Origin of the sequence: Priestia sp. YIM B13486 (assembly GCF_042787865.1) — a bacterium.
Lineage (GTDB): Bacteria > Bacillota > Bacilli > Bacillales > Bacillaceae_H > Priestia > Priestia megaterium.
This window is the reverse complement of the sequence record NZ_JBHZOZ010000006.1, coordinates 56898-172240: the sequence shown is the minus strand read 5'-3', so window position 1 is coordinate 172240 and position 115343 is coordinate 56898. Positions and strand designations below refer to the sequence as shown.

Annotated in this window: 116 protein-coding genes, 1 other RNA gene and 2 riboswitches (2 of these 119 cut by a window edge); of the genes, 89 read left to right on the top strand and 28 right to left on the bottom strand. The window is 38.3% G+C overall.

Annotated features, from left to right (window positions below):
- Positions 1-3432: the 3' portion of a pyruvate carboxylase gene (gene pyc / locus ACFX4G_RS17420; protein WP_377575910.1), read on the top strand. It extends 18 nt beyond the left edge of the window; the window shows 3432 of its 3450 coding nt (coding positions 19-3450); its start codon lies beyond the left edge, outside the window; its stop codon occupies positions 3430-3432.
- 39 nt (positions 3433-3471) lie between these two features.
- Here the strand turns inward: pyc and ACFX4G_RS17415 are convergent, their stop codons facing one another.
- Positions 3472-4374, bottom strand: a complete 903-nt coding sequence (locus ACFX4G_RS17415) for a COX15/CtaA family protein (RefSeq protein ID WP_034653460.1) — start codon at positions 4372-4374, stop codon at positions 3472-3474.
- A gap of 504 nt (positions 4375-4878) precedes the next feature.
- On the opposite strand from ACFX4G_RS17415, the gene cyoE reads away from it, so the two are divergent.
- The 6 genes from cyoE to ctaG all read left to right on the top strand — a co-directional run bounded on the left by cyoE (position 4879) and on the right by ctaG (position 10863).
- On the top strand, positions 4879-5817 hold the full coding sequence (gene cyoE, locus ACFX4G_RS17410; protein WP_043979525.1) for a heme o synthase: 939 nt from the start codon (positions 4879-4881) through the stop codon (positions 5815-5817).
- A gap of 137 nt (positions 5818-5954) precedes the next feature.
- Complete coding sequence (gene coxB / locus ACFX4G_RS17405; protein ID WP_016763448.1) at positions 5955-7010, top strand: cytochrome c oxidase subunit II; 1056 nt, start codon at positions 5955-5957, stop codon at positions 7008-7010.
- A 34-nt stretch (positions 7011-7044) separates the two neighbouring features.
- Entirely contained in the window at positions 7045-8910 is a 1866-nt protein-coding gene (gene ctaD / locus ACFX4G_RS17400) for a cytochrome c oxidase subunit I (protein ID WP_377575905.1), read from the top strand.
- A complete protein-coding gene (gene ctaE / locus ACFX4G_RS17395; protein WP_013056081.1) occupies positions 8910-9530 on the top strand; it encodes a cytochrome c oxidase subunit III in 621 nt (206 codons plus the stop codon). Before ctaD ends, ctaE begins: the two co-directional genes overlap by 1 nt.
- A 4-nt stretch (positions 9531-9534) precedes the next feature.
- Positions 9535-9867, top strand: a complete 333-nt coding sequence (gene ctaF, locus ACFX4G_RS17390; protein WP_013082313.1) for a cytochrome c oxidase subunit IVB — start codon at positions 9535-9537, stop codon at positions 9865-9867.
- 57 nt (positions 9868-9924) lie between these two features.
- Positions 9925-10863, top strand: a complete 939-nt coding sequence (gene ctaG, locus ACFX4G_RS17385; protein WP_097824379.1) for a cytochrome c oxidase assembly factor CtaG — start codon at positions 9925-9927, stop codon at positions 10861-10863.
- A 36-nt stretch (positions 10864-10899) separates the two neighbouring features.
- Here the strand turns inward: ctaG and ACFX4G_RS17380 are convergent, their stop codons facing one another.
- Positions 10900-11259, bottom strand: a complete 360-nt coding sequence (locus ACFX4G_RS17380; RefSeq protein ID WP_013056084.1) for a YugN family protein — start codon at positions 11257-11259, stop codon at positions 10900-10902.
- Positions 11260-11444: 185 nt separating this feature from the next.
- Here ACFX4G_RS17380 and ACFX4G_RS17375 point away from each other — a divergent pair, with 185 nt between their 5' ends.
- The 4 genes from ACFX4G_RS17375 (at position 11445) to ACFX4G_RS17360 (ending at position 14674) form a co-directional block, all read left to right on the top strand.
- Positions 11445-11864, top strand: a complete 420-nt coding sequence (locus ACFX4G_RS17375; RefSeq protein WP_013056085.1) for a CBS domain-containing protein — start codon at positions 11445-11447, stop codon at positions 11862-11864.
- Between the two features lie 190 nt (positions 11865-12054).
- Positions 12055-13071 (top strand): CAP domain-containing protein, encoded by a 1017-nt coding sequence (locus tag ACFX4G_RS17370; protein ID WP_097823983.1) that lies wholly within the window; start codon positions 12055-12057, stop codon positions 13069-13071.
- An 84-nt stretch (positions 13072-13155) separates the two neighbouring features.
- Positions 13156-13932, top strand: coding sequence for a sporulation protein YpjB (locus ACFX4G_RS17365; protein ID WP_013082316.1), 777 nt, complete (start codon positions 13156-13158; stop codon positions 13930-13932).
- A gap of 64 nt (positions 13933-13996) precedes the next feature.
- Positions 13997-14674 carry a zinc metallopeptidase gene (locus tag ACFX4G_RS17360; RefSeq protein WP_013056088.1) on the top strand — a complete coding sequence of 226 codons (678 nt, stop codon included), beginning with the start codon at positions 13997-13999 and terminating at the stop codon, positions 14672-14674.
- Positions 14675-14702: 28 nt separating this feature from the next.
- Here the strand turns inward: ACFX4G_RS17360 and ACFX4G_RS17355 are convergent, their stop codons facing one another.
- Positions 14703-15569, bottom strand: a complete 867-nt coding sequence (locus ACFX4G_RS17355; RefSeq protein ID WP_013082317.1) for a YitT family protein — start codon at positions 15567-15569, stop codon at positions 14703-14705.
- 312 nt (positions 15570-15881) lie between these two features.
- On the opposite strand from ACFX4G_RS17355, the gene ACFX4G_RS17350 reads away from it, so the two are divergent.
- The 19 genes from ACFX4G_RS17350 to ACFX4G_RS17260 all read left to right on the top strand — a co-directional run bounded on the left by ACFX4G_RS17350 (position 15882) and on the right by ACFX4G_RS17260 (position 33666).
- Positions 15882-16211 (top strand): nucleotide pyrophosphohydrolase, encoded by a 330-nt coding sequence (locus ACFX4G_RS17350; protein WP_013056090.1) that lies wholly within the window; start codon positions 15882-15884, stop codon positions 16209-16211.
- Positions 16212-16224: 13 nt separating this feature from the next.
- Positions 16225-17025, top strand: a complete 801-nt coding sequence (gene dapB / locus ACFX4G_RS17345) for a 4-hydroxy-tetrahydrodipicolinate reductase (RefSeq protein ID WP_013056091.1) — start codon at positions 16225-16227, stop codon at positions 17023-17025.
- A gap of 12 nt (positions 17026-17037) precedes the next feature.
- Complete coding sequence (mgsA, locus tag ACFX4G_RS17340) at positions 17038-17436, top strand: methylglyoxal synthase (RefSeq protein ID WP_013056092.1); 399 nt, start codon at positions 17038-17040, stop codon at positions 17434-17436.
- A gap of 10 nt (positions 17437-17446) precedes the next feature.
- Entirely contained in the window at positions 17447-18157 is a 711-nt protein-coding gene (gene bshB1 / locus ACFX4G_RS17335) for a bacillithiol biosynthesis deacetylase BshB1 (protein ID WP_377575901.1), read from the top strand.
- Positions 18158-19285, top strand: coding sequence for an N-acetyl-alpha-D-glucosaminyl L-malate synthase BshA (gene bshA, locus ACFX4G_RS17330; protein ID WP_043979511.1), 1128 nt, complete (start codon positions 18158-18160; stop codon positions 19283-19285). It abuts the gene before it with no gap.
- A 15-nt stretch (positions 19286-19300) separates the two neighbouring features.
- Positions 19301-20494 (top strand): CCA tRNA nucleotidyltransferase, encoded by a 1194-nt coding sequence (locus ACFX4G_RS17325; RefSeq protein WP_028407961.1) that lies wholly within the window; start codon positions 19301-19303, stop codon positions 20492-20494.
- Complete coding sequence (locus ACFX4G_RS17320; protein WP_013056096.1) at positions 20479-21468, top strand: bifunctional biotin--[acetyl-CoA-carboxylase] synthetase/biotin operon repressor; 990 nt, start codon at positions 20479-20481, stop codon at positions 21466-21468. Before ACFX4G_RS17325 ends, ACFX4G_RS17320 begins: the two co-directional genes overlap by 16 nt.
- 272 nt (positions 21469-21740) lie before the next feature.
- Positions 21741-22574, top strand: coding sequence for a 3-methyl-2-oxobutanoate hydroxymethyltransferase (panB, locus tag ACFX4G_RS17315; protein WP_377575898.1), 834 nt, complete (start codon positions 21741-21743; stop codon positions 22572-22574).
- Position 22575: 1 nt separating this feature from the next.
- Positions 22576-23433: a pantoate--beta-alanine ligase gene (panC, locus tag ACFX4G_RS17310; RefSeq protein ID WP_097823979.1), complete on the top strand. Its 858-nt coding sequence runs from the start codon at positions 22576-22578 to the stop codon at positions 23431-23433.
- The gene (panD, locus tag ACFX4G_RS17305) at positions 23434-23817 is read left to right on the top strand and encodes an aspartate 1-decarboxylase (RefSeq protein ID WP_377575893.1); all 384 of its coding nucleotides are present in this window, start codon (positions 23434-23436) and stop codon (positions 23815-23817) included.
- Between the two features lie 200 nt (positions 23818-24017).
- Positions 24018-26819: an ATP-dependent DNA helicase DinG gene (dinG, locus tag ACFX4G_RS17300; protein WP_230184587.1), complete on the top strand. Its 2802-nt coding sequence runs from the start codon at positions 24018-24020 to the stop codon at positions 26817-26819.
- An 88-nt stretch (positions 26820-26907) separates the two neighbouring features.
- Positions 26908-27705 carry a ComEC/Rec2 family competence protein gene (locus ACFX4G_RS17295; RefSeq protein WP_057241804.1) on the top strand — a complete coding sequence of 266 codons (798 nt, stop codon included), beginning with the start codon at positions 26908-26910 and terminating at the stop codon, positions 27703-27705.
- A gap of 188 nt (positions 27706-27893) precedes the next feature.
- On the top strand, positions 27894-28064 hold the full coding sequence (locus ACFX4G_RS17290) for a YpmA family protein (protein WP_013056102.1): 171 nt from the start codon (positions 27894-27896) through the stop codon (positions 28062-28064).
- Between the two features lie 11 nt (positions 28065-28075).
- Positions 28076-28564: a cell wall elongation regulator TseB-like domain-containing protein gene (locus ACFX4G_RS17285; RefSeq protein WP_013056103.1), complete on the top strand. Its 489-nt coding sequence runs from the start codon at positions 28076-28078 to the stop codon at positions 28562-28564.
- Between the two features lie 133 nt (positions 28565-28697).
- Positions 28698-29882, top strand: a complete 1185-nt coding sequence (locus ACFX4G_RS17280; RefSeq protein WP_013082327.1) for a pyridoxal phosphate-dependent aminotransferase — start codon at positions 28698-28700, stop codon at positions 29880-29882.
- Between the two features lie 157 nt (positions 29883-30039).
- On the top strand, positions 30040-31332 hold the full coding sequence (gene asnS / locus ACFX4G_RS17275; protein ID WP_028407969.1) for an asparagine--tRNA ligase: 1293 nt from the start codon (positions 30040-30042) through the stop codon (positions 31330-31332).
- Between the two features lie 336 nt (positions 31333-31668).
- Positions 31669-32376 (top strand): DnaD domain-containing protein, encoded by a 708-nt coding sequence (locus tag ACFX4G_RS17270; RefSeq protein ID WP_214986213.1) that lies wholly within the window; start codon positions 31669-31671, stop codon positions 32374-32376.
- Between the two features lie 140 nt (positions 32377-32516).
- Positions 32517-33188, top strand: a complete 672-nt coding sequence (gene nth / locus ACFX4G_RS17265) for an endonuclease III (protein WP_043979488.1) — start codon at positions 32517-32519, stop codon at positions 33186-33188.
- Positions 33175-33666, top strand: coding sequence for a YpoC family protein (locus ACFX4G_RS17260; RefSeq protein WP_377575888.1), 492 nt, complete (start codon positions 33175-33177; stop codon positions 33664-33666). The genes nth and ACFX4G_RS17260 overlap by 14 nt, the downstream gene beginning before the upstream one ends.
- A 35-nt stretch (positions 33667-33701) precedes the next feature.
- Here ACFX4G_RS17260 and ACFX4G_RS17255 read toward each other — a convergent pair whose 3' ends face one another.
- Together ACFX4G_RS17255 and recU are read right to left on the bottom strand one after the other, a co-directional pair.
- A complete protein-coding gene (locus ACFX4G_RS17255) occupies positions 33702-36536 on the bottom strand; it encodes a transglycosylase domain-containing protein (protein ID WP_377575885.1) in 2835 nt (944 codons plus the stop codon).
- 63 nt (positions 36537-36599) lie between these two features.
- Complete coding sequence (gene recU / locus ACFX4G_RS17250; protein WP_014460963.1) at positions 36600-37199, bottom strand: Holliday junction resolvase RecU; 600 nt, start codon at positions 37197-37199, stop codon at positions 36600-36602.
- Positions 37200-37272: 73 nt separating this feature from the next.
- On the opposite strand from recU, the gene ACFX4G_RS17245 reads away from it, so the two are divergent.
- Positions 37273-38268 carry a DUF2515 family protein gene (locus ACFX4G_RS17245; protein WP_377575882.1) on the top strand — a complete coding sequence of 332 codons (996 nt, stop codon included), beginning with the start codon at positions 37273-37275 and terminating at the stop codon, positions 38266-38268.
- Between the two features lie 11 nt (positions 38269-38279).
- Here ACFX4G_RS17245 and ACFX4G_RS17240 read toward each other — a convergent pair whose 3' ends face one another.
- On the bottom strand, positions 38280-38381 hold the full coding sequence (locus tag ACFX4G_RS17240; protein WP_016763465.1) for a hypothetical protein: 102 nt from the start codon (positions 38379-38381) through the stop codon (positions 38280-38282).
- 227 nt (positions 38382-38608) lie between these two features.
- On the opposite strand from ACFX4G_RS17240, the gene ACFX4G_RS17235 reads away from it, so the two are divergent.
- Positions 38609-38863: a hypothetical protein gene (locus ACFX4G_RS17235; protein ID WP_013056112.1), complete on the top strand. Its 255-nt coding sequence runs from the start codon at positions 38609-38611 to the stop codon at positions 38861-38863.
- 45 nt (positions 38864-38908) lie between these two features.
- The gene (locus tag ACFX4G_RS17230) at positions 38909-39259 is read left to right on the top strand and encodes a YppE family protein (protein WP_013056113.1); all 351 of its coding nucleotides are present in this window, start codon (positions 38909-38911) and stop codon (positions 39257-39259) included.
- 287 nt (positions 39260-39546) lie between these two features.
- Here the strand turns inward: ACFX4G_RS17230 and ACFX4G_RS17225 are convergent, their stop codons facing one another.
- Together ACFX4G_RS17225 and ACFX4G_RS17220 are read right to left on the bottom strand one after the other, a co-directional pair.
- Positions 39547-39717 (bottom strand): hypothetical protein, encoded by a 171-nt coding sequence (locus tag ACFX4G_RS17225; protein WP_013082336.1) that lies wholly within the window; start codon positions 39715-39717, stop codon positions 39547-39549.
- A 125-nt stretch (positions 39718-39842) separates the two neighbouring features.
- On the bottom strand, positions 39843-40037 hold the full coding sequence (locus ACFX4G_RS17220) for a YppF family protein (protein ID WP_013056115.1): 195 nt from the start codon (positions 40035-40037) through the stop codon (positions 39843-39845).
- 229 nt (positions 40038-40266) lie between these two features.
- Here ACFX4G_RS17220 and ACFX4G_RS17215 point away from each other — a divergent pair, with 229 nt between their 5' ends.
- Positions 40267-40680, top strand: a complete 414-nt coding sequence (locus ACFX4G_RS17215) for a YppG family protein (protein ID WP_053487029.1) — start codon at positions 40267-40269, stop codon at positions 40678-40680.
- Positions 40681-40711: 31 nt separating this feature from the next.
- Here ACFX4G_RS17215 and ACFX4G_RS17210 read toward each other — a convergent pair whose 3' ends face one another.
- Positions 40712-40858: a hypothetical protein gene (locus ACFX4G_RS17210; RefSeq protein WP_016763466.1), complete on the bottom strand. Its 147-nt coding sequence runs from the start codon at positions 40856-40858 to the stop codon at positions 40712-40714.
- A gap of 145 nt (positions 40859-41003) precedes the next feature.
- Positions 41004-41354, bottom strand: coding sequence for a CotG/ExsB N-terminal domain-containing protein (locus tag ACFX4G_RS17205; protein WP_377575879.1), 351 nt, complete (start codon positions 41352-41354; stop codon positions 41004-41006).
- Positions 41355-41525: 171 nt separating this feature from the next.
- On the opposite strand from ACFX4G_RS17205, the gene ACFX4G_RS17200 reads away from it, so the two are divergent.
- The 5 genes from ACFX4G_RS17200 to ACFX4G_RS17180 all read left to right on the top strand — a co-directional run bounded on the left by ACFX4G_RS17200 (position 41526) and on the right by ACFX4G_RS17180 (position 47298).
- On the top strand, positions 41526-42611 hold the full coding sequence (locus ACFX4G_RS17200) for a CotH kinase family protein (protein ID WP_377575876.1): 1086 nt from the start codon (positions 41526-41528) through the stop codon (positions 42609-42611).
- A gap of 229 nt (positions 42612-42840) precedes the next feature.
- Positions 42841-43899 (top strand): spore coat protein, encoded by a 1059-nt coding sequence (locus ACFX4G_RS17195; protein WP_483879942.1) that lies wholly within the window; start codon positions 42841-42843, stop codon positions 43897-43899.
- Positions 43900-43968: 69 nt separating this feature from the next.
- Complete coding sequence (locus ACFX4G_RS17190; protein ID WP_377575870.1) at positions 43969-44631, top strand: DUF2642 domain-containing protein; 663 nt, start codon at positions 43969-43971, stop codon at positions 44629-44631.
- Positions 44632-44798: 167 nt separating this feature from the next.
- Positions 44799-44916, top strand: a riboswitch (SAM riboswitch).
- A 71-nt stretch (positions 44917-44987) separates the two neighbouring features.
- Entirely contained in the window at positions 44988-46133 is a 1146-nt protein-coding gene (locus ACFX4G_RS17185; RefSeq protein ID WP_034653411.1) for a trans-sulfuration enzyme family protein, read from the top strand.
- Positions 46117-47298, top strand: a complete 1182-nt coding sequence (locus ACFX4G_RS17180) for a trans-sulfuration enzyme family protein (protein WP_377575867.1) — start codon at positions 46117-46119, stop codon at positions 47296-47298. The genes ACFX4G_RS17185 and ACFX4G_RS17180 overlap by 17 nt, the downstream gene beginning before the upstream one ends.
- Before the next feature lie 182 nt (positions 47299-47480).
- Here the strand turns inward: ACFX4G_RS17180 and ACFX4G_RS17175 are convergent, their stop codons facing one another.
- The 4 genes from ACFX4G_RS17175 to ACFX4G_RS17160 all read right to left on the bottom strand — a co-directional run bounded on the left by ACFX4G_RS17175 (position 47481) and on the right by ACFX4G_RS17160 (position 50886).
- Positions 47481-47747, bottom strand: coding sequence for a hypothetical protein (locus ACFX4G_RS17175; RefSeq protein WP_013082344.1), 267 nt, complete (start codon positions 47745-47747; stop codon positions 47481-47483).
- Between the two features lie 62 nt (positions 47748-47809).
- Positions 47810-48469, bottom strand: coding sequence for an SIMPL domain-containing protein (locus ACFX4G_RS17170; RefSeq protein ID WP_377575864.1), 660 nt, complete (start codon positions 48467-48469; stop codon positions 47810-47812).
- 100 nt (positions 48470-48569) lie between these two features.
- Complete coding sequence (putP, locus tag ACFX4G_RS17165) at positions 48570-50048, bottom strand: sodium/proline symporter PutP (protein WP_097823970.1); 1479 nt, start codon at positions 50046-50048, stop codon at positions 48570-48572.
- Positions 50049-50340: 292 nt separating this feature from the next.
- Positions 50341-50886 carry a YhcN/YlaJ family sporulation lipoprotein gene (locus tag ACFX4G_RS17160; protein WP_377575859.1) on the bottom strand — a complete coding sequence of 182 codons (546 nt, stop codon included), beginning with the start codon at positions 50884-50886 and terminating at the stop codon, positions 50341-50343.
- Positions 50887-50994: 108 nt separating this feature from the next.
- Here ACFX4G_RS17160 and ACFX4G_RS17155 point away from each other — a divergent pair, with 108 nt between their 5' ends.
- The 3 genes from ACFX4G_RS17155 (at position 50995) to ACFX4G_RS17145 (ending at position 51933) form a co-directional block, all read left to right on the top strand.
- Positions 50995-51162: a hypothetical protein gene (locus tag ACFX4G_RS17155; RefSeq protein ID WP_013056129.1), complete on the top strand. Its 168-nt coding sequence runs from the start codon at positions 50995-50997 to the stop codon at positions 51160-51162.
- Positions 51163-51448: 286 nt separating this feature from the next.
- Positions 51449-51652, top strand: coding sequence for a cold-shock protein (locus ACFX4G_RS17150; protein WP_013056130.1), 204 nt, complete (start codon positions 51449-51451; stop codon positions 51650-51652).
- Between the two features lie 104 nt (positions 51653-51756).
- Entirely contained in the window at positions 51757-51933 is a 177-nt protein-coding gene (locus ACFX4G_RS17145; protein ID WP_165575379.1) for a hypothetical protein, read from the top strand.
- A gap of 224 nt (positions 51934-52157) precedes the next feature.
- Here ACFX4G_RS17145 and ACFX4G_RS17140 read toward each other — a convergent pair whose 3' ends face one another.
- The 3 genes from ACFX4G_RS17140 to ACFX4G_RS17130 all read right to left on the bottom strand — a co-directional run bounded on the left by ACFX4G_RS17140 (position 52158) and on the right by ACFX4G_RS17130 (position 54533).
- Entirely contained in the window at positions 52158-52469 is a 312-nt protein-coding gene (locus ACFX4G_RS17140) for a DUF6509 family protein (RefSeq protein ID WP_043980580.1), read from the bottom strand.
- A 150-nt stretch (positions 52470-52619) separates the two neighbouring features.
- Positions 52620-54131, bottom strand: a complete 1512-nt coding sequence (locus ACFX4G_RS17135) for a sensor domain-containing diguanylate cyclase (RefSeq protein ID WP_377575856.1) — start codon at positions 54129-54131, stop codon at positions 52620-52622.
- Positions 54132-54281: 150 nt separating this feature from the next.
- Positions 54282-54533 carry a hypothetical protein gene (locus ACFX4G_RS17130; RefSeq protein WP_013056134.1) on the bottom strand — a complete coding sequence of 84 codons (252 nt, stop codon included), beginning with the start codon at positions 54531-54533 and terminating at the stop codon, positions 54282-54284.
- A 121-nt stretch (positions 54534-54654) separates the two neighbouring features.
- Here ACFX4G_RS17130 and ACFX4G_RS17125 point away from each other — a divergent pair, with 121 nt between their 5' ends.
- The 13 genes from ACFX4G_RS17125 (at position 54655) to ACFX4G_RS17065 (ending at position 67468) form a co-directional block, all read left to right on the top strand.
- Positions 54655-56928 carry a DEAD/DEAH box helicase gene (locus tag ACFX4G_RS17125; protein ID WP_377575853.1) on the top strand — a complete coding sequence of 758 codons (2274 nt, stop codon included), beginning with the start codon at positions 54655-54657 and terminating at the stop codon, positions 56926-56928.
- 4 nt (positions 56929-56932) lie between these two features.
- Positions 56933-58183: a ribonuclease H-like domain-containing protein gene (locus ACFX4G_RS17120; protein ID WP_323618613.1), complete on the top strand. Its 1251-nt coding sequence runs from the start codon at positions 56933-56935 to the stop codon at positions 58181-58183.
- A 346-nt stretch (positions 58184-58529) separates the two neighbouring features.
- On the top strand, positions 58530-59027 hold the full coding sequence (locus ACFX4G_RS17115; protein ID WP_043979458.1) for a spore coat protein: 498 nt from the start codon (positions 58530-58532) through the stop codon (positions 59025-59027).
- 63 nt (positions 59028-59090) lie between these two features.
- Positions 59091-59642: an SLOG family protein gene (locus tag ACFX4G_RS17110; RefSeq protein WP_116515505.1), complete on the top strand. Its 552-nt coding sequence runs from the start codon at positions 59091-59093 to the stop codon at positions 59640-59642.
- A gap of 104 nt (positions 59643-59746) precedes the next feature.
- Positions 59747-60079, top strand: coding sequence for a cell division regulator GpsB (gene gpsB, locus ACFX4G_RS17105; RefSeq protein WP_013056140.1), 333 nt, complete (start codon positions 59747-59749; stop codon positions 60077-60079).
- A 63-nt stretch (positions 60080-60142) separates the two neighbouring features.
- Positions 60143-60532: RNase P RNA component class B (rnpB, locus tag ACFX4G_RS17100), an RNA gene on the top strand.
- A gap of 247 nt (positions 60533-60779) precedes the next feature.
- Complete coding sequence (locus ACFX4G_RS17095) at positions 60780-61124, top strand: lmo0954 family membrane protein (RefSeq protein WP_014460940.1); 345 nt, start codon at positions 60780-60782, stop codon at positions 61122-61124.
- 36 nt (positions 61125-61160) lie between these two features.
- Complete coding sequence (locus ACFX4G_RS17090) at positions 61161-61787, top strand: PspA/IM30 family protein (RefSeq protein WP_377575848.1); 627 nt, start codon at positions 61161-61163, stop codon at positions 61785-61787.
- A 135-nt stretch (positions 61788-61922) separates the two neighbouring features.
- Positions 61923-62651 carry a cell wall-active antibiotics response protein LiaF gene (liaF, locus tag ACFX4G_RS17085; RefSeq protein ID WP_013082358.1) on the top strand — a complete coding sequence of 243 codons (729 nt, stop codon included), beginning with the start codon at positions 61923-61925 and terminating at the stop codon, positions 62649-62651.
- On the top strand, positions 62648-63694 hold the full coding sequence (locus tag ACFX4G_RS17080) for a sensor histidine kinase (protein WP_043979448.1): 1047 nt from the start codon (positions 62648-62650) through the stop codon (positions 63692-63694). Before liaF ends, ACFX4G_RS17080 begins: the two co-directional genes overlap by 4 nt.
- Entirely contained in the window at positions 63687-64313 is a 627-nt protein-coding gene (locus ACFX4G_RS17075) for a response regulator (protein ID WP_013082360.1), read from the top strand. Before ACFX4G_RS17080 ends, ACFX4G_RS17075 begins: the two co-directional genes overlap by 8 nt.
- 132 nt (positions 64314-64445) lie before the next feature.
- A complete protein-coding gene (locus tag ACFX4G_RS17070) occupies positions 64446-66113 on the top strand; it encodes a glycoside hydrolase family 13 protein (protein WP_377575845.1) in 1668 nt (555 codons plus the stop codon).
- Between the two features lie 209 nt (positions 66114-66322).
- Complete coding sequence (locus ACFX4G_RS17065) at positions 66323-67468, top strand: THUMP domain-containing class I SAM-dependent RNA methyltransferase (protein ID WP_025749346.1); 1146 nt, start codon at positions 66323-66325, stop codon at positions 67466-67468.
- Positions 67469-67512: 44 nt separating this feature from the next.
- On the opposite strand, the gene ACFX4G_RS17060 is transcribed toward ACFX4G_RS17065, so the two are convergent.
- A complete protein-coding gene (locus tag ACFX4G_RS17060) occupies positions 67513-67641 on the bottom strand; it encodes a hypothetical protein (protein ID WP_013056148.1) in 129 nt (42 codons plus the stop codon).
- A gap of 158 nt (positions 67642-67799) precedes the next feature.
- On the opposite strand from ACFX4G_RS17060, the gene ACFX4G_RS17055 reads away from it, so the two are divergent.
- The gene (locus tag ACFX4G_RS17055) at positions 67800-68276 is read left to right on the top strand and encodes a hypothetical protein (RefSeq protein ID WP_377575841.1); all 477 of its coding nucleotides are present in this window, start codon (positions 67800-67802) and stop codon (positions 68274-68276) included.
- Between the two features lie 52 nt (positions 68277-68328).
- Here the strand turns inward: ACFX4G_RS17055 and ACFX4G_RS17050 are convergent, their stop codons facing one another.
- Genes ACFX4G_RS17050 through ACFX4G_RS17035 form a run of 4 tightly spaced genes read right to left on the bottom strand, consistent with a single transcriptional unit; the run spans position 68329 to position 72468 of the window.
- Positions 68329-69141 (bottom strand): carbohydrate ABC transporter permease, encoded by an 813-nt coding sequence (locus tag ACFX4G_RS17050; RefSeq protein ID WP_013056150.1) that lies wholly within the window; start codon positions 69139-69141, stop codon positions 68329-68331.
- A gap of 14 nt (positions 69142-69155) precedes the next feature.
- Positions 69156-70109 carry a carbohydrate ABC transporter permease gene (locus ACFX4G_RS17045; RefSeq protein WP_043979440.1) on the bottom strand — a complete coding sequence of 318 codons (954 nt, stop codon included), beginning with the start codon at positions 70107-70109 and terminating at the stop codon, positions 69156-69158.
- On the bottom strand, positions 70093-71340 hold the full coding sequence (locus tag ACFX4G_RS17040) for an ABC transporter substrate-binding protein (RefSeq protein WP_097823962.1): 1248 nt from the start codon (positions 71338-71340) through the stop codon (positions 70093-70095). The genes ACFX4G_RS17045 and ACFX4G_RS17040 overlap by 17 nt, the downstream gene beginning before the upstream one ends.
- 36 nt (positions 71341-71376) lie before the next feature.
- Positions 71377-72468 (bottom strand): ABC transporter ATP-binding protein, encoded by a 1092-nt coding sequence (locus tag ACFX4G_RS17035; RefSeq protein ID WP_377575838.1) that lies wholly within the window; start codon positions 72466-72468, stop codon positions 71377-71379.
- A 332-nt stretch (positions 72469-72800) separates the two neighbouring features.
- On the opposite strand from ACFX4G_RS17035, the gene ACFX4G_RS17030 reads away from it, so the two are divergent.
- From ACFX4G_RS17030 to ACFX4G_RS17010, 5 genes are all read left to right on the top strand, one after another.
- Entirely contained in the window at positions 72801-72980 is a 180-nt protein-coding gene (locus ACFX4G_RS17030; RefSeq protein WP_043979434.1) for a hypothetical protein, read from the top strand.
- 223 nt (positions 72981-73203) lie between these two features.
- Positions 73204-75141 carry an ATP-dependent DNA helicase gene (locus tag ACFX4G_RS17025; protein ID WP_377575835.1) on the top strand — a complete coding sequence of 646 codons (1938 nt, stop codon included), beginning with the start codon at positions 73204-73206 and terminating at the stop codon, positions 75139-75141.
- A gap of 124 nt (positions 75142-75265) precedes the next feature.
- Positions 75266-76783, top strand: a complete 1518-nt coding sequence (locus ACFX4G_RS17020; RefSeq protein WP_097823960.1) for a carboxypeptidase M32 — start codon at positions 75266-75268, stop codon at positions 76781-76783.
- Between the two features lie 97 nt (positions 76784-76880).
- Positions 76881-76982: riboswitch (purine riboswitch) on the top strand.
- 103 nt (positions 76983-77085) lie between these two features.
- Positions 77086-77679: a xanthine phosphoribosyltransferase gene (locus ACFX4G_RS17015; protein ID WP_028414042.1), complete on the top strand. Its 594-nt coding sequence runs from the start codon at positions 77086-77088 to the stop codon at positions 77677-77679.
- A 1-nt stretch (position 77680) separates the two neighbouring features.
- Positions 77681-78991 carry a nucleobase:cation symporter-2 family protein gene (locus ACFX4G_RS17010; RefSeq protein ID WP_013082372.1) on the top strand — a complete coding sequence of 437 codons (1311 nt, stop codon included), beginning with the start codon at positions 77681-77683 and terminating at the stop codon, positions 78989-78991.
- 127 nt (positions 78992-79118) lie between these two features.
- Here ACFX4G_RS17010 and ACFX4G_RS17005 read toward each other — a convergent pair whose 3' ends face one another.
- Positions 79119-79979, bottom strand: coding sequence for a LysR family transcriptional regulator (locus tag ACFX4G_RS17005; protein WP_377575831.1), 861 nt, complete (start codon positions 79977-79979; stop codon positions 79119-79121).
- 130 nt (positions 79980-80109) lie between these two features.
- On the opposite strand from ACFX4G_RS17005, the gene ACFX4G_RS17000 reads away from it, so the two are divergent.
- The 10 genes from ACFX4G_RS17000 (at position 80110) to ACFX4G_RS16955 (ending at position 90723) form a co-directional block, all read left to right on the top strand.
- Positions 80110-81534: an NAD-dependent succinate-semialdehyde dehydrogenase gene (locus tag ACFX4G_RS17000; RefSeq protein ID WP_377575828.1), complete on the top strand. Its 1425-nt coding sequence runs from the start codon at positions 80110-80112 to the stop codon at positions 81532-81534.
- Between the two features lie 398 nt (positions 81535-81932).
- Positions 81933-82475: a GNAT family N-acetyltransferase gene (locus ACFX4G_RS16995; RefSeq protein ID WP_230184563.1), complete on the top strand. Its 543-nt coding sequence runs from the start codon at positions 81933-81935 to the stop codon at positions 82473-82475.
- 225 nt (positions 82476-82700) lie between these two features.
- Entirely contained in the window at positions 82701-83786 is a 1086-nt protein-coding gene (locus ACFX4G_RS16990) for a type III polyketide synthase (RefSeq protein ID WP_377575824.1), read from the top strand.
- 5 nt (positions 83787-83791) lie between these two features.
- A complete protein-coding gene (locus ACFX4G_RS16985) occupies positions 83792-84349 on the top strand; it encodes an isoprenylcysteine carboxyl methyltransferase family protein (RefSeq protein WP_377575821.1) in 558 nt (185 codons plus the stop codon).
- 374 nt (positions 84350-84723) lie between these two features.
- Positions 84724-88341, top strand: coding sequence for a dynamin family protein (locus ACFX4G_RS16980; RefSeq protein ID WP_377575818.1), 3618 nt, complete (start codon positions 84724-84726; stop codon positions 88339-88341).
- 5 nt (positions 88342-88346) lie between these two features.
- Positions 88347-89120 carry a nucleotidyltransferase domain-containing protein gene (locus tag ACFX4G_RS16975; RefSeq protein ID WP_377575815.1) on the top strand — a complete coding sequence of 258 codons (774 nt, stop codon included), beginning with the start codon at positions 88347-88349 and terminating at the stop codon, positions 89118-89120.
- Positions 89117-89374, top strand: coding sequence for a DUF2533 family protein (locus ACFX4G_RS16970; protein WP_013082381.1), 258 nt, complete (start codon positions 89117-89119; stop codon positions 89372-89374). Before ACFX4G_RS16975 ends, ACFX4G_RS16970 begins: the two co-directional genes overlap by 4 nt.
- Positions 89375-89479: 105 nt before the next feature.
- Positions 89480-89794, top strand: a complete 315-nt coding sequence (locus tag ACFX4G_RS16965) for a hypothetical protein (RefSeq protein WP_013056168.1) — start codon at positions 89480-89482, stop codon at positions 89792-89794.
- Positions 89795-89924: 130 nt separating this feature from the next.
- Positions 89925-90386: a divergent PAP2 family protein gene (locus ACFX4G_RS16960; RefSeq protein WP_013056169.1), complete on the top strand. Its 462-nt coding sequence runs from the start codon at positions 89925-89927 to the stop codon at positions 90384-90386.
- Between the two features lie 61 nt (positions 90387-90447).
- Positions 90448-90723: a DUF6123 family protein gene (locus ACFX4G_RS16955; protein ID WP_013082383.1), complete on the top strand. Its 276-nt coding sequence runs from the start codon at positions 90448-90450 to the stop codon at positions 90721-90723.
- Positions 90724-90729: 6 nt separating this feature from the next.
- Here the strand turns inward: ACFX4G_RS16955 and ACFX4G_RS16950 are convergent, their stop codons facing one another.
- Positions 90730-91128, bottom strand: a complete 399-nt coding sequence (locus ACFX4G_RS16950) for a reverse transcriptase-like protein (RefSeq protein WP_377575812.1) — start codon at positions 91126-91128, stop codon at positions 90730-90732.
- Positions 91129-91347: 219 nt separating this feature from the next.
- Between ACFX4G_RS16950 and ACFX4G_RS16945 the strand changes: the two genes are divergently transcribed.
- Genes ACFX4G_RS16945 through ACFX4G_RS16935 form a run of 3 tightly spaced genes read left to right on the top strand, consistent with a single transcriptional unit; the run spans position 91348 to position 92542 of the window.
- Positions 91348-92001 (top strand): ribonuclease H family protein, encoded by a 654-nt coding sequence (locus ACFX4G_RS16945; protein WP_016763503.1) that lies wholly within the window; start codon positions 91348-91350, stop codon positions 91999-92001.
- 29 nt (positions 92002-92030) lie between these two features.
- On the top strand, positions 92031-92213 hold the full coding sequence (locus tag ACFX4G_RS16940; RefSeq protein WP_013056173.1) for a zinc-finger domain-containing protein: 183 nt from the start codon (positions 92031-92033) through the stop codon (positions 92211-92213).
- A gap of 56 nt (positions 92214-92269) precedes the next feature.
- A complete protein-coding gene (locus ACFX4G_RS16935; RefSeq protein WP_029324153.1) occupies positions 92270-92542 on the top strand; it encodes a DUF2564 family protein in 273 nt (90 codons plus the stop codon).
- Between the two features lie 59 nt (positions 92543-92601).
- Here the strand turns inward: ACFX4G_RS16935 and cspD are convergent, their stop codons facing one another.
- Entirely contained in the window at positions 92602-92805 is a 204-nt protein-coding gene (gene cspD, locus ACFX4G_RS16930; RefSeq protein WP_013056175.1) for a cold-shock protein CspD, read from the bottom strand.
- A 277-nt stretch (positions 92806-93082) separates the two neighbouring features.
- Here cspD and ACFX4G_RS16925 point away from each other — a divergent pair, with 277 nt between their 5' ends.
- The 3 genes from ACFX4G_RS16925 to ACFX4G_RS16915 all read left to right on the top strand — a co-directional run bounded on the left by ACFX4G_RS16925 (position 93083) and on the right by ACFX4G_RS16915 (position 99287).
- Entirely contained in the window at positions 93083-93370 is a 288-nt protein-coding gene (locus ACFX4G_RS16925) for a hypothetical protein (protein WP_013082386.1), read from the top strand.
- Positions 93371-93672: 302 nt separating this feature from the next.
- Entirely contained in the window at positions 93673-94914 is a 1242-nt protein-coding gene (gene bcbE / locus ACFX4G_RS16920) for a bacillibactin exporter BcbE (RefSeq protein ID WP_013082387.1), read from the top strand.
- A gap of 167 nt (positions 94915-95081) precedes the next feature.
- Positions 95082-99287, top strand: a complete 4206-nt coding sequence (locus ACFX4G_RS16915; protein ID WP_377575808.1) for a tetratricopeptide repeat protein — start codon at positions 95082-95084, stop codon at positions 99285-99287.
- Between the two features lie 31 nt (positions 99288-99318).
- Here ACFX4G_RS16915 and ACFX4G_RS16910 read toward each other — a convergent pair whose 3' ends face one another.
- Entirely contained in the window at positions 99319-100614 is a 1296-nt protein-coding gene (locus ACFX4G_RS16910) for a purine/pyrimidine permease (protein ID WP_377575805.1), read from the bottom strand.
- Positions 100615-100866: 252 nt separating this feature from the next.
- Between ACFX4G_RS16910 and ACFX4G_RS16905 the strand changes: the two genes are divergently transcribed.
- The 12 genes from ACFX4G_RS16905 to ACFX4G_RS16850 all read left to right on the top strand — a co-directional run bounded on the left by ACFX4G_RS16905 (position 100867) and on the right by ACFX4G_RS16850 (position 114396).
- Complete coding sequence (locus ACFX4G_RS16905) at positions 100867-101691, top strand: M55 family metallopeptidase (RefSeq protein ID WP_377575802.1); 825 nt, start codon at positions 100867-100869, stop codon at positions 101689-101691.
- Positions 101692-101705: 14 nt separating this feature from the next.
- Positions 101706-102635, top strand: coding sequence for an ABC transporter permease (locus ACFX4G_RS16900; RefSeq protein WP_013056182.1), 930 nt, complete (start codon positions 101706-101708; stop codon positions 102633-102635).
- 1 nt (position 102636) lies between these two features.
- Positions 102637-103575, top strand: coding sequence for an ABC transporter permease (locus ACFX4G_RS16895; protein WP_377575799.1), 939 nt, complete (start codon positions 102637-102639; stop codon positions 103573-103575).
- A 4-nt stretch (positions 103576-103579) separates the two neighbouring features.
- Positions 103580-104578: an ABC transporter ATP-binding protein gene (locus ACFX4G_RS16890; RefSeq protein WP_377575796.1), complete on the top strand. Its 999-nt coding sequence runs from the start codon at positions 103580-103582 to the stop codon at positions 104576-104578.
- A gap of 23 nt (positions 104579-104601) precedes the next feature.
- The gene (locus tag ACFX4G_RS16885; RefSeq protein ID WP_322552492.1) at positions 104602-106245 is read left to right on the top strand and encodes a peptide ABC transporter substrate-binding protein; all 1644 of its coding nucleotides are present in this window, start codon (positions 104602-104604) and stop codon (positions 106243-106245) included.
- A gap of 88 nt (positions 106246-106333) precedes the next feature.
- The gene (locus ACFX4G_RS16880) at positions 106334-107278 is read left to right on the top strand and encodes a S66 peptidase family protein (RefSeq protein ID WP_043979397.1); all 945 of its coding nucleotides are present in this window, start codon (positions 106334-106336) and stop codon (positions 107276-107278) included.
- Between the two features lie 31 nt (positions 107279-107309).
- A complete protein-coding gene (locus ACFX4G_RS16875) occupies positions 107310-108215 on the top strand; it encodes a C40 family peptidase (RefSeq protein WP_043980573.1) in 906 nt (301 codons plus the stop codon).
- A 12-nt stretch (positions 108216-108227) separates the two neighbouring features.
- Positions 108228-109235: an ABC transporter ATP-binding protein gene (locus tag ACFX4G_RS16870; protein ID WP_043979393.1), complete on the top strand. Its 1008-nt coding sequence runs from the start codon at positions 108228-108230 to the stop codon at positions 109233-109235.
- 14 nt (positions 109236-109249) lie between these two features.
- On the top strand, positions 109250-110011 hold the full coding sequence (locus ACFX4G_RS16865; protein WP_377575793.1) for a serine hydrolase: 762 nt from the start codon (positions 109250-109252) through the stop codon (positions 110009-110011).
- Positions 110012-110352: 341 nt separating this feature from the next.
- Complete coding sequence (locus tag ACFX4G_RS16860) at positions 110353-110904, top strand: hypothetical protein (RefSeq protein WP_013056190.1); 552 nt, start codon at positions 110353-110355, stop codon at positions 110902-110904.
- 109 nt (positions 110905-111013) lie between these two features.
- Complete coding sequence (locus ACFX4G_RS16855; RefSeq protein WP_043979389.1) at positions 111014-111541, top strand: GNAT family N-acetyltransferase; 528 nt, start codon at positions 111014-111016, stop codon at positions 111539-111541.
- Positions 111542-111627: 86 nt separating this feature from the next.
- Positions 111628-114396 (top strand): EAL domain-containing protein, encoded by a 2769-nt coding sequence (locus ACFX4G_RS16850; protein ID WP_162213897.1) that lies wholly within the window; start codon positions 111628-111630, stop codon positions 114394-114396.
- A gap of 38 nt (positions 114397-114434) precedes the next feature.
- On the opposite strand, the gene ACFX4G_RS16845 is transcribed toward ACFX4G_RS16850, so the two are convergent.
- Complete coding sequence (locus tag ACFX4G_RS16845; protein WP_028408025.1) at positions 114435-115271, bottom strand: TIGR03943 family putative permease subunit; 837 nt, start codon at positions 115269-115271, stop codon at positions 114435-114437.
- Positions 115272-115287: 16 nt separating this feature from the next.
- Positions 115288-115343, bottom strand: partial view of a permease gene (locus ACFX4G_RS16840; protein WP_043979385.1) — the end only. It continues 814 nt past the right edge of the window; the window shows 56 of its 870 coding nt (coding positions 815-870); its start codon lies off the right edge, out of view; the stop codon is at positions 115288-115290.

The window sequence follows — 115343 nt, the reverse complement described above, 5'->3', positions numbered from 1 at the left end:
AAAATCAAAAAAGTATTAGTAGCAAACCGAGGAGAAATTGCGATTCGTGTATTTCGAGCATGTACTGAACTGAATATTCGGACTGTTGCAATTTATTCTAAGGAAGACGCAGGTTCTTATCACCGTTACAAAGCGGATGAAGCCTACTTAGTAGGAGCGGAGAAAAAACCGATTGATGCTTATTTAGATATAGAAGGCATCATCGACATTGCTAAGTCTCATGATGTAGATGCTATTCACCCTGGCTATGGTTTTTTGTCAGAAAATATCCAATTTGCGAAACGTTGCGAAGAAGAAGGCATTATTTTTATTGGTCCAAAATCCAAGCATCTTGATATGTTTGGGGATAAAGTAAAAGCACGTCATCAGGCTATTCAAGCAGATATTCCCGTTATTCCTGGTACGGATGGTCCTATTAATTCAATTGACGAAGCAAAAGAATTTGCTAATCAGCATGGATATCCTCTAATGATCAAAGCTGCTTTGGGCGGAGGCGGTCGAGGCATGCGTATCGTTCGCGATGCAGACAGCCTGAACGAATCTTATGACCGTGCTAAATCAGAAGCAAAAGCTGCTTTTGGTAATGATGAAGTGTATGTCGAGAAACTAGTTGAAAATCCAAAACATATTGAAGTGCAAATTTTAGGTGATGAACAAGGAAATGTTGTGCATCTTTATGAACGCGACTGCTCTGTGCAGCGTCGTCATCAAAAAGTAGTAGAAGTAGCACCAAGTGTTTCTATAGATGAAGACTTACGTCTCCGCATTTGTGAAGCAGCTGTGCAGCTGATGGAAAAAGTGCAGTACATAAATGCTGGTACAGTAGAATTTTTAGTATCAGGAAACGATTTTTATTTTATTGAAGTAAATCCACGTGTTCAAGTAGAGCACACAATTACTGAAATGATTACAGGTATTGATATCGTTCAATCCCAAATTTTAATTGCAGACGGCTACGCGCTTCACAGCAAGGAAGTATCCATTCCTGTACAAGATCAAATTCACGTACATGGATATGCGATTCAATCTCGTGTAACGACAGAAGATCCGTTAAACAATTTTATGCCGGATACGGGTAAGATTATGGCTTATCGTTCTGGTGGCGGTTTTGGCGTACGTTTAGATACGGGAAACAGTTTCCAAGGTGCTGTAATTACGCCTTATTATGATTCACTGTTAGTAAAAGTAACAACATGGGCATTAACATTCGATCAAGCCGCATCAAAAATGGTACGGAACTTAAAAGAATTTCGTATTCGTGGAATTAAAACCAATATTCCGTTCCTTGAAAATGTAGTGAAGCATGATAAGTTCTTAACAGGTGCTTATGATACATCATTTATTGATACAACGCCTGAACTTTTTGTTTTCCCGAAGCGAAAAGACCGCGGAACTAAAATGCTTACATACATTGGGAATGTTACGGTAAACGGATTCCCAGGTGTATCGGAAAAGAAAAAGCCAATCTTTACAAAACCGCGCGTTCCTAGTGTGGATATAAGCAAACCAATTCAAAACGGAACAAAGCAGATTTTAGATGAAAAAGGCGCTGAAGGGCTAGTAAATTGGGTGAAAGAACGCAAGGAAGTGCTATTAACGGATACAACCTTCCGTGATGGCCATCAGTCTCTTTTAGCAACGCGTATTCGTACAAACGACTTAAAACAAGTAGCTAACCCAACTGCACGCTTGCTTCCAGATTTATTTTCTATGGAAATGTGGGGGGGAGCAACGTTTGATGTCGCTTATCGATTCTTAAAAGAAGATCCGTGGGATCGCTTGCTTACTTTACGTCAACAAGCGCCAAACGTTCTTTTCCAAATGCTTCTTCGCGCGTCAAATGCGGTTGGATATAAAAACTATCCTGATAATGTAATTAAAGAATTTGTTGAAAAATCAGCTTATGCAGGTATTGATGTTTTCCGTATCTTTGACAGCTTAAACTGGGTGCAAGGAATGACTCTTGCAATTGACTCCGTTCGTCAAACAGGAAAGATTGCAGAAGCAGCAATGTGTTATACAGGTGATATTTTAGATCCGACGCGCCGTAAGTATGATTTGGATTACTACAAGAACTTAGCAAAAGAGCTTGAGCAGTCTGGAGCACATATCCTGGGCATTAAAGATATGGCGGGTCTTTTAAAACCACAGGCAGCTTATGATTTAGTATCGGCTCTAAAAGAAACGGTTGATATTCCAATCCACCTTCATACGCATGATACAAGCGGAAACGGTGTATACACGTATGCCAAAGCAATTGAAGCAGGTGTAGACATTGTAGACGTAGCCGTAAGCTCAATGGCAGGCTTAACGTCTCAGCCAAGTGCTAACTCTCTTTATTACGCATTAGAAGGTGCGGACCGCAGACCAAATCTAGATATTAAAAATCTAGAAGAGCTTTCTTACTATTGGGAAGACGTGCGAAAATATTACCAAGACTTCGAAAGCGGCATGAACGCTCCTCATACAGAAGTATATGTGCATGAAATGCCAGGGGGTCAATATAGCAACTTACAGCAACAAGCAAAAGCAGTTGGTTTAGGAAACCGCTGGGATGAAGTAAAAGATATGTATTCACGCGTGAATTTGTTATTTGGTGATATTGTAAAAGTTACGCCATCATCAAAAGTAGTTGGAGATATGGCATTGTTTATGGTTCAAAACAACTTGACAGAAGAAACGCTGTTTGAGCGCGGTGAAACGCTTGACTTCCCGGATTCAGTTATTGAATTGTTTGAAGGGTATTTAGGACAGCCTCACGGGGGATTCCCTAAAGAGCTTCAGCGCATCATTCTAAAAGGTAGAAAACCTATTACAGTTCGTCCTGGAGAACTGTTAGAAGATGTGGACTTTGATGCAGTGAAAGAAAAGCTGTTTAAAGACTTAAATCGTCAAGTAACGAGTTTTGATGCCATTGCTTATGCGCTGTATCCAAAAGTATTTATGGATTATCACAAAGCAGTCGAACAATACGGGGACATTTCTGTTCTTGATACCCCGACTTTCCTATACGGCATGCGTTTAGGAGAAGAGGTTGAAATTGAGATTGAAAAAGGAAAAACCTTAATTGTTCGCCTTGTATCCATTGGAGAACCGCAGGCAGACGGTACGCGAGCAGTATACTTTGAATTGAACGGTCAGCCTCGTGAAGTCGTGATTAAAGACGAAAGTGTTAAAACAACCGTTACGGCAAAACAAAAAGCCGATCAAGCAAATCCGGCCCACATCGGCGCTTCAATGCCTGGAACCGTTATTCGAGTAGTAGTAGAAGAAGGCGATAAAGTCTCAAAAGGTGATCACTTAATGATCACAGAAGCAATGAAAATGGAAACAACCGTGCAAGCACCATTTGACGGCGTGATTAAACAAGTACACGTGTCGAGTGGAGATGGCATTCAGCCGGGAGATTTATTAATTGAATTAGAAAGCTGATCAAAAAAGGTACGAGCTCAGAGCTCGTACCTTTTTTGATCAATTATGTGTATGACGCGTTGCAAGTAAGGTTAAATAGCTTAATACACCGAATAGGAAAGAGATAATTAAAGAATGAGCAAGCGCGAGCTCTAGCTGCAGACGTGTGACAACAACAAGCATACCGGAAACCGCCTGAAAAGTAACTAGAATGAGAGCAGCTAACCATCCGTAAAAAATATTTTTTTGATGGCGATAATATTTAACTGCATGGATAAAGGCGGCTAAAATCCATACAAACGTTAAAACAGCAGCGAATCGATGTCCCATTTGAATCCACTGATTCAAATCAACAGGCAGCCAACCGTTTCCGTTTGAACAAAATGGAACGTCTGGACAAGCTAAGCTAGCTTCTTTATGGCGAACAAGCGCGCCCGTGTACACAACGGCATATGTGTACAAGATAACCCCGTAAATATGTTTTTTCATTTTAGAGCCTAGCTGCATATTAGTTGCGTCGAGCTTTTGATCCACTTCAAAGATAATAAGTGTTAACAGCAGCACAGAAGCAAACGAAATAAGAGAAATACCAAAATGAAGAGCAAGCACTGCATCTGATTGTCCCCACATAACGGCAGCGGCCCCAATTAATGCTTGCAGTACTAGGAAGAAAAAAGAGATAAACGCTAAAGGTCTAACTTCTTTTATATGCCCTAGTGAAATCCATGCCCATACGCATAAAGCGAGCACAAGAAAGCCCGACACGCCAGAAACTAAGCGGTGGCTTAATTCAACAACGGTTTCAAATGTTAAAGGGTCAGGAATGAGCTGTCCATTACACAGAGGCCAAGAATCTCCGCACCCGTCTGCTGAACCAGTTTTCGTGACAAGGGCACCGCCAAGCAGAATAAGTAACATGGCCATGCTCGTCACAACGGATAAAAATTTTAATCCAAGTCGCACAATAATCACCATCCTAAAAGCAAAGTAAGTAATATAACGAGCTAAACAATTTATCCTAATCTTTTTGTATATTAAACATAAATTTCATTTATTCTCCATAAACTTGATTGAATTTGTTATAATGGTAGAAAGTGTAAGGTTTATTCATGAGTTTGACTCTGCAGATATGTAAAAGGTACCGTACAGAAAACTATTTTACTTGCACAAATATCTTTTAACAAGTGACAGGGACATGCATTTAGCTCATGACAAAAAAAATCCATATTTTTTTCATGAATTCTTCACAAAGTAACGGCAAAATATGGTTTAATAAACATGAGAAATAGATATTTCTCTACTATTTTACCGTTTACATGTAAAGCTTTTAAGTAGCTTTGGTGAGAGGAATATGACTTCTTTGTGAACAAAGAGGAGATTTTTGTAAAAATATGTTGAAAACGCCTTCATTTATAGACTCTTTATTTACTAGATAAAAGTCTGTGGATGAGTAAAGGAGGAAGCGCCATGGAAGATTCAAAAATGGTGGAAGATTCAACGCTTTCTGCATCGCCTAACACAGCTCATGTAAGCGAAAATAGTTCCGTTTGGTCAGATTTTTTAGCTACGATTAAAATTGGAATAGTCAACTCGAATTTCATCACCACCTTTACTGGTTTTTGGCTAGCTCTTTTCTTCAACGAACAACACTTCTTAGAAAACCTGGATAAAGCATTTTTTACTTTAATAGGTTCTTCACTTATCATCGCCGGTTCATGCAGTTTGAACAATTACATAGATCGTGACATTGACCCTCTAATGGAACGAACAAAGGGACGACCTACAGTGACAGGGAGTTTTACACCTTTGACGGTCCTTGGGATTGGAATCGGTTTTACGTTAACCGGCTTGCTTATGCTACTAGTTGTTTCTTCAGTAGCCGCTCTCATTGGATTAGCAGGAATACTTACATATGTAGTTCTTTACACCATGTGGTCCAAAAGACTATACACAATTAATACAGTAATCGGAAGTATATCAGGAGCTGTCCCGCCTTTAATTGGATGGGCCGCTATCGATCCCAATTTACATGTAGTGGCTTGGGTATTATTTTTAATCATGTTTATTTGGCAGCCCCCTCATTTTCTAGCTCTTGCTATGCGAAGATGTGAAGAATACCGGGCAGCGGGAATCCCTATGTTGCCTGTTGTACACGGGTTTGAGCTGACAAAACGACAGATTCTCATTTGGATTGCTTGTTTGTTGCCATTACCTCTTTATTTATACCAATTAGGGACTCCATTTCTAATTTTGGCCACTGTTTTAAACATAGGATGGCTATTTTTAGGATTTGCTCAATACAATAAACAAGAAGACACAAAGTGGGCTAGCATGATGTTTGTCTACTCACTAAACTATTTAACTATTTTATTTGTCTCAATGATTGTCGCAACGCTTTTTGCCTAGATAAAATCTTTCACTGAATGCGACACTGCACAAGGGGGATTTCTTCTACATGTAGAATTCATTATAGAAGGAATAAGTTTTATGCTCAAGAGGGCATAGATGAAATCACGTCAATGAAAGAGAGGTTGGGGAATGGTATGAAAAAATGGCGATTGAACTTTCGTGTTTTGTCGTTATTTACGCTGCTTGCATTCGTGTTATCGGCCTGTGGAAAACCGTTTTTGTCGACACTTAAGCCTGCAGGTGAGGTAGCTGAAGAACAATATTCGCTTATGCTGCTTAGTACAGCCATCATGGTTTTAGTTATTATTGTTGTCACCATTATCTTTATATTTGTTATTCTGCGCTTTCGTCGTCGTAAAGGCGAAGAAAATGTGATTCCAAAGCAAGTAGAGGGAAGCAGAAAGTTAGAAATTATATGGACAGTGATTCCTATCTTGCTGCTGATTATTTTGACTGTTCCAACGGTTATCTCAACATTTAAGCTAGCGGATGTAAAAGGAATGAAGGACAAAGATGCTGTCGTAGTAAATGTGCGCGCTAACTTGTACTGGTGGGAATTTGAGTATCCTAATCAAAAAATTATTACATCGCAAGATCTAGTTGTTCCAACGGATAAAAAAGTCTACTTTAACATTAAAGCTTCTGACGTCAAGCACTCATTCTGGATTCCTTCAGTTGGAGGAAAGCTCGATGCTAACACAGAAAATGATAATAAATTCTGGCTAGTGTTTGATTCTAAGAAATCGAAGGAAGCTAACGGGGTTTTCTACGGAAAATGTGCTGAGCTTTGCGGTCCATCTCATTCTCTTATGGACTTTAAAGTACGGGCTGTATCAAGCGATGAATTTGATACGTGGGCAAAAGATTTGAAAAAGGCAAAGCCTGATGTAGAAACAGCATCCGCAAAAGCTGGTCAAGAGGTCTTTAATGAAAGCTGTATCGGATGTCATGCTGTTGACGTTAAAGACAATCGTCCAGAGCAAGCTCGTCAAGCACCAAACTTAGCCGGTTTTTCTGAACGTGAGCGTGTAGCTGGGGTGCTTCCTCACAACAAGGAAAATATCAAAAAATGGTTAAAAGACCCTGAAAAAGTTAAGCCGGGTAATAAGATGAGTGGTACATATCCTGACTTAACAGATGAACAAGTGAATGAGCTAGCAGACTATTTAATGAGTTTAAAAGAAAAATAAACGTCCAGTCGTTTTTAAAAGGGGAGGTTTAGCGATGAGTACACTCAGTCAAAAGAAGGGTGTAGGTGGAACAATTTGGGACTTTATGACAACCGTTGACCATAAGAAAATCGCCATTCTTTATTTAATCGCCGGCGGTATCTTTTTTCTAGTCGGAGGAGTGGAAGCGCTATTTATACGTATTCAGCTGGCTATACCAAGCAATGACTTTGTTAGTGCAGGAACGTATAATGAAATTTTAACAATGCATGGAACAACAATGATTTTCTTAGCCGCAATGCCGCTTCTTTTTGCCATGATGAATGCAGTTGTTCCGCTGCAAATTGGAGCTCGAGATGTAGCATTTCCATTTTTAAATTTGTTAGGTTTTTGGTTGTTTGCCTTTGGGGGACTCTTTTTAAATCTAAGCTGGTTTTTAGGAGGAGCACCTGATGCAGGGTGGACATCATATGCTTCGCTGTCTATTGCATCACCTGGTCACGGAATTGATTTTTATGCGATAGGTTTGCAGATTTCCGGAGCCGGGACATTGATTTCAGGTATCAACTTTCTCGTGACAATCATTAACATGAGGGCGCCAGGTATGACTTATATGCGTATGCCGCTGTTTACGTGGACGACGTTTGTTGCATCAGCTCTTATTTTGTTTGCGTTTCCAGCGCTAACGGTTGGATTGTTCTTAATGATTTTTGACCGCTTATTCGGGGGAAACTTTTTTGACGCCACAATGGGTGGGAACACCATTATCTGGGAACATCTTTTCTGGATATTCGGTCATCCGGAAGTATATATTTTAATTCTTCCAGCGTTTGGTGTTTTCTCTGAAATTTTACCTACTTTTTCAAGAAAGAGATTATTCGGGTACTCGTCGATGGTTTTTGCTACCGTATTAATCGGATTTTTAGGGTTCATGGTGTGGGCTCACCACATGTTTACAACCGGACTTGGTCCAATTGCAAATGCCATTTTTGCTGTCGCTACGATGGCTATCGCCGTTCCAACTGGAATTAAAATTTTTAACTGGCTGTTTACGCTTTGGGGAGGAAGTATTGAGTTTACGTCTCCAATGCTGTATGCTGTCGCTTTTATTCCATCATTTGTTATCGGTGGAGTAACAGGAGTTATGGCAGCTGTAGCACCTGCAGATTATCAATTTCAAGATTCTTATTTTATCGTTGCTCACTTCCATTACGTTATCGTAGGCGGTGTCGTATATGCTATATTAGCAGGTGTCACATACTGGTGGCCAAAAATGTTTGGGAAGATGTTAGATGAAAAGTTAAGCAAAGCAACGTTCTGGCTCTTTTTGATTGGTTTTCACTTAACGTTCTTTATCCAGCATTTCTTAGGCCTAATGGGGATGCCTCGCCGCGTATGGACGTTCTTGCCTAATCAAGGTCTCGACCTTGGGAATGCAATCAGTTCATCAGGAGCTGCTTTCATGGCGGTTGCTACGCTCATTTTACTGGTTAATATTATAAAAACAACTGCCAAAGGACAAAGGGTAGGAAGAGACCCTTGGGGAGACGGACGCACATTAGAATGGGCTATTTCATCTCCGCCTCCAGAGTATAACTTTAAACAAACGCCGCTTGTACGCGGGTTAGATGCATATTGGATTGAAAAAATGGCAGGAAATAAAGAAATGACGCCAGCCGAACCTCTTGGTGATATTCATATGCCAAACTCGTCGTTTATTCCATTTATGATATCGCTTGGAATGTTTATTGCAGGGATTGGCTTTTTGTATCGAAATGATCATGCGTGGGGAGATATTGTAGGGATTATCGGAATGATCGTCATGTTTTTATCGATGTTCTTCCGTTCATGGATTGATGATCACGGCTTTCATATTCACAAAGAAGACTTAGTTGATGATGACAAGGAGGCGAAGATGTAATGGAGACTGAACAAAAGCTAACTGCTGAAACTTTCCCTGCTTCGCCTGAAAAAGCAACGCTTGAAGGGAAAAATAAATTTACTGGCTTTTGGCTCTTTTTAGGCGGAGAGACGGTTTTGTTTGCTTCACTTTTTGCTACTTATTTAGCTTTACGTAATTCAACGATGTCAGGACCTAAGCCAGAAGAATTGTTTGATATTAAGCTTGTTTTTGCAGCCACCATGATTTTATTAACAAGTTCACTAACAAGCGTATATGCTATGTATCATATGAAAAATTTTGAATTTAAAAAGATGCAGCTATGGTTAGGCGTTACGTGGCTTTTAGGTTTAGCGTTTTTAGGGCTAGAAATTTATGAGTTCAGGCATTATGTTCATGAAGGGCATACGTTTACAAGCAGCGCATTCGGTTCTTCTTTCTACGCGCTGGTTGGGACCCACGGAGCTCACGTAACGTTCGGATTGCTTTGGATTGGTTCTTTGATGATTCGAAATGCAAAGCGGGGGTTAAACTTATATAACGCTCCTAAATATTATGTCGCAAGTTTATACTGGCACTTTATCGATGTTGTGTGGGTCTTTATTTTCACGGTTGTATATTTAATGGGAATGGTGGGATAAGCTGATGACGACAAATCAATCAAACTCAGATAACCCAAGGCTCAATTTAGATTATCGTAAAAAAAGAAACGCAGAAGATATGAAGATGCAAGTTATCTCTTTTGGGATGATGTTGTTTCTAACGCTAATTGCTTTTTTTGCGGTTTATCAAGAGTTTAGCGGATGGTACATTATGCCGGTGATTGTGCTCTTGGCCGTTGTTCAAGTCATCTTTCAACTTTATTATTTCATGCATATGAACCACAAAGGACATACCATACCAGCATTTTTCTTGTATTCAGGCGTATTGGTAGCTCTTTTAACCATTTTAGCTTTTGTAACCATTATTTGGTGGTAAAGAAAAGGGCTGGCATGCGCCAGTCCTTTTCATCATCTGTAGAAGGAGGAATAGATGTTGATTAACAATTTGCAGATGTTTGGTTTTGAAGCACTTTGGAGTCCTTACTATTTTTTAACCATTTGTCTGGTGACCGTCTTATATTTTTTCATCGTTGGTAGATGGAGAGGGAATTTTATAGGAGCGGTGGCCGTAAACAGAAAAACAAAAGCGTATTTTGTTATCAGCATGGTTCTTTTATATATATGTAAAGGAGGACCTGTAGATTTACTAGGGCATTTTATGTTTAGTGCTCATATGACGCAAATGGCAATCGTTTACTTGGTGATTCCTCCGCTTTTTATTTTAGGAATTCCGGCGTGGTTAGCTCGTTCCGTTATTTATGTAAGAGGGGTTAAACCTATTTTTAAATTCTTTACACAGCCCTTAATTGCGCTACTGTTATTCAATGGGTTATTCTCTTTGTATCATATTCCGCTGCTTTTTGATTTTATTAAAACGGATATGATGCTCCACGGAATCGTGAGTGTTGTATTATTTATCGCTGCATTTTGCATGTGGTGGCCACTCGTTAATCAGCTAGAAGAAGAACAGACGCTAAGTTCTTTAAAAAAGCTTGGATACATTTTTGCAGATGGCGTACTCCTTACTCCAGCGTGCGCGCTGATTATTTTTGCAAATCATTCTTTATATGCGACGTATACAGACTCAAGCGCTTGGGTACAAGCTCTTTCCCTTTGTGTACCGCCTTCTATGATTGCAAGTTTAGGGCAGCTTGCTCCCGAGATGTTTAATACGCTGCCGCCTGTGGAAGATCAGCAGCTAGGCGGCGTTATTATGAAGATCATTCAAGAAATTGTGTATGGAACGGTTTTAGGCTTTATTTTTTTTCAGTGGGCTCGAAAAGAACGAGAGAAAGATACGTACATGCCCGATTTTACTGAGCCTCAAGATATAAAACCAAAGGAATTTCCGTCTACTCCTCCTTTGAATTAAAAAAAGCGCAGTGTGATTACTGCGCTTTTTCCAATTCTATAGCTGAACGGTTTCAAGCTGTGATTTGATTTGTGTTAATATCTTTTCACACTGTTCTACAAGGGATGGCGGAAAGTATTCGCCGTCACCATATTCTACACCGTGAGGATAATAATGTTTGCCTAGTAGAGGTGTCATAAGATGAATAACAGCATGCCTGCCCCCTACGTCGCCTGAAATAGCATGTCCTTGGACTCGCAAATAGAAGGTATCTCGCTGAAACTCGAATTTTCGATCGTACGTGACGCGTTCATAATCCCATTGTCCGGCGCGGACCAGACCAAATTGATGCATAATCTCATCTAATAAATCTAAATCAACCTTTAATGAATCAAATTTTGCATATTCAAATTTCATATGAACTCCCTCCCAAAACAGATATACCCCAACTAAATCATAAGCCGAATGGATAAAACTTGCAATATCTAATAAGGAAAAATGTAAACGTTATCTATTTTTATTTAAACGTTTTAAATACGAAAGTTTACTAAAAAGTTGGTCACACTATAAAACGAACACATGATGTAAAGGAGGATAAAACAATGAAAACTGTACAAGAGGTAATGACAGCTGATACGGAAACATGCACCACGCTTGATAACGTATATGAAGTAGCAGTGAAAATGAAGGAATGGAATGTAGGAGCAATTCCAATTGTCGATAGAGATCAGCTAGTAGGAATGATTACAGATCGAGACTTAGTTATCAAAGGCATTGCAGAAAAGAAGCCAAATTCAAGTAAAGTAACGGATGTTATGAGTGAAGAGCTTATAACTATTACAGCAGAAGCCTCTGTAGAAGAAGCTTCTAAGCTTATGGCTCAACATCAAATCCGTCGTCTTCCCGTTGTGGAAAATCAAAAGCTAGTAGGGATTGTATCGCTAGGTGATTTATCAACGTTTCGCTATGCAAATGAACGTGCAGGAGAAGCGCTCTCAGACATTTCACAACAAACGCATTAAAAAGCGAAAGTCAACTGTTTGCAGTATATTCGTAAATAGTTGGCTTTTTCTTTTGTTTCCTTCATACCGATAGCTATTTTTTTTTGAATGCATGTATAATAGAGATAAAAATAAGTTAAACAGGTAAAGAAAACAGGTGTAAGGAGAGGAAGAAAAGCTGAAAAAAGTTATTTTTATTCTCGTATTAATAGTGGCATTTGTATACGCGGAGGATTATTTACCTCAGCTAGAAAAATATCTAACGGGTCAAAATATTGAGCAAAACCAAACGGATTCCAAAAGTCAGCCCACACAAGAAGTGGCTTCTTATGAAAAACAAAGTGAAAATATGATGAGGCTCATTGGAGATCATTCAGAACAGTTAATTGGAATGCTTGGAGAGCCGGATCGTATTGATTCTTCTGCATATGGCTATGACTGGTGGATTTACAAAAAGAATCGTCAAACGTATGCGCAGGTAGGAGTAGAAAATAATCAAGTCGTATCTGTATACGTCATTGGCTCAAAAACAAATACAGATCCTTTTGAGATTGGTGAGAAGCGAGAGGAAGTAGAAAAAAGAGTTTCACTTTCATCCGAACTCACGCTTCAAAAAGACGGAAATGAATACCGATTTCGCCTGAGTGAAGAGGATATGAAAATGCGTCCCATTATTAAATATGGAGATGTATACGTCCAACTATATTTTGATCAGTTCCTTAATACAATCTCAAGTATTCGAATTATGGACATGGAGACGCTATTAAAACAGCGTCCGTACGAAATTGTTTATCGCGGCGAACTTCCCACAGCTCCGTCATTGACACCGGAGGAGTGGAAAAGTGTCCAAGAAGGAGAAGAGCAGCAAATTATCGATATTACAAATGTAATTCGAGACCGGTTTCAGCTGTCACCTTTAGCTTGGGACGAAGCCACTGCCGGAGTAGCTTATTTACACAGCAAAGAAATGAGCGACTTAAACTATTTCTCTCACGTTTCACCAGCACAAGGTGATTTAGGCAACCGTCTGCAAAAAGGTGATGTAGTATACCGTATCGCGGGCGAAAATATTGCCTCGAATTATCAGGATGGAATCGCTGCGGTTGAAGGGTGGCTTAATAGTGAGGGACATCGTAAGGCTTTACTCAATAAAGAGTTTACGCGTCTTGGTGTAGGTGTATATGAGAAATATTACACGCAAAACTTTATCACTCCGATGAATGAATAGTAAGATTAAAACTTCCTTTTGAAAATAGGTCTACTCTTGTCCTCTTTCTCATAAGTTTTAGTAGAGGTTAGAGGAGGGACGAGAATGAAAGGAAGAATAGTAGGAATATTGCTCGTACTTTTCTTTGCATATACTACTACTGTACATGCAGCTGAAGGGCAGTGGGAAAAGCTTGATAACTTATCTGATCAAACGCTATCGCTTGTAGAGCAAAAGGAGTATAAAGCAGCCCAACATTTGTTCAGAAACTTTTCGAATGAATTTACCAGTCTCAATACAGCTTCTTTGGGCGTATCGGCCGAAGATATACGTATTTTAACTCTTTGTTATGAACAGGTAGAAAGGTCTCTTTTATCTTCTGATTCCAGTGATGAAGAACGTCTTCAAAAAGCTACTCAATTTCGATTGTTAGTCGATGCGCTGCACAGCAAGCATCAGCCTATGTGGACTGAGCTCGAAGGCAGTATGCTAGCAACATTTAAAGAGATGCGAAATGAAGCGGTAAAAGGAGAACAATCGGCTTATGAAGCGCAGCTTAAGCAATTTTTGAAGGAATATGATATGATCTTACCGAGCGCGCAGGTAGACGTGTCGTCTCCCTACGTACAGCGTGTGAGCGCGGACGTTCACTTTTTACAAACTGAAGGAACGCTAAGTGAGATTAACGATGAGCAGTTTAACCAAATGGAACAAAACTTAAAAGATTTTTTTGAACAAGTAAAAGAAAATCGTACAGACCCGTCTTTTATTTGGGTTACAATTACCACCGGAAGTATTATTATTGCTACACTTTTTTATGTAGGAGCGCGAAAATATTTTGCTGACCAGAAAAGAAAGTCAGCTAGAGGGCGTAATGATTGACGTAAAAGCGCAGAATTGTCTAAAATAAAAGAGTAGTCAAACACATAATGAAAGGTGTGGGTAAATGAGCTTTTTGATTTATTTTCTCATTATTATCCTTGTGCCAATTTGGGCACAGTTTAAGGTGAGAAGTGCTTACAAAAAATATTCACAAGTAAGCAACTCATCAGGAATGACAGGCGCAGAAGTGGCAAGAAAAATTTTGGATGAAAACGGGTTGTACAACGTTCACGTAGAGCCTGTAGGCGGATTTTTATCGGATCACTACGATCCTCGTTCAAAAGTAATTCGTTTATCAGAAGACAACTATTACGGAACGTCTGTCGCGGGCGCTGCCGTTGCGGCTCACGAAGTGGGCCACGCGATTCAAGACAAAGAAAACTATTCGTTTTTACGTCTTCGCCATTCCCTTGTGCCGGTGGCAAGCCTTGGATCAAACGCTTCTTGGATTTTAATTATGATTGGAATTATTGCGTCGATTAAGCCGTTGCTATTGTTAGGTATTATTTTCATGGCAGCAGCGGTCGTATTCCAAGTTGTAACACTGCCTGTTGAATTTAATGCTTCAAGCCGAGCGATGACGCAAATCGTCTCAGTCGGAGCGATTCGAAATGACGAAGAGCGCGAGACGCGTAAAGTGCTTAACGCAGCGGCTTTAACATACGTAGCAGCTGCAGCAGTAGCAGTTCTTGAGTTGGTTCGTTTAATCATGATTTATACAGGAATGAATAACGACGACTAAAAAAAATACCGCATTAGCGGTATTTTTTTTATCTTTCAAGCGGTTTTTTATTTTCATCAAGGGTAAATCCTTCGCCTAAGACATCATGAACATCCGTAACTGCAACGAATGCGTGTGGATCTACAGAAGTAATAACTTGCTTTAAACGGAAAATTTCATTTTTACTAACCACGCAGTATAGCACGTTGGTATCTTGCTTAGAAAAAGAACCTTGTCCTTTTAAAATCGTCACGCCTCGATCCATTTCTTTCATAATTTTATCCGATATGGCTTCGTTATGATTTGAAATGATCGTTGCTCCTTTTGCGGCATACGCGCCGTCTTGCATAAAGTCAATAACCCGTGCAGCGACAAAGACTGCAACAAGTGTGTACATAGCTTCTCGGTAAGATAAATAAATGAGAGACGCACTAATCACAATAAAGTCAAAAAGAAACATCGTTTTCCCCATATTCCACCCGATATATTTTTGAACAACACGTGCGATGATATCGACTCCTCCTGTTGTTCCTCCAAACCTGAAAATAATGCCAAGACCCACTCCAATAAAAACACCGGCAAAAAGAGCTGCTAGAGTCATATCATGACGCAGGGGCATATTCACTGGGAAGCGCTGGAATATCCATAAAAATAGCGATAAGCTAACGACTCCGAGCATGGTATAAATAAATGCTGTTCTCCCTAATAGTTTCCACCCTACAAAAAACAAAGGAATATTTAACACTAAGTTAGAATAAGAGGGATCAATGTTAAATAAGAAAAATAAAAGCAGGGTAATGCCTGTGAACCCACCTTCAGCTAAATTGTTTTGCATGTTAAAATTAACAAGTCCAAACGCAAATATGGCAGCACCAAGCAGTATAAAAATAATATTTTTTAATCTGAGACCTTTCATACTTACAAACCTCCTATGACCGTTTTTGCACTACCTTATCATAAAGGAATATATTTCATTTCGTAAATAACTATCGAAAAGATTTTTGAAAATAGTAAAAAGTGATGATGTTTCTTCTAGTGCTATGTATTAGTAGTATCCTCAATTCGTAAAATATAGACAGATTTTTGAGAATTAAGGGAAACGTGAGGAATATTGTGAAAGAGCATCTGATAAAGGCTTGGTAAGAAGAAGTAATTACACTAAATAATTTGAAGTAAAGATGTTATAATAGTAAGCTGAGTGTACTTCTAAAAGAGGTGAAATAAAAAGATGTCAAAAAAAACGATGGAGCAAATGCAGCAAGAAGTTGATGCATATATTAGCCAATTTAAAGAAGGATATTTTAGTCCTCTTGCTATGCTTGCGCGCATGTCGGAAGAAGTGGGCGAATTATCGCGCGAAATTAACCACTATTATGGTGAAAAGCCGAAGAAAACGACTGAAGCAGAACGTACGGTCGAAGAAGAAATGGGCGACATTTTATTTGTATTAATTTGCTTTGCAAATTCATTAAATATCGATTTACAAGAAGCGCATGATCGCGTTATGAATAAATTTAATACGCGTGACAAAGATCGCTGGACGAAAAAAGAAGACTAAGGAGAGAAAAAGAATGGACAAAATTCGAATTGTACTTGCAGGACCAAGAGGTCGTATGGGAAAAGAAGCTGTATTATTAATAGAAGAAACAGAGCATTTTGAATTAGTAGCAGCGGTAGATCGTATCAATGAAGGAAAATACATAAGTGATATTGAAGGAATGCCAAATGTACAAGCACCAATCTACACGGATATTGAGAAATGTTTTCAAGACGTTAAGGCAGATGTTTTAGTTGACTTGACAACACCTGAAATTGGGCGCGTTCATACTAAAACAGCCCTAACATATGGAGTAAGACCTGTTGTAGGAACAACTGGCTTTTCAGAAGAAGATTTAAAAGAATTAAAGCAGCTTGCTGAAGAGAAGGAACTTGGCTGTATCATTGCACCTAATTTTGCGATTGGCGCTATTTTAATGATGAAGTTTTCACAAATGGCAGCTAAATACTTTGATGATGTTGAAATTATTGAAATGCATCACGATCAAAAGTTAGATGCACCATCAGGAACAGGCTTAAAAACAGCGGAGCTTATCAGTGAAGTTCGTGAAGCAAAAAAACAGGGTCATCCTGAGGAAAAAGAATTGCTAGAAGGGGCGCGCGGTGCAGATTATGAAGGAATCCGCCTACATAGCGTACGCCTGCCAGGGCTGATTGCTCACCAAGAAGTGATGTTCGGAGGATTTGGACAAACATTAAAAATCCGTCATGATTCATACAACCGTGCTTCTTTTATGTCAGGTGTGAAGCTAGCTGTTGATACAGTTATGAACGTAGACACACTTGTATATGGATTAGAAAATATTATTGACTAAGGAGCGAGAAAAATGAAAATCGCCTTAATTGCACATGATAAAAAGAAAAATGATATGGTCCAATTCACAACAGCCTATCAAGCGATTTTACAGGAACATTCGCTGTTCGCAACAGGAACAACAGGAACGCGTATTTCAGAAGCAACAGGTTTGAAGGTTCACCGCTTTCAATCAGGACCGCTTGGAGGAGATCAGGAGATAGGAGCTTTAATTGCTCAAAATGAAATGGATATGGTTATTTTTTTCCGCGATCCGTTAACAGCTCAGCCTCATGAACCTGATATTTCAGCTCTGATGCGCCTATGTGACGTCTATGCGGTTCCTCTTGCAACGAATATGGGAACAGCAGAGATTTTAATTCATGGACTTGAACGAGGCGATTTGCATTGGCGTTCAATTATAAAAAAATAGGGTGAAGATAATGAAAGAAACAATAGATATCCTTGCCTTTGGTGCTCATGCCGATGATGTAGAAATCGGCATGGGTGGAACCATTGCAAGAATGAGTGAACAAGGTTTGAAGGTAGTTATTTGCGATTTGACGCAAGCTGAACTTTCTTCAAATGGAACGGTTGAAATTCGAAAACAAGAAGCGTCCAAAGCTGCTGATGTCTTAGGTGTTCATGAGCGAATTCATCTGCATTTGCCAGACAGAGGTTTGGTTTTAAAGGCAGAGTATATAGCTGAAATAGCATCAGTCATTCGCACGTATCAACCAAGGATTATATTTGCTCCTTACTTTGAAGATCGTCATCCTGATCATGGAAATTGTGCAAAGCTTGTAGAAGAGGCCATGTTTTCCGCTGGCGTTAAAAATTATATCGATTATAAAGAGCAAAAAGCTCATCGTGCTGAGTCTCTTTATTTCTATATGATAAATGGATTTCATAAGCCAGATTTTATCGTAGATGTATCAAGCACGTTTCAAAAGAAAGTAGCTAGTCTAGAGGCTTATGAAAGTCAATTTATAAAAACAGCAGATACGTTTGATACGCCGCTGGTAAACGGATATATTGAAACGGTAGAGAGCAGAGAGCGATTATTTGGCAAAGAAGTCGGGGTAGCATACGGTGAAGGTTTTTTATCTAAAAAACCGATTTTGATGTACGACGATTTAGTAGGTGGAAAATAAATGAAGTTAAAAATTGGTATTACATGTTATGCTTCCGTTGGAGGTTCAGGAGTGGTAGCAACGGAGCTAGGGAAGCTGCTGGCTGAAAAAGGGCACGAAATTCATTTTATTTCCTCTAGCATGCCTTTTAGATTGACGAAAGTATATCCAAATATTTATTTTCACGAAGTAGATGTAAATCAGTACTCCGTCTTTAAATACCCTCCGTATGATTTGGCTTTATCCAGTAAAATGGCTGAAGTGGCTAAAAGAGAAAAGCTTGACATTATTCATACGCACTATGCAATCCCCCATGCCGTTTGCGGGATTTTAGCTAAACAAATGGTGGAGCACGAAGTGAAAATTGTGACGACTCTTCATGGGACAGACATTACGGTTCTAGGAGAGGATCCATCGTTAAAAGATTTAATTAAATTTGGAATTGAGAAATCAGATGCAGTGACGGCTGTATCTCAGTCACTTGTTGATCAAACTCACCATTTGATTAGTCCAGATAAAGAAATTGAAACGATGTATAATTTTATTGATGAACGAGTTTATCATAAAAAAGAAGTGCAGTATTTAAAAGCGGAGTATGGCATATTAGAAAATGAAAAAGTCGTTATTCATATTTCAAACTTTCGTCAAGTCAAAAGAGTTACAGATATAGTCAAAACATTTGCTATTATTAATAAAAAGCTTCAGTCTAAGCTGCTCCTTGTAGGAGACGGCCCTGAAATGACGGTAGTGTCTCAATTAGTAAGAGAGCTAAATCTTCAAGATTCTGTGTTATTTCTTGGGAAACAAGAAAATGTAGCAGAACTATATTCGATTAGCGATTTAAAACTGTTATTATCTGAAAAAGAAAGCTTTGGGCTTGTGCTTTTAGAAGCTATGGCCTGTGGTGTTCCATGCATCGGAACAAATACAGGCGGAATTCCCGAAGTAATTGAACACGAAAAAACAGGATATATTTGCGAAGTGGGAGACGTCGAAGAGGCAGCGAGCAAAGCAATTCAGCTACTTCAAAATGAACAGCTGCATCACCAAATGAGGGAAGCGTCTCTAAGCGCAGTTAATCATAAATTTCATTCAACAGAGATTGTGAGTCAATATGAAAAACTTTATTATAAATTGGTACAGGGTTGAAGAATGGAGGAAGTTATGAAAGAACCGTTCATTCATCCGCTTTATATTATTGAAAAACTGGAGACAGCCGGTTACGAAGCGTATTTTGTTGGAGGAGCGGTCAGGGATCTCATTTTAAATCGCACGATTGGAGATATTGATATCGCTACGTCGGCTAGGCCTGAACAAGTGATGGAACTCTTTCCTAAGACGATTCATGTAGGAATCGAGCATGGTACGGTTGTCGTTGTCCATGAGAACGAGACCTATGAGGTAACCACTTTTCGCTCTGAGGGAGAATATGATGATTTTCGTCGGCCCTCGTCCGTTACGTTTATTTCGTCTCTGATAGAAGATTTGCAGCGTCGCGATTTTACAATCAATGCAATGGCTATGAATGCAAAAGGAGAAATTATTGATCCATTTAATGGAAGAGAAGATTTGCGAAATCAGCTGATTCGCACTGTCGGAAATGCTAAAGAACGCTTTCATGAAGATGCTCTTCGTATGATGAGAGCCGTTCGCTTTGTCAGTCAGCTGGCGTTTTCGCTGTCTGATCAAACTAAAAGAGCCATTCAGCAATACGGTGAACTGCTGAGGCATGTTTCTATTGAACGCATTACAGTTGAATTCGAAAAAATGCTGAGCGGAAAGCGTCCGTCTTTAGCATTAGCACTTGTAGCAGATACGGAGTTGTATCGCTACTTGCCCCAATTGAATGTAGATCCGCAAAAATTCCGGTCTGTTTGTGCACACGATTGGATGATGCTTCAGCGAGTATCGGAGTCATGGACACTTCTGGTACATCTGCTCGATATTCAAGACAAGCAGGCATTTTTTAAAAGCTGGAAATTATCTAATAAGCAAATTAAAGATATTCAGCTTCAGTCTATTGGCCTTCGAGACGTTTTGGAAAATGGATGGTCAAAACGCATCATGTATACAATTGGAGAGCAGGCCAGCGTAAGCGTGAATCGTATTTTACAACTTCTTCGAAGCAATGAGCATATGAATGAACATGAGCTTCTTTACATCTATAGCGAGCTGCCTATTCATTCTTTAAAAGATTTAGATATAAATGGTCAAGATCTTTTAGTGTGGACAGGTAAAAAGGGTGGTCCATGGGTGTCTCAACTGTTAAAAGAAATTGAGGAGAAAGTTCTATACAATGAGTTAATGAACACGAAATCTTCAATAAGAAAGTGGGTGCAGTCTTGCAGTCAGATATAAGAAGAACGCTGCTTGAAATGTTTACGAACGCAGATGGGGACTATGTCTCCGGCCAAAAGATCAGCGATTTATTAGGCTGTTCAAGAACAGCTGTATGGAAGCATATCGAAGAGCTGCGAAAAGACGGCTATGAACTTGAAGCTGTTCGTAAAAAAGGCTATCGCATTGTAGGGAAGCCGAACAAAGTAAGCAGCAACGAGCTTTTATTAGGGCTCCAAACAACAAAAATCGGTCAGTATATTCATTATGAGGAAAGCGTGCATTCTACTCAGAAAATTGCTCATCGAATCGCTCAAGAAGGAGCAAAAGAAGGAACGGTCGTAGTTGCTGAAGAGCAAACGGCAGGGAGAGGAAGACTTGATAGAGCTTGGTATTCCCCAAAATATACTGGTGCCTGGATGAGTATTATACTGCGTCCTTCTATCCCTCCGCAGCAGGCTCCTCAGCTGACTCTACTATCAGCAGTGGCTGTTGTACAGGCCATTCAAGAAGTGACGAACCTTTCTCCAGACATTAAATGGCCTAATGACGTTTTATTAAATGGGAAGAAGCTAGTTGGGATTTTAACAGAAATGCAGGCTGATTTTGACCGGATTCACTCAGTCATCATTGGAATCGGCATCAATGTGAATCAGCAGGAAACGGATTTTAATGAACAAATCAAACACATTGCCACATCTTTACGTATTGAAAAAGGTGAAGAAATTAATCGTGCGGCTTTGATGCAAGCGTTTTTCTTAAAGTTAGAAACCCTTTACGAAGAATACTTGAAAAATGGCTTTGGTTTAATTAAAGTTCTTTGGGAAACGTATGCGATCAGTATTGGCAAGCGAATTATAGCACGTACGATGACAGCTAACATTGAAGGCTTTGCAAAAGGTATAACAGATGAAGGCGTTCTATTGATTGAAGATGATGAAGGAGTTATACACCGAATTCATTCTGCAGATATTGAGCTCTCTGCTAAAAAATAGTAGAAAAATAAAGAAATTTTTATTATAATATGAGTATCAAGGTAGTATCGCAAGAACTTCACTTGATACTCGTTTTTTTATTTTAAATACGACAATAAATCTGCCTTGATCCATTAAGGACTAGGACAGAGGGATGACGCGTAGGTAAGCACATTAGGTAAAGTGTGCTTTTTATAGATGAAGTCTGTCAAAGTCCTTCTTCCTTTTATAGGTAGAAGGACTTTTTGTGTGCAGACGTGCGCTCATCTCCTCTGAGAAGGAGGAGAAAGTTAGTGAAAACAAAATTAGATTTTTTACGTATGAAACAGAACAATGAACCAATTGTGATGCTGACTGCCTACGATTATCCGTCAGCTAAGTACGCTGAGGAAGCAGGCGTAGACATGATTTTAGTAGGCGATTCTCTAGGAATGGTCGTTTTAGGATATGACTCTACGATTCCTGTAACGGTAGATGATATGATTCATCATACAAAAGCGGTTAAAAGAGGAGCTGCTGATACATTTATCGTCACCGACATGCCATTTATGTCCTATCACGTGTCGAAAGAAGACACGATGAAAAATGCTGCTCGTATTATGCAGGAAAGCGGAGCTCATGCTTTAAAAGTAGAAGGTGCAAAGGATGTTCTTTATACAATTTCAGAATTGACGCAAGCGGGTATTCCGGTTGTGGCACATCTCGGGTTAACTCCTCAGTCTGTCGGTGTCATGGGCGGTTATAAAGTGCAGGGAAAAGAAGCAAAAGAAGCTAAACAGCTAATCCAAGACGCGATCAAGTGTGAGCAGGCGGGAGCTATTGCTGTTGTATTAGAATGTGTTCCTAAACAAGTAGCAAAACAAGTAGCTGAACGCTTGAGCATTCCAACAATCGGAATTGGAGCAGGAGCTGATACGGATGGTCAAGTACTTGTATACCACGATGTATTAACGTACGGAGTAGAGCGTGTGCCAAAATTCGTTCAGTCATTTGCGAAAATAAATGAGCCTATTTTACAGGGGCTTTCTCAGTATGTAAGTGAAGTGAAAAAAAGAGAGTTTCCGAAAGAAGCACATACTTTTTCAATGAAAGAAGAGCAGTTAACGGCACTGTACGGAGGAAAATAAGATGAAAGTCATTACAACAATTAAAGACATGCAGCAGGAGATGAAAAAAGAAAAGCAGCTTGGACGTTCAATTGGATTTGTCCCGACGATGGGCTATTTGCATGAAGGCCATGCTACTTTACTTGGAGCAGCCCGCACAGAAAATGAAGTAGTGGCGCTAAGTATTTTTGTGAACCCGACTCAATTTGGGCCGAATGAAGATTTTGATACGTATCCAAGAGATTTTGAGCGCGATGAGCGCGTGGCAAAAGAAGCTAACGTCGACTATTTATTTTATCCTTCAGTAGAGGAAATGTATAAGTCAAGCCATTCAGTTGCTATAACCGTGACAGATCGTGTAGACGTATTGTGTGGACAGAAGCGTCCCGGCCATTTTGACGGAGTAGCCACGGTACTAACAAAGCTTTTTCACATTGTAACACCAGATCGTGCATACTTTGGTAAAAAAGATGCACAGCAAGTTGCTGTAGTAGATAGCTTAATTGAAGACTTTAATTTCCCAGTGGAGCTTAGACCAGTAGATACGGTGAGAGAAGCAGATGGCTTAGCTAAAAGTTCTCGTAACGTATATTTAACAGAAAAAGAAAGAGAAGAGGCACCTGTTTTATTTAAGAGTTTACAAAGCGCTCTGCAGCTGCTTGAAAGCGGAGAGAAGCACGTAGAAATTATTAAACAGACCATTCGAAAAGAAATTGAGCAATATACGAGCGGTAAAGTGGATTATATCGAGGTTTATACGTATCCAAAGCTAAAACCGATTAAACAAGCCGCTGGCAAAATCATTATTGCTTTAGCTGTTCAATTCTCTAAAGCACGTTTGATTGATAATGTAATTGTAGACGTACAGGGGGATAACTAAATGTTTCGCACGATGATGAACGCTAAAATACACAGAGCTCATGTAACTGAAGCCAACTTAAATTATGTTGGCAGTATCACCATTGATGAAGATATCATCGACGCAGTAGGAATAGCAGCAAACGAAAAAGTCCAAATTGCAAACAATAATAACGGAGCTCGCTTGGAAACTTACGTGATTCCCGGCGAACGCGGGAGCGGCGTAGTTTGTTTAAATGGAGCTGCTGCAAGACTTGTGCAGCCTGGAGATATTATCATCATTATCTCTTATGCGCTCGTGGCAAATGAAGAAGTAGCCCACCATCATCCAACCGTAGCGATTATGAATGAGCAGAATAAAATCCAACAATTGCTTAAACAAGAACCAGCTGGTACAATTCTATAAGAACAGTCCCCCTTTATGAGGGGGATTTTTATTTGAATACATACGCTAGTAAGTGAACGGTATAAACCTCTATACACACTAAAGTAAAACTCTATGTATGAAAGCCTCTCTGTTTTTACGAGAAGGAGTTGCGCTTTTAAAGCATATAGAGCAGGCTTTCACTTTATACTATAAAAAGACAGACTTGCGAGGTGTTGACCGTGAATAAACGCTTTGTTGTGGTAGATCTTGAAACGACGGGACATTCTCCAAAACAAGGAGATAAAATGATTCAATTTGCTGCTGTCATAGTAGAAGACGGCAATATTGTTGAACGTTTTTCTAGTTTTTTAAATCCTGGTATGGATATTCCGCCTTTTATTACACAACTAACTAACATTCAAAATGATATGGTGAAAGATGCGCCTTTATTTGAAGAAATTTCACCTAAAATTATAGAATTGCTAGATGATGCTTATTTTGTTGCGCATAATGTGGCATTTGATTTAACTTTTTTACAAGAAGAACTCTATCAGTGCGGAGAGGAGACGCTTTATAATTCAACCGTAGATACCGTCGAACTGGCCCGGATTCTGCTGCCTACAGTTGATGGGTACAAACTTAGCCAATTAGCTGAGTATTTACATATTGAACATGAAAACCCTCATCAAGCAGATAGTGATGCAGAAGTAACGGCACGTATTTTACTGTTACTAATTGAAAAATTAAAGAAGCTACCTCTAACAACCTTAAAGCAGCTGTATGCGCTAAGCTTGCACTTTAAAAGTGAAATTGGAGAACTGATTCAACAAGTTATAGATGATAAAAGCTATGCCGAGGATGATTCTTATGAATTTATACATGGCATTGCGCTAAACAAATATCAGCCGCATTCAGCTAATGAAAAGCAGCACTCTCATACTTACGAAATATTTGAAACTGAAAAGCAAAAGCTGTTCCATCAGGCTCTGCCATTGTTTGAAGAACGAAAAGGGCAGTGGGAGATGATGAACTTTGTACAAGAGTGCTTTGCAGGTAATGAGCATGCTTTAATTGAAGCCGGGACCGGTATTGGTAAAACCTACGCTTATTTAGTTCCTGCCGTATTTTATGCTTCTGTTCATCACCGCCCAGTTATTATCTCAACTAACACGGTAACGCTTCAGCAGCAAATCATCGAAAAAGATGTGCCCATTCTAGAAAAGATTGTTCCGTTTCCTGTTACGGCAGCTGTTTTAAAAGGAAGAGAACACTACATTAGTATAAGAAAATTTATTCAGCTCTTAAAAGAGCGCAATAATAATTACGATGCAATTCTTACAAAAGCGAAGCTGCTTATTTGGCTGACGGAAACGGAAACGGGCGATAGCGATGAAATCAACCTGCCTTCTGGCGGCAAACTTTTTTGGGAACAGCTAAATGAAAGCAATCCGTCTCCAAGTGACTTTAAGCATCCTTGGAAACTTTATTCTTTTTATGAACGAGCGCAGAACAGAGCGCAAAATGCCCATATAGTAGTGACAAATCATCGCTTGCTGTTGATGGATGTGATGAGTAATCATGAGCTGCTGCCTGAGTATGAACAGATTATTATTGACGAGGCTCATCACTTAGAAGACATTGCTGGAGAAGAGCTGGGGGAGCGCTTAGATTATTTTGCGGTTCATGCGCTATTAAACCGAATCGGAACCATTCAAGACAAAGGGCTGTTAAAAAAAATTCATCATACGTTTGTAAAGTATAGCATCGAGCTTAACACTGAATTTCTTCAAAACCTGTTTGTGCAGCTCCATTCTGAGTGCGACGACTTATTTCGTTTGATTCATTCTTTTGTCCAAAAAAGAATCGGCAATCAGCAGGGCGAGATTGGAAGAAGCAGCTATCGATATAAAGTGGAAAAAGAGCATGGGCATTACTGGACGGCTATTCAAGAAGCAGCGTCGCGCATTCGTTTTTTAATTCACGATCTTTTTACATGGAATGATGGGGCAAGACATTCCTTTGACGAACTATATGACAAAGTCACAAAAAATGAACAGTCGTCTCTTCATGAATTTCAAACGGCTGTTAAAGGATTTGAACACATATCTCAGCAAATAGAAAAGCTTTTGTTCAAACAGCAGAGTCATCACGTAACGTGGTTTGAGATTGAACCAAAAGGAGCAGCGAATGCTACGTATATCTATAGTCAGCCTACTTCCATTGCCGATACGCTGGCTGATGAATTTTTCGCCAAGAAACAAAGCGTTATTTTAACATCGGCTACATTGACGGTGAATGGAACATTTGATTATTTAATTCAAGAGCTAGGGTTATATGACTTTCAGCCTGCTCAACTCATTCTCCCTTCTGAGTTTGATTATGAGAAGCAAGCTAGAGTCTATATTCCTCAAGATATGCCTGCTGTTAACGAAGTATCATTATATGAGTATAGCGCTATGATGGCAGAAAGTATTCTTGACGTAGCTAAAGTAACAAATGGTCGTATGCTGGTGCTTTTTACTTCATATGACATGCTGAAAGCTACGTATGGTTATTTAAAAGAGTTAAACGATCTTGAAGAGTTTGTACTGCTCGGTCAAGGAGTCACAACTAGAAATCGTAATAGACTGCTAAAGGACTTCAGCCAGTTTGAGCATTCCATTCTATTAGGTACAAACAGCCTTTGGGAAGGAATTGATCTGCCAGGAGATTTATTATCATGTCTCGTAATTGTCAGACTTCCTTTTTCATCTCCAAATCAACCTTTGCTGACAGCTAAATTTGAGCAGATGAAAAAAGAAGGAAAAAGTCCTTTTATGAATTATTCACTTCCTCAGGCCGTTATCCGTTTTAAACAAGGATTTGGACGGTTGATTCGTTCGAAAAGTGACCGAGGAGCTATATTTATTTTTGATAATCGTATTACGCGAACAGCATATGGGTACCATTTCCTTCACTCACTTCCAAAAGTCCAGGTTGTTCAAAAAACGTTTTCGAATATCTTACTGGACTACAAAGAATGGTGGAATGAAAAGACTTGAGCATACGCTTAAGTCTTTTTTTATGCATACTGTTTCTTCACTTGAGAGACGATAGTAATATACTATGATAAGCAAATGAGGACATTGTATGATTAAAATATTAATAAGCGCCGTACTGTTTTTTAGTTTTATGAACTGCTCGGTTTCAGCAGCCGTCATTAAAAACGTAGATTTTGGTTTACAAGCTGATGAAGTAGTGATCACCTTCTTACCTCTTTCAGCTGGAGAAGCGAGTCTGATTCAAGACGGAAGCGGTGAGACTATTTTGATAAATACCGGGAATGCATCTTCCTATCCCGAGCTGAAGAAGTGGTTGAAGCGATATAAAGTGAAAAAAATCAACCAATTAGTGATTACGAAACAGCAAAAGTACTATGATTCAAATGTTCAGCGAGCTGTGAATGATTATCATATAGAGCGTATTATTGTCCCCGCTCAGTACCAGGCGGAATTTCAAACAGAGAAGTGGAAAGAAAATGATTTATTTCAGTTAACAAATAATATACACGTTGATGTCTTGCATGCATCGAAGCAAAAAATAGCGGCTATGGATCTATTATTTACGATCGGAGAACATCGGATTCTATATGCAATGAGCAGCTCAGATGAAGTAGAAGAAAAGTTTTTACGTATTCCTCTTACCCATGTAGATGTATTGAAAATTCCTGATTTTGGAGAGGGAACGTTTTTTTCGAATGCATTTTTGAAGCAATTAGATACACAGCTTGCCGTTTCTTTTACGAAACCAGGCCGTTCCTATTCCCCTCGACTGCTTTCAAATTTAACAGCTGAATGGATTGAATTATATGACGTAAGAGAGGGGAGCGCTTACTCTATTAAAATGTCGCTAAAATCCTATGATGTGATGAAATTTTCTGCAAAATAAACAAATTTCCTTTTGCAAAAAGAGGTAAATTCCTTATAATATTATATATGTTTACTTATTTATTCGGTTTTTACGCAAAACGTACAGACGGGATTGATGAGTGAAAAAGATGACGATGGTTTTTGATACCTGTTATAATACGAATATCGTCATTTTTGCGTCGTGATAGACGAGCTAGGAGGTTTACAATGGAAAGTAGGATTGAAGTATTATCAACTGTCCGCGTGGAAAATTCCTCGGATTTATATAAAATTGTTGATAGTTTGAATCGCACGTTGAAAAAGCAAGATTTGATGTTCGGATTAGCGTTAGATGAAGAAGATCAAAGCAAAGCTGTATTTACAATTTATCGTACATAAGTAGGGATTTTATGAAAAAGTTAATTATTGTAGCGGTAGCTGCTGTGCTTTTAATTATCGGAGGCATTTCTTTTAGCATTTATCACTCGTCCGTGAAGGATGTTCAGTCTGCTGAGGAAAAAGCAGCATCCCAAGCAAAAAAAGAATTTAATTTGAAATCTGTCACAAGCACCCAGCCATATTTCGGCAATCATGCATTTTATGTAGTAGAAGGTACAAACCGAAGCAATCAAAAGGTAATTGCTTGGATGCCTAAAAGCAAAAAGCAAACAGCTGTTTTAAAGAAAGCAAGCAGCGGGATCACAAAAGAGAAAGCCATTTCCATTGTGAAAAATGATAAAAACCCGCAGGAAATTAAGTCGGTGCGCCTAGGCATTGAAAATAAAAAGCCGCTGTGGGAAGTAACATATGTGGATAAAGATAAGAAACATTTAACATACTATTATCTTGATTTCTCTAGCGGTGAATTTATAAAACGATACAGCTTATCTCAATCATAAATCGTTTATACCATATGAAATACCATATGTGTCATAATATAAGGTTTCAGCGCTTTATGAAAATGAAGCCAATTTTTTATCTATAATCAGCTCGCGGGCTGATTATAGCTTTAGTTCATAGGGGGAGATTTTAGTGAAGTTAGCAAAACGTGTATCAGCATTAACGCCATCATCAACATTAGCGATTACAGCAAAAGCGAAAGAATTGAAAGCGGCTGGTCATGATGTGATTGGACTTGGAGCAGGGGAACCTGATTTTAATACGCCGCAGCACATTTTAGAAGCGGCTGTTACAGCAATGAATGATGGTCAGACAAAATATACGCCAGCAGGCGGCCTTGCACCATTAAAAGAAGCGGTAATTGAAAAATTCAAACGCGACCAAGGCCTGACGTATTCACCTTCTGAAATTATTGTTTGTACAGGTGCTAAGCACGCACTGTATACGTTATTTCAAGTTCTGTTAGACGAAGGTGACGAAGTGATTATCCCAACTCCTTACTGGGTGAGTTATCCTGAGCAAGTAAAGTTAGCAGAAGGTACACCAGTATTCGTTGAAGGTTCTGAAAATAACGAATTTAAAATCACACCTGAACAATTAGAAGCGGCTATTACTGCTAAAACCAAAGCTGTTATTATCAATTCACCAAGCAACCCAACAGGTATGATTTACACAAGAGAAGAGCTTCAAGCTTTAGGAGAAGTTTGCTTGAAGCACGATATTTTTATCGTATCAGATGAAATTTATGAAAAGCTTGTATATGGTCAAAATGAACATGTATCGATTGCACAGCTTTCACCAGCGTTAAAAGAAAAAACAATTATCATTAACGGTGTTTCTAAGTCACATTCCATGACGGGCTGGCGCATTGGATATGCAGCTGGTGATGCTACAGTTATTAAAGCGATGACAAACCTAGCGAGTCACAGCACGTCAAATCCAACATCTATTGCTCAATATGCAACAATTGCTGCTTATAACGGCACTCAGGAGCCGGTGGAAATGATGCGACAAGCTTTTGAAGAGCGTCTAAACGTAATTCATGAAAAGCTGATTAATATTCCAGGATTCTCATGCTTAAAACCACAGGGTGCTTTCTACTTATTCCCTAATGCAATTGAAGCTGCAAAGTTAACTGGTTTTGATACAGTTGATGCATGGGTAGAAGCTATTTTAGAAGAAGAGAAGGTAGCGCTAGTGCCTGGATCAGGATTCGGTTCACCAGAAAACGTACGTCTTTCTTATGCTACATCACTAGATTTGCTAGAAAAGGCATTGGAACGAATTCAATCATTCATGACTCGTCACATGAAATAAAAAAGTAACAATAGGTAGAAACAAAAGAGCCTTTTAGCACAAATCACACGTGTTAGAAGGCTCTTTTTGTTTGTTACTTGTTATTATGTTTGTCGAAATGTATAATAGGATGGCATACATAATTACGAAATGTAAGTTTTTTGGAGGGATATTAATCGTGAAAATTACGATTTCAGAAGCAAGCAAGCATGTAGGAAAAGAAGTAACAATTGGTGCTTGGTTAGCGAATAAACGTTCAAGTGGTAAAATTGCCTTTTTACAGCTGCGCGATGGATCAGGATTTATGCAAGGGGTAGTTGTAAAAGCTGAAGTAGAAGAAGAAACTTTTAAATTAGCTAAATCTATGACGCAAGAATCATCACTATATGTAACAGGTGTAGTACGTGAAGATGAGCGCTCACCGTTTGGCTATGAATTAACAGTTACAAGCCTTGAAGTTATTCATGAAGCTGTTGATTATCCAATTACGCCAAAAGAACATGGAACAGAGTTCTTAATGGATAACCGTCATTTATGGCTGCGTTCTAAACGTCAACATGCTGTTATGAAGGTTCGTAACGAAATTATTCGTGCAACGTATGAATTCTTTAACGAAAACGGGTTTACAAAAGTAGATCCGCCAATCCTAACAGGAAGTGCTCCTGAAGGAACAACAGAATTATTCCACACGAAATATTTTGACGAAGATGCATATCTTTCTCAAAGTGGACAGCTTTATATGGAAGCAGCGGCAATGGCTCTTGGAAAAGTATTTTCATTCGGTCCAACGTTCCGTGCTGAAAAATCTAAAACACGCCGTCATTTAATTGAGTTTTGGATGATTGAACCAGAGATGGCTTTCTACCAATTCGAAGATAACTTGAAAGTACAGGAAGAGTATGTGTCTCATGTCGTACAGTCTGTTTTAACAAACTGTAAGTTAGAGTTAAATGTACTAGGCCGTGATACATCTAAGTTAGAACAAATTAAAGCGCCATTCCCTCGTATTTCGTACGATGACGCTCTTAAATTCTTACATGAAAAAGGATTTACAGACATTCAGTGGGGAGATGACTTTGGAGCACCGCATGAAACGGCTATCGCAGAAAGCTATGACAAGCCGGTATTCATTACACACTATCCAACGTCATTAAAACCATTTTATATGCAGCCAGATCCAACAAATGAAGACGTAGTATTATGCGCAGATTTAATCGCACCAGAAGGCTACGGAGAAATCATTGGAGGCTCTGAACGTATTCATGATCAAGAGCTTTTAGCTCAGCGTGTAGAAGAGCACAAATTAGATACTGAAACGTATAAGTGGTATTTAGAGCTTCGTAAGTATGGCTCAGTTCCACATTCAGGATTTGGTTTAGGCCTTGAGCGTACGGTAGCATGGATTAGCGGCGTAGAACACGTTCGTGAAACGATTCCATTCCCACGCTTATTAAACCGTCTATACCCGTAAGGAAGTGAAAAAAGTATTCTGACTCTTGTAGTCAGGATACTTTTTTAGCTTTTTTTATGAATTATAAAAAGAAAAGAAAAACGAGGCTTTTACTTATATCGTAAGGAAACAAAGGCAAACATAGAAAAGAGCCTAACTTAAAAGGGAGTTGCAATTCTCGAAAAAATAAGTTAGTGTAATATTCTTGGAAGGAAGTCATCGTTCGTATATATTTTATATGTGCAGAGCAATGGTACGGTTTCAGCGGAAAGTTTTACATAGAAGCTTTTTTAGCTTCGAATAATTATTACTTTGACTATAAACTTCATGATATACTAACTACTGAGGTGTTCGGATATGAAAAAAGAAACGTTAATTGAATGGTTTGAACAAGGCACAGTTTCAATTCCGAAGCTGCTGTTTAATCACTATAGCGATTTGGGAATGAACGAAACGGAATTCATGACGTTAATGCATATTTATGTTTCCATTGAAGGCGGTGAAGGTTTCCCGACACCTAACGAATTGGCGGCAAAAATGAGTATTTCAAGTGCTGTCTGTATGGATACGCTGCGAGCATTAATTCAGCGCGGCTTTTTATCTATTGAGCAAGATCAACAGCAAAACGCCCTTATTTGTGAACGTTATTCATTAAAACCGCTTTGGGAAAAGCTTATTCATCATATGATGCAAGAAACAAAAGAAGTAGAAAAAAGTGAAGAAGAACAAGAAGAGCTTAATTTATATACAATGTTTGAAAAAGAGTTCGGCAGAGCATTGTCTCCGTTTGAATGCGAAACTCTAGCGATGTGGATTGATCAAGATCATCATGATCCCATTATTATTAAAGCGGCACTAAGAGAGTCGGTGATGTCTGGAAAATTAAACTTCCGGTATATTGATCGGATTTTATTTGAATGGAAGAAAAATGGTATTCAGACCATTGATCAAGCCCGCAAGCATAGCCAAAAATTTCGTCAAAATCAACAGCCCAAAAAACTATCTTCTGTTAACCCTTCTCAGTCTACATCAGCCATTCCTTTTTTTAACTGGCTAGAGCAATGACAGGATAAAAAGCTGCTTCAAGATCCAAGTAATTGAATCTTGAAGCAGCTTTTTTAAAAGAATATGGACAAAAGTAGCATTTGACAGGAACCCTATTGTAAAATAGGAGGGAACTACCTGTAAGGAGAAGGAGAACTAGTATGTTAACGTTAAAACAAATCAGACAGTGCCTAGATGCTATGGCGGAAATGTTTCCTGACGCCCACTGTGAGTTAAATCATCGGAATCCCTTTGATTTAGTCATTGCTGTGGCGTTATCTGCTCAGTGCACAGATGCTCTAGTCAACCGCGTAACAGCGGATTTATTCAAAAAATATCAAACGCCTGAAGACTATTTAGCCGTTTCGTTAGAAGAGCTGCAGCAAGATATTAGATCAATCGGCTTATATAGAAACAAAGCTAAAAATATTCAAAAGCTCTGCCGTATGCTCATTGATGAGTATGGAGGAGAAGTTCCAACAGATCGTGATGAGCTGACCAATCTTCCAGGAGTAGGGCGTAAGACGGCTAATGTTGTTGTATCCGTAGCTTTTGGAGTACCGTCAATAGCAGTAGATACGCATGTAGAACGTGTAAGTAAACGCCTTGGGATTTGCAGGTGGAAAGATTCTGTTTTGGAAGTAGAAAAAACGCTAATGAGAAAAGTTCCGAAAGATGAATGGTCAGTCACGCATCATCGACTTATCTTTTTTGGACGCTATCACTGTAAAGCACAGTCTCCTCAATGTCATGTCTGCCCGCTTCTTGATCTTTGCCGAGAAGGAAAGAAACGAATGAAAGGAAGAGAGAAGAAGACAGATGTTACCGATTGAAGTGCCGTCACATTTCATATGCGAACCATTCTATTCAAAAGAAGACCGGATTCTTGAAGTGGGTGGAAAAAATTATTTTGCTTATGATATTTTATACGATGTACATAAAGAAACGAAAACACCTTGGAGGGATGTTCAAAAGAACATACGGCCATTTTTTGAAAAGTGGGAAACTCAAAGGGAAGAACTGTATACGCTTTTTTCTCTGCGAAAAGCAAAAGAAGCAGCCCCTTGTATGAAACAAGCTGCTGCTATGTATATTAGTTTACTGTTTTGGATTAACGGACAGCCCGTTCGGCGTTTAAATCGGCTGCAAGAAGATATAGCGGACCTAATCTATAAGCCTATTAACTGTGCTGAGAGACTTATGTTTTTGCTGCAGCGAGTTTCTTCTTATCAAGCGTATATTCAGCTGACAGAGTTATTTAATGAGCTACGTAAGCAGTATGCAAAAATGCTTATTCTTCACAAGAAATAAAGCCCCTACACGTGTAGGGGCTTTTTACTGCTACGTTAATTTTCAGTTGTTGGCTCTTGCTGCGGTGTAGCAGGTGTTGACGGCGTCGATGGTGTAGCAGGGGTTGTTGGTGGTGTCTGACTTCCTGAGTCACTTCCACCGTTGTCTGCTGGAGGAGTTGTTGTGCCTCCGTTATTACTGTTGTTGCCGCTGTTACCATCGTTAGCATTGCCGCTATCATTATTGTTATTATTGTTATTATCGGTATTGCCGCTATTGTTACCGCCGTTATTGCTGCCATTATTGTTGTTTTGGTTATCATCCGGCTGAGTAGATGAATCGTCCCCTTGATCAGAGCCGTTGTTTTGATCAGTGTTGCTATTGTCTTCATTTTGATTATCGTCCGTTGTTCCGTCATCTTCAGGCTTAGTAGAATCATCTTCGGTAGCTTGATCTGATGAATCAGGGACTTTTACAGAAGAACTAGCGCTTTCGCCCGTATTTGTTGTTACGGTGAAACTATACGTTGCGCCTGGTGCTGGGTTGGAAATTGTTTTTCCACCGGCTCCTGCGCCAGATGCGAGTTGTTCAGAACCGTTAGGAGATGACATTGTGACTGTAAAGGTCGTATCACTGGCTGCGTTTGACGCTGACCAGTTAACTGAAATTGCTCCTCCGCTATACGAAGCAGTAATTTTTGGCTTCACATCTTTATTGTCTTTTTTCTCTTTTATGTCCTCTTTTTTATCTTCTTTCTTTTCTTCTTTTTCTTTCTTCACAAACGTTTGAGATACTTTTGTCGGTGCAGTACCGCGTACAAAGTATTCTTTAGTAATTAAGCTCGAAGGAGTAGAGCCGCTTGGGCGTTTTAAGTCTTTGCCCGTTGGTTTTTCCACGGAACGTTCAACTACGCTGTCCGGCTGCTTGAAACTTCCTTTAGGTTTGCCTTCAGAAATATGAGTAATAACATGCTTAAAGATATTTTTTGCCATGCCTGTTTCATTAGGACTTAAAATATAGCCGTCTTTAGCAGTTTCATAGCCTGTCCATACGGAAATCGTATAGTTTGGCGTAAACCCATTAAACCAAACGTCTTTTTCACCAGCGTCTGGAATGTTGTATCGTTTTTTCTCGTCAGCACTAAAGTTTGAAGTTCCGGTTTTACCCGCAATTTCTAATCCAGGTGTACGAACAGCACGAGCTGTACCATATGATTCGTTTACAACAGATTTCATCATGTCCGTCATCATAAATGCCGTGTAATCTTGCATTGCGCGTTTTGATTTTGGTGTTAAATCAATTTCTGTTCCATCTGGGAATTTTACCTTTGTCACTGTATGAGGTGCATTGTACATACCTTCATTTGCAAAAGCGCTATAGGCTCCAGCCATTTGTAGCGGTGTAACACCTGTACGGAAGCCTCCGATAGAATAAGATTCAGAATAAGCTTCGCCATCTTCTTCGTCTAATTTTAGCCCAAGGCCAGTAGCAAACTCTTTTGCTTTGTCTGCCCCGGTTGCTTGAAACGCTTTTAAAGCAGGGATGTTCAGTGAGCGTCCTAAAGCTTCACGCGCTGAAACCCACCCTTTATAATTGCGTCCGAAATTTCGGATTGGTGTGCCGTTTGAATAATGATATTCTTCATCTTTTATCGGTTGTCCAGTGGACCACTTTAAGTTCTCAATCGCTGGGCCGTAATCTAAGATCGGTTTAATGGTTGAGCCGGGCTGGCGTCTCATATTTGTTGCAAAGTTTAAGCCGCCTGACACACGATTACGTCCGCCTCCAATTGCTTGAATACCGCCTGTTTCATTATCTACAACGACAAGACCTGCTTGGAATTTATCATTCGGGAAGTTGACTACTTTGTTATTCATCACATCATCCACATAGTCCTGAGCATTAGTGTCAAGCGTTGTATAAATTTCTAAGCCCGCAGAAAATGGATCTGCGTCTGTTTTCTTTTTTACTTCTTCGATTACTTGATCAATAAATACATCGTACTTAGATGTTGATTCAGTTTGTTTAGCTAAGTGAGCTTGTACATCTACTTGTTTTGCTTTGTCTGCCTCGGCTTGTGTAATGAAGCCGTTCTTAGCCATTAAGTTCAATACTGTGTTACGGCGTTTAGTAGCATTCTCTGGGTTTGTAACTGGGTTATAAGTAGTTGGCGCTTTTGGTAAGCCTGCCAACATAGCAGCTTCATCAAGAGTTAAATCTTTTACGCTTTTAACTCCGTAAAATTTCTCAGCTGCTCGTTCAATACCGTATACTTCACCTGATGCGAAATATATTTTGTTTAAATACATTTCAAGAATTTGTTGCTTGGAATATTTACGCTCAAGCTGGTAAGCTAACCACATTTCTTGTACTTTACGTTTAACCGTCTTCTTTGGTGATAAGAACGAATTCTTTACCACTTGCTGAGTAATCGTACTACCGCCCTCAGCACCGAAGCCGTTTTTAAAGTTCGCCATTAATGCTCCGCCAATTCGGTAAAAGTCGACGCCGTGATGTTTATAAAAACGAACGTCTTCCGTAGCGATAAATGCGTTTTTGACGACTTGAGGGATTTCATCGTATTGCACATATGTACGTTTTTGAGCTCCAATTTCTTTTACAACTGTCTTTCCATCGTTTGCATATACTTTAGATGAAAAAGAGTTTTTTAATACCGAGTCATCAACTTTTGGAGCATCGCTTATCATAGCAAAAAAAGTTCCCACTCCGGCAATGAGCCCGATGATTCCTATCAGTAAAACTGCGGCAACAATTTTACGAAATAGGCCTCCTTTTTTCTTCTTTTTCGGTTTTCCTTGAGATTTACCTTCTGGTTTGTTGTCATTCAAAGCTCTTCGTCGTTCTTCACGAGAGCGATAATTATCTGACATAAAAACTCCTACCTTTCAACGCATTGTAAGAGAATGATTTCCGTAAACATATATATCATACTCTTAAAAGTATAATTTATCTATAGTTTTTATGTAATCGATTCTCGGATGGTAACCAAGTTCGATGAAATGTCCTTTTTTTTCAATATCTGCCTTAGGGATTGATTTTCGTCCATCTTTTTTCATGGCATCCCAATAAGGAAAAAGGAACTGTGCTTCGAACAAGTATATTTCTTGTAAAGTAGAGAACATTAATATAACGAAACAAATCCCGTTTTGTTTCACAATTTGCTTCATATGTTCAATTTGATGTTCATGAAAATTACGCAGCGGAAATGAGGTTTTATTTCTCGTTTCTTTTGCTTCAAAGTCAAGGTGTTTTCCTTTATAGACTCCATTATAGTCTGTAGTAGAAGCCTGTTTAAAATAAGCTTCTTTAATAACAGCGGCACTTCTCTTCGGATAGTCTACTTTTACAATTTGAACAGGGGTTGGTTTTTTGTGAACAATGGCTATTCCTTTTGAAACATAGTATTCGTTTGTTTCGTTTAAATCGTCCTCCAGCGTCATACCACGATTGCTATAGCTAGCTTCTAGCTTTTTAGGGGAAGGACTGCTGGTATTCAATGGCTTATAGGCCTTTCCGTTAGGATAGCGAATCATAACCATCACTCCTTTAGTGTAAATCTATTAAACAAACAAATTCTATTATACCAAATCCTACAAATAAAAATAGATGAAAGAAGATGAAGAGATGTCACTCAATAGTTCGGAACAAGCGCTGTTGACGGCGATTAAAAAAACCACAGACAAGCTGAATATTGATAATATATCAAGAACCCAGGCTTATGCAACTTTTTATCATAGATATCCTGAAGTAAAGTGGGCATTTCTCGCAAGTATGGTGTCACGAAACGCAGGATGGAATATGTGTGATTTGCAAGGGGAAAACATGAAAAAAGCGTTATCAAAGCAAACGCGCGATTTATTATTTTTGACGTATGAAAGAGCAAATTGGCTTATTTTTAAAGATGTCTTCCCACAATTACTATTGTATGCTGTTTCACGTAAAAAACATGTCTCTTACGTGCATTTACTTCCCTATTTAAATGTTTCATCTTTTATCGAAGAGAAGTGGAGACAATTTATGCACAGACCTTGTGAACTGCAGCTTATTCATGCGTTAATTGTGAATGAGCAGCATGTCATTCAACAGCCCGTTATTGAACAACCTTTTTATCAAGATAGAGTGTTTAAAAGTACGCTGTTTTTTTTTCAAGATATATTCCACTTTAGTTCCGTCCTTTTTCCTACTACAAAAGGGGAATTATACGGTTGTTCTGTTCATGATTTTACAAAAGTAAATAATCGGATTGATTTGGGGAAGAAATTAGCGGCTTTATTATTTCATGAAAAGTATTATCCCTTGTTTTATGAATTTTCTTTGAAAACAAAGCATACGGGTTCGAGATACGATTATGAGCAGTATTTTGTGAATAAAACCAGTTGCCGTACACCTGCTCTTCGAAAGGTGTATCCGGCTATCAGACATCATGAAAAGAAGAGAGAAGAGTGGTTTTTAAAGAAAAAAGAGGAACAAAAGCTCATGAAAAAGCCGTCTTTTCCAAAGAAAGTTCATTTTACAAAGTGGTATCTTCAAAAGCAAAAACAGCTGTATATATTAATGAAAGTAGCGCAAGTATTTAATGTAAATAAAAACGGTCACAAGTGACCGTTTTGTTCTTAAGTAGAAGGCTGGTTAGGACCGTTTAACTTTTTAGGATCACCGTAGGTTTTTGTTTCAGGCTTATTTTTAGGCTGTGATTTTTGCTGTTTGTTGGCCATATCTAGGCACCTCCTATCATGTTGTAATAAACGTTCAGCAGCGGAATGTATCTGCTTAGCTGAAATGTCTATACTAGTGTTTTCAATATGTTCACTTTCGATTCACCATAAATGAAAATGTCGAAAACATCTTTCTTTGACGAATAGAAACTAGTTTTGTCATGTGTGAAGGGACAATGAAGAAAAGAGAGAATACGTTATGCAAAGGAAAATTTGGAGGGATGGCGATGAAACAAAGTATGGTTAAAACAAGCGAAATGATGACTTTATTAGATAGCTTACTAGAGCAAGTAGATTTAGTGGATAAAACGATGTCTACATCTATAAATGAAGCATTTACACATTGTGAAGAAACATATATGGAACAAGTTCATCGCATTGACCAATCACTGCAAGAAATTGAAGTAGCTGTGTATGAAAGCATGCCTTCCGAAACAGAATGGAATAGAAGCCGAAGAGAAATGGTTCTTCATACAGTATAAAGACTGTTTATGTTACAATAGTCATCGTAGAGGTGACGAATAACGATGAATGAAGATGTGAAAAAAAGTACGGAGATCATGTTTCAATATAATGAAGTAGCTGTAGAACGATTAGCGTCTATTCAACAGGAAGAAAATTATGAAGTGAAATTTTTTGAAGAAGTAAAGCCTTATGGAGATATTTTCTTCAAAGAACTTGATGAATGGGCTAGTCTCGTAACGGAATGGCTGAAGAAAGAGCGACCAAAATATATTCATGTTAATCAAGTAGAGACGTTAAAAGAAAATTTACAAAACGTTGTACTACAGTCGTTTTATCCCGAGACGCGAGAAAAGCGATTTAAAAAGATGTATCACTCAAATAAGTATGTGCTCGAGTCGATATTGAATAATTAATCCCGGCCTTCCGTTGAGACTTATAAGGTGGGGATTTTCTATGTATGAGATTGTGACAAAAGTATTTTACACGAAATGAAAAACGAACTATCGATCAAAATTTTTGATTCGTAGTTCGTTTTTTTTGATGAGAAGCATAGGTTTCATTTGTTTTGTTCCTTCTAGCAGTTGATTGGAAATCAACTGCGGTGTCATAAGCGGTTCAGCTCATGTATCCCATTTGTTCGTCTCAAGATTGGATTCATTTTGTTATGTCCCAGCCTCTTTTTATCATATCAATCAAAAAGTTAATCAAAATCTTTTTGAGATTGGATAGAAACAGCTGGGTGATCTTGTGAAGCGACTGTATCGATATGATAATCAACTTTTTCAGTATGTTTAGAAGCAACGGCGTTATTTGTTTTAGTTGCTGCACTTTGGCCTTGCTTTTTATGATCAAAATGTTTTCCACGACTCATGAGATAGACCTCCTTTATTGAATACTACGTTAAAGCTTTTATAGTATAAACAAGTCAAAAAAGAAGTATGTGTCCACTTTATAGGAAACAAAGAAACCACCGATTTCTCGGTGGTAGTAAAAAAATTAATCATCTTGTGCACTAAAATCGGGCTTAGTAGCTCCAATTTGTTCGAGTTCACGTACAGCGGCTTTGTAATTCATAGGAGTTAAAAAACCTTTTAAATACTGCTGCTGAGCAAAATCGAGTAATTCATTACTTGACTGCGGCTCATACTGTTTCACCGCAATAAAAGCTTCTTGAAGTTCGTTCACATACATGTAAATTCCCTCCTAATCCCCATTTGTGCCACTACGTATCGTAGTATCACTTGTTCTTATCGTACCATATATTTAAATAATCTCGTTTTTTTGAAAAATTTAAACTTTCGACAGAAACCTACATATTTTTGAATGTGTTTTCCAAAAGTACAAGTAGACGAACGTCACCTCTTATTTCTGCATACATACTATATATTATGTAATATTGAAAAGGAGGTATTGATTTTGCATGTATACAAGTAAGCATTATCCGTATTATGAGCAACATCAACCAGAACGTTTTGATTTAAGTCAGGTACATCCATTTCCGCAGTATCATCAGCAGCCATGGACGGAAGCTTATATGCCGCAACATCCGTACGCTCAGCAACAAATGCCTTTTGGTCCTCAGCAAATTCCCTATATGAACGGAATGTACCAGCAGCCCCTGTACAATAATGCAGGTGCGCCTTTTAATCCATACCCTAAAGCTCAGCAACAAAAGCCTCAGCCTTCTCAATTTCAGTCATTAATGTCTCAGTTTAAATCGAGTGATGGCAATTACGATATGAACAAGATGATGAATACTGCGGGGCAGATGATGGGAGCCATGAACCAATTAACATCCCTAGTAAAAGGGTTTTCCGGGATTTTCAAAGTATAAGGACTAGAAGGTGTTTTCTAGTCCCTGCTTATTATTTTTTCTTTTGATTTTTCAAATAGGTTTCTCCAAGAAGTGTAAATACTTCATTGTAAGTTAATCCAGACTGAGCATTTAAACGTTTAACTTCTTCGACATCTGTTGTTGATGAAGTTGAAATTTGATGCTTGCTTTTTTTCATAAAACCTCTCCTTCTCTATGTAAAATGAATAACATCGCATCTTAGTATATTTCCAAATGTGCTTGTTCTATAAGTGGAAAAAAACGCCGAAGACACTCATGGTTCTTCGGCGTTTTTTTTCAATAAAGATGAATGTTTAGAGAAATTAAGAACGACGAGAGCGGCGAGTAGAACGACGAGAGCGGCGAGTAGAACGACGAGAGCGACGAGTAGAACGACGAGAGCGGCGAGTAGAACGACGAGAGCGGCGAGTAGAACGACGAGAGCGGCGAGTAGAACGACGAGAGCGGCGAGTAGAACGATGAGAGCGGCGAGTAGAACGATGAGAGCGGCGAGTAGAACGACGAGAGCCGCGGGTAGAACGGCGAGTGCTACGAGAAGAGCGACGCTTTCTTGTTAGTGGACCGGCAGTTGGCTCTTGAAACATAAAAGATTTTAATTCTGTACATTCTAGAGCTTCAGCAGCCTCTTTAATTTTTTCAGCTGTAATATGCAATACAAAAACCTCCTTGTCAATTGGACTAGGTCTTGCATTAATAGAATACGCACTGATGCTTGTCCTTGATATGAGTCAAAAGTGGAGTTTGCACAAATAGTTGATGCGGTGGGGTATCATGGAGAATTTACCCTTCATATACTTTAATAATTGAAGAAAGGTGGTCGAATAATGAAGCAAAAAGAAATCCCTCAATACGCTCTGTTTGTGAATGTAAAAGATTTAAAAGAAATGCAAAGAGATATTTGGTCAGAAGAAGCGGTTCAGGCAACGATGAAGTTTAACAAAAAACGCTACGATATTGATTTGCTGCTAAGAGGCTCCCATATTCGGAAGATGAAGAAAAAGTCATATTATATTGAATTTTATTCTCCAAAAATATTTCAGCGCGCCAAAGAAATACACCTAAACGCCGAATACAAAGATCCATCACTTATGCGCAACAAATTGTCCCTCGATTTTTTCTCCTCTTTAGACGTTTTATCTCCTCACTCTCAGTTTGTCACTCTTAAGATTAATGGGAAAAATGAAGGGATATATCTTCAGCTCGAATCGGTAGATGAACTATTTTTGAAAAAAAGAAATTTAGCGGATGGATCCATATTTTATGCAGTGGACGGAGATGCTAATTTTTCTTTGATGAGCGATTTGGATAAAAGGCCGAAAACAACTTTGTTATCTGGATATGAAGATAAAGCAGTGAAAGAAGGGGATGAGGAAAAATTAGAAAAGTTTATATTTAATCTTAATACGTGGACAAATACGGAATTCGAACAGAATATTGAGAAGTATCTGAACGTCGACCGCTACTTATCTTGGTTAGTCGGTATTATTTGTATGCAGAATTACGACGGTTTTGTCCATAACTATGCCCTCTATCTAAATCATGAAAGCGGGCGCTTTGAACTGATTCCATGGGATTATGATGCAACTTGGGGAAGAGATGTAAATGGAAAAGTAATGGAAGGAGACTATGTCCGTGCACAAGGATTTAATACGCTTACGGCTCGCTTACTGGCGGTGAACAGCATTAAAAAGCGATATATTCAAAAAATGAACAATGTTCTAAATAATCAATTTACAACAGAATGCATGAAACCAATCATTTATCAACTGCATGAGTATATTGCTCCCTATGTATTAAAAGATCCTTACGTAAAAGATAACTTGGAACAATTTTATAAAGAACCCGAATTTATGCTGTCTTTTATAAAAGAACGAACAGCGTATATTGAAAATAACCTTTTGACTCTTTAAAAAGAGATAGATTTATAGGCAATTTATAGGCAACAGTGGATTTTGTTAATAATAGGCAAATGCAGGAAATCAATAGCTGTACATGATACGTATATATACAGTATGAATGACCAATAAGGATAACTAATAAGGAGGAAAAACAATGAGTAACTATTACTATGGCCAAGAACAAGGGCAAAATCAAAATCCACGCCAAAAATCAAGCCAAAAACGCAGCCAAAATACACAAATGCCTGATAAAGGCTATTCTTCTCACTTCAAACCCCTAAAAGGAAGAGTGGTGACCGTTTATCGTGGAGGACCTGAATCTAAAACAGGTTATTTGGTTGACGTGCAATCAGATTATTTAATCTTAGCAGTGGAAAGCAACAATAACAATAATAACAATAATGGTGAAAATAACAACCAAAACAACCAAAATAACCAAAATAATAATCAACAAGAATATACACTTGTATATTATCACTTAGCACATGTAAAAAGTATTACTGAAGATACTATGTCAAATTCGGCACAAACGTTTACTGGAATTAGCACAGAATTAGAGTTATATCGAGGAAAAACTTTTGCTACAACTTTATCATTGATGAAAACTAAATATGTGCAGGTTAACCAAGGTGGACCTGAGAAAAAAGCAGGTCAGCTTCTTGATGTCTTAGGTTCATTTGAATCTGCTTATATAGTATTGCTCACAGAGGACGACGGTGTCATCTATATTAATACTGAACACGTTAAGAGTGTGAGTGAATATCAAAACAACAATGGAGATCAAGCTAATCAATCTGCAAATGAACTCTTAGTGAGCCAAGAACCAGAATATATGAAATCCAAAAGCTTTAACGATCTTTTTGCCCACCTTTCTCATAAATGGGTATCAATCAATAATGGAGGACCTGAAGCTGTAGAGGGCGTGTTAGTACAAAGCCGAAATGGTACATTTACACTTGTGCAGAATAATCAAGTATTACGCTTACAGCCAAGACACGTTAAAACCATTTGTGTAGGAGCAAAAGGGGCTTTTAAGCAAAACGATAACAATCAAAATAATAATGAAGAAACAGAAGGAAATGGAGAGACTGAAGCTGCAAAGTCTACAGAAGAACGTACAGGAAGTCGCACGGGCGGACGTAAGGGAAGCCGCACAGGTGGACGCACAGACAATCGCTCTCAAGGACGCCGTACGGGAGGACGCACAGGCGATCGCTCAGGAAGACGCCGTACGGATTCACGCTCTTCAGCACCGGCCGAGAAAGTTATTAAAACGAAAAATTATCGTTGGAAAGCATGATGAAATGGAACATAAAAGGTGCTTATAAAGCACCTTTTCTATCATATAGAAAAAAGGAGGAGAATGAGTATGAGTATGAATCATTATATCGATAAAATTGTGGAGTTAGATATTTCAGGTAAAACGACATTTGTTGGCAGACTTATTGATCTTGGATTAGATATTATGGTTTTGTATAATGGACATGATTATTTGTATATTCCTCTTTTACACATGCATCGTTTGCGGGAAGTATCGGAAGAAGACTATACGGTTTTACGTGAAATAGAAGAGAACTTAATAGAAGAAAGTCAGCGGATTTCTTATCGTAATATTTTACAGCAGGCAAAAGGGAAATTTATTGAAATTTATGTAACGGGAGGGAAATCATTGCATGGCTATATCACAAGCGTGCTGAATGATTATCTTGTGTTTTATTCTCCAGTGTATAAAAATGTCTTTGTTTCTCTGCATCATTTGAAATGGCTTACCCCTTACAGCAATGAGTTGACCCCTTATTCTTTAAGTGACAAAGAGCTCCCAGTAAGGCCCGCCTCTGCACCTTTTGTCAGAAACTTTGAAGAGCAGCTTAAAAAATATGAAAATCAACTGGTCGTATTAGATTTAGGGGATCAATCAGAAAAAATTGGCGTACTTAAAGAAGTTTCTAATAATATTGTTGAACTAATTACGGCAAATGGAGAAAGTGTGTATTGGAAGTTAGCTCACGTAAAATCTGTGCACTTGCCTTAGAAAAAGAGACCTCGCTTTCGTCTCTTTTTTTTATGTGCTTATCAGGACAAGTATATTGAATAAACAAATGAGATGATTTAAATTTTTTAGAAAATTATGTTGACAATAAAGAAAATCTTTATTAAAGTTATTAACAACAAACGTTAACCACTAACAATTATATAGAACTCTTATCAAGAGTGGCGGAGGGACTGGCCCTGCGATGCCCGGCAACCATCAAATGAAACATTCATTTGAACGGTGCTAATTCCTGTGGAACATCAGTATTGTTCTAACAGATGAGAGAAATCGTGTATAAACGAACACTCTTTCATCTGTGAAGAGTGTTTTTTATTTTGAGTTAAGGAGAGAAATAGATGAAAATTGAAACTTTATTAGTTCGTTCAGGAGTAGGTCGTGACCCTTCAACAGGTTCTATTACAACACCCATTTACCAAGCATCAACATTTGCTCATCCTGCTTTAGGGCAAAGTACAGGATTTGACTATGCACGTACGGCAAACCCTACTCGTACAGCATTGGAGGAAGCAATTGCTGCTTTGGAAAAAGGAGAAGTAGGAGTAGCATTCGCTTCAGGGATGGCGGGTGTAATGGCAGTTTTAGCACTATTTAAAAACGGAGACCATTTAATTGTATCAGAGGATTTATACGGAGGAACGTACCGGGTACTAAATGAAATCTTTTCAGAGCAAGGAATTACTGTTTCGTACGTCAACACAGCCCATCTCGAGCAAGTAAAAGATGCGCTTCGTCCCAACACAAAAGCTTTATTTATTGAAACACCTACGAATCCAATGATGCACGTGACTGATTTGCCAGAAGCAATTGCGTTAGCTAAACAGCATGATTTGCTTACCATCGTTGACAATACCTTCATGTCCCCTTATTATCAGCGTCCTTTAGAGCTTGGAGCAGATATTGTGATACATAGTGCAAGCAAATACATTGGGGGTCATAATGATGTAGTTGCTGGTCTTGTAGTGGCTCGATGTAGTAGCTTAGGAGAGAAGATTCGTTTTTATCAAAATGCAGCTGGGGCAATCTTAGGTCCACAGGATAGCTGGCTGTTATTACGCGGTGTTAAAACACTAGCGCTTCGTATGGAAAAGCATAATGAAAACGCACTGAAAATTGCAAATTGGCTTACTGCTCATGATCTCGTGGAAAAAGTGTATTACCCTGGTCTTGAAACACATCCAGGCTATGAAATCATGAAGAAACAAGCAACTGGATTTGGAGGCATGATTTCTTTTGCTGTCTCACACCCTGACATCGTGTCAGTACTTTTAGAAAATGTCAAAGTTATTACATTTGCAGAAAGCTTAGGAGGCGTGGAAAGTTTAATGACATTCCCAGCTCGTCAAACACATGCTGATATTCCGGAAGAAATTCGAAATCGTGTCGGAGTAACAAACTGTTTACTGCGATTATCAGTTGGAATTGAGCACGCAGATGATTTAATTAAAGATTTGAAGGAGGCATTTGATGCATACCAACAATAATAAACATAGATTTGGTACGAACTTAATTCATGCAAATACAGGAATTGACGGTCATTTTGGAGCGGTTAACGTACCTATTTATCAGGTATCTACATTTAACCAAGAAGATGAGACGAACAACGGCCGCTATGACTATTCTCGTTCAGGAAATCCAACTCGTGAGGCTTTAGAAAACACCATTGCTCAGCTAGAAAATGGATACGCTGGTTTTGCTTTTTCATCAGGTATGGCTGCTATCTCATCGGTGTTATCTATTTTTGAATCAGGGGATGAAATTTTAGTTTCACATGATACGTACGGCGGGACATATCGTGTATTAACACGGTTATTTTCAAAGTTTGGTATCAAAACAACTTTTGTTGATACAACGAAGGCTGAGAAAGTAGAAGAAGCTATCACAAAAGATACGAAGGCTATTTATATCGAAAGCCCTTCAAATCCATTTTTACAGGTAACGGATATTAAAGCAGTAGCAAGTTTGGCGAAGGAGCGCAACCTCCTTACAATTGTGGATAATACGTTTTTAACACCTTATCTACAGCAGCCGATTGACCTTGGTGTAAATATTGTGATTCATAGTGCTACAAAATATATCAGCGGTCACAGTGACGTCATTGGCGGTCTAGTTGTGGTAAGCGATGAAAAGCTAGCAGAAGAAGTAAAGTTTGTACAAAATGCTTTTGGTGCTATCTTAGGACCGCAGGATTGTTTTTTACTGCTTCGAGGAATTAAGACATTAAAAGTTCGTTTAGATCAGCAGTTAAAAACAGCGCTGCAGTTTGCAGAGTGGCTTGAAGAACAATCTCTAGTGAGCCGTGTATACTACCCGGGCTTAAAAAGCCATCCGGACCACAAACTGATTTCAGAACAAGCAAATGGATACGGAGCTATGATTTCTTTCCAAGTACAGGATGAAAAAGTAGCGCGACATATTTTACAAGGAGTCAAATTGGCTTCAATTGGCGTTAGTCTAGGTGCAGTTGAATCCATTCTAACGCATCCTGCAACAATGTCTCATGCGAGTATCCCAAAAGAAGTGCGTGAAGAAAAAGGAATTACTGATTCACTTCTTCGCCTTTCAGTAGGGTTAGAGGAATTTGAGGATTTGAAGCAAGACTTTAACGCTGTTTTTCAAAGCTTAGAAGAAAAGGCGTTAATTAAATAAAGAAAAGAGACTGGGACAAAAGTATTGTAGTTAAAGTTAAACAAGAACTATTAATCAAAATTACTGATTAATAGTTCTTGTTTTTTGTTGTCACGGTGAACGTAGGTTTCATCTATTTCGTTGCTTCTAGCGGTTCAGTTCCTTTATCCCATTTGTTCGTCTTTACACTAGATTGATATCCGTTATATACAGCTATCTAAAAGGTTTGTGTATAGGGACGTAAGCGCAACTTTTTCATCAGAGGAAAGACTGCTGTTTAGAATTCTTTTTATGCCAAGGTGATATTTTACATACGGTGTTTGCCGGACGCGTGGATGAGTCATTTCATCTTTTAAATCCTTCATAATGGCTTCGTGAAGCTGATCTTCACTTGTCATGGCTTGTTTAGAAGCGAACGAACGGTTCAACCATAGGGTTTGATAAGCTGCTAGTAAATGTTCAGAAGTCATTGTGCAAAGAGCTCCTTTAGATTAGTTTCTTCATTATAATAATCTATAGTTTACCATAAGTATTAATACGTGTACGTAACTTTTACAGAAGCAGATACAGTCAAGAACTGAGCTTGAATAGGGGGAGAGGCTGCTAATAACTTAGGCGAGGAGCCAGATGACTGATAGACGGGGCCTTCTTCGATTAAAATGGGGATTTGGTTAATAGGGAGCTGCAGCGTGTTGGCAATGGTAAAGGCCTTTTCTTTAGCGTTAAGCAAAGCTTTACTTATCGCTTCTTGTTCATATTTATCATCATTTGTAACGTGGAATTGAAGATCTTGCGCTACGTTGGCTCCGCTTGAAAAAGTAGCGTTATAGACATCGCCAGCTTGTTTTACATCTTGTACTCTTACTCTAAATAAGTGCTGTACTTCGTATCCAGTAAGAGTCGATTTTCCATCACTGTAATCATATTTAGGATTTATGGTGAACGAAGCTGTTTCAATTTGCTGGTCATTGATTCCAAGTTTTTTTATTTCTTGCAGCAAAGTATTTGAAACAGCTGAATTTTCTTTTAAGGCTTCTTGAACGTCTCGGTTTTCCGTGCGGGTTCCAATCGTCATGGAAATTTCATTTGGAACTGCTGAAACACTTCCTTCACCAATTACTTTAATTTCTCTATTTTGTGTATCTACGCGCAGTTGCTGTGTAGGTTCGTAAGGGAAATAAGAATGTTGCATGTAAAAACCCTCCTTAATCTGTCTTTAGTACATATATATGACAACATGGCTTGCATTAAAAGCAAAAAGTACACAAGTTACGACTTGTGTACTTTTTTTACTATTTTGTATGCTGTTCTAATACGCTTTCCATGTTTCTAAATTGATCTTCTACAGCTTTTGAAGGCTTTTTTGTTAACAGACTTACTACAATAACAGCCAGTAAGCTTAAGAAAAATCCAGGAATCATTTCGTAAAGGGCATCCTTCAATGGAGTATTTACCCAAATTAATACTGTAGCAGCACCTACAATCATCCCTGCAAGTGCTCCCCATCGAGTCATACGTTTCCAGTAAAGACTTAGTAAAATAGCAGGACCAAAAGCTGAACCAAATCCAGCCCAAGCATATCCAACCAGTCCTAAAATCGTATCACTAGGTTTTAAAGAAAGCAAAATGCCAATAATTGCAACACCTAAAACCGCAGCTCTTCCAACCGTTACAAGCTCTTTGTCAGAGGCCTTGCGTCGGAAAAATGTTTTATAAAAGTCTTCTGTAACAGAGCTTGCCGTTACAAGCAGTTGAGAAGAAATAGTACTCATAATTGCGGCCAATAAAGCTGCATATAAAAATCCAGTAATTAATGGATTAAATAAAACATCAGCAAATTTAATAAAGATTGTTTCAGGATCCCCAAGTTTCATCCCAGTTTGATCCACATAAGCAATTCCAACAAGACCGGTTAACATAGCACCAACGATTGATAGGATCATCCAGCCCATACCGATACGACGAGCAGGCTTTAATTCTTTAATAGAAGAAATCGCCATAAATCGAACGATAATATGAGGTTGACCAAAGTAGCCGAGCCCCCAGGCTAAGAAAGAAATAATCCCTACTACGGTTGTCCCTTTAAATAAATCAAGGTAGGTTGGATCGATATTTTTAACAATATTTATTGTTGTTCCAACGCCGCCTAAGTCAGTAAAGGCTACAATGGGCACTAAAACGAGGGCAATGAACATAATAACGCCTTGCACAAAATCTGTTAAACTAACGGCTAAGAAACCGCCGAACAGAGTGTAGGCAATAACGACAGCAGCCGTTATAAACAGTCCGATTTGGTAATTCAAACCAAATGCCGATTCGAATAATCGTCCGCCTGATACCATACCAGCTGAAGTGTAAAGAGTGAAGAAAATAAAGATAACAATCGCTGATACGGTTCGAAGAATCTTGGCATGGTCGCCAAAGCGATTTTCAAAAAAGTCTGGAATTGTAATGGAGTCATTCGCTACTTCCGTATAAGTGCGAAGACGCGGAGCGAGGATTAAATAATTTAAATAAGCACCAATAGATAAACCTACTGCAAGCCATAAACTTGAAAGACCTGTCACATACATGGATCCTGGAAGCCCCATTAACATCCATCCACTCATATCTGAAGCGCCAGCTGAAAGCGCAGTAACGGCCGGACCTAGTCCACGTCCGCCTAGCATGTAACCCGATACGTCCTGAGTTGTTTTTGTGTAGGCATACCATCCTATTCCAAGCATTCCTACAAAATAAATGCCCAGTGAAATATAAACACCAATATCCACCAAATCTCCCCTTTATGCATTTTTTATGCATGAAACGAGCAGTGCTCGCCATGCAAACATCTTATGGTTTCTAAAACTAACAAACTTTTCCCTTACTATCAACCCACAAAACCGTAAATTACCTAAGTCTAAAATCCCCTAAGCCTTTATATTATAGAAATGAAAACGTTTTCAAAATAAAGTAAAATAAAAATATTCAGAAATTTATAAGCGCATTTTTTATGCAATATTTTATGCAATAGGTAAAATGAAAAGAGCATTTTATAAAATGCTCTTTTAACATTCATGTATATTAGTGTGAGTTCGGGAATACGCGGCGAACAACTTCTGAAAACTCATCAAACAGTCCAGAGACTGGTTTGCCGGTTTGAAGCTTGTCTACATATCCGTTCATACGGTTTACAAAGTCAGGGTTTGTTGATACAAACACTCGATGAACACTGCCGTCAGCTTTTCTCACTTCATGTGCGATCTTATGCTCCATATCTTTTGTGAGATTACCTTCTTTGTTATCGTCTAATACAGCTGCTACGTAAGCTGTATGATCGGTTACGATTACGTTAGCATCTTTAACGTTTTTTAATGCTACGATACGATCAGCCGCCACATCGGCTACTCTCATTCCGCCCGACTGGTTATATTGTTCTTTTTCGTTACGCTGTACATCTTGCGTATCGTTCACGTCATTCATTTTCGTTTTATTGTTTCCATTTTCATATGTGACGTTGCGGACTGTATCATCATCAATGACGCCATCTTTACCTTGATCTGCTGTGCTGCAGCCGAATAAAGAAAGGGTCGTCATGCAGCCTACAACAAACAAAAACGATTTCTTCATAGTATCACTCCTTATAAGTTTTAACCTTTCTTATAATTTGTTAAAAACGTGTGAAGCATACATGAAAAATATAAAAAAGCCTATACTATCGAAAAAGGAGGAATATGTATGAGTGGAATTCAACAAAGCATATTTGTGCTTCATACAAAAGAAGAAAACCATGAAGAAACAACAACGTTTGCACTAACTTCAGAAGAAGCTAAGTTATTATTTGAGACCCTGCAAAATAAACGAAAAGAAATTATCGACGCCCATATTGATAACATGTTGACGTAAGGAAGATCAATATTTTGCAAAACGGCTGAGCCATATGCTAAGAATGGCCAAATATTTGCATTTTACATATAGGTATAGTATAATGTAAACGCAACCAAATTTAATAAATGTAATGAATACTACGTTTGACCATACACTCGAATTAGATTTAGTGAAAATTCACTTGTTATAAAGGAGATCTACTTCGCGTAGGTCTCTTTTATAATATGTGAATTTTTTATTTACGGTATAAATGTAAATATAGAGTAACATATTAAATTTTTTACATTTTTTGGAGGTTTTTTACATGGCTACTACAGGTACAGTAAAATGGTTTAACAGTGAAAAGGGCTTCGGTTTTATCGAAGTACCAGGCGAAAATGACGTATTCGTTCATTTTTCAGCTATCCAATCTGAAGGCTTCAAAACATTAGAAGAAGGCCAAAAAGTTGAATTTGAAATCGTTGAAGGTCAACGTGGACCTCAAGCGGAGAATGTTGTAAAATTATAATTCAACGCTACATATGAAAGCTGCCGACAGGCAGCTTTTTTTATACAAATTTGTTTTATTTGTATGATTAAGAAAATAGATTAAAGTAGGGAAGAAGGGAAGGCATGAGTTCATTTCATTGCTGTGCCACATGTCAACATTTTCAAAGTATTAAATTGGATAAGGGAATGAAATATCGATGCAAAAGACTGGGCTATGAAACCCGTCCTTCTTATCAGTTTACATGCTGGGAGCCAAAAGAAGTAGTTAAAAAGCTAATGGAAAAACGAAATCAAAAATGAGGATTGGACATAACGCAATCAATTCAATCTACAGACGAACAAATGAGATAAATGAGCTAGTAGGGATCGTTTTTTACACAACAGCTAGAAGCAGTTACATACATAAAACCTATGTTCACTCTACCAATGAAAAAATCCGAACGAGTTTGATTCTCCACCAAGAATCTCGATTCATCGTTCGGATTTTCCTTCAACTAAAATACGTTTGTCCCAGTCTCTTTTAATTATTCCTCGTTATTTGTACCTTCCTCTGAAGGTAAGTGCTTCCCGCAAAACTCTTTTACAGCTTCTTCTTCCTCTTCTTCAAGGTCGAAGTCTAATACTTTATTTGTTGAAACTTCGTAAAAATGAGTTTGGGCAATAGAAGTGTTATCTTTGCCTTTAATATATACTAAGCGTAGTGCTAGGTCGTTGCCCGTATATAATTCATCATCTTCTTCTACCTCAATGTATAAATGAAATTCATAGCGTTCACCTAGAAGGAGACCAAATGGATCCTGCAATTGTTCAGCTGTATATTCTTTAATTGTAAACATATGTACGTCCTTTCCATATATCAGTAAAATGCTTGCATCATCTATTATAGTTTTTCTTTGCAAAGAAAGAAAGTGCATGCGTAATCCATGCACGGATTTATTCCTTGATCATTCTATTTAGCGAATCGATGGCGCAAGAACTTCGATGATTTACTTAAAGGCGGAAGAAACGCGCGTATGTTTTTGCTTATACATGGCAGCATCTGCTTTTTGAATTAATGTATCTAGGTTGGTGTTGTCTGAAGGCGCACATATAATAAATCCGTAACTCGCAGACAGTGCATATGGCTTATTAAATTCTTTCTTTTTATCTTCTAGCTGTTCATTAATATTTTGCCATAGCTCTTGTACGTATTCTTCCGTTTGTTCAGGAGCAATTAATAAAAACTCATCCCCTCCGTAGCGAAAGAGCGTATCATCTTTGCTAATATAACCACTAATTGATTCTGCTATTGTTTTAATAAGCCAGTCGCCTTCTCTATGACCGTATTGATCATTTACTAGTTTTAAAGAATTAATATCGATAAAACATAATAGGAAAGATGTATGATTGGTTTTAGCTCTCAGCAGTTCCAGCTGCAGTTTTTCCATTCCGCTTCTTCGATTTAAAATTCCGGTTAGCATATCAGTTGAAGCGTGTAAGCTCAATTCATGCTCAACCGCTTTTAAATCGGTTATATCGGTAATACCTGCGAGTATGCAGCTTTCGCTTTGATACTCTAGTAATTCATAATTGATCATAACCCACTTAGAATCTCCATGTTCACGTGCTTCTAGGATGTAGTTTTTTACATATTTCTTTTGTTGAAGACGTTTTAAAATCTCCTCTCGATCTTCATCAGTAGGATAGATTATAAATCCGTCTATTTGATCAAGATCTTGAGCAGCAAGATTGTAAAAATGAATAGCTTTATTGTTAATGAGCAGCACTTTGTGGTCGGATAATCTTGTTAATAGTAAAGGATAGGGATTAATTTTGAACAGCGTAAAAAAATTACGTTCGCTTTCTTTTAGCTGTAAATGATTCATATATTCTTTGTGACGGTATGTATAAAGAATGTACGAAATAAGTAAAGCGATAGCAACTGCTGCAGTTGTATTGATCTGCTTTGAAATAAGAGAAAAAGAATCTGGTACATATCGTGATAAGCCGTATAGTAAAAAAAGATGGTTAGGAATAAAAATGATGCACAGATGTTTTAATTTCATAGGACATAAAACAGCTGTGGAAATCAAGAGCATCATATACACGTCTACGCGACCTGTGAAAAGCTGACTGTTAATAGTAGAAAGTGCTGCAGCAAATACGTAATAAAATATATAGCCATATACAATGGTGCTTAAGTAGTTAGCAAACCGTTCTTTTCTCTTACTAACATAATAGAAAAATAAATAAAGAGAGGAGAGAGCAAAACTAGTGAAATGAATACCAATTAGTGTATGTCTAAACTGAGGTGTCCCCGCATGTTGAAGTAAAGAAAACCCTATATAAATATAAATAGGATAGGAAACTACAAGAGCAAGTGAAACTAGCTTGACTCTCTGTTGAAGCATCTCTACATTCGTTTTATCGAACATTTTATCTTCATTAACTTCTCTTCCTGAAGGAAAATGACATTTCTTCAGAAAGGAGAAAGGTAAAAGCGAAAGAAGAAATGACATGACCATCATCTCCATATCTTTTTTTAGGTATTTTAGCATGTTTGTATAAGAAAAGACATGAATTTTTTAGATGAGAATGCCTGCTTTTTGATCAAGAAAAAGCATAAAGATTTACATGATTAAAGGTGAGGCCAAAGAGCCTCACCTTTTTTATTGAAGTTTATTGGATTCAGCATGTCGTACAAACATGGTCTCATCTTCTACTAAGCCGCAAGCTCCGCACTGAATACGTTTTTGCGGTCCGTTATAAGCAGCGTGAAAGGCATCGAGCGTATCGTTTGTGTATTCTTCTACGACGTCTCCGCTTCTTGGGTCCATTTTTACAGGTTTTGCATTTTGTTCAATAATATTAAAGCGCGTTCGATTTGTTTTGCAGCTAGGGCAAAGATAAGGGCTTCCCATTTTTAACATCTCCTTGAAAAATTTACTGTATTAATACCATGTCCGAATCCCCCAAAAACATACAAAAACTTATGGTTTTCTATCGAACGTTCATTCGTTAAAATAGAAGCAGGTGATGAAAATGAGAATACGAAAAAACTTACAAGAAGTAATGGATATCTTGCAAACGAATCCGTCATATCAAAAAAATATTGTTCATTGGCATACAATCGAAGAGAAAGAAGCTAAAACTGCGCCATTTCCGGCTTCTTTGCATACGAAACTGCGGCAAGCACTTGAGAACCGAGGAATTGGTTCGCTTTATACGCATCAAAAAACAGCGTTTGATTTGGCGACAGCTAAGAAGAATGTTGTGGCTGTGACGCCGACAGCATCGGGGAAAACATTGTGCTACAACTTGCCAGTACTCCAAAGTATTATGGAGAATGATCAGGCTAGAGCTCTTTATTTGTTTCCAACAAAAGCCCTTGCCCAAGATCAAAAAAGTGAATTAAATGAAATCATTGAAGAAATGGAAGTGCCAATCAATAGCTACACGTATGATGGAGATACTCCGGCAAATATCCGTCAAAAGGTAAGAAAAGCAGGTCATATTGTTATTACGAATCCAGATATGCTTCATTCAGCTATTTTACCTCATCATACTAAATGGGTATCACTGTTTGAAAACCTGAAATACATTGTGATTGATGAACTTCATACGTACCGCGGTGTTTTTGGAAGCCACGTAGCCAACGTTATACGCCGGTTAAAGCGAATTTGCCGCTACTATGGAAGCAATCCTATCTTTATTTGTACATCAGCCACCATCGCTAACCCAAAAGAACTCGCTGAACATTTAACGGGAGCTCATGTTATGTTAGTAGATAACAACGGAGCGCCTAGCGGCCGCAAGCATTTTATTTTTTATAACCCGCCTATTGTTAATAAACCGTTAAACATTAGAAGAAGTGCTACGCTTGAAGTGCGAAATATTGCAGGAGAGTTTTTGAAAAATAAAATTCAAACGATTGTATTTGCACGAAGCCGAGTACGAGTAGAAATTATTTTAACGTATCTGCAGGAGCTCGTAAAAAACCAGTTTCAAAATAAGTCTATTCAAGGGTACCGCGGAGGATATTTGCCGAAGCAGCGACGGGAAATAGAAAGAGGACTTCGAGAGGGGAGTATTTACGGGGTAGTCAGTACGAATGCTTTAGAGCTAGGAGTGGATATCGGGCAGCTGCAGGTGTGCGTGATGACAGGTTATCCAGGCACGGTTGCAAGTGCTTGGCAGCAAGCAGGACGAGCAGGGAGACGTCACGGAGAAGCCGTCATTGTGATGGTCGCAAGTTCAAGTCCGCTTGATCAGTATATGATTCAGCATCCGGACTACTTTTTTAGCAGAAACCCAGAAACAGCTCGAATTAATCCTGATAATCTTGTTATTTTAGTCGATCATTTAAAATGTGCGTCCTATGAGCTGCCGTTTAAGCAGGGAGAAACATTTGATGGGGTAGAAATTGAAGATGTGCTGGAGTTTTTGCAAGAAGAGCGAGTGATTCATTTTAGCGGAGACAAATGGTACTGGATGAATGATTCGTTCCCAGCTCATAATATCAGTCTGCGTTCTGCATCCCAAGAAAATGTTGTCATCATTGATCAATCGGACGTTGCAAATGTGAAAGTAATTGGAGAAATGGATCGCTTTAGTGCCATGACGCTTCTTCATGATGAGGCGATTTACTTGCATCAAGGCATTCAGTATCAGGTAGAATACTTGGACTGGGATGAGAAAAAAGCGTATGTTCGTGAAGTCGATGTAGACTATTTCACCGATGCAAACTTAGCGGTTAACTTAAAGGTGCTAGAAGCTGATAAAGAACGGATGGAGAGAACATATTCAATTGGTTATGGCGATGTAATGGTCAGCGCTATGGCTACGATATTTAAAAAAATAAAGTTTGAGACGCATGAAAACATAGGGTCAGGTCCCATTTCACTTCCAGAAGAAGAGCTTCATACAAATGCCGTGTGGCTAAGCTTTGAAAAAGAACAGTTTTACGAATCTGAAGAACAACGATTGGAACAAGCGCTCATTTCCGTGGCAAATGCCCTTCAGTCAATTGCACCGCTTATGGTGATGTGCGATCCGTCTGATTTACATGTAGTGCCTCAGGTAAAAGCGGTGCACAACGAACAGCCGACTATCTTCTTATATGATCGATACCCGGGAGGCATTGGGCTAAGTGACAAAGTGTACGAACAAATGAATGATGTGCTAAGTCAAACCAATCAATTAATTGTAAATTGTTCTTGCGAAAGCGGCTGTCCGTCTTGTATCGGTATGGAAGCACAGGGAGAACACGCAAAAAGCGATGCGCTCGTGCTGCTACAACAACTGCAAAGTAGGTGAACTCTTGTCTTTTAAAAATAAATTAAACCGTATGAAAAAGCATCTTCATGTTACAGAAGCAAAGCCGCCGGTTGAAAGTAACCCGCAGCGACCTAAGAGCGCATCTATTCCCTATGAGCAGGAATGGAAGGGAAATTATGCTGTGCCTTACTTTGCGGAAGACAGCTACTGTATGATTAGAGAAGTGGTTTACCCGCTCGACTACAAACATGGACATTATGAATTTAATGAGCTGAAAAAAGTAGTGGAAGTATGGAATCGGTCTACAGTTGCTCATCCGCTTTCATCGAAAGGCCACACATATTCAGATTTATTTTTCTTTGATACGGAAACGACGGGGCTTAGTACAGGTACGGGAACGACTATCTTTTTGCTAGGATATGCAAGGGTGCTAAAAGATTCCGTCGTTTTTCGTCAGCATATATTAACGGAGCCAAGTGGAGAAGTAGCATTTTACGAAAGTTTTTTAAAAGAAGTAGACTATACGACGCTTGTGACTTATAATGGGAAATCTTTCGATTGGCCTCACGTGAAGACTCGCCATACGCTATTGAGAGATCATTTGCCCAAGCTGCCTAAGTTCGGTCACTTTGATTTGCTGCATGCGTCAAGAAGGCTGTGGAAACACAAAATGAGTTCGGTGAAGCTTGCGAATGTCGAAAAAGAAATACTTGGAATTGAACGAGTTGATGATATTCCAGGTTTTTTAGCTCCCATGATTTATTTTGATTTTATTGAAACGAAGAATCCAAGAGGCTTATTCGATATTATGAAACATAATGAACATGATATTTTATCGCTTATTACCTTATACATTCATTTATCAAAGCATCTCCTTACTAGTGATGAGTTTACAGAAAAAGAAACGTACGAAGTAGCAAGGTGGTACGAGCAGTTAGGGGAGAACAAGCACGCTTTCTCTCTTTATCAGGGCGTAGCAGAAAAAGAAAAAGAAGAGCATGAAAAAGCTCAGCTAGCGATGGCTTATCATTATAAAAAAGAGAAGAGTTGGAAAGAGGCAGTGGACATGTTTGAACCCTTGGTTCAAACATGTGAAGGTGACGTCGCTATAGAAGCATTGGTTGAGCTAGCTAAAATTTATGAGCATCGTCTCAAAGATGTTCATCAAGCACTTCTATATACTGAGCTAGCCTTGGAGAAGTGGAATCAACTCAGAGGAATGACTAAAAAAACGTCGAAGGAAGCGCTTGAAAAAAGACTTCTTAGACTAAAAAATAAATCAGCTAAAGCATAGACTTCAGCTGATTTATTTTAAAAAATTCAGAATTATTATTCTTTTGTTTTTGTAGATGTTTTATATTGTTCTATTTTTCAGTCATTGATAAAATTAGTCAATGTAAGACTTATTCTTACAGCTTAAAAATAGAACTTTGGTGAGATGGAGAGAGGCCCCATGAAAAATGTGATTTTAGTATCATTTTTCGCATTAATTTGTTTAACAGTAATTGTCTTAAGCAGTTTAAAAAATTCGTATAACTCCTTTATGTAGGTCAAAAATAGGTGTTTGTCTTAGTACATGTACATTGCCCTTCACATATTGTAATAGTGTAATAACTAAACAGTGAAAGGGGAAAAAGGATATGTATCCAAGACCAACAAAATGTATGCCACCAATTGTGCATCCAACAAAATGCTGCACGCAGTTTACTTCTCAGGAGGTAGTAGTACCTCACATTCATCCAAGTCATAATACATTGGTGAATCATACAAATGTGAAGCACGTACATTACTTCCCGCAAACGCAATCTGTTGTAAATGAAACTTCAAACCAACAGTTTTTTGGCGGCGCGCAGCAATATCCAACTCAAGTAGGAGGAGCAGGCTATCCAGGTCAAATGGGAGGCTATCCAAGTCAAGTAGCAGGTGCTGGTTATCCAGGTCAAATGGGAGGCTATCCAGGCCAAGTAGCAGGTGCTGGTTATCCAGGTCAAATGGGAGGCTATCCAGGTCAAGTGGCAGGAGCAGGCTACCCAGGTCAAGTAGCAGGTGCTAGTTATCCGGGACACAAAGGCTGCGGCCAAGGAAGCTGTCATACAAAAGGCGCGCATCAAGGACCAAATTCAGGGTATTTTAGATAATGTACGCTAATAGGAGCTGATTACATCAGTTCCTATTCTATTTTGTTACAAAGGAGTTATATAATGAAGGTGCTAACAGTTACCGGTTATAAGCCATTCGAACTTGGCATTTTTAATGAAAAACATCAAGGTATTACATATATAAAAAAAGCGCTCTATAAAAAATTACAGGAATTAGTAGAAGATGGATTAGAATGGGTATTGATTAGCGGCCAGCTAGGAGTAGAAATTTGGGCAGCAGAAGTGGTATTTGATCTTCAGCTCGATTATCCCGAGCTTCAGTTAGCTGTTTTAACACCGTTTTTAGAGCAAGAAGAAAAATGGAATGAAGCCAATAAAGAATTGTATGAATTCGTTTTAAGTCAAGCAGATTATGTAGATAGCATCACAAAAAAGAAATATGAAAGTCCAGCACAGTTTCGGTTGAAAAATCAATTTTTAGTAGAAAAAAGTGAAGGTATTTGTTTAGTTTACGACGAAGAGCACGAAGGAAGTCCTCAGTATATGTTAGAAACGGCTAAAAAACGTGCTGAACGAGAAGAATACCCTATTATAATGGTGACGTCTCACGACTTACAGGATATCGTGGATGAAGAAAAATTTTCGTCTTTTTAACGCCGCTTGGCGAAACATTTTAAAAGATAAATTGACATTTGAAGCTATTTTTGAAAAAATGAATTATAATAAAGATAAGGTTTATCGTATTCGAGGTGATAGAGATGTTAGCTGATAAAATCCGTTTAACGGCCAAAGAAATTTTAGAAAAAGAATTTAAAACAGGCATGAGAGGCTATAATCAAGAAGAAGTAGATAAGTATCTAGATTCTGTTATTAAAGATTATGAAGCATTTCATGAAGAAATTGAAGCATTACAAACCGAAAATTTACGCTTAAAAAAGCAAGTAGAAGAGTTATCTAAAAAGCCGCAACAACCTTCGTTTACCCCGCCGCCGGCTCAACAGCAGCAGCAAGCGGGTACGACAAACTTTGATATTTTAAAACGTTTGTCGAACTTAGAAAAACATGTGTTTGGAAGTAAATTATACGAATAACCTAAAAATAGGAGTTGCATTCAACTCCTATTTTTATTATACTAAGGAAAGTCGTTATCAATAACGTTCGGGTAATTGCTGCATCACATATGAGGATGTAGAGGAAAGTCCATGCTCGCACAGACTGCGATGTCTGTAGTGTTCGTGCCTAGCGAAGTCATAAGCTAGGGTAGCTGTTAAAAGCTAACGGCGGGGAAAAAGCCTAAGTCTTTTTTAAGATATGGCTTGACTACTCTGAAAGTGCCACAGTGACGAAGTCTTATCAGAAATGGTAAGAGTGGAACGAGGTAAACCCCTCGAGCGAGAAACCCAAATAATGGTAGGGGAACTTTCTGGAAGGAACTGAACGGAAGGAAGGACAAAATGGTTACATTTTGTAGATAGATAATTGCCACCGGAGTACGAGGTAGCTAGCCGCTTGCAGTACAATGGTACAAAACATGGCTTACAGAACGTTATTGAAAAGCAATCGACACTTGTTGTTATACACTATATTTTAATCCAACCCAGCTCTTCGTATAATGGAAGAGCTTTTTTTATGTCAAAATGACAGCTTATCATAAGCTGTCATTTTTTTGTACAATCAGACTGAGCTTGTTGTCAGCCTCAGGTCTTAGGAGAAAATAAAGCTTTAGCTCGTTTTGAAAAAACGTCATAATCCTTAAACTAAGTATATAGATAAGCGAAAGGAGGAGACAAAATGAAAAAAGTTGGTTTGTTTTTGATTGGAGCGGTAGCTGCTATCGTTCTTCTTGCAAATGCCGGTCCGATGGTAGGGCTTGCACTTGGCTTGGTTATTTTGTACGTAGCATTTAAAGGGTTTGTTAAAGCAGAGACCCCCTTTAAAAAATGGCTCTGGGGGTTTATTGGTGTTGTCGTACTCTTAACAACTGTTTCAAACCTCCCGGCCCTTGCTGGTATCATCGCAGCAGTCGTACTTTACATTGTATATAAAAAGTGGAACAGCAGCAGCCCTATAAAAACGGAAAAAGAAGATCCGTTTAAGCATTTTGAACGTCAGTGGGCTGACTTAAATCAAAAATAATAAAAGTTTACTTTATTATCTAAGGAGATGAACAAAATGAGAAACTTATTTACTCGAATGAAAGAAACGATTTCTGCAGACCTTCATCAATTGCTTGATCACAAAGAACAAAAAAATCCAATTGCTGCACTAAACCACTATTTGCGTCAATGCGAGCAGGAGACCGAAAAGGTAAGGCAGCTTGTTGATCGACAGCACACGTTAAAAGAACAGTTTAATCGCGAATATCATCTGGCCCTTGACATGATGAAAAAGCGCCATGAACAAGCACAAGTAGCACAAGCAGCTGAAGAAGCGGAATTACATGAATTTATTTTAAAAGAACATGCTCACTACGAAGAGAGAGCAAAGCGCGTAAAAGAATCTTATGAAGATGCATCCAAGCAGTTAGAAGAGCTCGAACAAAAGTATGAAGAAATGAAGCATAAGGTAAAAGATATGCATATTCGCCGTATGGAACTAATGGGGCGCGAAAATATTGCTCGTGCGCATCATCGTATGAATTCAGTAATGAAAACAGAAGCATCTTATACGTCTTACAGCCAGTTTGACGAAATGGAAACCTATATTGACCAGCTTGAAAATCAAATTAATACAAATTACTATAGACAAACGGTAGACAGCAAGATTGCTGAATTAGAAAAAAGAGTAAAATCATCGTAAAAAATCAGTGTTTCTGCATAAAACATGGTATTCTTAAAAAGGCGTAGGTTTCTGCGTCTTTTTAAGGTGAGAGAATAGATACCTGCGGCATCCAAAGAACGCTATGTCATCTACGAGGAGAAGGGAGAGAGAGCTGTGCAAAGCGTAAACAAAACAGAATCTCTTATGTTCATTTTTATTTGCAGTTTATTTGTCCTGTTTATTGAAATTATGTTTTTTCACAGCGGCTTGATCTTTTCTGTATTAATTGCCGGTGCGTTCATGTATATTGGGCGAAAAAAAATGAGAAGAAAACTAGGGCGCATTTTATTTTGGATTGGCGTTATTGGGCTTGTGTTGAATATATTTAATACGGTTGCCTTTAAGTTTTTAGTTATTGCTCTTTTTCTGTATTTTTTACTTAGATTTATTCAATCAAGAAAGCATCCGGTTGAATTCAGACCAACTGACGAATTTACCCAGCAGCCAAACCAAAGTTTGGTGCAGGTCCGGCCGGTTTTGACGAATAAACTTCTTGGTAGTCAAAGAACCGAAGACTCCGTATACGAATGGGATGATATTAATATTCAAAGCGTATGGGGCGACATTGTGGTTGATTTAAGCAATACCGTTCTGCCAAAAGGCGATGCGGTTATTTTTATTCGTCAAGTGTTTGGAAATATTAAAGTGCTTATTCCTTACGAAACGGAAGTATCTGTGAATCATTCTAAACTAGCAGGAAACGTAACGGTTTTTGGACATCAGCGCGGCTTTTCGTTCAATGAAAATTTGTCTATCAAAACAGAGGAATTTGATCAATCTGCTCATAGGGTGAAGATTGTTACAACTGTTGTGATTGGAGATTTAGAGGTGCAAAGGATATGAGTATTCTTCAACGGCAGTTATTATGGGGGATTTTCCTAAGTTTTTTTGTATTTGTATCCGTGCTCCTTACCGTGTTTTTTGCATATCCTGTTTTTCAACTTAGCGACTTATGGAAAACAAGCGTATTTGGCATGCCTTTTGTGCTGTTTTCCTTCAGTTTGAGCCTTACGATTGGAAGCGTGATTGGAGGAATCATGGGGTTTATGTGGAGACAGCAGTGGACATATGTTGAAAACCGATTATATGAAATAGAAAATGGCCACCGGCATATGTCGGCAAATGAACAGCTTATTCAAGAAACGTCTCGAATTATAAGCCGTTTAAATAAAGTAGATCATAAAATGATTCTTCAAGCACAGCAATCTCAAAAGATGGCAACGGAAAAAGTGGAAAATCAGCAAAAGCAAGTGCAAGAAATTGTTTCTCAGGAACGAAATCGGCTTGCTAGAGAACTGCATGACTCCGTTAGTCAGCAGCTATTTGCCGCTTCGATGCTTATGTCTGCTATTACGGAGTCCAATCTTAGGCTGCAAGACTCTGAAGCTAAGCAATTAAAGATGGTTGAAAAAATGATTAACCAATCACAGCTTGAAATGAGGGCTTTGCTTCTTCATCTTCGTCCTGCAGCATTAAAAGGAAAATCGCTACAGGCTGGAATGAAAGAACTGATGAATGAGCTTGCTCAAAAAGTACCGCTTGAATTAAATTGGAAAATAGAAGGATTTGAACTTGATAAAGGCATTGAAGACCACTTGTTTAGAATTTTGCAAGAATCCGTATCAAATACGCTGCGTCATGCCAATGCAACAGCTTTAGATGTGTTGCTGATTAAACGTGACTTTTCCATTATTTTACGTATTGTTGATAATGGAGTTGGTTTTGATGTAGAAAAGGAAAAAGTCGGATCGTACGGTCTGCAAAATATGTACGAACGCGCAGTTGAAATTGGGGGCCTATTAAAAATTATCAGCTTGCCCGACAAAGGAACAAAGCTAGAAGTAAAAGTACCGTTAGTAGAAAGAGAGGAGAAGCAAAATGATTAATGTACTGTTAGTGGATGACCATGAAATGGTTCGTATTGGCGTAGGAGCGTATTTATCGGCTCAAGCAGACATCCATGTAATAGCTGAAGCAGCAAACGGCCAACAGGCCGTTGAATTAGGGCTTCAGCTGCGCCCGGATATTATTTTAATGGATTTAGTCATGGAAGAAATGGACGGGATTGAAGCAACAAAACAACTGATTAAGCAGTGGCCAGAAGCGAAAGTGATCATTGTCACTAGCTTTCTAGATGATGAAAAAGTATATCCCGCTCTAGAGGCAGGGGCAACAAGCTACTTATTAAAAACGTCTAAAGCAGGAGAAATTGCAGCTGCTATTCGCCGTACATATGAGGGGCAATCTGTATTAGAGCCCGAAGTAACCGGTAAAATGATGTCTAAAATGAGAAAACCGTCTTTACCTCATGAAGAACTGACGGCTCGTGAAATGGAAATTTTACTGCTAATGACACAAGGCAAAACAAATCAAGAGATTGCAGACGAATTATTTATTGCGCTAAAGACGGTAAAAACACATGTGAGCAATTTGTTAAGTAAGCTGGATGTACAGGACCGGACTCAAGCCGTCATCTACGCCTTTAAACACAAATTAGCGCAGTGAGAATCGTTATTCAAAAGAGAATAACGATTTTTTTTGTGAAAAACCTATTTTTTTGCATGTATTCATTATAAAATAGCGATATGCGTAAAGGCAAACGCTTACGTAAAAGCACTATTTTGAGGGGTTGAGCACATGGAAAAGAAATGGTGGAAAGAAGCTGTTGCGTATCAAATCTACCCGCGAAGCTTCATGGATTCAAACGGCGACGGAATTGGTGACATTCAAGGGGTTATTTCAAAATTAGACTATTTATCTGATCTTGGAATTGATGTCATTTGGATTTGCCCGATTTATCAGTCTCCTAACGACGATAATGGCTACGATATCAGTGATTATAAAGATATTATGAAAGATTTCGGAACAATGGAAGACTTTGATGAGCTGCTAGATGAAGTTCACCATCGCGGAATGAAGCTGATTATGGATTTAGTTATTAATCATACTTCAGATGAACACCCTTGGTTTTTAGAGTCCAGGTCTTCTAAAGAGAATCCATATCGTGATTATTATATTTGGCACGAAGGTAAAGATGGCAAAGAGCCAAACAACTGGGAATCTATTTTTAGCGGATCAGCTTGGGAGTTAGACGAAAAGACAAAAGAATATTACATGCACGTATTTTCTAAAAAACAGCCCGATTTAAACTGGGAAAATGAAAAAGTACGTCATGAGCTTTATGAAATGGTTAACTGGTGGTTAGATAAAGGAATTGACGGTTTTCGTGTAGATGCTATTTCGCATATTAAGAAAGTGGCCGGCTTCCCAGACCTACCGAACCCTGAAAAACTAGATTATGTGCCATCGTTTGAAGGGCATATGAATCGACCGGGAATTCAAGAACATTTAAAAGAGCTAAAAGAAAATACGTTTGCCAAATATGATATTATGACGGTTGGAGAGGCAAATGGTGTAACATCGGACAGCGCAGATGAGTGGGTAGCTGAAGATGGCGGAAACTTCAATATGATTTTTCAGTTCGAGCATATGGGACTATGGGATAAAGGAGAAGAAAAACCGCTTGATTTAATCGAGTTAAAAACGATTTTAACTAATTGGCAAAATGGTTTAGAAAAAATCAACGGCTGGAACGCTTTATATTTAGAAAATCATGACCAAATTCGTTCTGTAAATAAATTCGGCAGCGTAGCTTACCGAGTAGAAAGTGCAAAGTGCTTAGCTGCACTATACTTTTTAATGAAAGGAACACCGTTTATTTATCAAGGACAAGAACTTGGAATGACCAATGTTAAGTTTGATTCTATTGACGATTATGATGATGTTGGTATGATTAACTACTACCGTATCCAGCGTGAAAAAGGCGATACACATGACGAGATTATGAAAGTGATTTGGGAAACAGGCCGCGATAATTCAAGAACGCCAATGCAGTGGAATACAGAAAGAAATGCAGGGTTTTCTACTGGTACCCCTTGGATGAAGGTGAATCCAAATTACGTAGATATTAACGTAGAAGAGCAGAAAATTGATGAAAATTCGGTGCTGAATTTTTACAAACAGCTCATTAAAATTAGAAAACAGCATGATGTGTTAGTATATGGAACTTATAAGCTATTGGCAGAAGAAGATTCCGCTATTTACGCGTATACGCGAACATTAGAAGGTAAAACCGCTGTTGTTATTTGTAATATGTCACCGAAAAATCAAACGTTCGATTTTCTTTCAGAGAGCTCGTTTTCAAACAGAGAAGTGCTGATTCATAATTATCCGTTGGATAAAAATGAAACGCTTGAAAAATGTACGCTGCACCCATATGAAACACGTGTATACTTACTTTCATAAACAAGTTGAGCAACCGATTGCGCAATCTTAAAGTGAAAAGCTTTTAAAAACACATTTATAGGCGACATAGGTGAAGAAACTGCTGGCTCTATCCAAAGCCAGCAGTTTTTGCATTTTAATAAAAAGACGGAGAAAGCTTTGACTACGGCGCATGTATATGGTACTTTTACACTTAGTGTAGATAATTAGAAACAAAATGAGGTTGAAAAATGGCGAAATATAAAATTATTGCAACAGCAGCAATGGGTATTGAAGCACTGGTCGCTAAAGAAGTGCGTGCTTTAGGATATGACTGTGAAGTAGATAATGGCAAGGTTATTTTTGAAGGGGACGAGCTCGCAATTGCTCGCTGCAATTTATGGCTTCGTACAGCAGATCGAATTAAAGTGCAGGTTGGACAGTTTAAAGCTCGTACGTTTGATGAGCTTTTTGAACAAACAAAAGCATTAAATTGGGGAGATTATTTGCCCGTAGATGCACAGTTTCCTGTATCGGGAAAATCAGTTAAATCTAAATTGTTCAGCGTATCAGATTGTCAAAGCATTGTGAAAAAAGCAATTGTTGACAGCATGAAAAAACATTATAACAAAACAACAGGCTGGCTCGAAGAAACAGGGTCAACGTTTAAAATTGAAGTAGCGCTATTAAAAGATGTTGCTACATTAACAATTGACGCAAGCGGTGCAGGACTTCATAAGCGCGGTTACCGCGTTGGGCAAGGGGAAGCTCCTTTAAAAGAAACGCTGGCAGCGGCTCTAATTATGCTAACGCCGTGGAATGCGGATCGTCCGTTTGTCGATGTTTTTTGCGGTTCAGGTACAATTGCTATCGAAGCAGCGCTTATCGGTCAAAATATTGCACCAGGATTTAACCGTGACTTCTTATCAGAAGAATGGCCATGGATGTCAGCAAGTATTTGGGACAAAGCGCGCGAAGAAGCAGAAGACTTAGCGAACTACGACCAAGTGCTAGATATTGCTGGTCATGATATTGACCATCGTATGGTAAAAGTAGCGGAGCAAAATGCATTTGAAGCTGGACTTGGAGATTTAATTCAATTTAAGCAAATGCAAGTGCGCGATTTTACGACGCCGAAAGAATATGGAATTATTATTGGTAACCCTCCGTACGGCGAACGTTTAAGCGATCGTCCTTCTGTTGAAAAAATGTACGCTGAAATGGGCGAAGCGTTTTCTAAGCTTGATACGTGGTCGATTTATATGCTTACATCTCATGAACAATTTGAACAATACTACGGTAAAAAAGCAACGAAAAAACGCAAATTGTTTAACGGGTTTATTAAAACAGACTACTATCAATATTGGGGACCTCGTCCTCCACGCAACGATCAATAAATACAAAAGCCAAGCGGTGTAAAAACCAGCTTGGCTTTTGTACGTTATTTCTTTTTCAAACCTCGATAAGCTAGCATTCCAAACATGCCTATACCGAGCACGACAATTAATAAAATAAACCAAAATGTAGCATTAAGCAGGTATTTATATAGTCCGTCATAATAATCATGCATATACTCACCCCATTATGTTTTTTATAGTATGAGCGAGTAGCAGGGCAATATATGTATTCATTTCTTTTCAATAGCAGGCCTAAAGCGAGAAATGATTAGCTTATTTCTAACATACTTACGAAAGGGAAATCTCATACTAAAACCTAAGAGGTGATAAAATGAGAAAAAATCGATCAGCACGGATTTTTGGGGGGCTGATGCTTCTTTCATGGCTAACCATCCCTTTTATAGGACGACAGCATATTAAGCGCTATTTATCATCTACTATGTTTATTTCCTTTTTAATTATGGTTGAAAGCTATATTGCTGAAAAAAAGAAGTGGTGGATATTCCCTAATCCTCCTCATCCATATCTAACAGGTGAAGCTGCTTTACTTTTAGGTCCATTTTTAGCAGGTTCTTTATGGATTAAAAAGTTCACATATGGCCATTTTGGAAGGTATATGTTATTAAATGCAATCGTAGATACATTTTTAGTTTATCCTTTTCAACGAGCTATGAGCCGTGCAAAGCTTTTTAGGGTAGGCACATTTAAAGAGTACCATTTGCTAGGTATCTTTCTGTTGAAAGCTGCTTTAATGTACGTTTACCAACATCTAGTAGTAGAGAAACCGAAACCTCAGCGTGCTTTTTAAAAAAATCCTATCGAATAAAGGGGCAGGCAGGGAAACGTGATTTTCTTGCCTGCTATTTTAATGCCCCAGATGTCATTCCTGAAATGAAATGCTTTTGCAAAAACACGTACGCAATCAATAATGGGATAGAAGAAAGAACGACTGCTGAAAACAGCATAGGGTAATTAGTCAGAAATTCCCCTTGAAAGTCCAATAGTGCAATAGGCAGCGTTTTTACTTCTTTAGATTTTAACAACAGCAAAGGGAATAACAGATCATTCCACACAATCACAAACGAAAAAATTCCTACTGTAGCCATTGATGGTATTGAGAGTCGAAGAGCGATTTTTGAATATATTTTCCACTCTGACGCTCCGTCCATGCGAGCAGCTTCGAATAGTTCCCTTGGCAAAGTTTTCATAAAGCCCGTGATAATAAACACACCGATGGGAAGCAAAAAACTTATGGAGACGATAATGACGCCTGTTAGCGTATTGACGAGTCCAAGCTTATTCATCAGCAAAAAGACAGGAATCATATTGACTTGAGTAGGGACAATCATTCCGCAAACAAAAAAGCCGTATACAATCCATCCAAGCTTTTGAGGTAGCTGAATAATAGCATAAGCAATCATGCTTGAAAACCATAGAATAAAAAACGTGCTAAAGACGGTAACAATCACGCTGTTTTTAATATAGCCAAAGATGGGTTCATTGACGAGCAGCTGTTTATAATTTTCAATATTCCAGCCTGCTGGTAATCCGATTGGGTTGCTGTAAAGTTCAGGCGTTGTTTTAAAGGTTGTTAATAAAACCAAGCTTAAGGGCAACAGAATGATCAAACCGTATATCCCTAAAATCAGTTGTCTGAATGGGTTTTGTTTCATAAAAGAATCTCCTTTTACATTTTGGTCAAGCGAAGTACGCGAAATTGAAGAAACGTTAAAAGAGCAATTACAATCATAAATACAACTGAAATGGCAGAGGCATAGCCGAAACGAAAATTAATAAAAGCTTCGTGATAAAGAAGTGTCGAAAGAATTTCAGTTGAGTTGGAGGGACCTCCATTTGTCATTGCAATGATTAAATCAAATGCTTTAAAACTTTGTATGGTCGTATAAGCTACAACCATTGTCGTAGCTGGAGCTAACAGAGGCCACGTAATGCGCTTGAATTTTTGCCATCGTGTTGCTCCATCAATACTAGCAGCTTCATATAACTCACTGGGAATAGCTTGAATTCCAGCTACAAAAATAATAAGCATTTGACCAGTATGTGCCCAAAATTGTACAAAAGCCAAGCTGTAAATTGCGATATGTCCATTACCAATCCAAGACTGGGTCCAATGCTCAAGGCCTATTTTACTTAAAAATAGGTTAACTCCTCCAATGTTGGGGTCATACATAAAGTTCCACGTGAAGGCAATCGACACGGACGAAATAATCGTCGGTACAAAAAAGAGTGAGCGATAAAATGTATTCCATGCAGAATTTTTATAAAGTAAAAGTGCAAATCCCAAGCTCAATAACGTTTGAAAGATCAGCACGCCAATTGTGAACTTTAAGTTGTTTGTAAGAGACTGTGTAAAAATAGCATCGTTTGTTAAAATTTCTTTGAAGTTTTGAAGCCCTACAAATGAGAACTGAGAAGACAATCCATTCCAATCAGTTATGCTTAAAAATAAAGCAGAAAGCGTTGGCAAGGCAAAGAAAACAGTATATATGATAAAGCCGGGAAGTAAAAACAACCATAGATGTCGGCTTTTAGAGATACTTTTAAATGAAAAGAGAGGAAAAGAGAACGAAGGGGTTCTCTTTTCTTCTTCTTGAATAGACGTATTAGTTTTTAGCGACACGTTCTACCTCTCCTTGTGCTTTTTCAGCAGCTTTTTTCGCTGACATACCGGATAGTACGTCCTGTACAGATGTTTCAACAGCTTTTGATACGCGCTCATTTAAAATTGTAAATCGAGGTTGGAAGACCGTTTTTTTGTCTTTCCATTTTGCGCTTTCTTTGAGTTCAGGTGAATCATATTTCACGTCTTTGACCGTTAATAACTGGCCAGTAGCATTCGCATACTCAGAAGAAATCTTTGGATCTGCAAGGAAAGTTAAAAATTTCTCAGCAGCTTCTTTGTGTTTTGATTTTTCAGCAACACCTAATAAGAATGTCGTGGTATGAACACCTTCGTATTTTGCTTTATCTTGATTCACTGTAATCGGTGCAAGCAAACCTTGATCAATCTTCGGATTTTGCTGTTTGACTGTAGCCATCATATAAGAACCTTGAGCAAGCATTGCTCCTTTTTCCTGAGCAAAAAGTGCTGCAGCACTTTCTTTTTTCGTACCAAGAGCATCTTTTTGGAAGTAACCTTTGTCATTTAATTCTTTAATTTGAGATAGGGTTTTGGTAAACCATTCATCAGTTAGCTTGCGCTTGCCCGTTTCTACTTCATGAAGGGCGTTGTTTGTAGGTTCGTTATTCATAATCATGGGATTAATAAATTGAGAAGGACTTACGTCTCCTGAAAATAAGATCGGCGTGTATCCATTTTTCTTTAATGTTTCAGCTGTTTTTAAAAAGCTATTCCAATCTTTAGGAACATCTAAATTTAATTTTTCAAAAATGCCTTTGTTATAGACAGGGATGTTATAGACTAGCTGATAAGGAAGAGCATATTGCGTATTATCCGCTTTACCCGCTTGGATTAGCTTTTCGTCAAATTTGCTGAGTAAGTTTTGGTCGTCCAGCTTTGCAAAACCGTTTGCTTTGCGAATCGTTTCAAATTGACTTCCTGGAAAACTAGCAAATACATCGATACCTTCTCCAGATAGTAGAGATCCTTGAATTTGTGATTGATAGGAATCAGAAGGAAAGACGGTCATTTCTACATGAATGTTTGGATTTTTCTTTTCAAATTGCTCAATGATAGAATCAAAAGCTTTCGAATCTTCTCCTCGCCAATGCGTAAAGTTAATGGTTACTTTTTTAGAAGAGTCGCTGCTGTCGCCGCTTGTTGAACTGTTTTTGCCGCAGCCCGCGATGATCACGGTGAGCATTGCTAACAGAATTAATAATTTTTTCATTTTAGTTCCCCCACTTATAGAATTCATTTTAGATAGTTATTGGTCAATTTTAATACGGTTGGTAGATGCTTGATCAAAGAAATGAGCATGATTCATTTGAAAATGAAATGGAAAGTGCTGATGAACTTGAATATGTTCATCCCCAGGGATTTTAGCCACAAAGAGCTGGTCTCCTAAACTACTGTATAGTATGTACTCTGCTCCTAATAACTCAGACACATCTACCGGTAATGAAATATGAGGAGCATCAGAAGAGGCCCGCGTAATATGCTCAGGTCGAATTCCTATAGTAACGAACTGATTGTTGTAGCCTTTTTCATGTAACGAATGCATTTGATTTTCTGTCAGTTGAAACTCATGTTCACTGATGTGCAGTTTACTGTTCACTACTTTTCCTGTGAAAAAGTTCATTCCCGGTGATCCTATAAAACTAGCTACAAACGTATTCTCTGGAGCATTATATACTTGCATAGGTGAACCTATTTGCTGAATTTTTCCGTCTTTCATAACTACAATTCTGCTTGCCATCGTCATCGCTTCTGTTTGATCGTGGGTTACATAAATAATGGTCGTCTGCAGCTTCTGATGAAGCTTACTAATTTCAGCTCGCATTTGTACGCGAAGCTTCGCATCAAGGTTAGATAAAGGCTCATCCATTAAAAAAATTTGGGCATTCCGTACAAGGGCTCTTCCTAAAGCCACCCGCTGACGCTGCCCTCCTGATAACGCTTTTGGCTTGCGTTTTAAATAGGGTTCTAAGTCCAAAATACGAGCCGCTTCACGAACGCGCTCATCAATTTCTTGTTTTGGGAATTTGCGGAGCTGCAAGCCAAATGCCATGTTGTCGTAAACTGTTAAATGAGGGTAAAGCGCGTAGTTTTGAAACACCATTGCAATATCTCGGTCCTTAGAAGGTAAATCGTTTGCACGATCTCCATTAATAAGCAATTCTCCTTCTGTTATCGATTCAAGGCCAGCGATCATTCGAAGGGTAGTGGATTTGCCGCACCCTGAAGGTCCTACAAATACAATAAATTCTTTGTCTTGAATATGAAGATTGAAATTATCAACTGCAAGACTAACTTTTCCGTATTTTTTATACACATGCTGTAACTGCAGTTCTGCCATTTTTTCTCCTTTCAGCAGGCTTTTAAAAAAATAAAAGCCTCTAATTGCACAGACGGATGGTACGTGTATCTGGCAATTAGAGGCTATCGGTTGACCGGTAAGCCTGTATTATGTAGTTTTGAGTGATTGAATCTGTAAGTAATTTTAAAATATATTATTCCTATATGTCAAGTGAGAATTAAAATATTTTAATAAGTTCGATTATTTTCTTAAATGAAAGAAGCCACTTATTAAGCTAGAGATGCTGGTTTTGAGAATAAAATAAACAGCTGGTGTATAGAATGATAGTATTCACTTTTATAGTAAGCACTACAGAGAGAGGATGTTTATAAATGGATAGAAACACGGAGTTCACTATGATTCGTCAAGCGTTGGAAAACAGCTATTATTTAATGCAGCAGGGAATAGAAGTAAGCGGAGAGACGCTTACTCAGCTGGAACAAGCAAAAGCCGAGTATGAAGCGGCCTTTTTATTGTCTCAGTCCACGGACTCAAAATTCCGCTGTAATTAATTTTTAATAGCACTTATTCCGTTTGCGTTCTATACACTCAGCTTTTATACAAAAAGGTTCTGTCATTACAGGCAGAACTTTTTTATGTTCAGCTCTTTTTATTGACATTTTAGATAAAGTAGTCAATAATTAAGTTTTGCTTACATGAGAAATTTACTAGATAAAAAGAAGTGAAGCTAATTTTTATTGATAGATATTTACATAAATAAAGGAGTCAGTATCGATGATGAGAGAGCGGTTGCCTTTTACAATTGAGCGGGATGAAAACTTTTTTGACAAATTAAATGAATGGATAGGTGATGTTTTTTATGATCATCTTCCAGACGCTGGGTTAGAACTTCGGGATGAACAAATTTTTATGGCTTTTCAAATCGAACGAGCTTTTAAAGAAAAAAATGTAATCTTTGCAGAAGCAGGTGTAGGAACAGGGAAAACTATTGTGTATTTACTGTACGCTATTTGTTATGCAAGGTATATTGGCAAGCCAGCTATTATTGCCTGTGCGGATGAAACATTAATTGAACAGTTAGTAAAAGCCGAAGGAGACATTGCAAAGCTCTCTGGTATTTTAGATATTAACATGGATGTTCGCCTAGCAAAATCTCAAGATCAGTATCTGTGTTTAAAGAAATTAGATGCTGTGACAGCACGAACAGATAATGAAAACATTGAAGAAATTTACGATACGCTTCCTGATTTTGTTCATGATCATAGCGGTATGCAGTCGTTCTATCACTACGGAGACCGTAAAGAATATCCTCATTTAACGGATGAGGAATGGAATCAAATTAACTGGGATACGTTTCAAGACTGCTCTTCCTGTGAGCAGCGTCATAGATGCGGCTTAACGCTTTCACGTGAGCACTATAGAAAAGCACATGACTTAATTATTTGCTCTCACGATTTTTACATGGAGCACATTTGGACATATGAAGCCCGCAAGCGTGAAGGACAGCTTCCCCTTCTTCCTGAAAGCAGCTGTGTTGTATTTGATGAAGGTCACCTGCTGGAATTTGCTGCACAAAAGGCTTTAACATATCGCATTCAAGAAGATACGTTAGAAAACTTGTTAACGCGTCTATTAGAAAATGACGTGCGAGAAGAATTTGCTGTGAAGATCGAGCATGCTATCGATGTATATGCAATGTTCTTTGACCGTTTAAGTGAAGCAAGTGCAGAAATCGTTGGTTCTAGCCGTAAAGAAGTAGCCCGTACAAACGGATTACAAAGTGTAGGAAAAGAACTTTTATCGCTGCTTGAGCATATCGGAAACGAGCTTGTGTTTGAGAGTGAGACCTATACAGTAGACGAATATACGCTGCGAATTGTAGATGAGTACCTGGATCAAATTGATTATTCGCTGCGCTTATTTATGGACAACGAAAATGCCATCTACTGGGTAGAAGAAAATAACTGGCAGCTGACGTTGGTTATTATGCCGCAAGCAGTAAAAGACGTCTTAAAAGAACGAGTATTTGCGAAGAAAATACCATATATTTTCACTTCTGCCACTCTTTCAGATAACCAATCGTTCGATTATTTAGCATATAGCTTAGGAATTGCAAAGCCGCTTTCTTTTTCTGTTGAATCGCCATTTGATTATGATGAGCAAATGAAAATTGCGGTAAAAAATGTTTCGGATGATCAAGAAGAAGCATTTGCTGAAAAATTCGCCTTTGCTGTTGCACAGCTCGAAAAAACGAACGGACGGGCACTTTTACTGTTTAACAGCAAAGAAGAACTAGAGATGTTCAAAGAAGTTTCCAAAGAGTTAAATCAGTACACATTTTTATTTGAAGGCGATCAAGAAATCAGTAAATTAGTATCTCAGTTCCAAAGGGAAGAAGAAACAATTTTATGCGCTGTTCATTTGTGGGAAGGATTGGATATTCCTGGACCTTCGCTATCTAATGTAATTATTTGGTCTCTGCCGTATCCACCAAATGATCCGGTCTTTGAAGCAAAGCGCACTCAAGTAGTCGATCCATTCTGGGATGCAGATATGCCTTATATGCTTCTTCGCTTAAAGCAAGGAGTTGGAAGACTGATTCGCTCTCATAACGATAAGGGTCTAATCACGATCTTTATGCCAAAAAGCACAGATTCAAAAGTGCGTTCAATCATTGAACAAAATGTCCCAACGAAAATAGAAAACATATAAAAAAGCGCGGTTGTAGCCGCGCTTTTTTATATGCATAATAGATTGAATATTCAGTTATATACACGCCGTTACTATTATGATAAAATAATTTATGGTGAAATAAGGAAAGTAAGGAGGAAAAACAATGAGAGAAGACATACAGAAAATTGAGAAACAGTTTTATGAATACATGAATAAAATCAAAAGTTATCACGAGGCAATCGGAGTGATGTACTGGGATTTGAGGACGGGTGCTCCAAAAAAAGGGGCGGATCAGCGTTCTGAAGTTATTGGCATGATGTCATCAGAAGCGTTCAATCTTTCTGTTTCTGATGAAATGGCAGGTTTTATTGAGAAATTAACGAACCCTGAGTCACAGCCTTACATAAACGATATTACGAAAAAAGCAGTGGAAGAATGTAAAAAAGAATATGACTTAAATAAAAAGATTCCTCCGCATGAATATAAAGAATACGTTACGTTAACTTCAAAAGCGGAGTCGGTTTGGGAAGACGCAAAAGAAAAAGCAGATTTTGCTTTATTTCAACCGTACCTCGAAAAAATTGTAGCGTTCAATCAGAAGTTTGTGGAGTATTGGGGTTATGAAGGAAACAAATATAACCGTTTATTGGACCTTTTTGAACCGGGGATGACGGTTGAAATCTTAGACGAGGTATTTGGAAAGCTACGGGAGCATATTGTGCCTCTTGTTCAGCGAATCGCCGGGTCGAATACAAAGCCAAATACGGAATTTTTATTCCGTACTTTCCCAAAAGAAGCGCAAAAGCAATTTAGTCTAGACGTGTTAAAAACGCTTGGCTATGATTTTGAAGCGGGGCGACTTGATGAAACAGTCCATCCTTTTGCTACTGGCCTAAACCCGGGAGATGTGCGCATCACGACTAAATATGCCGAAAACGATTTTCGAACGGCTATTTTTGGAACAATTCACGAATGCGGCCATGCTTTATATGAACAGAATATTTCAAAGAATCTTGTCGGTACGGTTCTATGTGAAGGTACTTCAATGGGAATTCATGAATCACAGTCGCTGTTTTTTGAGCAGTTTGTCGGGAAAAATAAAGCATTTTGGCAGCATCATTACGACGTACTAAAAAAGCATGCGCCGGGACAATTTGACGATGTAGTTTTAGAAGATTTTTACCGAGGAGTAAATGAGGCGAAACCGTCGCTTATTCGTATCGAAGCAGATGAGTTAACGTATCCTCTTCATATTATGATTCGCTATGAGATTGAAAAAGGATTAATAAACGGAGAATATAAAGTTGCAGATTTACCGGAAATTTGGAATGAGAAATACGAAGAATATTTAGGAGTTCGTCCAAGTCACGATGGAGAAGGCGTGCTTCAGGACGTACACTGGGCTGGAGGAAGCTTTGGGTATTTCCCTTCCTACGCTCTTGGCTATATGTACGCAGCGCAGTTTAAGCATACCATGTTAAAAGACTTGCCTAATTATGATGAACTTCTCGAAAAAGGAGAAATTTCGCCGATTACAAATTGGCTAACAGAACATATTCATCAGTACGGAAAAATGAAAAAGCCTCTTGAAATTTTAAACGATGTAACGGGAGAAGGCTTAAATGTAGATTATTTAATTCAGTATCTAGAAAAGAAATATGGAGAAATTTATCACGTATAAAAAGCGCTATAACCGAATATTATGTTTTGTATCGCAAGTAAATGTTCGAAAATATCTGTTTTAGATATTTTCAAATAAAAGATTTGCTGATATAATACAATTAACTCAATAACGCACTCATATAATGACGAGAATAAGGCTCGTAAGTATCTACCAAACTACCGTAAATAGTTTGACTATGGGTGAGCGATGAAGTTTGTTTTTCACTTTTGTGCGTAACAGCTCAAAGACATTGCTCTACTCATATACGAGTGCAGCTATGTTTTTGAGCTTTTTTAATACAAACGTTGGAGGAACGAACTATGAAAGCTTTGCAAAACAAAATTTTAACAGATGGTATCGTATTATCGGACACGGTTTTAAAAGTAGACACATTTTTAAACCATCAAATGGATCCTGTATTAATGAAAGAAATTGGAGAAGAATTTGCTTCGCGTTTTGAAAATGCAGGAATTACGAAGATTTTAACGATTGAATCATCAGGAATTGCTCCAGCGATTATGACCGCATTGAAGCTAAACGTTGAGATGGTGTTTGCTAGAAAAAGAAAATCTTTAACACTTCAAGACGGACTCATTACATCAAAAGTATATTCATTTACAAAAAAAGAAGAAAATGAAATTTCAGTTGCTGATAAATTTATTCGAGAAGATGACGTGATTTTAATTATTGATGACTTTTTAGCAAACGGCCAAGCTGCATTCGGCTTGATGGATATCGTGCAAAAAGCAGGTGCTAAAGTAGGCGGCATTGGTATTGTTATTGAAAAAGCGTTCCAAGATGGAGGAAAACAAATTCGTAAATCAGGCGTTAAAGTAGAATCATTAGCACGCATTCAGTCTTTATCAAATGGTAAAGTGACATTTGCTGAAGATAAACCAACAGTGGAGGTTTAATATGAATAAAGGAAAAGTCTTTTCACTTGGTTTACAGCATGTTTTAGCTATGTACGGAGGTGCGATTGTTGTTCCGCTTATTGTTGGAGGAGCCATTGGCTTGACTCAGCAGCAGCTTACGTATTTAGTGGCGATTGACTTATTTATGTGCGGTGTGGCAACGTTACTGCAAGTATGGAAAAATCGTTTTTTTGGAATTGGTCTTCCAGTTGTATTAGGGTGTACGTTTACTGCCGTAGGACCTATGATTTCAATTGGAGGTTCTTACGGCGTTTCCTCCATATATGGTTCTATTATCGTGGCTGGTTTACTCATCGTCCTTCTTTCTGCTTTTTTAGGTAAATTGGTTAAGTTTTTTCCTCCTTTAGTTACAGGTTCGGTTGTAACGATTATTGGAATTACGTTAATTCCCGTAGCGATTAAAGATTTAGCCGGAGGAGAAGGAAGTAAAGATTTTGGCAGCTTGAGCAATTTAGGTTTAGGTTTTGGCGTTTTGCTATTAATTATTGTTCTGTACCGATTTACAAAAGGGTTTATGCGATCCGTCTCTGTGTTATTAGGATTAGTTGTTGGAACAATTGCAGCGTCTTTTATGGGAAAAGTCGATTTTTCCGGCGTAAAAGAAGAAGCGTGGGTTCATATGCCACATGTGCTGTACTTTGGGATGCCAACTTTTAATATTATGGCCATTCTGACAATGTTTCTTGTTTTACTTGTTGGCATTGTCGAGTCAACAGGCGTTTATTTTGCTGTTAGTGATATTTGTAAAAAAGAAGTGGATGAAAAAGATTTGTCTAAAGGCTATCGTGCAGAAGGATTGGCGATTTTATTAGGCGGATTTTTTAACGCATTTCCTTATACAGCGTACTCTCAAAATGTAGGACTTTTACAGTTGTCAGGTGTTCGCACAAGGAATGTTGTATTTGCAGCGAGTGGAATTTTAATCGTTTTGGGTTTTCTACCTAAAATCGCAGCCGTGACGACAGTTATCCCGAGCTCTGTACTTGGAGGAGCAATGGTAGCTATGTTTGGAATGGTAATTTCTTCAGGTATTAAAATCCTTAGTCAAGTTGATTTAGCCAAACAAGAAAATCTTCTTGTGATTGCATGTTCGGTTGGCATGGGTCTAGGGGTGACGGTTGTGCCTGAACTCTTCAAAAACTTACCAGAGAGTCTTCAAGTGCTTACTGGAAGCGGTATTGTAATGGGGAGTTTTACAGCAATCTTTTTAAATATTGTCTTTAATATGATGAAATCACCACGTACGCAAGTTGCAGAAACAAAGTTAACAAACGAAGTAGTATCGAAATAAAAAGAGGCTAGAACAAAAGTATTTTAGTTAAAAAGATCCGAACGATTAATCGTTCGGATCTTTTCATTGTTATGGGGCGACAAGCGATCTATAGTAAATCATTCATCCAATTTGTTCGTCTTTCCTATTAAGAACGTGTTTTGAAAAACAGTGTATAAAGCATTTTCCCCACGTCAGGGTTTTTTGCCACTAATGAAATTTCTCTTTTGAATTTGAAGTCTGTAATGGGTAACGCTTTAATGTTTGAGCTTTGTAAATGGCGCATAAAAATTTCAGGGAGAATTGAAATACCTAAATTAGCTGAAATAAACCCCATAATACTTTGCGCAAATTCAATTTCATTGACAATGGAAATTTTTAAGTTATGACGCTTGTACGCTTTTTCTACTAGTGTCCGAACATCGCACCCTTGGGGGAGGACTACAATGGGTTCTTCTTTAAAATCTTCAAATGATACGCTTTCTTTTTCGGCTAACGGGTGCTGATCATTCACAAATAAATAAAAGTCTTCTTTGAACAATAGTTTTGACCAATAAGTATGTTGAACCTCTCGATCATCAAATAAAGCCCCGTCAATTTGATTGCTTTCTAACTGCTCCAATAAATCATAATAGTGATGCGAGATTTTTATATCAATATGGCGATTGTGGTCTTTAGCAGAAGCCAGTTGATAAGGTAAGTAAAAAGCAGCCATACTTTGCCACGTTCCGATAGTTAAATCACAGACTTCTTGCGTAGACACTAATTTTTTTTGAAGAGCATGAACGCTTGATAGTATGGATTCACCTTCTTGTAAAAGGATTTTACCTGCTGAGGTTAATTCTACTCCTGTAGCGGAGCGAATAAATAATGTTACTCCTAAATTTTCTTCTAGTTTTCTCATTTGCTTACTGAGCGCGGGCTGCGTCATATGCAGCTGTTCGCTTGCTTTGCTTAAGCTTTTTGTTTTGGCTGTTTCAATAAAAGACTCAAGCCATTCTGTTTTCATATTTATCACCTATAACCTTTTGTTATACCCATAGTATAGAAGGGAAGTTCTCATAAATCAATGAAGATGCTAGTGTATATAGTGTAGTTAACACAGCACAAAGAAATTCACACAACTAGGAGGATGAATGATGTATCCAAACAAACTATATATTAACGGTGAATGGACAACAACAGAAGAGAAAATTGATGTGATTAATCCAGCAACAAAAGAAGTAATAGGACAAATTCCAAAGGCAGGCGCAAAGGAAGCAGCACTTGCCGCTGATGCAGCGGCTGCAGCTTTTAAAACATGGTCGAAAAGAACCGCTCAAGAGCGCAGTGCTATTTTAATGAGATGGCATCAACTAATTGAAAATCATAAAGATGAACTAGCAGAAATTATGACAATGGAACAAGGCAAACCATTTGCAGAAGCAAAAGGTGAAGTGCAGTATGGTAATGATTATATTGCTTGGTTTGCTGAAGAAGGAAAGCGTGTATACGGTGAAACGATTCCAGCTCATCATACGCATAAACGTATTACGGTTAAAAAACAGCCTGTCGGCGTTGTAGCAGCTATTACACCATGGAACTTCCCTGCAGCAATGATTACGCGTAAAGTGGCCCCAGCTCTTGCAGCAGGATGTACAATTGTTCTAAAACCATCTGAAGAAACACCATTTACAGCATATCGTTTAGTAGAGCTCGCAGAAGAAGCGGGAGTTCCAAAAGGTGTGATCAATGTTGTTACTGGAGATGCAGCAGCTATTGGTGACACATGGCAAAAAGACGGACGCATTCGCAAATTAACATTTACTGGTTCAACAGCGGTTGGTAAACATTTAATGCGCGGTGCTGCGGATACTGTGAAAAAATTATCGCTGGAATTAGGCGGTCACGCACCGTTTATCGTAACAGAAAATGCAGATTTAGACGCTGCTGTAAACGGCGTAATTGCTTCTAAGTTTGTCAACGCAGGTCAAACGTGCATCTGCACAAACCGCGTATATGTACAAGAATCCATTGCAGATGCTTTTGTTGAAAAATTTGTAGCAAAAGCGGCGGAATTAACAGTAGGAAATGGATTAGAAGAAGGTACACAAGTTGGACCGTTAATTAACGACAAAGCGGTTGAGAAAGTAAAAGCACAAATTGCGGATGCAAAAAGTAAAGGAGCTAAAGTTGTGGTTGGCGGACAAGCTATAACAACTAAAAAAGGCTTCTTTATGGAGCCGACAATTATTACAAATGTAACTGATGACATGAATTGCATGTTTGAAGAAACGTTTGGACCATTGGCACCTGTAGCAACATTCAAAACAGTAGAAGAAGCCGTAGAACGAGCAAACAATAGCCCTTATGGTTTAGCCGCTTACGTATTTACAGAAAACATTAAAGAAGCAACGTTTGTATCTGAAGAGCTAGAATACGGCATTGTAGGAGTAAATGATGGCTCTCCATCTGCAGCTCAAGCTCCATTCGGCGGCTTTAAAGAAAGTGGTCTTGGACGCGAAGGAAGTCATTACGGCATTGAAGATTATTTAGAAGTAAAATATATCTCAATGGGACTTTAATAAAAAGTAGAGACTGGGACGAAAATATTTTATTCGAAATGAAATACGAACTAGCAACTAATAATCAAAATTATTGGTTGTTAGTTCGTATTTTTTTGTTGTGGAGATGGACGTAGCTTTCATGTGTTTCGTTGTGTCCCAGCCTCTTTTTTATGCACTTTTGTAAAGAAAATTTGGAATAATAGTTCTTTAACGCAATTAATTGCATTTCTAGAATGTCTGTGCAAGAATAAGTATTTCAAAAATGGTTTAGCTTTGTTTAAAGCGTGGGTAATACAACAAATGCACATGATTGCTTGTTAGATGAAATAAAAAGCAGAACTTTACCACTGATAAATTACCCAAGCTAGAACCAAAATAGTAGTACTGAATGGTGAAAAATATAGGAGTTGATATAGATGATTACAGCAGAGAAAAACATAGTGAAATTTAAAGCAAAAGACGGACGTGAAGTCACTATTCGCCCTGCACAGGCCAGCGATGCAGAGCATATTACAACAGCGGTAAGAGAAATTATTGAGGCTGGGGAATTTATTCAAAAAGATGAGCCGCGTACAGTCGAAGAAGAGCAAGATTTTATTGCATTAGTAGAAAAGAACAATCACATGTACGTTGTAGCTGAAGTCGAAGGTGAAGTGCTTGGAATTGCACGTGTTCTTAGAGGCGAAATTAAAATGAAGCGCCACACGGGGCTCTTCCGTACATGGCTTATTTCAAAAGCACAGGGAATGGGAATAGGAAAACAGTTTATGAATTATACGCTAAACTGGTGCAAAGAAAATCATCTTCATAAACTTTCTTTAACTGTGTTTGCTTCGAATAAAGTGGCATACGAATTGTATAAAAAGGTAGGATTTGAACAAGAAGGCGTTATGAAAGAACAAGCTTATTTCAACAATGAATATGTAGATGAAATCTATATGTCCATTTTCTTTTCATAAAAAATAAGCACTTATTTTCGTCAATCCATAAATTGTATCTGTACATTCAGATTATTTGCGCTATAATAAAAGTGCACAACAAACATACACTTCTTCAAAACGTAGACTTTCCTGAGTTACAGGAAAGTTTTTTTTATGTTTCGCCTCCATTCCACTAAAAAAGAATTGAATAAATCCCCAGCTATTACAAATGTTAAATGTAACGCAATCAAAGAGGTGAAGTGTATGCCAAAGATTATCTCGGTTGGATTTGGAGTTCCCCCTTACGAATTAACTCAGCAAGACACGCTGCTATTTGCAAAAGAACTTTTTTCCGAATCATTTAAAGATATTAATCGTCTGCTAACCGTTTTTCAAAATGGTCAAATTGAGAAACGTAATTTTGCCAAAGACTTATCTTGGTTTCAAGAAGACCATACATTCGAAGAAAAAAATGATGCTTTTATAGAATCTGCTGTTGAATTAGGTACAAAAGCAATTGAAGACTGCTTAACAAATAAGAACCATGTAAGTACCCCTTTGCCGTGTGGAGAAATTGAGGCTGTTTTTTATGTTTCAACAAGCGGTTTAGCTACGCCTAGCATTGAAGCGCGAATTATGAATAACCTTGCGTTCTCAGACCATACAAAAAGAATTCCTATTTGGGGATTAGGGTGTGCTGGAGGAGCGTCTGGGCTTTCAAGAGCTTATGAGTATTGCAAAGCCTTTCCGCGTGCCAAAGTCCTTGTTTTATCCATTGAGCTTTGCAGTTTAACTTTTCAGCGAAATGATCGTTCAAAAAGCAACTTAATTGGTACGTCTTTATTTGCAGATGGAGTAGCGGCTGCTTTAGTCGCAGGTGACGAAGCTGATACCACTTTTGCTCTTGCAAAAAGCTATCCTAACATTTTACATACACAATCGACGCTCATGCCCAATTCAGAAGATGTAATGGGGTGGGAGATTAAAAATGATGGACTATTTGTTGTCTTTTCAAAAGACATTCCCACGATTATCGATTCGTGGTTAGGCGGAGAAGTTGAGTCATTTTTACAAACTCAGCATTTGACCAGTCGCGATTTGAAGCATTTTGTTGCTCATCCTGGAGGGAAAAAAGTGCTTGAAGCATATGTATCAACGCTGTCGTTAAACGAAAATATGATTGCTGATTCCCTAGATGTACTTAAAAACCATGGAAACATGTCTTCGGCAACCGTTTTGTATGTGCTAGACCGCTTTATGAAGAAAGAAATTCCGAGTAAAGAATATGGTTTATTAACAGCTCTTGGCCCTGGATTTAGTTCTGAAATGCTTCTATTAGAGTGGAGGTAAAGCGATTGTTTTTTTATAGCTTTTTTGTATTTATTATCTTACAGCGTCTATGTGAATTGGTTATTGCCAAAAGAAATGAAGCTTGGATGAAGAAGCAGGGAGCATACGAAGCTGGTCAAAGTCACTACAAATGGATGGTAAGCATGCATGCCGCTTTTTTTGCTGCTCTTTTTACGGAAGTGTATGTGTTAAACGATGGAATGTATCACTTTTCTTTTTTGTTGTTTAGCTTTTTTGCGCTTGTGCAACTTGCAAGAATATGGGCTATTTCTTCGTTAGGAAAGTATTGGAATACAAAAATTATCGTTTTGCCTAATGCGAAGGTTGTGCTAAGAGGTCCTTATCGTTTTATGAAGCACCCTAACTATACAGTAGTAGCGGCAGAATTGGTGTTAGTTCCGCTTATGTTTCAGGCATACTGGACGTTAGCTATTTTTTCTGTTTTCAATTTGTGTATATTAGCCGTCAGAATTCCCTTAGAAGAGCAAACGTTAACGAATGAAACAAATTACGGCGAAGTGATGCAAAACAGGGGAAGTTTCTTTCCTGTAAAAAAATCTTAAAACTAATTGAAAATGATTATCTTTCATGATAAGATGAAACAAATGATAAAGATTATCAATTTCATCAAGTAGAAACGGTGGTGGACGTAATGGTTAGTCTTTTTGTGATCGGAGCACTTGCTACATATGTTGGCGTCACAACGTATGTAATGAAAAATATTGAAAAAGCCCAAAAGGCGTAACATACATGCGATGAATAAAAAAAGCTGTCAAATTATTGACAGCTTTTTTTATTGTTTTTGTAACTAAAAATTCAGTTTTTTATGGGAAAACGCATGCGAATCAAGTAAAATAGAGAAAGAATAAGCAGAAATGAAGATGGATAGAGCACATTTAAATACAGTCTTGAATGAGGCAAAAGGGGTAGAGTAATAATGGGTAAAGTGAGTGTGAAACATCAAGAAAATCTCCGATTGGAAGCATCTCTTTTTCATTTACATAAGCAATTTCAAGCAGCTGGAGATGAACAGCAGGCAGCAAAAGCAATACAGCTGTTAAAAAAGTGGGTGAACGGCGAATTTGTTGTAGCATTTTGCGGACATTTTTCGGCTGGAAAATCGAGCATGATTAACGAATTAATGGGGCAAGCAATTTTGCCTGCAAGTCCTATTCCAACAAGCGCAAACTTAGTATCAGTAAAAGCAGGGGATGAGCATGCAACCGTTTATTATCGCAAACAGCCGCCGGTGCGTTATGAAGCACCTTATGAGTATGAGCAAATTAAGCAGTTTGCTGTGGATGGAGATGAAGTAGAGTCCATTCATTTATCGATAGATACAGATGCTATTCCTAAAAATGTTGTGGTGATGGACACACCAGGAATTGATTCAACAGATGATGCACATCGTGTATCGACCGAGTCAGCTCTTCACTTAGCGGACGTTATTTTCTACGTAATGGATTATAATCATGTGCAGGCAGAATTAAATCTTCAATTTGCAAAACAGCTGCAAGAAGCTAATAAAACGCTTTATTTAATTGTAAATCAAATCGATAAACACCAAGAAGATCAGCTAACATTCCAAGCATTTAAAGAATCTGTAGAAACGTCATTTTTAAAGTGGAATGTGAGACCAGAAGGAATTTTCTATACGTCGTTAAAAGAGCCAACCAACCGTCATAATGACCTTTCGTACGTAAAATCTCTATTACTTGCTATGATGACGGAAAAAGAAAACCGACATCAGCATATTCAACATGCGATGCAAATGTTAATTGACGATCACCTTGCCTTTATTGAAGACCAAGAAGAAGAAAAGTTAACGATTCATGACGAGCTGCGCCATAAGCTGACGCTTGAGAATCGTGAAATGAATAAGCAGCAAAAAGAGCAGCTTCTCGAAAAAGAAGCGGAAATAAGGCGTGCTGAAAAGCAGCTAGCAGAAACGTATCAACAAGAAACAGGTAAGATACTAAGCAACGCTAATTTAACACCATATGAAATGAGAGAAAAAGCTAGGCTGTTTTTAGAAACGACAAAGCCTGATTTTAAAGTAGGTCTTTTATTTGCTAAGAAAAAGACCGAGGAAGTAAAAAAAGAGCGGCTGACGTTATTTTTTGATGATATGAAAGAACGAGCAGCTTCTCAGCTGCAGTGGCACTTGCAGCAATATGTGCAAGAGCTGGTGAAAAATCAAAATCTTACCTATCCGGATCTTATACGCCAGGTTCAGCAGTTTGAAATTCCGTTAGAGCCGTATGATTTAATTGAAACCGTAAAGGCAGGAGCTACGATTAATGGTGATTATGTTTTAACATACGCAAAAGATGTAGCCGATCATATTAAGAAAAAAGCGACGCGATTATTATACGAGCTTTATGCGCAAATTGAACAGAGCAAAATCGAGCAAGATGAAGTAAAGCGTAAAAAAATTTATCAACACTTGCAGGAATGTGAAGTATTTGAAGAAGCATATACATCTCTTCAGGAAATGAAATCAAAATTGGCACGTACAAAAGCTTTGCTTCAATCTTTACAGCAAACTGATGACGACCTAACGGCAGAAGATACAAACGAGTTGTCATATATGTTACAAGAAGAATATGAAACAGGCATCATGAAAGCTGAAGAAAAGCAAGAAGCTGTGAGTGAGCAGCAGTTAGTTTCACAGCCTGAGGAAGCTGTGCATGAAACAGGAACGGAAAAGGTTCTTCAAGATGTATCAGCTGTTCTCGAACAGCTCCGTTCATTTGGAAAGTTAGACCGCTTTATTACCAGGCTTCAAGAAAAGCGTAAAAAGCTATCAAATCAAACGTTTACTGTAGCTTTATTCGGAGCATTCAGTGCCGGTAAGTCATCTTTTGCTAATGCGTTGATTGGAGAAAGATTACTTCCAGTATCTCCGAACCCAACAACAGCAACCATCAATAAAATTATGCCTCCAACAGAAAAACGGCCGCATAAAACAGCTGTTGTGCAAATGAAAACAAACGAGCAGATGATCCAAGATTTAAATGGTGCACTTAAGCTGTTTCACCATGAAGTAGAATCAATTGACGAAGCGTTAACAATTATTCCAACTCTGCAGGCAACAGAAGAGCTGCAGCTGCATTTGTCGTTCTTACAGGCAGTAGAAAAAGGCTACGGCGAAGTCAAGCAGCATATCGGTTCAGAAGTAGTGGTAGATACAGAAGGATTTCATGATTATGTAGCCAAAGAAGAAAAAGCGTGTTTTGTTCAATTTATTAACCTGTATTATGACTGTGAATTTACTCGCTTAGGCATTACGCTCGTTGATACACCCGGAGCTGATTCAATCAATGCGAGACACACTGGAGTAGCTTTTGAGTATATCAAAAATGCAGACGCCATTTTATTTGTAACATATTATAATCATGCGTTTTCAAAAGCTGACCGCGAATTTCTTATTCAGCTTGGCCGTGTAAAAGATGTATTTGCGCTTGATAAAATGTTTTTCTTAGTAAATGCAGCGGACCTAGCCAGCTCGGATACAGAGCTGCAGTTAGTTCAGACCTATGTAAAAGAACAGCTTGAACAGTATGGTATACGTTTTCCGCGCTTATACCCGGTATCAAGCTTGCAGGCTTTGCAAAACCACGAGGATAAAATGTTTCTGCCATTCAAAAATGCGTTTTACCGCTTCATAAATTATGAATTACCAGAGCTTGCTATCCAAAGTGTCTATGCAGATTTCGAACAAATTTTAGCAGTTTCCAATGAAATGAAACAGGTGCAAACAAAATCAGAAGTGGATAAAAAGCGATACATTCAATCTCTTCACATAAAAAATGAGCAGGTAGCAGCAAAACTGCATGAAATTCATTTTGAATATGAACAACAGCAGTTAGACCGAGAATTAGAAGAGCTCTTATTTTATGTAAAAAAACGTCTGTTTGTGAGGTACGATGACTTCTTTAAAGAAGCCTTCAGTCCGGCAAACTTAAGGGATGATCGAGGTGAAAAGCAAAAGCAGCTGCGCCTTTGTTTGCAGGAGTTGTTAACGTCTATTTCCTTCGATGCAACGCAAGAAGTGCGTGCGACCACTTTGCGAATCGAAAAATACATCGTAAAATTAATCGAAGACTGGCATCGAATGATCATTACAAAGCTACATCGCTATGAACCGACGTTTACTCCAACGCTGAACTCGTTAGAGCCTCCAAATGGCAGTGAAGTTGTGACAAGTCATCAATTTGATGAGAATGAATCGTATCAAAAAGAACTTTCACTGTATAAAAACAATAAAAGCTTTTTTGAAAAAAATGAGAAAGTAAAGCTTCACGCTGCTTTACTAGAACGTATTAAGCCGGATGTTAATCACTACATTGCGAAAGAAGAAGCCGCTCTTCATTCACACTATACCCATTTAGTGAATCAGTACGTTCTAGCGCATAAACAGTCTGTATCTGAAGAATGGTATGATTATTACAAACAGCTGCAAGCGGCCGTGTCTGAAGAATTTCCAATTCAAGAATTGGTAAGTACAATGACGGTGCTAGAACATGTATTGGAGGAAAGAAAGGGTCATTAATTTTTATGTCTACACACATAAATAAACGGTTACAGGAAATTGAAAAAGAATATAATGTGGAAATTTTGTTTGCATGTGAATCAGGCAGCCGTGCTTACGGACTCGACACGTTAGCGAGTGATTTTGACGTCCGCTTTATATACAAGTATAAAGCATCACGCTATCTTCATCTCAATAGACCTCAAGAGGTCATTAATGTAGCAGAAGGCAATTATGATATGCAAGGGTGGGATTTGTACAAAACCATTTATTTGTTTACAAAATCAAACCCTTCGCTTTATGAGTGGCTATGGTCGCCTTTTGTTTATTATCAGAAGCCATCGTTTGCTGAGCCATTGCGGCAAATGATGGCTCACTCATATTCCTTAAAAGCATTGGGGTATCATTATTTTAAAATTTTAACGACAAATAGTAAAAGAAATCTGACATCTTCTGTTACAATAGAGGATATAAAAGTGATGCTTCAACTGATTCGTGCATTTTTATCACTGAAAGTAGTAGTAAAGCAGCGCAGTTTCCCTGTCATTTTATTTGCCGATTTATGTAAGCAGGCAAATCTCGACGATAGGCAGCAATCCATCATTGAGCAATTTGTACAGTGCAAGATAAGCGGGAAAGTTGCTTTTAATGTAAAGATGAAAAACTTTTTGGACAGCATTAAGAAAGAAGCTGCAGCGATAGAAAAAAGCTTAAAAGAATTACCGGAAAAGCAAATCAGTTATGAGGACATTAACTTATTTTTACTAAATCAGCATAATATAATGGAGGAACGAACATGAGTGTACATAAAGAAATTTCAGCCCATTCTAAAAAACAACACGAATTAGTACGTGCTTTTGCAAGCTTAGAAGCTCGACGCGAGCAAGCTATTGAAGCAGCTGTGCTTCTTTGCAAAGAAGGGAAACCCTTTTCTGTAGACGGTATTAATGCTGTAACAGCAGAAATTAATGAGCTGTCTCAAAAATATACCATCATTCCAGGCCGTAAAGTAGTGACAGAAGAAATGGTTAAAGAGTACGTAGCAAGAATATAAACGTGCTAAGCTCTGGTGTTTTTACCTTAATTTGAACAGGATATGACGTGCCGCTTGATCCATACTAATAGTGTACCAACGAGGTACAAATAGGAGGAGATAGCGATGGGTCGTCAAAAATTAGGTAATAAAAATGCGCAAGCGAATAACAATGCAAAGCATAATTATAACCAAGAGTTCTCTTCTGAGTTTAAAGCAAATCAGGCTCAAAAAGCAAAGCGTGCAAAAAGTGCAAATGACACTTATGCTGGGGAGTTTGCTTCTGAGTTCAACGTGCAACAAAACCAAAACAATTCTGTTAACAAGAAGTTAGAAGCTAATAAAAGTGCAAATAATCAATATGGCCAAGAATTCGGCTCTTATGCTGAAGTTGAATCTGCCAAAATGAATAATGCTGCACAAAAAAAGCGTAAAAAATAACAGAACTGTTTCCAAAAGCGCCGGGATTAGTCTGCTCTGTCAGCAGATTAGCCCGGCGTTTTTTGTTGGGCAATATTTGCTTGGGTACGAGATGTCAATCCATCGCAAACTATAGATGAGGTGAAGCAATATGAATAAAGGAATTGTCATTGCTCTTTCATCAATCGGTTTAGCCCAAGCCTTAAAAATCCCCATTAAAAAGTATCAAACAGGAAAATGGGATATGCGGATGATTGCTGCGTCGGGTGGAATGCCAAGCTCTCATTCAGCCGGCGTATCTTCTTTAGCGACCTATGTAGCGTTAAAAAGAGGTGTTTCTACGATTGATTTTGCGTTAGCATCTGTTTTTGGAATTATTGTGATGTATGATGCACAAGGAATTCGAAGGCAGACTGGCGAAATTACTATTAAAGTGAATACGTTAGATGAAGAAATTGAAAAGCTTGCGGGTCTTCCAGACGGAGGCTTTCACGATTTGACGGAACAGCGCTTGAAAGAAATGCTTGGGCATCAGCCCGAAGAAGTAATTGGCGGAGCCATTTTAGGAGTAGCACTTGGAGCGATTGGCTATTTTTTAGAAGGGAAATCATAGTCAAATAGCCAAAAGTAAGCTAAGATAAAGAAGAACCTTTGCAAAAGGATGGGACGAAAAAGTGACAAAAACAGCTCAAACCGTTGAAGAGTATCTTCTTTATCTTGAAGAAAAAGGCTTTCATTTAGCAGAAGATGCACGTGGATTTATTTCATTTGGTCAGCAGTATACGCGTGCAGCTGACGAGATGGTCATATTTACAATTGAATGGACACTAAAAGTACAAAAAGAATTTGACGGCAGTTTTTTTGTATCGCTCCTCGAGAATTTGACATCAAATCGTATTAGCAATCAAAAACAAGCCATTCAATATTTAAAGTCATCAGGTATGATTTAAGCAGGATTACATTCCTGCTTCTTTTTGATTAATGGCTTGTCTGGCCAGCTGATCAGCACCTGCGTTTTGAGAGCTAGGGATCCACTTTATAAAAAATAACTCAAATTGACTGGACAATTTGAGCGCTTCTTCCAGTAAAGGAGCAAACGCTCTATTTTTAACGTATTCTTGGTTCATTGCGCGGTCTACTAGCTGAGAGTCCGTTCGAAAAGATACGCTCGTATACTTTTTTTCTAAACAAATTTTTAATGCATGAAGAAGTGCATGGTACTCTGCTTCATGATTCGTCATTGTCCCAAGAGCAATAGCGTAACGATGATGTTCACCATTTCCTTTAATTAAAATACCAGCTCCAGAAGGACCAGGGTTACCAGCAGTGGCTCCGTCTATATAAACTTCAATCATCATACAGCCTCCTTGTTAAAACAATATAAGCTTAAACCATGTTTTTTCATCAATAGTATTGTATCATAAGTACTTCAGCTATTTTATATTAGCACGTATAAACGCTAAAATCCGCTTATTAGGTAAGAAAACTGTCATGAAAAGACATAATAGAAGATAAAATACAAAAAAGCAGAAAAAGTGTTGAATTCAAAATTGCTGATGAAAGGAATGCTCGTTATGAATTTCCAAATTGAATGGCATTATAAATCCTCGAAACATAAACAGTTAATTTTCACATCCGATTTCACAGATGCGAATGAGGCGCTAATGATTGTGGGTGATTTAGAAAAAACAGGTCGAACGAAGGAAATTTTTCTACTTGATGAGCAGCAGCAAAAATGGACTGTAAAAGAAGCGAAAAAGCTCTTACAGGAAGTACAGACAGAGCCTCACGATATTGTGGCATATTTTGACGGAGGCTATGAACATGATACGCTCCTAGCGGGGCTTGGGGTTGTGATTTATTTTAAACAGAACAACAACTCTTACCGAATACGACGCAACTCAAGGCTGCAAGAGATTGAATCAAATAATGAGGCAGAGTATGCTGCTTTTTATTATTTAATACAAGAGCTTGAGGAACTTGGTGTTCATCATATACCGGTAACGTTTAGAGGTGACTCTCAGGTTGTATTAAATCAGCTGGCTGGGGAGTGGCCCTGTTTCGAAGAAGAGTTTAATCGGTACTTAGATCGAATAGAAGATAAAATGCAGGAGCTTGGTATCCGGCCGGTATATGAGCCTATTTCAAGGAAGGAAAATGAAGAGGCTGATCAGCTTGCTACTCAAGCTCTTCAAGGGATACCAATTGCTAGCAGGAAGCAAGTGTAACACACAGAACGAAATGGAGATGAACGAGAGTGGAACGTAAACAATTATTAGAAGAAGTAACGGAGTTATTGGATTACTACTGTAGTGATTGTTTTGTAAAAAAAACGTTTAATAAAGAAAAGGGCAAAACATACGCTCAGACGTTTTGTATTAAAGAGTGTACCGTAGGAGAAAAAATTAAGCAGTATGGAGATTTGCTGACTAAAAAGTAAGCGTGTATAATTTGCCGGCAGCAGCTTCATTCTATCCATATGGAGGTGTTCTTTCAATGGATAAGTTTTTAAATGAAGAAGTAACAACAGGATATAATGATTTAAAGCAAGTAGAAGTTTCTATTCAATCTGCTCAAAAGATGATCGGGACAGCTACGATGAGTATGAGTCCTCAGCAGCTTGAAGAGGCAACGAATGCGCTTAATGATGCAAAAGCACAGCTTCAATCTGCCAAAGCTCATGGCACAGGAGTAGACGAGCAATTTCTTCAGCAGTGCATGCAGTCTATTCAAACATGTGAACAGCAGCTTACTGAGGCCAAACGCTAGGTATAACAAAAAAGAGACTCGGAAAAGAGTCTCTTTTACTATAAAATAAAAAGATCTATTTATGATAGCTTAGTGACATTAGCGGCTTGCGGGCCTCTATTGCCTTCTACAATTTCAAAAGATACCTCTTGTCCTTCTTCCAAGGATTTATAACCTTCGCTTTGGATGGCAGAAAAATGTACAAATACGTCGCTGCCGCCTTCAACTTCAATAAAGCCATAGCCTTTTTCATTGTTGAACCATTTTACTTTACCATTTTGCATAACTTGAATCCCCCTAGTACTGTGCAGCCTCATGCTGCTGAAACTCGAATTATCATTTCCAATAGAGGTAAATGATTGTTTATATTATATAATAAGAAGAAATAAAATTTCAATATTAAAATTTAACTTTTCTGAAAATTAAATTTTTATTTAACGTAGGCGTAGTACAAATATAACTAAAAAAATTTCTTATGAGATGAAAAATAACTGAAAATTTAGTTTATAATACAAGTATAGTCAGCATAATTTTAAAGCGGTGATAAGGAGTGGATCGTGTATGTATCGTACACAAGTAAATGGAAAAGAAATCATTTTGTTATTTTCAACGCTCGAAGCAGCAAAGAGCCGCAGCAACCTAGAGAAAGAGCAAATTTATAAGCGCGTGTTGCATTTAAATGAGCAGCTGCTAATGTTTCAAAATGGAACAAGCTTCACCATTGGCGATCCGTTAGGATTAATTGTAGCTCAAGTGAAAAAAAGTGATTTGACAACCATATATATCGAACATATCATTGATAAACAGTTTATGTATGATGGAGAGGGGCATCGAGGTGAAGTAGTGTAACAAGATGACACCTATATATGAAGAAGCGTACGGAGATACTCGTACGCTTCTTCATATATAGGATTAAAAATATGCGATTTTACAAGTATTAACAGGGATAAATAACAAAGTTTAATAAATTAAAGAAGAACAGTGAAACCATGAATAGCAATCACCTTTTTAGCTAAAAAATATAGATACACATCATCTTATGTAATGAGATAGTTAAGCTTTAAAATCAATGAACACGAGAGATTTTATAAAGCTTAAATTGAAAAACGTGTGATTGTGACGTTAATTAGAAGTAAGGTTTGGAGGACGCTATGGAAAGTAGAAAAAAATTGGATTTACTTGCTCTTGCTTCTGTGCCACTTATCATGACCCTCGGAAATTCAATGTTAATTCCGGTATTGCCGGTGATTGAAAAACGTCTACAGATAAGCTCGCTGCAGGTATCCATGATTATCACGGTCTATTCAATTTTCGCTATTTTTTTAATCCCGATTGCTGGTTATTTATCAGATCGATTTGGCCGCAAGAAAATTATTATTCCAAGTTTGCTGCTTGCTGCAGTAGGAGGGGCTTTAACAGGCTGGGCTTCATGGCAAATGGCCAATCCTTTCTGGGTTATTTTAATTGGCCGCGCGATTCAAGGAATAGGTTCAGCAGGAGCTATGCCTGTTGTGATGCCTTGTGTAGGAGATATGTTCAAAGACGAGCAAGAAATTACAAAAGGACTAGGTTTAATTGAAACAGCTAATACGTTTGGGAAAGTACTAAGCCCAATACTGGGAGCTTTTTTAGCGGCTATGATTTGGTTTCTTCCTTTTTGGTTCATTCCTATTCTTTGCCTTATTTCGATTCTTTTGGTTATCTTTTTAGTAAAAGTTCCGAAAAATGATAGTTCTTCTGAATCTGAACAAAAAAAGAAAAGTATTAAGCAGTTTTTGAAGGATTTGAAGAAAACGCTCAAAGAAAATATTGGATGGCTTATGGCTATTTTTATTTTAGGCGCCATTATTATGCTTGTATTATTCGGTGTTTTATTTTACCTATCGACCATACTAGAGGAGCGTTATCATATTGTGAATACGAAAAAAGGTTTAGTGATGGCTATTCCTTTGCTCGCTTTATCTATTTCTTCTTTTGTGGCGGGGAAAAAAGTTGGAAACAATAAAATCGTTATGAAGTGGTCTGCTTTTTTTGGCTTCTTATTGTTAACATGTTCTTTCATCATTTTATTTTTTAATACGTCTCTTTTTAGTATTTTACTCACTTTAGTGCTTGGTGGAATTGGAATTGGAGCAGCTCTTCCCAGTCTTGATGCGCTTATTACAGAAGGAATTGAAAAGGAAGAGAGAGGAACCATTACGTCTCTTTACAGTTCGATGCGCTTTGTAGGAGTAGCAGCTGGGCCTCCCCTTTATACATTGCTTATGAAGTGGTCGGACATGGCTGTGTTCCAAACGTCTCTAGGGGTTAGTGCGGTAGGTGCCATTTTAGTTTTAAAAGCGATTAAACCAAAGCCTGAAGGCGGCGTAAAACTGAAGAAAGCTGAAGTGTGATTTTATAGAGCTGTCTTATGATAAAAGACAGCTCTTTGCTATTTAAAGACCCGTCAATATACTTAAATTTATATTGTGTCTAGAAAAAATCCTTGAAATTTCTTATACTTCAATTTATAGACAGCAGATGCAATAGTTCTTATTTTATTGAATAAGGTGGTTTTGAATTGAGTATAAATTATCAGAAATTAAAAAGCATGGTGGATCATTATCAAATATTTGATCTTGTAGCGTATATAACAGAAGAAGTACAAAGCCTTCAACCAAAGAGCCTTACGGGTATTGTGAAAGAATGGTTAGCAAACTTACAAACGGAAGAAGAGCTGCACGAGCTTATCCGCTTTTGTGATGAAGCTTTATTAAATCGTTTAAGTCGAATGTTAACGACATATGGATATCGTCGATTTGGCTCGATTCGAATGGTAACTCTTTATTGTGATGATCTCCTGCGAGAAGGCAAGATACTCGACGCTGATGATAGACTTTCTTTATTAATTTCTCAGCTGGATACGGAATCAGTTAAAGAGGAACAGCTTGAGAAAATCTATTTTTTAAAGGTAAGAATTCTTTTAGAAATGAAACAAGTGGATGAAGCTTCTGAGTGGATGAAACAAGTAACGTCCCATAATCAAAAGGGTATGGCTGACAGATGGGGCTATTTTCATTTGCAGCTCAACGACAGAATGAAAGCTGAAGCCTGCTTAAAAGAAGGAACGACATATAAGGAGAATGGAGATTTTTGCTATGCAATGCTCGCAGACTTATATGCGTATGAAGGGAAGCATAAACAATCGCTTGAAAAAATTAACGAGGCTATTGTCCGCTACCCACAGCTTCCGTCTTTATATATGGATAAAGTGATGCGATTAAAAGATTTAAAAGAGTATTCTCTCTTGCTTGAAACGATTGAATTTATCGATTCAAAGTTACCCTATCACGATTATCAAGACTTTTTTACGCTGCTGCGCGCCGACATTTATTTTGAACAGAAGCAGCAATCTCAGCTTACGCATCTGCTCTCGACTAAGCGATGTTTAAAAGATTCACCTTATCAAAAATTAATTGGAAAGAATACAGACGATAAATGCAGTACAATCAAGCTTCCTATTGTACCGATTGTTCAAAAAGATAATTATTGCGTGCCAGCTAGTATGAGTATGATGTTAAGGCTTTTACATACCGAAAAAACACAGGATGAGATTGGGACGCGTATTTACGGAAGGTTAGGCTCCAAATTATCAACTGCGGTGAGCTACTTTGAATCTCTTGGCTTTGCAGCGATGTTTTTTACAGGCACAGTTGAACAGTTTAAAGAACTATTAGACAAAGGGCTGCCTATTTTGGTCAGTCTGGAATTTGAACAAGCTTCCCATGTTCAAGTTGTATTTGGCTATGATGATGAACTTGAACTTTTTCATGTACAAGATGCTAATTTTCTAAGTCCAACGTATGTAGAATATAAAAATTTTGATCAGCATTACGCTAATTCGGGTTTTTTATCAATTGTTGCTTCTAAAGCGGCAGCGGATCTCGCTTCACTTTCTAAAGAGCAAGATGTGTTTATTCGTCAGCTGTATGACTTAATCGAACTAGTTGAAGCGAATGAAGAGGCACACATTAATGATCTCGTTTCTTTACTAAAAGCAAATGAGCATGTTCCATTTGCCGCTATTTACAGTATGAAGCATTTGTATAGAAAAGAGCATGAAGCCTATATTCGTACGTGTATTAACCATGTGTTAGAGAAGTATAGCAATCATGATTATCTTAAGCTTCACGCTGCATATGCCTTTTTTAAACTTGACGACAGTAAGGGAGCATCTTCCTTGTTACACCACATAGATAACAAAAAGCATAGCTCTTTTTATCACTATCTTAAAGGAAGAATTGCGCTGGATGAAGAGAAGTATGATGAGGCTGTTGAAGCACTGCGCAGCTCCCTGCAATTAGACGTAGAGCAGCATTTGAACTGGAGCTATTTAGCACTTGCATATATGTACAAAGGAAACCTGGAAAAGGCTTTTGAATGCTCGACCATTTCCTTAAATATGTATGGCGATGAATCTTATACACAAATCAATCACGGACTTATTTTAATGGAGAAAGAAAGATATGCAGAAGCCAGAAATCTTTTCGACGCGTTATTAAAAGAAAACCCAAAAGATGCGCACAGCTGGTTTGAAAGAGCCCGTTGTGATGAACATTTAAAAAAGTTTCGTAAAGCTTACCGGGGATTTCAAGTAGCTAAACAGCTTTTGCCGACTGTTCCTTATCCATATCTTTCGATAGCTGATTTGCTACAATATCAACTAGAAAAAACAGACGAAGCTGAAAGCTATCTCAAAGAAGGCATGAAGCATCTCCCAAGCGACATGACAATTCGAGGAAGACTAGGCGATTTATACGTCGCGAATCAAAGGTACGAAGAAGCTATTGCTCTGTATAAAGAAGGCTTAAAAATAGAAGAAGATGCCCTTATGTATTTGGGCTTATCTTATGCGTATCTAGAAACAGGTGAACATTTAACGGCCGTTGATACGCTCACGCTTATTGCGCAGAAGTTTTCATCGAACAGCGACGTCCTGTTGGATGCAGGCAGCATGCTTTTGGATGCAGCAAAAGAGAAGAATCTAGACGACCAAACGATAGAGTTTGGATTTGCTCTTTATGAAGAAGGAATTCATTTTGCTCAAACAGCGCTAGCTGAAGTGTTAGAAGCATATACGAGTTATTTAGAAGACACGGCTTTACTGACTCGTGGAATTAAGTTTTTAACTGCAGAACATCAAGAGCACCCTAATGAGATTTTGTACATGTGCTACTTAGGCATATTATACGAACAAGCCAAGCAGCTAACAAAAAGTGAGAAACTTTATCAACAAGCGCTTCGTATCAAGCAAGATGCTTTGCCATATTATCGGTTAGGTGAAATATATCAATCAATGAATCGCATCACTGAAGCAAAAGAGGCCTTCCAAAAATGCTTAACTCTTGATAAAACATTTGAAGCCGCTTGTATGAAGCTTGCTGAAATGGCTTGTGAAGAACAAAATCGAACGGCTGAAAGGAATTGGCTGCTTCAATGGATACAGCTGAATCCTATGGAAGTAAACGTTGAGCACGCAGCTTCACTTTGTGAAACAGAGAAAGAGTATGAAGAGCTGTTAGAGGTATTAAAAAGCGTAAAGGAAATCGTTTTGCCTCAGTGGCTTGCTGACAGCCAGGCTCATGTGTATCGCCTAAAAGGAGACATTTCACAGGCTGAAACGTATTTAGAGAAGGCGCTTGAACTAGATCCACAGAATCCTGCTATTCGCCACCATCAGGCAAAATGGCTCATCATGGAGCATAGATATGAAGAAGCTAGAACAATTCTTACAGAGCTACTAAGTGAGAATCCGGAAGATTACGCTCTATTTCAAACGTTCATGTCTAGCTTTCCAAATGGAAAAAAACTGTCTGGGCTTACGACAGATTTAAAAAAGATAAAAATGGAAAAACACAGCAAAAGCTTGTTATTTAAAAATGCAGCCGAGGCTTTAAATGAGTATGCCGATTCGATCGTAGAAGAGCAGCAAGGATCTATCTTCAAACGAAGCTTAGCAAAGTTCAAAGCAAAAGCAAAAACGGTTACGCTGCTTGGCTTAACGATTGAACTGTATGAACTTGCTATAAAAACGGATCCGAATAATAAAGAGGCTGTGCATGCATTTGCGGCTTTTTACGAAGAGAAAGGATTAATTGAAGATAGCATCACCGTGCTGAAAAAATCGCTGCATCAAAGCTGGGATTTTGATGTTGCCTATCATTTAGCCAATATACTCGTTAATATCCATGAAAATGAACAGGCTGCACATGAAGCGCTAAACTTAGTTCAAAAACTTCTTGAACAGCAGCCGTATCATATAGATTTGCAGATATACCGGGCATTTATTTTGAGTAGCCTTGAAGAGGTAGAAAAATCGGAGACAGCTTTTCAAGAATTACTTCAACAGGAGATTTATCAGCCTGACATATATGCAGGACTAGCAAAACTGTATAATAAAACAGAACGTTATCATGAAACTGTTCAGCTTCTTCAAAAAGCGATTGAACAGCGTCAAGAGTATGAAGGGATGTATACTGATTTAGGTATCGCGTATCATTTAGAAGGTGAAACGGAAGCAGCAGCTTCGCTTATGATAACCAGAGTAGAAAGTGGAGACGAAGATCTTTTTATTCGCTATAACTTGGCATGCTATCTAGCTGTTCTTGGAAAAACTGCTTCTGCTCAGGAAGAGTTGGATTATATTTTAGCACATGATGAAACGGGAGAATTCTATGAACTGGCTATGGCAGACGATGAACTAAAAGGATTAACGGTAAGAAGGTAAAAAAAAGAAGCTGGGTTTCAGCTTCTTTTTTTTATCCCTCTTTTGCACCTTGTCTTTTCAAAGAAATGGATTCAGAAATTTCCAGTGCAAGAATGATAATTGTGCCAAGAACTAATCCGTTGCTTAAAAACGTAGTAACTAAAGGTGGCAGTGTTGAAAAAGCTTGAGAAGGCAAAAACATAACCCCTATCCCCGACAGCAACGCAATACCGGCTTTTTTCATTGCTTTTTCGGGCTGTTTGGCATGCTTGAATTCTCCAATTCCAAGAGCCATCATACCTGTAAAAACAGGAAAGATTGCCGCGTATCCGACAGCAGGAGGAAGAGCGGACATAATGGATGTTAAAGGAGTAAAGATACTCAAAAAAAGCAAAAGACACGATGCTACAATAAAAGGAACTCGGCTATAAAGATTTGTAGCTGAAATAAATCCACCGGAACCTGAAATAGGAACGGCACCGACACCTGAAAACAATCCTCCAAGCAGCTGACTTATACCCGAAACCATCCCGGAACGCTTAATATTGTCTTTTTCAATTTTTTCTCCTTTGTGTTTATAAACAGACTCAACAACACGAATAGAAGCGAGCATGTTTGTAATTAAAATGAGCGTCACAAAAAAAGCAGTGACAACCATATTCCATTCAATGCGAGGAGCTCCAAATACAAACACTTTAGGTATGTAAAATAACTGCGCCTGAAACTCGATAGGTTTAGCTAATCCTAGTATTGCAAATACTCCCCAGCCTACACCAATACTAATAATAATGCTGAGCTTATTTAACGTCCTGTGTGATAATAAATAAAAAGTCAGCAGCAAAATCGCAGCTGAAGCCAGCGCAATAGGAAGTTTAATAGCTGAATTCGTTTCTGTAATACCAAACATTCCTTTTAAAAAGGAACCGCTGAGCTGCGTCACTAATAAAATTAAATATGTACCGGTAACTGTCGGGGTAAAGTATTTTGCTAGTTTATCAATGAGACCAAGCAGGCTCATCAAAATAGCGATTATCCCGCTTATAAGGAGGGTGAACTGCAGTACGCGGAGCGTTTCAGAGTGAGAACCAAACAGAACCGTTCCAAGACTCGCATACAGAGAAAAGACGCCCCACCAAACACCAGCTGGCCCTTCCATGATGGGATATTTATGCCCTATAAATACCTGCAAGAGCCCGGATAAAGCTAAAATAAATAACGTTCGCTGTAAAAATTGAATAGAATCCGCTGCGTTTAAATGAAACTGAGAAGCAATTACAATAGGAACAATCATACTATTAGAGATCATAAATAAAAACCATTGTAGTGAAGCAATGGAAACTCGAAACATTCTTAACACCTCAATTAATGCCGACGAGCGGCTGAATGAACCAACAGGCTGCTCTATTATTTTACCATGGGATTTCCAATTTGTAAGCGATATCTTGTTAAAAGGAAGACGAATAAAGTGTCAAAAAATTCAATATATTGTTGTAAAAAGAAGAAAGATAATTTATAATTTTCTTACAATTATAAATTATAAACATAAGAATAATTTATAATGAACTGACTAACAGTCAAGGAAGGAGGAGGAATAAGACAAATGAAACTATATCTGTCGGTTGATATGGAAGGAATTACGGGACTCGTCGATCACACAAATGTTCTGCGACAGAAAGAAAATTATGAGAGAAGCCGCAAAATAATGACGGATGAAGCAAATGCAGTAATTTATGCAGGATTTAGAGAACAGTGCTCAGAAGTTGTGGTAAATGACAGTCATTCGAGTATGAATAATCTCCTTGTTGAACGGCTTCATCCAGAAACTCAGCTTATTTCAGGAAGCGTAAAACCATATTCAATGGTACAGGGATTAGATCAGACTTTTGATGGTGCTATGTTTCTAGGATATCATGCTAAAGCATCCATGCCTGGTGTCATGTCTCATTCGATGATATTTGGTGCTCGCAATATGTACATAGACGATACGAATATTGGAGAGTTAGGCTTCAATGCATACGTCGCAGGCTATTACGGCGTGCCAGTTTTAATGGTAGCCGGTGATGACCAAACGGCGCTGGAAGCACAGCAGCTTATTCCAAACGTGACGACTGCTATCGCCAAACAGGCCATTTCACGTTCTGCAGCCAAAACATTAACCCCTAAGAAAGCAGAACAATTACTTCAAGAAAAAACAGCCGCAGCTATTCAACACAAACACCTTGTTAAACCTTTAATTCCACCTAAACATCCAACCTTACGAATAGAATTTGCAAATTACGGTCAAGCAGAGTGGGCGCATTTAATGCCGGGAACAGAAATTGAGCCTGGAACGACGACCGTTCGGTTTCAAGCAAAAGATATTTTAGAAGCTTATCAGGCCATGCTTGTTATGACTGAATTAGCTACGCGCACAACATTCTGTTAGAAGGTGGGATAAAGGTGAAAAGTTATATTCTGAAACGATTTTTATCCATGCTTGTTACGCTGTGGGTAATTGTGACCTTAACCTTCTTTTTAATGCATTCGATTCCTGGATCTCCATTTAATGAAGAACGAGCGACAAGCGATGCAGTTCAAAAAAACCTGGAATCATTTTATCACTTAGATGAGCCGCTAGCTGTGCAATATATTCTTTATTTAAAATCCATTGTTACCTTTGACTTTGGTCCTTCCATTAAACAGCCGTCTCAAACGGTTAACGACCTTCTAGGAAGAGGGTTTCCCGTGTCATTTGAACTTGGAATGGTGACGTTAATTCTTGCGGTAATTTCCGGTATTACACTAGGCATTATCGCTGCTCTTAGAAGGAATGGAATAATTGATTACATGGCGATGAGCATAGCAGTTATCGGATTGTCGGTTCCAAATTTTGTTATGGCCACGTTGTTAATTCAACAGCTTTCTGTTAATTTGAAAATTTTACCTGCCGCTACGTGGACGAGCCCTTTACATATGATTCTTCCGACTCTAGCTCTTGCCACAGGTCCTATGGCTATTATTGCACGTTTGACTCGCTCAAGTATGATAGAAGTACTAACTCAAGATTATATTCGAACAGCGCGTGCAAAAGGGCTTTCACCAGTAAAAATTGTATTTAAGCATGCGCTTAGAAATGCTTTAATGCCCGTTATAACAGTTCTTGGAACGATTGCGGCCAGCGTATTAACCGGCACATTTGTTATTGAACAAATCTTTGCTATTCCTGGCATGGGAAAATATTTTGTGGACAGTATTAATACGAGAGACTACCCGGTAATTATGGGCACGACGGTCTTTTACAGTTCGATTCTCATCATTATGCTTTTTTTAGTAGACATTGCTTACGGAATACTTGATCCACGAATCAAACTGTATAAGAAGGAGGGATAACGTGCTGGAAAAACAGGAGTATAAGCAAATTCCTGATGAGTGGTTTGTGCCAAAGAAAAAAAAGAAATCTGAAGCTGAAGCAGTTGTAAGGCCGAGTCTTTCTTATTGGCATGATGCTTGGCGCAGGCTTGTAAAAAACAAGTTGGCCATGCTGGGTCTCTTTTTTTTAGTCATTCTCGCTGTGATGGCTATATTCGGTCCTATGTTTTCACCCTACAGTGTAACGAAAGCTTCTTTTACAGAGCAAAATCTTCCTCCTTCAGCTAGTCATTGGTTTGGAACGGATGACTTAGGCAGAGATATGTACACCCGGACATGGTACGGGGCTAGAATCTCTTTATTTGTAGGACTGATGGCAGCGCTTATTGATTTTATCATCGGTGTCATTTACGGGGGATTCTCAGGCTACAAAGGCGGAAAAACAGATAATGTCATGATGCGCGTAATTGAAATTTTATACGGTCTTCCTTATTTATTAGTCGTGATTTTACTAATGGTAGTCATGGGCCCCGGGCTTTCTACGATTATTGTGGCACTTTCCGTTACAGGTTGGATCGGGATGGCGAGAATTGTACGGGGGCAAGTATTGCAAATAAAAAACTATGAATACGTGCTTGCATCCAAAACGTTTGGAACAAAAACTAGTCGTATCATTAAGCGAAACCTGCTTCCAAATACGATGGGACCGATTATCGTTCAAATGACACTAACCGTACCAACTGCCATTTTTGCTGAAGCTTTTTTAAGCTTTTTAGGGCTGGGTGTACAAGCTCCTTATGCCAGCTGGGGAGTAATGGCAAACGATGGTTTATCAACGATTCTATCAGGCTATTGGTGGCGTTTGTTTTTTTCCGCTTTTTTTATTTCTCTTACCATGTTTGCTTTTAATGTCCTTGGAGACGGACTGCAAGATGCACTTGATCCGAAATTAAGGAGGTAAGCAAATGGAAAAAATGCTCCAAATCAAGAACTTACACGTACAGTTTTCAACTTACGGAGGGCGAGTTCAAGCTGTAAGAGGCGTTAGTTTTGATTTACATAAAGGAGAAACACTAGCGATTGTCGGAGAGTCAGGGTGCGGAAAAAGTGTGACATCTCAAAGTATTATGAGGTTAATTCCGACACCTCCGGGCAGGATCACAAGCGGATCTATTTTATTTAAAGGCCAGGATTTAACGAAACTATCAGAAAAGAAAATGCGAGACATTCGAGGCGCTGATATTTCGATGATTTTTCAGGATCCCATGACTGCGCTTAATCCAACTCTTCGCGTAGGTAAGCAAATTGCAGAAAATATTATGCAACATGAAAACATTTCAAAAGAAAAAGCCAAAGAAAAAGCATTTGAAATGCTGGAGCTAGTCGGAATTCCAAATCCTAAAGAACGCCTAAAGCAATATCCTCATGAATTTAGCGGGGGAATGAGACAGCGTATTGTCATTGCAATGGCTCTTGTATGCAATCCCGAAGTGCTAATTGCTGATGAACCTACCACAGCTCTTGACGTTACGATACAAGCGCAGATTTTAGAATTGTTTAAGGATATTCAGCAGAAAACGGATGTCTCTATTGTTTTAATTACCCATGATTTAGGTGTAGTTGCTCAAGTAGCTGACCGTGTTGCCGTAATGTATGCAGGAAAGATTGTAGAGATTGGAACAAGAAGAGACATCTTTTATACGCCGCAGCATCCGTATACAAAAGGATTGCTGCGTTCAGTTCCTCGGTTAGATTTATACGAAAGTGAACTTGTGCCTATTACAGGATCACCTCCCGATTTATTTGCACCTCCATCCGGATGTTCGTTCGCACCTCGCTGTCCTTACGTAATGGAAGTATGTGACCGCATGTATCCTACGTCAACAAAGCTGAAAGAAAGTCACCAAGTGCACTGCTGGCTTCAAGATGAGAGAGCCCAAAAATTTGTAACAACTATAAGCTAGATTTATAGATGAATAGAGAACTTATGAAAGAGGGGGAAATGATGAAAAAAATAGGGTCTTTACTAATGATGTGTGTACTTACATTTGCACTTGCTGCCTGTACGGCCACAAAAGATTCAGGCGCGGAGCCAGAAAAGAAAAGCAGTACAGCAAAAGAAGACGGTAAGGTCCTTTATATGAATAATGGCGCAGAACCTACGTCTTTTGATCCGCCTATTGGATTTGATTCATATTCATGGAATATGCTTAATAACTTAATGGAAGGGCTGACTCGTTTAGGAAAAAGCGATGAGCCTGAAGGAGCAATGGCCGAGAAATGGGATATCTCTGAGGACAAAAAGGTCTATACGTTTCATTTACGAAAAGATGCTAAATGGTCAAATGGAGATGACGTGAAAGCAAGTGATTTCGTATTTGCTTGGAAGAGGCTGTTAGATCCTAAGACGGGTTCACCAGCGGCATTTTTAGGTTATTTCATCCAAGGTGGAGAAGAATTTAATACGGGTAAAGGTAGTGCTGATCAAGTAGGGGTAAAAGCGCTAGATGACAAAACCTTTGAAGTTACGCTTAAGAGCCCTCAAGCCTATTTCTTAAGCGTAGTTTCCAATCCAGCGTTCTTCCCAATTAATGAAAAAGTAGCAACAAAAAATCCGAAATGGTTTGCAGAAGCAGACTCGTTTGTTGCTAATGGTCCCTTCAAATTAACTCAATGGAAGCATAACAGTAATCTAGTCATGGAAAGAAACGATCAGTATTGGGATGCTGAAAATGTAAAGCTTGACAAGGTAAAATGGGCAATTGTTGAAAATACAAACACAGAATATCAAATGTATCAAAATGGAGAACTAGATGTTTCTGAAATTCCATCGGATTTAAGTGAAAAGCTGCTGAAAGATGGAGATGTTCATATCGAAGACCAAGCGGGAACTTACTTCTATCGCTTTAACTTAGATAAAGAGCCCTTTCAAAACAAAAATATCCGTAAAGCATTTGCAATGGCTGTAGATCAAGATCAAATTGTTAATTTTGTTACAAAAAATAAAGAAAAACCAGCTCGTGGGTTCGTATCTTACGGATTTAAAGATGCAGATGGAAAGGATTTCCGTAAAACGGGCGGCGATTTATTAAAAACAGATAGCAAAGAAGCAAAAGCACTTCTGAAAAAAGGAATGAAAGAAGAAGGATATAAAAAGCTGCCAGCTATTACTCTAACATACAGTACAGACGATACGCATAAAAAAATAGCAGAAGCACTGCAGCAAATGTTCAAAGAAAATCTAGGCGTAGATGTGAAGCTTGCCAATATGGAATGGAATGTTTTCCAAGAAGAACAAAAAGCGTTAAAGTTTCAGCTGTCACGAAGTTCATTTTTAGCTGATTATGCAGATCCAATTAACTTTTTAGAGAGCTTCCAGACGGGTCATTCAATGAACCGTACAGCTTGGAGCAATAAAGAATATGATGAGTTAATTAAACAAGCTATGAACGAAACGGATAATAAAAAACGTTTTGAGCTTATGTATAAAGCAGAAGGTATTTTATTTGATGAGATGCCAATCATTCCTATCCATTTCTACAACTATGTGTTTTTAATAAAAGATAACGTATCTGGAATTGTTCGTCATCCTGTTGGCTATTTAGATTTGAAGTGGGCAGATAAACAGTAAAGTGGAACTTTTCGTCAGAGGGGATTTCAATACCCTTCTGACCCAAGTTTCACTTTCTTCATTTCTTTACACAAAAGGAGTGTAACAAATGATAAAACCAAAACCATTACAAAAAGGTGATACAGTAGCTGTTATTGCACCTGCTAGTCCGCCTAATCAGCACAATCTAAAAAAAGGAATAGAATATTTAAAGGAAATAGGATTAAACGTAGTAACAGGCGCGCATTTATATAAAAAAAACGGGTACTTGGCAGGGACTGATGAACAGCGAGCAGCCGATATACATGCGATGTTTGCCAATAAGAAAGTAAAGGCAATTATTTGTGCATGCGGAGGTTACGGGACTGCTAGACTTGCCTCGCAATTAAACTACGATTTAATTAAGCGAAACCCAAAGGTTTTTTGGGGATATAGCGATATTACGTTTTTACATACGGCTATTCATCAGCGCACAGGTTTGGTTACCTTTCACGGGCCAATGCTTTCGTCGGATCTCGGAAAAGAAGATGTTCATATAGAGACGAAGCAAGCTTTTTATCAATTATTTTCTCACCGTTCTTTGTGCTATACGGATCAAATTAGTCCCCTCGACACCATTTGTGAAGGAGAAGCAACTGGTCAGCTGATAGGAGGAAATCTGACTTTGCTGGTAAGCACGCTTGGCACACCATTTGAGCTAGATACAAAAAATCGAATTTTATTTATTGAAGATATTGATGAAGAGCCGTATGAAATTGACCGCATGATGACACAGCTGTATATGGCCAATAAACTGCAGGATGCAGCGGGAATTATTATGGGAGATTTTCATAACTGCTATCCTAAAAAACGTACGGAGTCGCTTTCTTTAGAAGAGGCATTAACAAGTTACCTGACTTCTTTAAAAAAACCTGTGATGAGAGGGTTTCGCATCGGGCATTGCTCGCCTCAAACAGCTGTGGCGATTGGAAGCTATGCCACGATGTCGACTTATGAACGAATGGTGGAATTTGAATCCGGTATTACATTACCAAAAGATAAAGTCGAACGCTGAAGGTTAAACCTGCGGGGAGGATAAATAGGTGATGGATAAAAAAACGTATTACGTTTGTGTAGCTGTGGCGACTGTTTGGACTTCCTATGACTCTAGCAGAGAAATAGATGACAATGCAATAAGTGTCCCAGTAAAACTGGATAAATGGCTAGAACAATTAACGTATACACGCCGGTTGGAGCTTTGTGAGAAAAATTTAGTTCAAACGCAGCTGTTACTAGGAGAAGAAGTATATGTAACAGAAATGAAAGGTAAATGGGCAAAAATCGTTATTCCTTCTCAGTTTTCTTCTAAAGATGAAAGAGGATATCCCGGGTGGGTTCCTTTTCACCAACTGATTTCTCAAACTGAATATTTTCCGTTGAATAAACCAACGGCGGTGGTATCAGCAACGATTGCGACCCTGCACCTAGCGGAAGAAGCCTTGCAAATTAGTTATCAAACGCAGCTGCCTCTTTTAAAAGAAGATAAAGAATGGCTAGAAGTTCAAACGCCGGTTGGCAGTGGGAGAATAAAACGTCAAGATGCTGTTGTAATAGAGGATAGAAACCGTAAAGTAAAAGGAACTGGGGATAGGATTATTGCAGCAGGAGAACAGTTTTTGAATCTTCCATATTTATGGGGTGGCATGAGTGCCTGGGGATATGATTGTTCCGGGTTTGCCTATGCTACTCATAAAGCAAACGGATATCTTATTCCAAGGGATGCAACCGATCAAGCAAGGCAAGGAAAAGAAGTGGGGTTAGCCTCTATTCAACCTGGAGATTTGCTGTTTTTCGCTCATGAAAAAGGTGAAGGGTCTATCCACCATGTTGGTATTTATTATGGTGAAGGAAAAATGCTTCATTCACCTAAAACAGGTAAAACCGTTGAACTGATTGAATTAAAAGAAACGCTTTATGAAGAAGAGCTGTGCGCAGCCCGGCGCTATTATTAGGAGGTGGCAGTTATGACAGCGAAGCATTTGTTAGAAGTAAAGCAGCTGAGCAAATATTTTTCGATTACGAATAAGCAGGTTTTGAAAGCAGTAGACGGCGTGTCTTTTCATATTTCAAAAGGAGAAACCTTTGGACTTGTTGGTGAATCCGGCTGCGGAAAATCAACTGCGGGGCGAACAATCATTGGGTTGTATAACCGTACATCAGGAGAGGTGCTTTATAAAGGGAAAAACGTGCATGAGCTATCAGAGAAAGAAAAATTTGCTTTTCATCGTAATATGCAAATGATTTTTCAAGATCCATATGCTTCACTAAACCCTCGTTCTACCGTGAAGGAGATTATCTCAGAACCAATGGAGGTTCACGGACTTTATTCGAATAAAAAAGAGATGCTGAACCGCGTGTATGAGCTGCTAGAAGATGTCGGGCTAAACCGTGATCATGCCAATCGCTATCCTCATGAATTCAGCGGCGGACAGCGCCAGCGTATAGGGATTGCGAGAGCTTTAGCACTAAATCCAGAATGCATTATTGCAGACGAACCTATTTCTGCTTTAGATGTGTCTGTACAGGCTCAAGTAGTTAATTTATTAAAAAAACTCCAAAAAGAAAAAGGGTTAACCTATTTATTTATTGCACATGACTTGTCGATGGTAAAGCATATAAGCAATCGTATTGGAGTTATGTATTTAGGGCATTTAGTAGAATTAACAACAAGTTCGGAGCTGTATCAAAAACCGCTTCACCCTTACACTCAAGCTCTACTGTCAGCTATTCCTATCCCTGATCCTGACGTTGAGGATAATCGGAAGCGGATTGTTCTTAAAGGAGAATTACCGAGTCCAATTAACCCGCCCTCTGGCTGCGTGTTTAATACGCGCTGTCCTCTTGCAGTAGCAGCCTGTAAGACTCAAAAGCCAGAGTGGCAGGAAGTTGAAGACAATCACTTTGTATCCTGTCACTTATACAATCAAAAGATAATGAGTAACAACTATATTGAAACAGCTGCGACAAAATGATGGAAAGAGCGAGAATGAAAATCGAAGATGCAGTTACTACATGGAAGCGGAGTAATAATGGACTTATACGTATTCATATTGAAGGAAAAGAATCCATACAGATTAATTCTTTTATCCAACAACGAGCAGCAAGTACAATCAAGCTGCTGCTTGCAATAGAAGGGTTTCGTCAAATTGATGCGGGCATCTTGGCTTTAACATCTGTCATTCAAAGAATGGAAAAAAACACGGTTGGCGGAGCAGGCGTACTTAGAGCTCTTCCGCGGTTAACACATATTAAAGTAGAAGAGCTGCTTACCCTTATGATAATTGTTTCTGACAACACAGCTACAAATGAACTCATTTCTTTAGTAGGATTTGAAAAAATTAACGAATGTGCTAAAAATCTAGGATTAAAGAAAACCGTTTTAAACCGCTATATGATGGACGAAATCGCTGTTGAAAAAGGGATTGATAATTATACGTGTGCCTCTGACGTAGTAAAGTGTCTAAGGGAAATATATGAAGGAAACCTTTTGCAAAAATCTAGTCGCGAAAAAATAATGAGAATGTTAGAAATGCAGCAGTTTCAGCATAAGCTTCCAGCACGTATAGGATCAGCGTTTCAAGCTGCGAATAAGACTGGAGAACTACAGGGAGCAGAACATGATAGTGCTATTCTCATGCGAGGTAACGAAACATATTATGCCGTTGTTTTGATAGATGGACTAAGTGACAATGAACAGGGAAGGAGATTAATTGCTGATATTGGATATCTTCTGTCATCTAACATCTAAAAATCTTTTGACCATATACTTCAATAAGCGGAATTGGTTTGCTCCCTTTTATTTAATGTCTTCTATCAAAGAAAAACTCACATTTACTAATAATAAATACTTATCTTCTCAGATTTTGGCGAGATCGTTGTTTGCTGTGCTGGATTTGTGCTAGTAATAGATAAACATGTTCTTTTTCATAAAATTTTATGAAAAAATAATGATAAATCATTCATCCTATACCAACTTATTCATATTTTTTATATAATAGAATAATAGTATATATTTTAAACGAATAGTGAATGTCTATGCAAAACAGCAAGGAGCATGAAATTATTCGATTCATAAATGGTGGTGTATGTATGGCAAACGAACATGTAATGATAGATATTATAAAAGCATTTAAACGCAATTCAACTGAATCCATTGCTATGGATTTAATTAAGGAAGTGCGAGGGACATTTAGTCCATTACCTAAATATATAGCGGATTTAATTGATGAGCTGAGAAAATTAAATTTAAAAGACGAAGTGATCAGTGTCATCTTGTATCAATCTGTATATGTGGCAGACCATCAATTTAATATTAAAGATACCATTACCAATCGTCAGTTTGTAAAAGATACAATTGAAATGGGCAGAAGATGGGTGCATCAGTACGGCCGAATTGAAACAGTAGAAGAAGCAATTCATATTGCAGAGCAAGTGTCTACAAAAGAGGACTTGCCTCATCATTTGCAAACAGCAACAATTGACGAAAAAATTACGCTTGAGGTGCAGCTTGATCATCAAACGTATGAAATGTTAAAAAATATAGCCGTTTATTATGATCATCATTCCTATGAACAGTCAATGACTGTAGCAATTAATCGTTTATATACGCAGCTGCGCGATGCACAATCAAAAAATAGTTAAATGTCAAATCTCACATGTTCCGTGCACCATGTGAGATTTTTTAAGATGTGAAAGAGGCGCAGATGAAAATGTCTTGTTCCATCATTCACCAAAAGGAGGGAGAACATAGATGAGGGTATATTTATCTCCTCTTCAAAAAAAAGATGCTTCTAAAGTTTTTGAATATTGGTCGGATGAAGAGGTTACTAGATATATGAATATTGAGCCCTTTACGACGCTTTATCAAGCGGAAAGCATGATTGCACTTCTCCAAAGTTTGACGAAAGAAGGGAAAGCAACACGCTATGCTATTCGATTAAAGACTTCCGATGAGATCATTGGAACCTGCGGTCTAAACCGTATTGATTATGTTAAAAAGCAAGCAGAGATTGGGTATGATTTAGGCAGACCTTTTTGGAAAAAAGGTCTCATGACAGAAGCGCTCTGCCTTTTGCTAGAAAAAGCTTTTGAAGAGTTTCGTATACAAGAAATTGAAGCAAAAGTTGATCCTAATAATAAAGATTCAATTACTCTTTTAAAAAAATTTTCGTTTCAACTAGAAGAGGCGTATGAGTCAGATGATTGTACTTGTTTATACACTGTCAACAAGGAAAAAGTGAGCGCGATATTGTCAGGACGTTCAAAAGGTAAGAAGTAAATCAAGCATAAGTTCTTTTGAAATAGTAAATATTTTTAGGCCTTAACCGATAACAAAGAAAAGAACGAATTGAAGGAAGGTCATGAATGAATCATCATACACATTTACTAGAAGGGACGTACAATGAGTTACTCGTTACACTCTCTTTCCTTATCGCTATTACTGCGGCGTACGCTTCTTTTGGGTTAGCTAATCGTGTGAAAATTTCCCGGGCAAAATTTATTCAGTTTTGGTTAATCAGCGGGGCATTTACATTGGGGATAGGCATTTGGTCAATGCATTTTATCGCCATGCTTGCTTTTCACCTGCCCGTAGATGTTTCATATAATTTATGGTTTGTTCTTCTCTCAATCTTGGGAGCGATAACGGGATGTTATATAGGTCTCTACCTCATTCACAAACAAAAGAAAAGTATAAAAGCACTTATCATTGCAGGGAGCTTTATGGGAGCGGGAATTGTTTTTATGCACTATTTGGGCATGATGGCTATGGAGCCAATTATGATTTCGTATGATCCATTTATCGTTTTTCTCTCTATTCTTATTGCTGTTGCTGCTTCTAATACAGCTTTGTGGCTTGGTTTTTATTCAAAGCTAAATGAAGGGAAGCTTACCGTTTTTGCTAAGGTTATTTGTTCTACTATTATGGGCATTGCTATTGCAGGTATGCACTATACGGGCATGCAGGCAGCTTCTTTTTCAGGAATGTCAATGTCTGAACACTCAAACGGTTTTGCCTTAAATCCAATATATTTATCCGTCGTTATTGTTTTTTTTATTGTCTGCCTCTTTACGGCTGTGTTTTTAACCATTTTTATGGATCGACGCGTACAAAAACAAGAAGTTTTAAAATGGGCTTTTTTTGAATCCGCTCTGGATGCTATTTTGGTGATCGATGAAAAAAGACATGTTTTATCGCTCAATTATGCAGCGGAAACGCTTTTCTCTCTTAAAGCATCAGATGTAATCGGGAGTAATGTTGTTAAGCTGCTGCCCTTCTACGAATTTTCTTCTCTACAAGATGGACGAACTGAGCACTCCCTTTTGATAAGTAATAGAGAAGTTACGGTTGAGATAACGGTGATGGCGGTAGGAATTGAAGAGACGGTTGAGTATATGTTGTATATCCGCAATATGACGCAAGAGCGCGAAGCGGAAAAAACGTTGATTGAAGCAAAAAATCGCTATGAAAACTTGTTTTACTCCTCTCCATTGGCAATTATGGTCCATCGAGAAGAAGAGGTCGTGTCTGTGAATGATGCTATGATTCAGCTTTTAGGAGTAACGGAAGACCAGCTCGTTGGTAAATCGTTATATGATTTCTTTTCATCTGAACAAGTTCCCGATATTAAAAAAGGATTGAAGGCAGTAAAGGATAGAAAAGATGAGCCAAGATCTCCATTAGCTCAATTGAAAATGTTTAATGCGTTAGGTAAGGAACTCTTTTTAGAAGTAAAATCTACGCTCATTCAAATTAATGGAGAGACGCTTTTTCAGACAGTAACTAGAGATGTAACGGAACAGAAAAAAGCTCAAGAATCGCTTCAATATATGGCTTTTCACGATATGCTAACAGATTTACCAAATCGAAGTATGTTTTCAAGCATTGTAGAGAAATCCATTGATTCAGCAGCTGCTTCAGGAAAAAAGCTTCATTTCTTATTTTTAGACCTAGATCGTTTCAAACAGGTAAATGACACGCTTGGTCATCATGCTGGAGATCAGCTTATGCTTCAGGTTGTTGATCGAATGAAGAGCTGCATAAGAAACCAAGATGTGCTTTCGCGTTTTGGAGGAGATGAGTTTTTAGTTTTACTGCATGATAGGACTGATGAAGAAGTGAAAAAAATCTGTCAATCATTAAATGACTGCTTATCCACTCCTTTTGTAGTGCTATCGAGAGATGTTTATTTAGGGGTAAGCATCGGAGTTAGTTTATTTCCTAAAGATGGAAAATTGCTTGAAGTGCTAGTTCGCCATGCTGATTTAGCGATGTACGAAGTCAAAAAACAAGGGCGTAATCATTATCTGTTTTATCAAAAAGAAATGCAGGTTCATACTACGCGACGAATGAGAATTGAAGATGGGTTACGCAAGGCTTTTGAGCTGGGCGAAATGGAGCTTCACTATCAGCCGAAAGTCAATATTCAAAGTGGCCATATTGTTGGAGTGGAGGCTTTAATCCGGTGGACTCATGCCGAGATGGGCGTCATTTCTCCCGCAGAATTTATTCCGATTGCTGAAGAAACAGGCGTTATTGTTACACTGACGAAATGGGTATTAAAAAAAGCGTGCCATCAAAATAAGTATTGGCAGCTTCAAGGACTTCCTCCCTTAAAAATGAGTGTGAACATATCAAGCGTGGATTTTGGCACAACTGATTTTGTTGATTATGTGTTAGGTGTCTTGCGTGAAGTAGAGTTAGAATCAAGATATTTAGAACTTGAAATTACAGAAAGTGTAACGATGAAGCATGTTGAGCAAACAATCGAAAAGCTACAAATCTTAAAAGATGCAGGAGTATTTATTTCAATTGATGATTTTGGCTCAGGATACTCCTCGTTTAGCTATATTCAGAAGCTGCCTATTCATACGCTGAAAATTGACCGGTCTTTTATTAAAGATTTAGATCCTAATACAACGGAAGTATCGATTGTCAGAGCCATTATTACACTAGCCAAAAGTTTGCAGCTATCCGTCGTAGCAGAAGGTGTAGAAGAAGTTGAACAAGTAGAACTTCTTCATAAAGAAAAATGTGATGAAGTGCAGGGATACTATTTCTCCAAACCGATTTCAGCGGAGGAATTTTATGAGAAATTTCATAAAATCGAAGAAAAAATGGAATTTGTTCATTAATGTAAAAAGCCGTTCTTATTTAAAAGAACGGCTTTTAATTATTGGTTATTTCGATATACATAAGGGTCCTTTGGAGCCTGCTCCCGCTTCACTTTTGTTACTTTCAAAACAGGAATGGTTTTTTTGAACGGCTGATAATACATTGTACTGACTTCACCTGTAACAGTTGCCCAGTCATCATTTTTAAAAGCAGCGTCATCTGGAAACTCAATGAGCATTCCAAACACCCCTGAATCTGCAATACAATGAATAATACCAAAGCGAAAGAGAAAATACTGATTCTTTTTTAGCTCCTTCGTTTGATACATAAATCCTTTAAATGAAATGGTTTTGCCACTGAATTGACCAGGATATCGGTAAATAGTTTCCATTGCATTTAAAAATTCCTCATCTTCTAAGTTGATATTCTCTCCTTTAGAAAATTTTTTAAGGTCATGATGAATCATTTGGTCATAGGCTTCTTCGCCGTAAAAAGAACTTGTATCCGGCTGTAAAAATTGATGAGAAGAATAAGGATCTTTTTTATCATAAATAGGAAAATGAAATCCTTTAGCTTCAACAATGTTAGAATCAAGAGTTGCGACAGGTAAAAATAAGACAGTGAATACAGGTAAAATATAAATTGGGTACCATGCTCTTCGTTTCCATTTGCTTTCTTGATGGTTATGGGCGCATCCGCAGCTACAATCATCATCATGTTTTTTAGGGCCTATCATGTAAAAGATTAATTCTGCGATAGTTAAAAACCAAAGTACAAAGATAGTACCAAATGAAATCCAAGAATATTTCATATTAATATATTTTGAGATATCCCCAGTTGCATGAAGGTGCATGAAGATGAACGTAAACCCTATTAAAATTAAAATACGAATCATGCTAAATCCCTCCTTATTAATGAACAATTAAGATCGAAACAATAAGTACTAAAATAAAGACATAAGCCAAAA

Excerpts from the sequence above, each read along its gene's own strand:
- cyoE (WP_043979525.1), top strand. The coding sequence starts at position 4,879 with ATGGAAGATTCAAAAATGGTGGAAGATTCAACGCTTTCTGCATCGCCT.
- coxB (WP_016763448.1), top strand. The coding sequence starts at position 5,955 with ATGAAAAAATGGCGATTGAACTTTCGTGTTTTGTCGTTATTTACGCTG.
- ctaD (WP_377575905.1), top strand. The coding sequence starts at position 7,045 with ATGAGTACACTCAGTCAAAAGAAGGGTGTAGGTGGAACAATTTGGGAC.
- ctaE (WP_013056081.1), top strand. The coding sequence starts at position 8,910 with ATGGAGACTGAACAAAAGCTAACTGCTGAAACTTTCCCTGCTTCGCCT.
- ctaF (WP_013082313.1), top strand. The coding sequence starts at position 9,535 with ATGACGACAAATCAATCAAACTCAGATAACCCAAGGCTCAATTTAGAT.
- ACFX4G_RS17380 (WP_013056084.1), bottom strand. The coding sequence starts at position 11,259 with ATGAAATTTGAATATGCAAAATTTGATTCATTAAAGGTTGATTTAGAT.
- ACFX4G_RS17375 (WP_013056085.1), top strand. The coding sequence starts at position 11,445 with ATGAAAACTGTACAAGAGGTAATGACAGCTGATACGGAAACATGCACC.
- ACFX4G_RS17365 (WP_013082316.1), top strand. The coding sequence starts at position 13,156 with ATGAAAGGAAGAATAGTAGGAATATTGCTCGTACTTTTCTTTGCATAT.
- ACFX4G_RS17360 (WP_013056088.1), top strand. The coding sequence starts at position 13,997 with ATGAGCTTTTTGATTTATTTTCTCATTATTATCCTTGTGCCAATTTGG.
- ACFX4G_RS17355 (WP_013082317.1), bottom strand. The coding sequence starts at position 15,569 with ATGAAAGGTCTCAGATTAAAAAATATTATTTTTATACTGCTTGGTGCT.
- ACFX4G_RS17350 (WP_013056090.1), top strand. The coding sequence starts at position 15,882 with ATGTCAAAAAAAACGATGGAGCAAATGCAGCAAGAAGTTGATGCATAT.
- dapB (WP_013056091.1), top strand. The coding sequence starts at position 16,225 with ATGGACAAAATTCGAATTGTACTTGCAGGACCAAGAGGTCGTATGGGA.
- mgsA (WP_013056092.1), top strand. The coding sequence starts at position 17,038 with ATGAAAATCGCCTTAATTGCACATGATAAAAAGAAAAATGATATGGTC.
- bshB1 (WP_377575901.1), top strand. The coding sequence starts at position 17,447 with ATGAAAGAAACAATAGATATCCTTGCCTTTGGTGCTCATGCCGATGAT.
- bshA (WP_043979511.1), top strand. The coding sequence starts at position 18,158 with ATGAAGTTAAAAATTGGTATTACATGTTATGCTTCCGTTGGAGGTTCA.
- ACFX4G_RS17325 (WP_028407961.1), top strand. The coding sequence starts at position 19,301 with ATGAAAGAACCGTTCATTCATCCGCTTTATATTATTGAAAAACTGGAG.
- panC (WP_097823979.1), top strand. The coding sequence starts at position 22,576 with ATGAAAGTCATTACAACAATTAAAGACATGCAGCAGGAGATGAAAAAA.
- panD (WP_377575893.1), top strand. The coding sequence starts at position 23,434 with ATGTTTCGCACGATGATGAACGCTAAAATACACAGAGCTCATGTAACT.
- ACFX4G_RS17295 (WP_057241804.1), top strand. The coding sequence starts at position 26,908 with ATGATTAAAATATTAATAAGCGCCGTACTGTTTTTTAGTTTTATGAAC.
- ACFX4G_RS17290 (WP_013056102.1), top strand. The coding sequence starts at position 27,894 with ATGGAAAGTAGGATTGAAGTATTATCAACTGTCCGCGTGGAAAATTCC.
- ACFX4G_RS17285 (WP_013056103.1), top strand. The coding sequence starts at position 28,076 with ATGAAAAAGTTAATTATTGTAGCGGTAGCTGCTGTGCTTTTAATTATC.
- ACFX4G_RS17270 (WP_214986213.1), top strand. The coding sequence starts at position 31,669 with ATGAAAAAAGAAACGTTAATTGAATGGTTTGAACAAGGCACAGTTTCA.
- nth (WP_043979488.1), top strand. The coding sequence starts at position 32,517 with ATGTTAACGTTAAAACAAATCAGACAGTGCCTAGATGCTATGGCGGAA.
- ACFX4G_RS17260 (WP_377575888.1), top strand. The coding sequence starts at position 33,175 with ATGTTACCGATTGAAGTGCCGTCACATTTCATATGCGAACCATTCTAT.
- ACFX4G_RS17255 (WP_377575885.1), bottom strand. The coding sequence starts at position 36,536 with ATGTCAGATAATTATCGCTCTCGTGAAGAACGACGAAGAGCTTTGAAT.
- recU (WP_014460963.1), bottom strand. The coding sequence starts at position 37,199 with ATGATTCGCTATCCTAACGGAAAGGCCTATAAGCCATTGAATACCAGC.
- ACFX4G_RS17245 (WP_377575882.1), top strand. The coding sequence starts at position 37,273 with ATGAAAGAAGATGAAGAGATGTCACTCAATAGTTCGGAACAAGCGCTG.
- ACFX4G_RS17240 (WP_016763465.1), bottom strand. The coding sequence starts at position 38,381 with ATGGCCAACAAACAGCAAAAATCACAGCCTAAAAATAAGCCTGAAACA.
- ACFX4G_RS17235 (WP_013056112.1), top strand. The coding sequence starts at position 38,609 with ATGAAACAAAGTATGGTTAAAACAAGCGAAATGATGACTTTATTAGAT.
- ACFX4G_RS17230 (WP_013056113.1), top strand. The coding sequence starts at position 38,909 with ATGAATGAAGATGTGAAAAAAAGTACGGAGATCATGTTTCAATATAAT.
- ACFX4G_RS17225 (WP_013082336.1), bottom strand. The coding sequence starts at position 39,717 with ATGAGTCGTGGAAAACATTTTGATCATAAAAAGCAAGGCCAAAGTGCA.
- ACFX4G_RS17220 (WP_013056115.1), bottom strand. The coding sequence starts at position 40,037 with ATGTATGTGAACGAACTTCAAGAAGCTTTTATTGCGGTGAAACAGTAT.
- ACFX4G_RS17215 (WP_053487029.1), top strand. The coding sequence starts at position 40,267 with ATGTATACAAGTAAGCATTATCCGTATTATGAGCAACATCAACCAGAA.
- ACFX4G_RS17210 (WP_016763466.1), bottom strand. The coding sequence starts at position 40,858 with ATGAAAAAAAGCAAGCATCAAATTTCAACTTCATCAACAACAGATGTC.
- ACFX4G_RS17200 (WP_377575876.1), top strand. The coding sequence starts at position 41,526 with ATGAAGCAAAAAGAAATCCCTCAATACGCTCTGTTTGTGAATGTAAAA.
- ACFX4G_RS17195 (WP_483879942.1), top strand. The coding sequence starts at position 42,841 with ATGCCTGATAAAGGCTATTCTTCTCACTTCAAACCCCTAAAAGGAAGA.
- ACFX4G_RS17190 (WP_377575870.1), top strand. The coding sequence starts at position 43,969 with ATGAGTATGAATCATTATATCGATAAAATTGTGGAGTTAGATATTTCA.
- ACFX4G_RS17185 (WP_034653411.1), top strand. The coding sequence starts at position 44,988 with ATGAAAATTGAAACTTTATTAGTTCGTTCAGGAGTAGGTCGTGACCCT.
- ACFX4G_RS17180 (WP_377575867.1), top strand. The coding sequence starts at position 46,117 with ATGCATACCAACAATAATAAACATAGATTTGGTACGAACTTAATTCAT.
- ACFX4G_RS17175 (WP_013082344.1), bottom strand. The coding sequence starts at position 47,747 with ATGACTTCTGAACATTTACTAGCAGCTTATCAAACCCTATGGTTGAAC.
- ACFX4G_RS17170 (WP_377575864.1), bottom strand. The coding sequence starts at position 48,469 with ATGCAACATTCTTATTTCCCTTACGAACCTACACAGCAACTGCGCGTA.
- ACFX4G_RS17160 (WP_377575859.1), bottom strand. The coding sequence starts at position 50,886 with ATGAAGAAATCGTTTTTGTTTGTTGTAGGCTGCATGACGACCCTTTCT.
- ACFX4G_RS17155 (WP_013056129.1), top strand. The coding sequence starts at position 50,995 with ATGAGTGGAATTCAACAAAGCATATTTGTGCTTCATACAAAAGAAGAA.
- ACFX4G_RS17150 (WP_013056130.1), top strand. The coding sequence starts at position 51,449 with ATGGCTACTACAGGTACAGTAAAATGGTTTAACAGTGAAAAGGGCTTC.
- ACFX4G_RS17145 (WP_165575379.1), top strand. The coding sequence starts at position 51,757 with ATGAGTTCATTTCATTGCTGTGCCACATGTCAACATTTTCAAAGTATT.
- ACFX4G_RS17140 (WP_043980580.1), bottom strand. The coding sequence starts at position 52,469 with ATGTTTACAATTAAAGAATATACAGCTGAACAATTGCAGGATCCATTT.
- ACFX4G_RS17135 (WP_377575856.1), bottom strand. The coding sequence starts at position 54,131 with ATGTCATTTCTTCTTTCGCTTTTACCTTTCTCCTTTCTGAAGAAATGT.
- ACFX4G_RS17130 (WP_013056134.1), bottom strand. The coding sequence starts at position 54,533 with ATGGGAAGCCCTTATCTTTGCCCTAGCTGCAAAACAAATCGAACGCGC.
- ACFX4G_RS17125 (WP_377575853.1), top strand. The coding sequence starts at position 54,655 with ATGAGAATACGAAAAAACTTACAAGAAGTAATGGATATCTTGCAAACG.
- ACFX4G_RS17115 (WP_043979458.1), top strand. The coding sequence starts at position 58,530 with ATGTATCCAAGACCAACAAAATGTATGCCACCAATTGTGCATCCAACA.
- ACFX4G_RS17110 (WP_116515505.1), top strand. The coding sequence starts at position 59,091 with ATGAAGGTGCTAACAGTTACCGGTTATAAGCCATTCGAACTTGGCATT.
- gpsB (WP_013056140.1), top strand. The coding sequence starts at position 59,747 with ATGTTAGCTGATAAAATCCGTTTAACGGCCAAAGAAATTTTAGAAAAA.
- ACFX4G_RS17095 (WP_014460940.1), top strand. The coding sequence starts at position 60,780 with ATGAAAAAAGTTGGTTTGTTTTTGATTGGAGCGGTAGCTGCTATCGTT.
- ACFX4G_RS17090 (WP_377575848.1), top strand. The coding sequence starts at position 61,161 with ATGAGAAACTTATTTACTCGAATGAAAGAAACGATTTCTGCAGACCTT.
- ACFX4G_RS17080 (WP_043979448.1), top strand. The coding sequence starts at position 62,648 with ATGAGTATTCTTCAACGGCAGTTATTATGGGGGATTTTCCTAAGTTTT.
- ACFX4G_RS17075 (WP_013082360.1), top strand. The coding sequence starts at position 63,687 with ATGATTAATGTACTGTTAGTGGATGACCATGAAATGGTTCGTATTGGC.
- ACFX4G_RS17070 (WP_377575845.1), top strand. The coding sequence starts at position 64,446 with ATGGAAAAGAAATGGTGGAAAGAAGCTGTTGCGTATCAAATCTACCCG.
- ACFX4G_RS17065 (WP_025749346.1), top strand. The coding sequence starts at position 66,323 with ATGGCGAAATATAAAATTATTGCAACAGCAGCAATGGGTATTGAAGCA.
- ACFX4G_RS17060 (WP_013056148.1), bottom strand. The coding sequence starts at position 67,641 with ATGCATGATTATTATGACGGACTATATAAATACCTGCTTAATGCTACA.
- ACFX4G_RS17055 (WP_377575841.1), top strand. The coding sequence starts at position 67,800 with ATGAGAAAAAATCGATCAGCACGGATTTTTGGGGGGCTGATGCTTCTT.
- ACFX4G_RS17050 (WP_013056150.1), bottom strand. The coding sequence starts at position 69,141 with ATGAAACAAAACCCATTCAGACAACTGATTTTAGGGATATACGGTTTG.
- ACFX4G_RS17040 (WP_097823962.1), bottom strand. The coding sequence starts at position 71,340 with ATGAAAAAATTATTAATTCTGTTAGCAATGCTCACCGTGATCATCGCG.
- ACFX4G_RS17035 (WP_377575838.1), bottom strand. The coding sequence starts at position 72,468 with ATGGCAGAACTGCAGTTACAGCATGTGTATAAAAAATACGGAAAAGTT.
- ACFX4G_RS17030 (WP_043979434.1), top strand. The coding sequence starts at position 72,801 with ATGGATAGAAACACGGAGTTCACTATGATTCGTCAAGCGTTGGAAAAC.
- ACFX4G_RS17025 (WP_377575835.1), top strand. The coding sequence starts at position 73,204 with ATGATGAGAGAGCGGTTGCCTTTTACAATTGAGCGGGATGAAAACTTT.
- ACFX4G_RS17020 (WP_097823960.1), top strand. The coding sequence starts at position 75,266 with ATGAGAGAAGACATACAGAAAATTGAGAAACAGTTTTATGAATACATG.
- ACFX4G_RS17015 (WP_028414042.1), top strand. The coding sequence starts at position 77,086 with ATGAAAGCTTTGCAAAACAAAATTTTAACAGATGGTATCGTATTATCG.
- ACFX4G_RS17010 (WP_013082372.1), top strand. The coding sequence starts at position 77,681 with ATGAATAAAGGAAAAGTCTTTTCACTTGGTTTACAGCATGTTTTAGCT.
- ACFX4G_RS17005 (WP_377575831.1), bottom strand. The coding sequence starts at position 79,979 with ATGAAAACAGAATGGCTTGAGTCTTTTATTGAAACAGCCAAAACAAAA.
- ACFX4G_RS17000 (WP_377575828.1), top strand. The coding sequence starts at position 80,110 with ATGTATCCAAACAAACTATATATTAACGGTGAATGGACAACAACAGAA.
- ACFX4G_RS16995 (WP_230184563.1), top strand. The coding sequence starts at position 81,933 with ATGATTACAGCAGAGAAAAACATAGTGAAATTTAAAGCAAAAGACGGA.
- ACFX4G_RS16990 (WP_377575824.1), top strand. The coding sequence starts at position 82,701 with ATGCCAAAGATTATCTCGGTTGGATTTGGAGTTCCCCCTTACGAATTA.
- ACFX4G_RS16980 (WP_377575818.1), top strand. The coding sequence starts at position 84,724 with ATGGGTAAAGTGAGTGTGAAACATCAAGAAAATCTCCGATTGGAAGCA.
- ACFX4G_RS16975 (WP_377575815.1), top strand. The coding sequence starts at position 88,347 with ATGTCTACACACATAAATAAACGGTTACAGGAAATTGAAAAAGAATAT.
- ACFX4G_RS16970 (WP_013082381.1), top strand. The coding sequence starts at position 89,117 with ATGAGTGTACATAAAGAAATTTCAGCCCATTCTAAAAAACAACACGAA.
- ACFX4G_RS16965 (WP_013056168.1), top strand. The coding sequence starts at position 89,480 with ATGGGTCGTCAAAAATTAGGTAATAAAAATGCGCAAGCGAATAACAAT.
- ACFX4G_RS16960 (WP_013056169.1), top strand. The coding sequence starts at position 89,925 with ATGAATAAAGGAATTGTCATTGCTCTTTCATCAATCGGTTTAGCCCAA.
- ACFX4G_RS16950 (WP_377575812.1), bottom strand. The coding sequence starts at position 91,128 with ATGATTGAAGTTTATATAGACGGAGCCACTGCTGGTAACCCTGGTCCT.
- ACFX4G_RS16945 (WP_016763503.1), top strand. The coding sequence starts at position 91,348 with ATGAATTTCCAAATTGAATGGCATTATAAATCCTCGAAACATAAACAG.
- ACFX4G_RS16935 (WP_029324153.1), top strand. The coding sequence starts at position 92,270 with ATGGATAAGTTTTTAAATGAAGAAGTAACAACAGGATATAATGATTTA.
- cspD (WP_013056175.1), bottom strand. The coding sequence starts at position 92,805 with ATGCAAAATGGTAAAGTAAAATGGTTCAACAATGAAAAAGGCTATGGC.
- ACFX4G_RS16925 (WP_013082386.1), top strand. The coding sequence starts at position 93,083 with ATGTATCGTACACAAGTAAATGGAAAAGAAATCATTTTGTTATTTTCA.
- bcbE (WP_013082387.1), top strand. The coding sequence starts at position 93,673 with ATGGAAAGTAGAAAAAAATTGGATTTACTTGCTCTTGCTTCTGTGCCA.
- ACFX4G_RS16910 (WP_377575805.1), bottom strand. The coding sequence starts at position 100,614 with ATGTTTCGAGTTTCCATTGCTTCACTACAATGGTTTTTATTTATGATC.
- ACFX4G_RS16905 (WP_377575802.1), top strand. The coding sequence starts at position 100,867 with ATGAAACTATATCTGTCGGTTGATATGGAAGGAATTACGGGACTCGTC.
- ACFX4G_RS16890 (WP_377575796.1), top strand. The coding sequence starts at position 103,580 with ATGGAAAAAATGCTCCAAATCAAGAACTTACACGTACAGTTTTCAACT.
- ACFX4G_RS16885 (WP_322552492.1), top strand. The coding sequence starts at position 104,602 with ATGAAAGAGGGGGAAATGATGAAAAAAATAGGGTCTTTACTAATGATG.
- ACFX4G_RS16880 (WP_043979397.1), top strand. The coding sequence starts at position 106,334 with ATGATAAAACCAAAACCATTACAAAAAGGTGATACAGTAGCTGTTATT.
- ACFX4G_RS16875 (WP_043980573.1), top strand. The coding sequence starts at position 107,310 with ATGGATAAAAAAACGTATTACGTTTGTGTAGCTGTGGCGACTGTTTGG.
- ACFX4G_RS16870 (WP_043979393.1), top strand. The coding sequence starts at position 108,228 with ATGACAGCGAAGCATTTGTTAGAAGTAAAGCAGCTGAGCAAATATTTT.
- ACFX4G_RS16865 (WP_377575793.1), top strand. The coding sequence starts at position 109,250 with ATGAAAATCGAAGATGCAGTTACTACATGGAAGCGGAGTAATAATGGA.
- ACFX4G_RS16860 (WP_013056190.1), top strand. The coding sequence starts at position 110,353 with ATGGCAAACGAACATGTAATGATAGATATTATAAAAGCATTTAAACGC.
- ACFX4G_RS16855 (WP_043979389.1), top strand. The coding sequence starts at position 111,014 with ATGAGGGTATATTTATCTCCTCTTCAAAAAAAAGATGCTTCTAAAGTT.
- ACFX4G_RS16850 (WP_162213897.1), top strand. The coding sequence starts at position 111,628 with ATGAATCATCATACACATTTACTAGAAGGGACGTACAATGAGTTACTC.
- ACFX4G_RS16845 (WP_028408025.1), bottom strand. The coding sequence starts at position 115,271 with ATGATTCGTATTTTAATTTTAATAGGGTTTACGTTCATCTTCATGCAC.